Genomic DNA, 107,721 nt, shown 5'->3' on the forward strand with positions numbered 1-107,721 from the left:
TCTACAGGGGGATCAAGAAGGTCCAGCGCGCCAATCTGGTGGCAGCCACCGCACAAAACATGAAGAAGCTGGCCAATCTGTTGGCCAGAGAAGACCGTCTATATAGCATTTCTTCAATTTTATGGGGGCAGAACGCCTCAAGAAACCGGGAACCACAAAAAAGGACGAACCAGGTCGCAAGAGGCGACCTGGTTCGTCAACAAGCTGGGAGCGACCCGTCTAGGTCGCTCTTTTTTCATGTCGTCGATTCAGCGGCAACGCCGTCCGACGGTTTTTGCATACGGCGAAGTATTTCAAGACTGAGCGCTCGTGGCATCAACTTAGCCAAACCGACTAAGAGCTGATTCGAGAGCCCGGGTACGATCACGCGTTTATTGTTCATGACCCCTTTATATCCGAAGAAGGCGACGAGATGGGATGGCATTTTCGAGAACGACAACTCGCTACCGGCACGATTGAAAAAGTTCGTGTCAGTCGGGCCAGGACATAACACGCTCACATGAACACCGCTCCCTTTCACTTCAGCATGAACTGCCTCGGTGAAGGAAAGGACGTACGCTTTCGTCGCATAATACACGGCCATATACGGACCTGGTTGGAATGCGGCGACGGAGGCGACGTTTAATACGTGACCGTGATCACGTTCGAGCATGGCCGGTAAATAGGCTTTCGTCAGCTCGGTCAACGTGTTGACGTTCAATCGGACCTCGTCCGCCTCCGTCTCAGCATCGAGGTCGGCGAATGCGCCGGATGTACCAAAGCCGGCATTGTTGATTAAAAAGTCGACAGAAAGTCCCGCCTCGGCAATCATGTCGGTCAAACGGGCTGCGGCATCATGTTTTGCCAGATCAACGGCAAAAACATGGACGTTGATCCGATATCTCGTCTCTAATACTTTCTTTAACTCGTGTAAGCGCGGCTCGTTTCGGGAGACGAGAATACAGTCATATCCGTCCCGTGCGGCGAGTACGGCCAAGTCTAGACCGATGCCCATCGAGGCACCCGTGATTAAAGCTGTCTTTGACAACGTGATCCACTCCTTTAATGAAAAGTCATACATTGTTACTGAATTCTTCACGAGTTGTTAAAATCCTGCCCCGTTTACACATTCGAACGTATGCTAAAGTATAGCAAGAAAATGTGATTAGACTCACAAAGTAGGGAGAAGAACAATCATGATGATTCAGCTCGTGACTACGGCGCAAAGCGTCGATCAAGCAGAAGCGTTAATCAAAGCGGGAGCGGACCGATTATATGTCGGAAACGCCCGGTTTGGATTGCGACATAAAGGAGAGTGGACAATCGATGCTGTGAGGGAAGTCACACGACTTGCGCACCGATACGGGAAAGAAGTGACGGTGGCCGTCAACAATTTGATGCATAATGACCAGATTGATGAGTTGCCCGAATATTTACAGGAACTGAAGGCGATCGGGGTCGATGATGTGACGGCTGGAGACCCGGGAGCAATCCGTCTGATTCGACAAGCGAAGATTCCTTATTGGTACGATGCGCAAACGCTCGTCACGTCCGCCAAACAGATTCAATTTTGGGGTAAACGGGAAGCGATCGGGGCGGTCGTCGCACGCGAAGTGACGCTCGAGGAACTTGCTCTCATCCAGCAACAAATCGGACTGCCGGTAGAAGTACAGGTGTATGGTCCCACTTGTATCCATCACTCCAAGCGTCCGCTCGTGACGAACTATTTCAACGAACTCGGTCGTCCTTTTGAAGAGGCGAAACAGCACGAGTATTATATGAGCGAGCCTGCTGATGCATCGAGCCGCTATCCGATCTATGAAGACGAGAACGGGACGCATATTTTCTCTGAAGATCTGACACTGATGGGACAGCTGCCGACATTGGTCAAACATGGGCTGCATACGTGGAAACTTGACGGATGGCATGCGGGCGACCAGTTTGTCGAAATCGTTAAATTGTTTACGTTCGCCCGTGCGAACCTATTGAACGGTCGATTTGACCGTGTTGAGATGGAAGCCCGTCTCAACGACCTGCAACCGGAAGGATTCCGTCTCGGAACGGGATTGTTGTTACGCAAGCCAGAAGAGATCAAGTGAGGGATAAACATGAAACGACGTCCAGAATTATTAGCGCCAGCAGGTAACTTAGAAAAATTGAAGATGGCGATTCACTACGGGGCCGACGCCGTCTATATCGGCGGGCAGCAGTTTGGTCTGCGTTCACGTGCCGGTAACTTTAGTTATGAGGAGATGCGAGAAGGTGTGGCGTTCGCCCATGCTCGCAATGCGAAAGTATATGTCGCCGCGAACATGGTGACGCATGAAGGCGATATCGAAGGGGCAGGTGAATTCTTTCTGACACTGCGTGATATCGGAATTGACGCGGTCATCGTCTCCGATCCGGCGATGATCGAGACGTGTCTCACGGAAGCTGAAGGACTGCCGGTCCATCTATCGACTCAAGCCTCGGCGACCAACTACGAGACACTTCGCTTTTGGAAAGAGGAGGGGCTCGAACGGATTGTCCTCGCCCGAGAGGTTTCGATGGATGAGATCGTTCAGATGAAACAAGAAGTCGATGTCGAGATTGAGACGTTCGTCCATGGGGCGATGTGCATCTCTTATTCAGGACGCTGTACGTTGTCGAACCACATGACACTACGTGATGCCAACCGTGGCGGGTGCGCCCAGTCATGCCGCTGGAAATATGGATTCTTCGAAGCGGGTGAGCTGTTGACAGAAGAGATGGAAGCGCGCGACGAAGAACCGTTCACAATGAGCTCGGTCGACTTATCGATGGTCCGGCATATCCCCGACCTCGTGGACGCGGGGGTCGACAGTTTGAAAGTCGAGGGGCGGATGAAGTCGATTCATTACGTCGCGACCGTATGTAATGTCTATCGTCAAGTGATTGACGCATACTGTGAGGACCCGGAGAATTTTGTCTTCGACCCGGCGTGGGAAGAAGAGATTTGGAAAGCGGCCCAACGTGAACTGGCGAGCGGATTCTATTACGGCATTCCAACCGAAAAAGAGCAGTTGTTCGGAAAACCGCGTTCGATTCCGCAGTACGCCTTTGCCGCAAGGGTCATCTCATACGACCCGACGAGCGGGGTGGCGACACTAGAGCAACGAAACCATTTCTCGGTCGGGGAAGAGGTCGAATTTTTTGGTCCCGGATTTAAACGATTCTCGCAAGTCATCGAGTCAATCGAAGATGTGGATGGTCAGACGCTCGAGTCAGCCAATCAAGCGATGATGACGATTCGCGTGAAAGTAGATGAACCGGTCGCGACCGATTTTATTATGCGCAAGCGAAAAGGTGTACCCGCACGCGTAGTCGTCTGACACATCCTCCGAGCCAACATAGTCGCCCGAACCGTCCAATCCTGCTACCCTAAGAGATAGAGACGGAGGGATGGAAGGATGAACCAAAACACAGAGCAATTACGGACGGAGCCCATCGGTCGACTCCTCTTCAAATTATCGCTTCCGGCGATGATCGGGATGCTCGTGACGGCGCTCTATAACATCATTGATACGATTTTTGTCGCCCGTGGGATCGGCGCCTCAGCCGTCGCCGCCATCGGGATTGCGTTTCCGATTCAGATGATCTTGATGGCCGTGTCCAGTGCGGTCGGACTAGGCGGGGCGTCCATCAGTTCGAGGAAGCTCGGGCGCGGGGACGATGCCGGCGCGGCCGTCACGTTTTTAAACGTGCTCGTCCTCGTCGGTCTGTTTGCGGCGTTTGCGGTCAGTTCTGCCTTTTTTATGCTAGATGAGATATTAATGGTGTTCGGGGCGACATCCGAAATCATGGAACTTAGCCGACAATACTTATCGGTCGTATTGATCAGTTCACCCTTCTTTATGTTCACGCTTGCTTCAAGTGCGATGGTACGTGCTGAAGGTCAGGCGCCCTATCAGATGAAGGTCATGTTGACGACCGTCCTCGTCAATCTCGTAACGACCCCTCTTTTTATCTTCACCTTTGAGTGGGGAATGTACGGGGCAGCGCTCTCGACGGCGCTCGCACAAGTCGTCGGTTCCATTTTAATGCTTCGCTTCTTTTTTGCCCGTAAACCAAAAACGGAACTGCGCTTCAAATGGCGACAGTTCCGGATTCGGTTCGACGAGATCAAGGAGATCATGGCAATCGGTTCGTCCTCGTTCATCATGATGGTATCTCAATCGATTCTGTTCGTCGGCGTCAACGTGATGCTCGGGACGTACGGTGGGACGGAAGAGTTGGCGATCTTCGCCATCATCAACAAGTTCATGGCGCTCGTCGGTATGCCGATCATGGGCATCGTCCAAGGGATGCAACCGATCGTCGGATATAACTACGGTGCCGAACGGTTCGACCGCATGCGTGAGACGATTTGGACGGCGATGCGTGCCGGGATTGCGATTGCCGTGGTCATTTGGCTCGTCTTGCAGTTGTTCCCGCATACGCTCATGGGATGGTTCTCGACGGATGATGCGCTCATTGCCGGGGGGGTGACCGCGATTCACATCCTGTTCGCGGTCTCCTTCTTACCGAGCGTGCAAATGCTCGTCAACGGGATTTATCAGTCGCTCGGAAAGGCGCGAGTCGCCATGTTCCTCTCGCTTTCCCGTCAGACGCTCTATACGATTCCGCTCGTCTTCATCCTACCATCGTTTCTTGGGGTGTTCGGCGTCTGGCTCGCATTCCCGATTGCGGATGCGATGACGTTTTTGACGGCGGTCGCTCTGGCGTTTTGGGACCGTAAATTATTGTTCCGTCCTTCAGAAGAGGATGCAGAAGATCGTCCGGGGGACCCGAAAGCTACGAATCTATAATCAGACGTCCGCTCGAGTCGAGCGGACGTCTTCTTTTAGGAACAGATAGATCCCTGCGAGGAGGACGATGGCACCGGTCCACTGCAACGGACCGAGACGTTCTCCGAAAAAGGCGTACCCGAACAACATTCCCCATAGTGCCTCACCGAGAATCGTGATGCTGACGACTGTCGCACTGACCCGTGCGAGCGCATAGTTGAACAGATTGTGCCCGAGAATCGTCGGAAAGAATGCGAGTGCGAGGAAGTACCACCAGTTGACCGATTCGAATGCCGTGAACGACGTGTCGCGTACGAGCAACATGAAACAAAGAACGACCGTCGCGACGAGGTAAACGCTAAATGAATACGTGTTCGTCTTCATCTCGGTACGGACGTGTTGTCCGACGAGCCAATATCCGGCGATGAGGAGAGCGGCGAGCAAGGCGAGCATGTCCCCGAAGAGCGCTTCACGACCGAGTTGAACATCCCCTGCGGCGACGAGCATACCCCCGAGGACAGCGACGAGTGCGTAAGTGAGTCCTTGTTTGGTCGGATTTTTTTTAAAGATGACGGCATTTCCAATCAAGACAAAGATTGGGCTTGATGTGACGAAAAGAGTCGAACTGGCGACTGTCGTATAATCGAGCGATAAAAACCAGAGCCAAAAATGAAACGCGAGAAGCGTCCCGCTAAGGAGTAAGGCATATCGAGTCATGAGACGTGTTCCGATGAGTGATTTGAAATCGACAAACGGCAACAGCATCAGACACGTGATCAGCATGCGGTAAAAGGCGGCCGTCTCGGCCGGAGCGGACGTCCATTTGACGAATAGGACGCTCGTCGACAAGAAAAAGACAGCGGCGAACAAAATGAGATAAGACATGGCGACACTCCTTCACTTATGTATTTCTTAGTCTAATGATAGCGGAAAGTAATAAACACGGGAATTTCATATTTTATATACATGAGAGAAGAATGAAAATGGGATTGTTAGCTTAACGTATAAAGATGACGAGAATGCCGAAATCATTCAATCTGCTCTCGGTCAGGGAACGATATACTATAATGAAAATGATTTAGTGAAGAAAATCATTACACCGCGCAATGAAGAGTTCCAGTTCTCCTATACCACGTCGGAGTTAATCAAAAAAATCAGGGGACCGAGACTGACTCATGAGATGAATTATGGTCCGAATGAGAAGATGACCCAGATCCAGACGAATAAGAAGGACACGGAGACGGTCATTTTCTCTGAAACGTATGAATATAACAAAGATGAGCAAATCATCAAGGCGACGAACAATGATTCCGAGCAAAAAACATATACCTATACGAAGGAAGGGTTCTTGCAATCTGTCACTCGAGGGAGCGACACGATAGACTATACGTATGACTTGAGCGGGAACATGCTGAAATCAGAAGACCAGTCCGGCAAATTGATCTCTGAAAATAAGTACCTACAAGGAAACCGTATCGATACTTCAATTCAGTACGACAAAGAGACGAACACTTATCGCCACATCAGCTATGATTTTAGAGAGAATGGATCATTAGCAAAAGAAACGATTCGTAAACCGTCAAGCACATCGAGTAGCGCGAAACAGGCTGCGGTCGATGTGGTGAAAGAATATCACTATTCTTCGTTCAACCTGTTGATGAGCATCACAACGAAGCAAGGAAGTAAAGTCACCGAACGCATCGAGTATACGTACGACAGCGAGGACAATCGTTCTTCGAAGAAAGTGACGAACGCTGAAGGCGACCGTTTTGAGTTCTACTATTACGATTCAAACGGGGATCTCGTCTCTGTATCAAGCAAAACGGGAGACGATTTGCTTGAGAACACGATGAATTTCTATCGAGATGCAAGTGGTAAGCTCCTTAACTTTGAGTATAAAGGGACGACTTTCGATTACGTCTTCAACCAACGTGGTGACGTTGTTGCAATTACGAACGAGATTCAGGAAGTGATTGCCCGCTACAGTTATGACGAGTGGGGGAATTTGATTGCGCTTGAGGGTCTGACGCCTCTCGGTCAAGAGGTGGCAGAAGAAAACCCGTATCGCTATGTCGGTCATTACGGCGTTCAGTATGATTCGGACAACGGTCTTTATTTCATGGGATGGCGTGACTACGATGCCAAAATCGGGCGCTTCCTCGTCGCCGACGAGTATGAGGGAGAAGAGACGGACCCGATCTCGTTCAACACGTATCTATATGCCGAGGCGGACCCGGTCAACAACATCGACCCGGACGGTCACTTCGCAAAATGGATCAAAAAGCTCCGGCGAGGTGTCAAAAAAGGAAGTGTCAAGGCCTATAACTTCTTGATCGGCGACGACGTCAAGACGATCAAGAGCAAGAACACCCGTTGGTATCAAAAGCTCGGTGCCGCGGCGATGATCGCGTCGAACTTCGTGCCGGGACTCAACGTGGTCGGGAAGGCGGCCAAGGCGGCGCGAGCGACCTATAAGGCGGTCAGTACCGCACGCGCCACCTACAGAGTGGCCAAGACCGCTGTGAAGACGAATGCGAAACGGGCAGCAAGCCGAACGCTCCACGTGACGAAGACGGTGGGGACAAAATCGATCCGAAAGGCAAAGAAAGTCACTGCCACCGTGAAAGCCAAGGCCCGGCAACGGTTCACCCGAAAGAGTCAAGCGAAGACACCGGTGAGTTCAACCGTCAGTCAGCGGAACGTGAAAACAGAGACGCGGTCTCAATCGAGTGAGAACGCCAAAAGTCTAAACGAGCCGTTGAAGCTCGATCTTCAGTTCTTTGCCGGTAAAGGTACGGGTAATAGCATAAAGCAAGGTGAATTCTCTGTAACTAATTGGGATGGATATCCGAACAATGGACCGAAGCCTGATGGTCCTTTTAGACTGCTTGAAGGTGAAGAATATCAAAAAGCAAGAAAGACAGCTAATAATGCCAATGCTGCTTTGCATAGAAAAAACCCAGAGCTAAAAGGTAAACAAATTCATGAAATTCATCCAGTTAAATTTGGTGGAAGCCCTACGGATAATGCTAATAAAATCCCGTTGAGTCCGAAAGAGCATGCTGAGTATACAAGATACTGGAATAACCTTATGCGTAATCTAAAGAAATAATTAACTTGAAAAAAGGGAGATAAGAATGGACGAACAAATTAAAACTTTATTAAGTCAATTTGAACTTAATGAACCAGCTTCAGAAATCAATATTAAAAAGGTTGAAGAACTACTGAGTATTAACTTTCCACAAGAATATTATGAATTTCTTTTATTTTCTAATGGTGGAGAAGGTGTAATTGGTCAATCCTATTTAGTATTGTGGAAAATAGAGGATTTAATTGAATTAAACGATGCTTATGGGGTTGAAGAGTTTGCCCCAGGCTTATTAATCATCGGTTCTGAAGGTGGGGATACAGCTTATTGCATTGATGTTAGAAGTGACATTAAGCCATTTGTACAGGTACCTTTCATTGGAATGGATTTAAGTGAGGTACAAGGTTGTAGTAATGACTTCAAAGGGTTTCTTAGTTTTTTGAATAAAGAATAATTTATATTTGACCTTGATTGGCTATATGCTTTTCAAGGTTTTTTAGTTGCCATAGTTTTATGGTTCACACTCGTCCCCTAGAAAATCGAATGAGAGTGTAAATGAGCTAAACGATTTTTGTTTTGAATCGATCAGGACACAAGCCGTTTTCTCGTTCTACTTTGTATTCCAAGAAAGTTTGTGTACCGAGTCGTGGCCTCACTGTTAAACTGGAGAGGCGATGATTGCTTCGAACTTCGTGCCGGGACTCAACGTGGTCGGGAAGGCGGCCAAGGCGGCGCGAGCGACCTATAAGGCGGTCAGTACCGCACGCGCCACCTACAGAGTGGCCAAGACCGCTGTGAAGACGAATGCGAAACGGGCAGCAAGCCGAACGCTCCACGTGACGAAGACGGTGGGGACAAAATCGATCCGAAAGGCAAAGAAAGTCACTGCCACCGTGAAAGCCAAGGCCCGGCAACGGTTCACCCGAAAGAGTCAAGCGAAGACCTCGGGGAGTTCAACCGTCAGTCAGCGGAACGTGAAAACAGAGACGCGGTCTCAATCGAGTGAGAACGCCAAAAGTCTAAACGAGCTGTTGAAACTCGACCTTCAGTTTTTTGCCGGTAAGGGTACGGGTGAATATAGTAAGGTTGGTGGACATCATGTTCACGCAAAATCTGCATTTGAAGAAAATGTAAATTATGATCCGAAAAAAGGATTTAGTATAAGTCAAAGTTTTATGAAGGATAATGGACTAAATCATCAACAAATGACGAATAAGCAAAGAGAACTGTTTAAAGAACTCAATGAAAGTGGAAGACCTAACACTCTAAAAGAGCATACTCGAATTGGGGTAGAAGCATTAATAGCAGGAGGAGCAACACGTCAAGAAGCTAGAGATTTAGTAGCGGCGTCTCTCAAAAACTTGCGTCAACAAGGTGTCAGGGAGCCTAATAATATACCTTGGTATAAATAAGGAGTGGATTAAAGTGAGTGATAATAAACAAGTATTGGATCTTTTTGGTCAAGTTTTAATGGGAAGAATACGAGATGAAGCTATAGATGATTGGGAAAGAATATTCCAAGGTAAGATGAGAGATAATGAATCAAAAAAAATATTTGAAACATTAAACACATTTAGTCCTGAACAAGTTCAATTTATTATTAATTTGTTTCCTAAAATTGTTGATACGACATTACATCATCTTTTATGGACATTAGAACAAGAAGAAGACATTAATGTAATGATTAAAGCTGATAGAAATAAGGTTATTAATATTAAAGAAGTCAGTGATGGTTTATCCGGAGAATTATACACAGAAGATGGATGGATTTCACGCTTTAGTAATAAATAGAGATTTAGAAAACCTTGATTGGCTCAATGCCTTTCAAGGTTTTGTTTTGTAAAAATAATACAGGAACATAAGGATGATTATTGAGCAGGACAAAAAGAAACTGATTGTGTTTGAGAATCGAGAGCTCATGATGGTTGTACCATCATGGAGTATCGTTTTAATACTTGGAGGAACAAACAAGAACGAGAAATGGGCGAGATGACATTTTATATGGTAGGGGTAGTTATGACATGGATTGGCTAACAAACTAACGAGAATGACAAAGCTCGTGGCGATAAACAATAGGGTAATGTGAAAGGTTGTACTGTTATTACTTTGTCTTAAAAGATTTGGGTGTAGACGTCAAGTTGATTTGGTTCTTATGCACTTTAGGTGAGAGTGATATTTTCGCGTTATCGTCGTATAATCGGACAAAAGGTCGTGATTTCAATGGAACGTTTATTGAAGAGACTGGACGAACGATTATCGACACATTTCTTAAATCAAATCGAGGTGAATGCCCGACTTTCAAGTGTTGGTGCATCCTGTCCCCAATGCACTTGCTATTCTTCGAGGGGGCAAGGAACGTATATCTGAACTTGGATGAACATCCCTGAGGGTGGGACGGCCGTCTCTGTCCAACTATCCATGCCTAAATGGTATTGTGACAACGACGCCTGCAATCAAAAGGTTTTCGCGGAGCGACTAGAGTGTCTCCCCGTCTATCAAAGGCGAAGTGCCCGTTTGGACGCGCAGAACGTTCTCTCGTCTTTTCATTGAGTGCTCTTGAGACAGAGAAAATCTGTTCAGGCTTTGGTATACGGATCAGCCATAACACGGTACTTCGTCTGGTTTATCATATCGAGGTGGAGATGGGGACCTCCCCTTTTGTCGGGATAGATGACTTTGCATTCAAAAAAGGACATTCTTACGGGGCTATTGGTTATCGAGGTAACGATAGATTATTGTAATTAAATGATGGTTTAATTTATAAAACAACTGACCATCACAAAACATTTACAAGGGATGAATTATAAAATTAAGTGCAACACCCAAAAGTGAACATAAAAAAGCCCATGACGCTTTCCTCGTGTAGAATGAAGTCACCACAACACACATTCAGACGGAGGAAATCGTATGAGCTACACCCATCTTACCACAACGGAACGCGTGAAAACAGAGACCTCTCCAGAGCTCGCCAAGACCAACAGGAGGTAGAGGGGGTATTGAGTATAATTTGACGAAACCTCAAACACTTAAGTCGGCTGGTTTTATCTCAGCCCCGGTCACGAAAAGCTGCGTGCACATTGGTTGCAGGGGAGGAACTTAAATCTCGGATTTCGTGTTCCGAGTTGCTTGATAAAAGAGGGGATCATGACGATCTACTTCGATTTTAAATATCGTTTTAACTCATGATAAAAATTTTCTCTTGTTCCAGCCAAGATGACAACGATCAATTCTCCGTCTTCGGACACTTCAATGCTATAGGCAATCTCATAGGTGGTCCCTTTATGCCTAAAATCATATCCTCGGATACCGGCTAAATCACCTGTCTTAAATTCGCCGATTTCAGGGTTACCCACAATCTTTTGAAGATTTAGTTTATACAGCTCACTGAGTTGTTTATCTTTCTTTTTCAGCTTGATGAAATACTTCTTAGCGGCGGGGTGAAATCTAATTGGCAAGTTATCCTTCAAGTCAAATCAGTCCTTGTCGTCATCACCGAATAAATCATCTATTGATGTTGGCTTAGCGCTCTTCGCTTCCTCGATCATCTGTGAAATAGCCGGGCGAATCATATTTTTACGACGTTGAAACTCTTTCAAAATGTCGTTTCCAGTGAAGCCTTCTTGAATAACATCTGCTAATATTTCTTCTGAAAAATCGTCCGTATGTGTCCTTACTGGTTTGATATTGATTACTCCATCATTCAATTCCATGATGATCTCTTTTTCGATACCAATTGCATCAAAGAATTCTTTCGGAATGGCGACTTGTCTTTTGCTGGAAACCGCAACCTTTTTCGTTTTTGTTGCTAACATGGTTCTTCTCTCCTTTATTCTCTTTATTCTATTCGCTGAACACTACTCTTCTTGACCAATCTTTGTCGGTTGATGAGTTGACCTGCTCCCTTATGAGAGGTAAGAATCCTTACTCCTTACTTACACTAACTATATACCATTCTTTATTCTGATTCAATCGATACGTTAAAGGCGCACCAGTTTGATCTGTCTTACCAGATAATCGGCAAGCGCACATACTAGGCAAGCAGCGGTCGACGTAGTGAAAGAGTATCACTACTCCTCGTTCAACCTGTTGATGAGCATCACTACGAATATGAGGGGGACGAGACGGACCCGATCTCGTTCAACACGTATCTATATGCCGAGGCGGACCCGGTCAACAACATCGACCCGGACGGTCACTTCGCAAAATGGATCAAAAAGCTCCGGCGAGGTGTCAAAAAAGGAAGTGTCAAGGCCTATAACTTCTTGATCGGCGACGACGTCAAGACGATCAAGAGCAAGAACACCCGTTGGTATCAAAAGCTCGGTGCCGCGGCGATGATCGCGTCGAACTTCGTGCCGGGACTCAACGTGGTCGGGAAGGCGGCCAAGGCGGCGCGAGCGACCTACAAGGCGGTCAGTACCGCACGCGCCACCTACAGAGTGGCCAAGACCGCGGTGAAGACGAATGCGAAACGGACAGCAAGCCGAACGCTCCACGTGACGAAGACGGTGGGGACAAAATCGATCCGAAAGGCAAGGAAAGTCACTGCCACCGTGAAAGCCAAGACCCGGCAACGGTTCATCCGAAAGAGTCAAGCGAAGACCTCAGAGAGTTCAACCGTCAGTCAGCGGAACGTGAAAACAGAGACGCGGTCTCAATCGAGTGAGAACGTCAAGGGTCTGAACGAGCCGTTGAAGCTCGATCTTCAGTTCTTTGCCGGTAAGGATTCGGTTAAAACATTGAAATTGATGTATCAAGCTTAAATGTGGTTAAAGGTAGGGATGGAGTTCACTTAGTTCCTAATGATAATCCGCTAGACTTATCTGGTAGAATTGTCCGTACAGGTAAAAATTAAAAAGGGGGCGATAGGATGCAGTTTTTGAAGATAGAATGGATACATAAGATTGCCGACGAACCGTATATTATTTATGCCGAGCTTGATGATATAGGATATGAAAACAGAAAAATTGAGATATACAAAAATGGCAGGATTGGTTATGCTACACAATCTAGTGAATTTGGCGGCTCAATTTTGTCAGAGCATCCTTATCCTACAGTTGAGGAGATTTCAGCAAACTCGGAGTTTATTCCAGTGCAGATAAGTAAAGAGGAATTTGAACGCATTTGGAATGAAAATGTAGAAGTGTAAATATATTAAAAAACCTTGATTGGCTTTTGGACTGCTCCCCGTCAAGTAGACGGTATAATGAATGAAAACCAGCCTAGGCGGCTTGAGCCCTGTATTCAACTGGGCTCAAGCCGTTTAGTCATTTCTAGAAACGGTCGTGGCTGTAAAGCGATACGTAGGTCTCGAAGGACGATGTGAGTCTAGAGCTCACGCAAGTCGTACGTCTCCACTTTCAGGGTATCTCAAAAGCCTCGAATGAGTCGTAGCCGAGACAACGTCCGACCCGGGACATGTTGTGGGTCAGTCTCGCGTCTTCGATCCGTTCGAAACCTCTCTCGATGTGTCCATCTATGACTTGATATAGTAAAATATATTGAAGACGCAATCGAATCAGGTACGTCTTGACTCGAATTAAGAGGCGAAGTAAGGAGTTCTTATTATGAGACTAATCATCGCGGAAAAGCCATCACAAGCACAAAAACTGGCCGCTCCCTATCCATCTAAAAAGCGAAAAGAGGAGATCGAAATCTCTCCGTGCCCCCGTTTTCCTGAAGGGGCGATCGTCGTATGGGCGGTCGGTCACCTTTGTGAGCTCCAGGAACCGTCGCACTATCGACCGGAGTGGAAGTCATGGAAATATGATGCGCTCCCGATCGTACCCGAACGGTTCGACTACCGTATCTCAAAAGGCAAATCAAAGCCATTTTATGCAATCAAAAAATGGTTGCACGATCGCTCCATCACAGACGTCATCATCGCCTCGGATGCCGAACGGGAAGGGGAGGCGATTGTCCGTCTGATTTTAAGGCTCGCGGGAAACAAAAAACCGCTCGCTCGGCTATGGATTTCAAGCTTGACGGAACAAGCGGTCGACCGTGGGTTCTCGGAACTACTGCCGGGTGAGCAGACGGTCCCGTATTACCATGAGGCGATGAGCCGCGCCTGTGCCGATTGGCTCGTCGGGATGAATGCCTCACGCGCTTATACGACCTTATTGAAGACGATCGGAATCGAAGACGTCTTCTCGCTCGGTCGTGTGCAGACACCGACACTTGCCCTAATCGTCAATCGCGAACGGGAAATCAAACAGTTCGTACCGGAACCGTACTTCGAAGTCGAGGCGACGTTACTTAAAGGTCGAAGCACGTTCAAGGCGAAGTACACCATCGGAAAGACGACGAAACTGAAGACGCGCGATGAGGCAGATGCGGTCGTCAGGCGCGCTTCCGGCACCGCTACAGTCCAAGCGATCGACAAAGAAGAAAAAATCGAACAACCTCCATTTTGGTTCAGTCTATCCGGATTGCAGGCAGAAGCGGGGAAACGATTCGGTTTCGGGGCGAAAAAAACGCTCGATATCGCGCAAAAGTTATATACAAAAGGATGGATCAGCTACCCGCGGACCGATTCTGGATTCGTCACACCGGACGAAGCGACTCTGTTCCCTCAAACGAAGGCGAGGCTGCTGAAGTCCGATGCCTATGGCGGACTCCGAGAGTTGTTGACCGAGGACCCGTCTAAAAACCGTCGTTACGTCAACGCAAAAAAAGTGAGTGACCACTATGCGATCATCCCGACGGAAGCATGTGGCGATGTCAATCGGCTCGCTGGGGATGAGGCAAAACTGTATGATCTCATCATTCGGCGTTTCCTCGCGGCGTTCGCACCTGCTGCGACGCTTGAAAAGACGACGGTCGACCTGTTAGATGGAACGGATCTCTATCGGGCGAAAGGGACCGTCGTCGTACGTCCAGGCTATCGGGATGTCGTCGAGATGAAATCCAAAGACGTCGAGCTCCCTTCACTGACTGTCGGGGAAGTGTTGAAGGAGAAGACTGTCGATGTGCTGTCGAAACAGACGGAACCGCCCAAACGCTATACAGAAGGGGCACTCATCATGGCGATGAAAGTCGCCGGGAAACAGCTTGATGATGAGGCGTTGATTCACATCATGAAAGAAGTAGAGGGTCTCGGGACCGAGGCGACACGCGCCAATATCATTGACGGGTTGAAAAAGCGCGGATATGTCCAGCTTCAGAAAAAGGAGCTCGTCCCGACAGACAAGGGTCGTCTGTTAATCGATGTACTCGGAGACAGCATTTTGGCCTCGCCCGTCATGACTGCGAAATGGGAGAAGCGACTCCATGAAATCGGACAGGCGTCCGCATCTGCCGCAGAATTTATCGAGCAAGCCAAAAAGATGTCGATCCATCTCGTCGAGGAAGCGAAATCGCGCGTTGAGGCGGCGAATCCTGAAGGATATACGATTGAAGCGAAGCGATATGGGAAGAAAGGGGCGGCACGGCCGAAAGCGTCGTTCGGGGTCTGTCCGAGCTGTGGCAAAGGACTTGTCGAACATCCTAAATTCATCGGCTGTAGCGGATATCGTGAAGGCTGTCGTTTCACCGTCTCTAAGCAGGTGCTCGGCGTCGGACTCGTCAAGGATGAGTTAAGACAGATGATCAACGGGGGTCAATCGAACGTCCATACGTTTAAAAAAGGCGAGAAAACGTTTAACGCTTCGTTATATTTAGAAAAAGGTGAGCTCCGATTCGAGTTCAAATAAAAGAAGGGGCCTAGTGAACACCCCATAAAAGTCGGACATGTCAATCCAACTTTCATGGGGGAGTTCAACGTGGTCCTTCTGACTGATCTGTCTTTTCTTGTGTTTTTTCGGACTCGATCCGACGATTGATTTCGTCGTAGTCGAGGACGATGTCATCTTTATTGTCTTTATACGCGTACCCTTTTTGGATGACGACGATGGACGCGATAAGGACGAGTAAAATAATCAAGCCGCTGACGGCGAAGATCCAGGCCATAAGAATCCCCCACTTTCTAACTTAAGTATGCCAAATGATGGTCCGGTTCATCAACTGGAATGAACGGACGGTTGTGTCGTGTAAGGTCAAGAAGATATGGTACAATACGATATAGATTACTACATAGAGAAGGAAGGGATAGTCATGGCGATTTTGATTGTGGACGACGAACCGGTCAATACGCTCGTACTCGAGCAATTGCTTCACCAGCACGACTATGAGACGATTTCGGTCTCAAGTGGGGAAGAAGCGCTCGATTTACTGATGGCCCCACAAGCCGCATCGCTGTATGATCTCGTCCTATTGGATGTCGAGATGCCCGGGATTTCAGGGATTGAGACGTGTAAACGGATTCGACAGATGGCGGATTACGAGGAGATGCCGGTCATCATGGTTTCCGGGCGTACTGATGAGAAGCAGATCGCTGAAGGTTTAGACGCCGGAGCATCTGACTATACGACCAAACCAATTAAGGTGACGGAGCTCCTGGCCAGAATTCGCTCTGCGCTTCGCTATAAGGCAGCGGTCGACGAGCGGAAGATTTATGAGGCCCGTCTCCAGTATGATTTGGACCTTGCCCAAAAGATTCAACAAAGTGCGCTCACTCCTCCGATCAGTAACGAAGAGATTGATGTTCGCGCCCTTTATTTGCCATCAAAAAAATTGGCAGGAGACATGTACGCCTGGTTTCAGGTCGCCCCAGACAGGTACGGGGTCATCATCTTCGATGTCATGGGACACGGGGTCTCATCGGCACTCATCACGATGGGGATCCGGTCGATTCTTCCGGGTCTTGTCGGAAACGTACAGTATCCGGTAGACGTCATGACCGAGTTGAACCGTCAGATGACGTTCCTGTTCTCGGGTGACGATATGCATAGCTACTTTACGGCGGTCTATTGCTACATCGATACGACGAAGCGTCGAATCGAATATGTGAATGCGGGTCATCCACCGGTCATCGTGACGTCTGAAGCGGGGAACTGCCGACTTGAGACGACAGGGGTGCCGGTCGGCATGTTCGAGGAACCGAACTATGAATCAAAAGAGATTGCAATCACGCCCGATATGACGCTTCATATGTACACCGACGGGCTCATGGAATGTTACAGCAAAGACATCGATGATGGGATTCGTTGGCTTGAGAAAGACGTCGGGTCATATGGACTCGATTACAGTCGGCACGTCGCAGAGCGGCTCGTTCCAAAGATTGAAATCGATGACGACCTGTGTCTCGTCACCGTTAAAATCACATGATAAGAGCCTGACGCACGGTGCGTCAGGCTCTTGGTCGTTAAAAATATCGTTTTCGCCAAAGGATATAAAAGGCGAGACCGGAAAAGCCAATCATCATCGTAATCGCCATGACGAATCCGAACGGGTCCCCTTCCCATGGGACTTGAACGTTCATCCCGAAGATTCCAGAAATCATCGTCGGGATACTAAGGACGATGGTGATCGATGCCAAAAACTTCATGACGAAGTTGACGTTGTTTGAGATGATCGACCCGAACGCCTCCATCTTGATGCTGATGATATCGTTATAAATCGATGCCATTTCCATCGCCTGTCGATGCTCGACGAAGACGTCCTCTAACAGTTCCTCGTCTTCTTCATGTTTTTCCAAACTTGGCGTCTTGACGATTCGTTCTAGGACGCTGTCGTTCGCCTTCAAGGAAGTCATGAAGTAGACGAGCGACTTTTGCAGATTCATCAATTGAAAAATCTCTTGGTTTCGCATCGAACGTTGCAACTCTTGTTCGAGCTCATCCATTCTTCGGTCGATTTGGCGCAAGAATCGTAAGTATGTCATACTTACTCGATGTAAAATTTGAAAGACGAAACGGCTCCGATAGTTCGTTCGGAACAATCGTGCCTTCCCGTTAGCGAATAAATTCAAGACATCAAGGTCACGTGAGCAGACGGTGATGAAGTGTCGTCCGGTCACGATGATACCGAGTGGGATGGTGTTATACGTGCGACCTGTGTCATCTTCTTCCACGTACGGGACATCGATGATCATAAGAAGCCCTTCATCATCTTTTTCAAAACGCGGTTTTTCTTCGATATCAAGTGGGTCGTAGACAAAGTCTTCTGGAATGCCGGACGCCTCGATGACTTGATCGGCCTCATCTTTTGTCGGATTCACGAGTTGAATCCAGCTCCCTTTATCAAAGTCTTCGATTTCATTCACGTGGCCCGATGCGTCAGTACGGTAAATCGTCAGCATGCATCTTCCTCCTACCTTAACTCAATCTTATTATAGGTAGCCAAAACTTAGAGTGCAATCCAAAGCAGGAGTTTTTTTGTTTTCTCTCGAAAACATGTTACAGTAAAAGGGAACGGTTGGAACATCGTTTATTGAGGAGGGGTTAGATTGACAGGAATGCCTGAAAACGCTTTGTTCAATGAACAAAAATTAGCGGAGCTCCATCAAATCGCAAATGGTAACATGGAATTTTTGAACAAAATTGCATCCACATATATTCAACAGTTCGAGGCGAAGTACCCTGAACTAAAAGCAGCTGTCGAGTCGAACGATTACAGTCGGGTCGAACAGCTCGCCCATCTGTTGAAAGGGGCATCATATTCGGTCGGGTTGGAACAGACGGCACTTCTTTTCCACGACCTTGAAGTGGCAGGGGAGAACGCGCATCTTGCCGGGGCCGATGAGACATTGGCGACGATCGCCTCCCATAGTCAGCAGTTTTTGGTCGAGTGGAACCATCATTTCGAACAGCTCACATAAAAAAAGTTTGCGACCGAGGAGGCGCAAACTTTTTTATTACCCTACAAACTCATCAAGCGTCGCAATGAGAATGCCGATTTCTGGTTTCGTGATTTGGGCGTTCGCACCGACGGCCTCTCCTTTATGCTTCAAGTCGTTTGAGATGAGTGACGAGAAGATGATAATCGGAAGCGTTGCGTAGCGGTCCATCTCACGGAGACGCTTCGTCAAGTGAAGCCCATCCATTTGAGGCATCTCGATGTCCGTGATCAAGAGATCACACTCGGCTCCCTCTTTTTCAAACGCATCAAGCGCCTCTTTCCCGTTGTTGAAGATGGTCGTATTGAAATAGCCGGCATCGTCTAGTGTATCGAGGATGAGTGTCCGGAGCATCTCGGAATCTTCAGCAATCCAAATGTTTTTATTCGAACGCTCACGTGCCCCGAGACGTTTGACCGATTCACGGGCCATAATATCCTTACGTGAGAGTTCGAGCGCGATCCGTTCATAGTCGAGCAAGATGATCATCTGGTCTCCTGTTTTGACGACGCCGTTCGTGATGCCTTGGACACCACGAGCGAGGTCTGACGGTGTATCGATCTGTTCCCAGGAGATGCGTTTAATCTCGGTCACTTGATCGACGCGAAGAACCGATTTTTCACCGTTGAACTCACAGACGATCAAGCGGTCGTCACTGCCGACTTCACGGGGGTGACTGATGACCATCGGAAGGTCGATGACGGTCATGACCTCTCCGCGCAACTCGATAAGCCCCATAATGGCTTCCGGTGTACCTGGGAGTGGGGTCAATGGCAGGATTGTGATGATTTCGCGTACTTTCATGACGTTGATGCCGAACAAGAACGGTCCGGCCTGGAAAATTACGATTTCAAGCTCGTTCGTCCCTGCTTCAAGTAAAATGTTATGATCAGTGGTCAATGGTAGTCCCTCCTATTTCACGTACTCTCTTCTATACTATCGGTTTCGAATCGACGAATCTAAAGTAAAATACAGTCGAACATTCGTCAGAGTTCACAAAAAGTTTCATAGTAACCGTTTACATCTCATAAACTGAATCGTTATAGTTGTCCAATGCAAAAGAATCTGCATACAATGGGGTTGGCAACGAGATATTACAGCTTACTCAGGAGGCAGATAGAGATGATGAGTATGAACACATATCCATATTTATTGAATGGTCAATGGAAGGAATCTTCAAGTCAGGAAACGATCGAACTCGTTTCTCCTTATAAAGAAGAAGTCGTAGGTCGCGTTCAGGCAATGTCGCGCGATGAAGTCGATGCAGCCATCCATGGCGCAAAACATGCACAGCAGGAATGGGCGACGCTCCCGGTCAACAAGCGTGCTGAACTGTTGTATGCATGGGCAGAAAAACTCGAGGAACGCGTAGATGAGATTGGTCAAATCATCATGCAGGAAGTCGGGAAAAATTTGAACGATGCGAAGAAGGAAGTCGTGCGGACGGCTGAGATCATCCGTTACACGGCAGAAGAAGGCATCCGTTACAACGGTGGATTCATGCAAGGTGATTCGTTCCCTGGTGGCTCGAAAAACAAGATGGCCATCATCAAGAAAGACGCACTCGGTGTCGTCCTCGCGATTTCACCATTTAACTATCCGGTAAACTTGGCTGCTGCGAAGATTGCGCCTGCGCTCGTCACAGGAAACGCGGTCGTCTTCAAACCGGCGACACAAGGTGCGATCAGTGGCATCAAGATGGTTGAGGCGCTTCACGATGCCGGTCTTCCAAAAGGTTTGTTGAACCTTGTGACGGGACGCGGGTCGGTCATCGGCGATTACTTGACGTCACACCCTGGTATCGACATGATCACCTTCACAGGTGGTACGGGTACAGGTCAACACTTGTCACAACAAGCGTCGATGGTACCGGTCGTACTCGAGCTCGGCGGTAAAGACCCTGCCCTCGTCCTAGAGGATGCGGACTTGACGTTGGCGGCAGATCAAATCGTCAGCGGTGCATTCTCGTATTCTGGACAACGCTGCACGGCAATCAAGCGCGTCTTCGTCCTTGAAGATCAAGCGGATGAGCTCGTCGGCATGTTGAAAGAGCGCGTCGGAAAATTATCGGTCGGCTCACCGGAAGACAATAGCTTTATCGTGCCGTTAGTCGACGCGAAGTCTGCGGACTACGTGCAAGGCTTGATCGACGATGCGGTCAGCAAGAAAGCGACGGTCGTCCATGGGAATGAGCGTTCTGGAAACCTCATCCATCCAACGTTACTTGACAACGTGACGACGGACATGCGTGTCGCCTGGGAAGAACCGTTTGGACCAGTCCTTCCGGTCATCCGCGTTAAATCACTTGATGAGATGATCGCGCTCACGAATGAATCCGAGTTCGGTCTCCAAGCGAGCGTCTTCACACAAAACGTGAATAGCGCCTTCACGGTTGCTGACAAGTTAGAGGTCGGCACGGTTCAAGTGAACGGACGTACGGAACGTGGACCAGACCACTTCCCGTTCATCGGAGTCAAACAATCGGGACTCGGCGTTCAAGGGATCGGCCGTAGCCTTGAGACGATGACGCGTGACAAAGTAACGGTCATCAACCTATAAGACACACATTTTGCGAGGGGGAGACATCTCCCTCTTTTTTGATTGATTGAAAACGCATCTTTCAGACGGGTATAATAAAGAAAGACAGGATGAAGGGGTGGTGATGACGTGGCGGACTGGATTTCAAGCCAACTGGCAAGACTCGATATCCCGACACCGTTCGAAGTCGGGAACGTGAACGTCTATATCGTTGAACATATGAGTCGATTTTTCATGGTCGACTGTGGGCCAGACACCGAAGAGGCATGGGTTTCGTTGAATCGACAGCTTGAAGAACTCGAACTGTCGTTGTCTCAGATCGACTTTTTGTTTTTGACACATCATCATGCCGACCATGCGGGACAAGCGTGGCGTCTCCGTGACGCGTCAATCCCGGTGTATGGGCACGAAAAGCTCGTTCGATACTTAGAACAGACCCCGAATTTTTTGAAGCGGGGTAACCACTTTTTACGTGAGCTGGCTCTTTCTTTCGGGGCACCGGCCCCACTCGTAGACAGATTACCAGATTATCGTGAGGCGCTTCGCTGGATCGGACCGACGACCGTCACATTGACGTTCGGTGACGGGCAGGCGCTGACGTCTGACGGTGCGTGGCGGACGATTCATTTGCCGGGACATGCGAGCGACCAGCTTGGGTTGATTGGTCCGGGGGGACTTCTCATTGCTGGAGACCATTTGATTGATAAAGTCGAGCCGAACCCGCTCATCGAACAGCCGTATGACGGCGAAGGATTCGCCTCACCGGTCATTCTTTATATCGATTCGCTCAAAAAATTGCGAGACGTCGATTTGAAGCTCGTCGTCAGTGGGCATGGTGAACCGATTCATCATCCGAATGATTTGATTGAGAGTCGCATTCGTCAACGGTATGAACGCAGCGATCAATTGCTCGCTAGTTGGGAAGACGGACTCAGCGTGTTTGATTGGTCGATGAAGTTATACGGAAGAAAGATGAGGCGAGGGATGCCGCTTGTCTTCAGTGAGGTGTTCGCGCGACTCAGTTTACTCGAAGAGCGCGGTGACATCGTGAGAAGTCGAGATGAGCAGAAATGGATTTATATAAAGAAGGAAGCGATGTCGTGAAGCGAGTGGTCATTACAGGTGCGTCAAGCGGACTCGGAGCCGCGTTGGCGCATTCTTTTTATGAACAAGGGAATAAACTACTATTGATTGGCCGAAATGAAGAACGATTGAAAACCATCGCCAACTCGTGCGAGGGCGACTGGATGTGTGCGGATGTCGCGACATCGAGCGCACTCGTCGAAGAGGTGCTGGAGCGATTTGGGACGTTTGACATATGGGTCAACAATGCGGGCATGGCAGAGTTCGATTTAGTGCTAGACCAATCGACAGAAGTGCTCGAGGAGACGATGCGTGTGAATGCGATCGCGCCGATGCTCTATTCACGAGAATGTGCCCGTGTCATGAGGCAAGGAGGGCAAATCATCAACATTTGCTCACAAGCGGCAAAAGTGCCGACCCCGAAATCGGCCGTCTATGCGGGGTCGAAGGCGGCGCTCTTGCAGTTCTCGAACGCACTGAGACTGGAGCTGAAACCGCTCGGCGTGCATGTCATGACGGTGAATCCCGGACCGATTGCCACATCATTCTTTGACCGGGCGGATAAGAGTGGTGCATATACCGAGAGTATACAAGGAATCATGCTCGACCCGAAACGGTTGGCGGACGCGATTGTCAGAGGGAGTCGCAGAATGAAACGCGAGATCAACGCCCCTTGGTGGATGAATGTTGGCGCCACTCTGTACGCAATCTGCCCAAACATGTTCGAAAAGCTTGCAAAACGGGGATTTGAAAAAAAGTGACAAGGAGGAAGAGGATGAAGACGTGGAAACTATTATTCGCACTTATGATGCTTACATTCGTTGCAGCGTGTAGTAACGATCAACCGGTCGAGTTTTCGGATTCGTTCGAAACGGCTGTTGAGACAGCGGAAGGGACGACCGTGAACATGTACATGTGGGGTGGTGACGAAGGGATTAACGATTATATCGACGACTATGTGGCCCCGAGGGTCAACGAAGAGTATGGGGTTGAGTTGAACCGTGTCGCGATGGATACGGCGGAGTTTATTCGCCAGCTGTCGCTCGATCAAAAAGCGGATCGACAGGTCGGTACGATTGATGTCGTCTGGATCAACGGTGACAATTTCAGAAATGCGAAACAAGCAGGACTACTTCGTGGAGGGTTGATGGAACGCGTCCCGAACGCCACATTGTTAAATGAGACGGCTCAACAGACGGACGCCGGCACACCGACGGATAACTTAGAGCTCGCGTGGGGTAACGTCCAGTTCATCCTGCATTATGATGCCGAACGGATTCAGAATCCACCGACCACCTTTGAGGAACTACGTCGCTGGACCGAAGACAACCCAGGTCGTTTCACGTATCCTGAAGTCAATGATTTCACAGGAAATGCATTCGTCCGGCATCTTCTATACGAGCGTTATGGCGCGCAACTGACCGATGATCCTACGATTGATGAGGCATTTTGGGACGACTTGAAGGCATGGTCGCCTCATTTATGGAAAGAAGGACAGACGTATCCGAAAACGCTCGAACAGTTGGATCAACTCTATGCATCCGGAGAAGTCTGGATGACGATGGGCTTCAATGAACGACGAGCCGAGGCGGAGGTGACGAAAGGCATCTTCCCGAAAGAGACACGTGCCCTCCTTCTCGATCATTCCATCGCTTCGACGCACTTTTTGGCAATCCCGTTTAACGCACCGAATCCGGATGGGGCGCTCGTCTTGATACAAGAACTGTTGTCTCCGGATGCCCAGCTCGTCAAACAAGGTCCTGACTATTGGGGTGACGGGACATCTCTTGACTTGACGAAACTCGATGAAGCGGACCGACAAGCGTTCAAAGAACTTGGTGACGGTGTGACGTATCCGGACACGGAACAGTTACGCGAACGTTCGATTCCAGACTATGGGCCGGACGTAATCGATGCTGTCCGCGAGGAGTGGCCTCGTGTTGCGAAGTAACGTCGCCTTGACGATCATCGTCTCCCTCCTCCCCCTCGCTTCGCTCATTTTTCTTGGGATGGAAGCGTTGGGTACGGACTGGGGAGCGCTCTTTACGGATGAAACGTGGCGTGACAGCCTGTTCATCACCTTGTATGTAGTCGGTATATCCACTTTCCTGTCACTCGTGATCGGGACGTGGCTTGCGCGCGTGGTCGTTCAGAAAAGATGGCGATTCACCTCGGCCATCCTACGCATCCCGATGTTCGTCCCGCATATTGCAGCCGCTTATTTGTTTTGGCTATTGTTCAGCGGGGGAGGCATCGGTTGGGTCGAGGCGAATGAACGGAATTACATGACCGTCATCTTGACGTACATATGGAAGGAGACCCCGTTCGTCTTTTTGATGATGCTCGGAACGTACGAGCAATTGAATCGGGGTTATGTAGAGATGGCAAAGACGCTCCAGCTCTCGCGGTTTGATCAATTTAAACATGCGGAGTTCCCCTTTTTAATAAAGCCGCTACTCGATTCGACATGGATATTGATCGCCTTTGTTTCGTTCGCGTACGAGATTCCTGCCTTGCTCGGTGTGACTTATCCGAAGCTACTCGGTGTGCTCGCCTACGAACGGCTGTCGACGGGTTTGTATTTGGAAGCGACCGAGCCGTATGCGGTGGCGCTCATTTGGACGTGTCTCGTCGGAATGGGCGTGCTCGTGTCCTATATTCTCACCTCGTCGATTAGGCGCCGAATTGAGCGGGGGGTGAGACGATGATCCGTCAAATCTTGATCATCTGTTTGATGTTGATTCCGTTTTTTAGTCTGTTCTTAAGAATCCCGACAGTTGAAACCGAAAGTGTCACCGCGATGGCAAACACGGTCGGCTTGACGGTCATCCTGTCCGGGGTGAATGTATGGCTTTCGATGACGTTTGCTTGGTGGCTCCTTTGGACGGAGTCGAGATGGCGGAACGCCTTGGAATGGCTCGTCTTTTTACCGCTGTTCATCCCGATGCTCGCCACGCTGTTCGGTCTTTATCTCATCTTGGCGGAGTCGGGTTTGATTGGGACGTATGTCGGCGTCATGATCTCCTTACTCGTCGTGACGTTACCGTACTCGATTCGTCTCGCCTCGAATGGGATGGCCGTGATCGGTCGCCCGCTTTTGGAACAGGCGCGACTTCTTCCATTTAAACGTCGCATCCTTTTTGTGTTATTCCCGCTCTTCTCTAGGACGATGCGGACGATTGCACTATTTACGACGGTCATCTTGCTTAGCCAGTTCGCACTCATCCAATTGATTGGTGCGGGGTTGATTCCGACCGTGACGACCGAACTGTATCAATCCTATGCGGGGAACAACCGTAACCTCGCACTCTCGAACACTTGGATGCTCATTTTGATTCCTGTTCTCATCTATTTTTTGCTCTCGGTGATGAGTCGGTGGACGGTGCGCATCTTGAAAGGACGTCTTCAATGAGTTTAAACGTACAAGCTTTACGTAAACAGTATAGGTCGAGACAAGTGCTCGACGGTATCGATTTTGACGTTCGGCTACACGACATCCATGCGATCGTCGGAGTAAGTGGGTCGGGCAAGTCAACGTTATTGCGGATCATTGCCGGTCTGGAGACGTGTGACGCAGGCGATGTGGTCTTTAACGACCGTTCGCTATTGGACTTCCCGGCACATGAGCGTCGTGTGACGATGCTCTCTCAGACCGCCTTGTTGTTCCCACATTTGACGGTAGGGGAGAATGTAACGCTCGCGACACGGACACGTTCACGTAAACAGGCGGAACATTGGTTGAACGTCGTCCGTCTTAGTGACCGATACGACGCGGAGGTACATGAGCTGTCAGGCGGCGAACAACAACGGGTCAGTCTGGCCCGTGCGCTCGCCGCTGAGCCGACACTTCTTTTGCTAGATGAACCTTTCACTAATCTAGACCCGAAACTAAAGCTCGACTTGCAACACTTCATTCGCGAACTTGTGAAAGACCTCGGTCTTACAGCGTTATTGGTGACGCATGACCGTGAAGAGGCCATGCTCATGGCCGACCGCGTGACGCTGCTTGAAGCAGGCAAAGTGACGATGACCGGGACGGCGGAAGAACTGTATGAACATGCGCCTGGATTTGGTGATTTTCTCATGATCGATGGTGACCTGCTCTCCTCCTCCCGCGTGACGGTGACAGAAACGGTCGGTGAACCCGTCCGACTGTTGAAAAAAATCTATCGATTCGGGCAATGTTTTGGTGAATACCAGTTTGAAGGTGGACGAACAGTCATACTGCCCGCTAGCGAATCCTTTGAAGTCGGGATGACCTACCAAGTCAAACGAAAGGAGGAAAAACATGCTTGATACGTACGGGAATCGCTATGTGAAGCCTGTTATTGAGCGAGGGGCGGATCGTCTGCTCAAGTGGAATTTCACACCGAATGAAGTGACGATGCTCGGTGGGCTCATCGGAGTCTCGACCGGGATATTTATTTATAACGATATGCTCTGGACGGCTGTGATTTTACTATGGATCTCCGGGTTATTTGACGTGTTGGACGGCACGATGGCGCGTCAGTCAAAAACGAGCGGGTTCGGGACGGTGCTCGACCTTGTCCTTGACCGATTCGTCGAGTTATCGGTCGTCATTGGACTCGCGCTTCGTTACCCTGAACACATGCCGATTTTCTTGTTTCTCATTGCGTCGTTCGTCATTGCCATGACGCTATTTTTAGCTGTCGGCGCGAGTAGTTCGAGGCGTTCGGAGAAGACGTTTTATTATCAGCCGGGTATCATCGAACGGACGGAATGTTTTATCCTGTTCACGTTGATGATTCTCTTCCCGAACTGGGTCGGCGTCATCGCCCTCCTTTTCTTACTGTTAGAGGTGATGACGATTACCCAACGCTTCATCGAGGCAAGGAGGATCTTACGATGAAGCCGAGATTGGTGCTGGCCGGGCTCGGACATGGACAGCTTGAGATCCTTGACCGGATCGAGGAGATTCAAAAAGAGTATGACGTGGTGTTGATCGGAGGAAAGCGGACGATGTATACCGGGGCATTCCCACAAGTCATTGCCGGTCTCATGCCGTCGGCGACGGTGCAGTCGCCTCTCGAACCGGTGGCGGAACATGTCATTTCGGTTGATCCGCAAGAACAATCGGTACGAACGGAGAACGGCTCATTCCATTACGATGTTCTCGTCCTGTCGACGGGCGCGAAAAGTCGTGGGGTCGGTACACCGCTGAAACCGATGTCACGAGAATTGCTCGACCAAATTGAGGGAAGTCAACGAGTGACGATTGTCGGCGGTGGGAAGGCGGGCGTTGAACTGGCGTTTGTTTGTGCCCGCACGAAGAAAGTGACCCTGTATGCGAGTCAGATGTTACGGGACGTCCCGGTCTGGCGACAAAAACAGATGGAGCGCTTATTAGTGAAGTCAGGCGTCACGGTCGTAAAAAAGAAGAAGGATTCATCGGGGGATGCATTTCAGCTCGACGCTACGGGTGTCGCCCCGGTGAGGTGGTGGGCTGACTCGGGGCTCGCCGTGCCGGACGCGTTCATCGAGACGGACGAGTCCCTTCGTCATCGACAATATAAGAACATATATGTGACAGGAGATATGGCTTCCACTCTGAGTGGTGGCGTCGATGCCGTTCGGTCTGGACGATATGTTGCAAAACGGTTATTGAATGAAACGAAACGACCTTTTCGGACGCGTGAAGCGGTCAATATCTTGTTGACGACACCAGGTCGTGCCTTATTGACATTCGGGCAGTTCACATGGCATGGACGACTTCCTTACTATGTGAAGCGTTGGATTGACTCGCGATATGTTCGGCAATACAAGTAGTCGGAGTTTCAAACCGTCATTCGCTTGTAAGATAGCCAATCACTTCGTTCGATTCTGATTCAACGAGTACTTGTGGAATCTCGACCGTGCGCTGTGAATCAGGAGGAAACGTGACGAGCCAGGCACGTGTTCCTTCAAAACGAGCATCAAATAGTTCATAACGATCATCAACTGTGATGGATTGAATCGTAGCTTGTCTCCCGTTTTCATCGGATAGTAGCCATTTCCTATTGTCTAGATAGGTAACTGCACTTTTTATGATAGCCGTCTCGTCATCAGGTTGCGTGGATGGTGACGTGGATGGTTGTATGCAGCCGACCAACATTAAAATAGTGAAACAGAGTAGAGTGAAAAGGCGTATATGCGTCATGATGATTTTCCTTTCGCATCTGGTTATTTCTTACAGTATAATCGAGAATGAAGGAGACGTGTACAAAAAAATCCTGTAGCCGGATGGGCTACAGGAATCAGGTCATGCTTGAATCGTATCGAGGAATGAACGGATTTGCATCTCCGTCTTGGCGTTCGCCGAGTGGAGGTGTTCTTGTTTTTCCCCATCTTTATAGTAGAGAAGTGAAGGAATGCCGCGAACTTCTTGTGCATCAGATAGCTCTGGGAGTTCGTCGCGGTCGACGACATGCCAGTTAAACTGAGGATAGTCTTTGACGAGCTCGTCGACGTACATGTCCAAACGTTTACAGTCCGGGCACCATGATGTGGTGAAGATCACCATTCCTTGATGTTTCGTCGCTTCGTCAAATTGTTGTGATGAATGAATCGGTTGCATAGACAACTCTCCTTTCTTCTATCTATTTTGTCGGGTTTTCGACGAGTCGTCAACAGATTGGCATTCTAGAATCGACATGGGAATGTGATACACTAAAAAAAATAGCATCAGAAGGAAAAGGTGATGGATATGGCGTTACGTCACGCATTGCTCGGGTTATTGACCCATCAGCCTGCGACCGGGTATGCTTTGAACGCAACGTTCAAGGCGCAGATGATTCATTTTTGGAACGCACATCATACACAGATTTATCGGGAACTGTTGAAGATGGAAGAAGACGCACTCGTCTCGGCGGAGCACGTGTCACAGCAAGAGTTACCAGACAAGAAGATTTATTCGATCACGGACCGGGGGCGTGAGGAGTTGATCGATTGGCTGCGTCAGCCGACATCGTTTCAACCGAAAATGAAAGATGAGAACCTATTGCGTGTCAGCTTGCTTCAATTGCTACCGATTGAAGAAGCGGTCCGATATATCGAGGAGACGAAGGCACATCATGAACAGGTCGCGCAACAGATTCGTTTGTTTCAGAAAGAACATCAATCAGACGAGGACACGCTAGGTTATTTATTGACGAGCGAGTATGCGATCCGAATGATGGAGAACTATTCTGGCTGGGCAGATTGGGCGATTGAACAGATTAAGATGCGAAATGAAAAACACGTGACCTGAGCGATTCAGGTCACGTGTTTTGTATAAGGATGAATCGGCAGACGGGCGAGTAGTCGATCAAGCACTTCTTCATCGACTTCAGTCTCAAACGCATGAATCGTCTCGTTCAACTGCTTGACTGATGAGGCGCCCGGTAAGACGACGTCACAGAACCGTTTAGCGGCTTCGAGCGCATACGCCTGAACCGGTTCAGGCATCATCGATAATTCACTGGCGAGTTCCTCTTTTCGCCACGCCTCAAATCCTTTATCCCCGAGACGTGTCGCCCCTTCATCCGTTAGTAATCCTTTCGCAAGAGCACCGCGTCCAACGATTGGAATCGACACATCAAGCGTCTCCGGTCGTCGGTCGAGAAGTGAATACGGTGTCATGAGCACATCGAGAGCTCCAGATGCGGCCCAGTGTTTGATCACGTTCGGTCGAATCGACGAGAGTCCGATTCGTCGGATGAGCCCGTCGCGCTTTTGTTTTTTCGCCCATTCAATCGTGGCGTCGAGGTCGTCTTCGAGCGTACCGCCGTGAATATAATATAAATCCAAGTAGTCGGTTTGCAATCGTTCAAGTGACCCTTCTAACGCCGCGTCTAGATAGGATGGGATTGGATTCCAACGCATCCCGTCCTCAGTCAGTTCATTTCCGCCTTTGCTTGCTAGAAAGAGGTTCTTTCGTTCCTGACCTAATGTTTCTCCGATCACACGCTCGACCTCATGTCGCGCGTAGACGTCCGCTGTATCGATATGGCGAATCCCTGACTGAATCGCTGTCTCAAGGATATTTCTTGCCTCGTTCTCTCCGTGTTTTAATATCGTCATCGTTCCGAGTCCGAGCTCACTCATCTAGATTCCTCCTTGTTCGAAATGTAGGTTTCACTCATAATCAGAGTATATCGAAAAGTGAGGAGTAATCATATGGAAGAAAAAACGATTGAGCGGGAAGTCATCTACGAAGGTAAGATTTTCGATGTGGAAAAGCATGTCGTCTCTCTTCCGAACGGAAATACGTCTGTGCGTGAACTCGTCTATCATAACGGTGCGGTCGCCGTCCTCGTCGTCGATGAGTCGGACAAGATCGTCATGGTAGAGCAATATCGGAAAGCGTTCGAATCGATGTCGCTTGAGATTCCTGCCGGTAAACTTGAGAAAGGGGAGGAGCCGGTAGCGAGTGCCGAGCGTGAGTTGGCAGAAGAGACAGGATATACGGCGGAATCGCTCGAAAAAATCTTCTCATTCTACGGGGCACCAGGGTTTTGTAGCGAGCGTGTCGATGTGTTCGTCGCAAAAGGGTTATCAGCTGGCGAGATGAATTTAGATGAAGATGAATTTTTGAATGTGAAGCGCTATTCTTTTGATGAGGCGGTCGATTTATTGGACCGTGGTGTCATCACGGATGCGAAGACGATTATGGCGATTCAATGGTGGCAATTGTCCAGATTAAAATAATTCTAATCTAAAACCGATTATGATAGACTTACATAGTAATGATTTTAAATTGAAATTTCCGTAAAACTTCGGTATGCTTTGAGTAGTGAACTATGTAAAGAGGGGGCGCCTTATGGAAACGCGAATTGAACGGATTAAACAGCAATTGAGCGCCAAAGGATATAAACTGACACCGCAACGTGAATCGACGGTACGTATTCTACTTGAGAATGAGAGCGACCATTTGAGTGCCGAGAACGTCTTCATGCTCGTCAAGAGCATCGCACCAGAGATTGGTCTCGCCACCGTGTATCGGACACTTGAATTATTGACCGAGCTCGGTGTCGTCGATAAAGTCAACTTCGGTGACGGGGTCGCACGCTTTGACCTGCGTCCAGAAGGGGCGAACCATTCGCACCACCATCTCGTATGCGTCGAATGCGGCTCGGTCGAGGAGATCATGGAAGACCTACTCGTTGACGTTGAGAAAAAAGTCGAGAGCAAATATGAATTTTTGATTAAAGACCATCGCCTGACGTTTCATGGCATCTGTAAAGTATGCCAAGCGAAGGGCGTCACACTTGAAGGCCATAAAGCAGTCATCAACGGTTAAAAGACAGAGCGAACCATCCTTTTATGAGGATGGTTTTTTTATTGAAATCGCGGGGGCGAATCGTCACGAATAGTTGTCACAAAAAATCTGTAAAAAAATGAGGTCAGACATCTTCACAACAGTTTACATAAGTGATATGCTGTAAGCGTATTCAGGTGAAACGAGGAAGGAGGAGGGTATGATGCGTTCGCATATCGATTCATTTCTTCAGTATATGACAGTTGAAAAACGGATGTCCGTGAACACAAGACAGGCGTATGCGAGCGACTTGACGCAGTACGCATCGACCTTGACCCAACTTGGAGTGAAGGATTGGAACGAGGTGACGCGTTCGCATATCGTCAAACATATTGAAGAGCTGTCACAGGCGGGTCGTGCCTCGTCTTCATTGAGGCGAGCTGTCAGTTCGATCCGTATGTTTCATCATCATTTAAAAATGACAGGTGTCACGACGACCGACCCATCCCTTTATTTGGAGACACCAAAGGCGGAAAAGCAGCTTCCTGATACTTGGTCACAAGCGGAAGTCGAGCGTCTCTTAGACAGCGTCCCGACGTCGGACCCGCTCTCACTACGAGACCGGGCCATGCTTGAGTTGCTATATGGGACCGGGATGCGGGTCAGTGAACTTTTAGGTCTTGATTTGGATGATTTGCAGTTCGAATTGGGGTATCTACAATGTGAAGGGAAAGGCGAGCGCGCAAGAATCATTCCAGTTTCTTCTGTCGCCCAAGGGTTTGTCGAGCGCTATATCCAGCAAGCCCGTAATGGGATCGGTGGCAGGGAGACCGAAGCGCTCTTTTTAAATGGCAGAGGCGGGCGGCTCAGTCGTCAAGGATTTTGGAAGATGATCAAACGACGAGCCAAACTTGCTGGAATCGACAAAGAGATCACACCTCACGTGCTCCGTCATTCCTTTGCGACACACTTGCTCGAGAACGGTGCAGATTTGCGCGCCATTCAACAGATGCTCGGCCATGCGGATTTGGCGACGACACAAGTGTATACGCACGTCAACAAATCTCGATTACATGATGTGTATCGCAAGCATCACCCTCGTGCCTAGACATCGAAAAGGAGGAATTTTTTGTGAAGAAGTTTAAACGTATTTTTTTGGTCGTCATGGACTCGGTCGGTATCGGTGAAGCACCAGATGCCGAACAATTCGGTGACAAAGGGGCCGACACGCTCGGGCATATCGCGCGTGAACATAACGGATTGAACATGCCGAACATGGGTAAACTCGGACTCTCAAACATCAAACCGATTCAAGGGATCGATGTATCCGATGCACCGAGTGCTTATGGTCGCATGGAAGAAATCTCAGCCGGTAAGGATACGATGACGGGTCATTGGGAGATCATGGGTCTTCATATCGACACACCGTTTCGCGTCTTTGAAGAGTTTCCAGATGATTTGATTCACCGACTCGAAGAGTTCAGTGGTCGCAAAGTAATCGGAAACAAACCGGCATCAGGTACAGAGATTCTTGACGAGCTCGGTGAAGAGCACGTCAATACGGGAGCCCTGATCGTTTATACATCTGCCGACTCGGTCCTTCAAATCGCTGCGCATGAGGACATCGTCCCAATCGATGAGTTGTATCGAATCTGTGAATATGCGCGTGAAATCACGCGTGAAGACCCGTACATGCTCGGACGGATCATCGCTCGCCCATTCATCGGAACACCAGGTGCTTGGGTCCGTACGTCCAATCGTCATGACTATGCGCTCAAACCGTTCGGTAAGACGGTCATGAACACACTCGAGGAAGCTGGGAAAGACGTCATTGCACTCGGGAAAATCAGTGACATTTACGATGGGGAAGGCGTGACGAAGGCGGTCCGCACAAAGTCGAACATGGATGGGATGGACAAACTCGTCGATTCGCTCGGGGAGGACTTCGAGGGACTTTGCTTCTTGAACTTGGTCGACTTCGACGCCTTGTTCGGTCATCGTCGTGACCCGAAAGGCTATGCGCTCGCACTTGAAGAGTACGACGCACGTCTACCTGAAGTGATGGAGCGTCTTCGTGAAGAAGACTTACTCATCATCACCGCGGACCATGGAAACGACCCTGTCCATGCCGGTACGGACCACACGCGTGAGTACGTTCCGCTCATCGTTCATCATGACGGGGCGAAAGCGGTCGATTTAGGGATTCGTGGTACGTTCGCAGACATCGGCGCGACGGTCGCTGACAACTTCGGTGTTGCGGCACCAGCACACGGAAAGAGTTTCTTAAACGAAATTTGAGGAGGCAATCATCATGGTAAATTGGAACGAAACAAAAGCGTTTTTACAAGAGCGTATGGGTGACACACCAGAAATCGGACTCATTCTCGGCTCGGGTCTTGGAGTTCTCGCAGACGAAATCGAAAATCCGGTCGCAATTCCTTATGAGGACATCCCACACTTCCCGGTCTCGACGGTCGAAGGACATGCCGGACAGCTCGTATTCGGAGAGCTTGAAGGAAAACGCGTCGTCGCGATGCAGGGACGCTTCCACTTCTATGAGGGATACTCGATGGAGCAAGTGACGTTCCCTGTCCGTGTTCTCAAACTGATCGGCGTCGAGACGCTCATCGTCACGAATGCAGCCGGCGCATGTAACGAGTCGTTCAACCCGGGTGACTTGATGATTATCACGGATCACATCAACTTCTTCGGGACGAGCCCGCTCATCGGGAAAAATGCGAGCGAGTTTGGAACGCGCTTCCCTGACATGTCAGAGGCGTACGATAAAGAACTTGTGAAACTGACAGAGCGTGTCGCTTCTGACCTTGGACTCTCTGTACAAAAGGGTGTTTATTTCGGAAACACGGGCCCGACGTATGAAACACCGGCTGAAGTCAAGATGGCCCGCCTTCTCGGTGGGGATGTCGTTGGTATGTCGACTGTCCCAGAAGTCATCGTCGCACGTCACTCGGATATGCGTGTCCTCGGGATCTCATGCGTATCGAATATGGCGGCAGGAATTTTAGATCAACCACTCAACCATGAAGAAGTCATCGAGACGACGGAACGCGTTCGTCAAGACTTCCTCTCGCTCGTTCGTGGCACGATTAAAAGCATGTAAATAACACAATTCTAGGAGGATGATCGCTATGCGTATGGTCGATTTGATTTTGAAAAAACGTAACGGTGGAGAACTGAACGAAGAGGAGATTCGTTTCGTGGTCGAAGGATTCACGAATGAGTCGATTCCTGACTATCAAATGTCAGCTTTGTCGATGGCCATCTACTTTAATGGGATGACTGAAAACGAGACGGCCGCTTTGACGATGGAGATGGTGAAGTCAGGTGACACGATCGACCTTTCAAATATCGAAGGGAAGAAAGTCGACAAACACTCGACGGGCGGAGTCGGTGATAAGATCAGTTTGATCGTGGCGCCACTCGTCGCATCAATCGGAATCCCGGTCGCGAAGATGAGCGGTCGTGGTCTCGGTCACACGGGCGGAACGATCGATAAGCTTGAGTCCTTCTCTGGTTTTGACGTCGAGCTGACAGAAGAGCAGTTCACGAAACAAGTGAACGATATCAAGATGTCAATCATCGGTCAGACGGGGAACTTGACGCCTGCGGATAAGCGTCTCTATGCGCTTCGTGACGTGACGGCTACGGTCGAGTCGATTCCACTCATCGCAAGCTCCATCATGTCGAAGAAGATTGCGGCTGGGGCAGACAGCATCGTCCTCGATGTCAAAACGGGGTCTGGGGCGTTCATGAAGTCATTCGATGACGCGAAGGCACTCGCTGAAGAGATGGTCGCAATCGGCAAGAACGTTGGTCGTAAGACGGTCGCGGTCATCACGGACATGGACCAACCTCTCGGGTTTGAAATCGGGAATGCGAATGAAGTGAAAGAGGCGATTGAAGTTCTCTCTGGTAAAGAAGTAGAGGACTTGAAAACGATTGCTCTCACAATCGCGGGTCACATGGCGGTCCTCGGTGAGTTCTACTCATCTTTCGAAGAAGCGTATGCAGACCTCGAGAAGCGAATCGCAGACGGACAGGCCCTCGAGGTATTCCGCAAGTTCGTTGAAGCACAAGGTGGCGACGCATCCCTCGTCGATGACGTGACTAAATTACCACAAGCTTCTTACGAGACGACATTCGTCGCGAAAGAGGCGGGCTACGTCGAGTCAATCATTGCGGACGAGGTCGGTGTCGCAGCGATGCTTCTCGGTGCAGGTCGTGCGACGAAAGAGGACAAAATCGACTTCGCGGCAGGCATCACGCTTGAGAAGAAAGTCGGTGACCGCGTTGAAGAAGGTGATGTGATCGCCGTGCTTCGTTCGAACATCGAGGACATGTCTTCAGCTGTCGAGCGTTTAGACCACGCGTATACGATTGGTGCGACGGAACCAGAAGCACGTCCACTCGTTCACGCTGTCATTCAGTAAGGCAGAACGTCTGTTTCCACAAAAAAAGTGGAGACAGACGTGTTTTTTTGATAAGATGGGTAATGTGAGTGTAAGCTAGCAGAATACATATACGAATAAAGGGGTTGCTTGAGACATGAAAAAAGGTTCTATGAAACTTGAGAATGGTGAAATGATTGAGTTTGATTTATTCCACGGTGAAGCACCGATCACGGTCGAAAACTTTGAGAAACTCGCGAACAGCGGATTTTACAACGGATTGACGTTCCACCGTGTCATCCCTGGCTTCGTCAGCCAAGGTGGTTGCCCACAAGGAACAGGGATGGGTGGCGCTGGCTACACGATTCCGTGTGAGACATCGACGTCGTTCCCGCACAAACATGCAGCAGGTTCACTTTCGATGGCACACGCAGGACGCAACACAGGATCTTCACAGTTCTTTATCGTCCACGAGCCACAACCACACTTGGACGGTGTCCACACCGTATTCGGTCAAGTGACGTCTGGACTTGAGCACGCCGTCAAGCTTCGCCAAGGCACAAAAATGGCTGAAGTGAAGGTTTGGGACGAGAATTGATTTTGCCTGAGGGTTATGGCACAATGTACCATGTCTCTCACGTGTTCACGTCGTGAAACTTGAATGACAAAAGGTGGTGAACCCAGCGATGCTGGTCAAATATAAACGTTCTTATGAAAAGACGGCGATGGGTCTACTCGCATTCTCATGCAGTGACAAATCTCCGCTCAGCTTGCTTGAACTCGTCCGGTTGTACGACGAGGATGAGTCGAAGTTCCTCTATTTGTGGAAAGTCGGTGAAGACTTCGTTGGCATCATTGGTATGGAGCAAAAAGATACGACGATGGTCATCGACCATATCGCCTTGTCGCCTTCATTCCGTGGCGAGAAACGTTCTTACGAGCTTCTTGATGAGGTAAGAAACGTGCTTCCACTTGATTTGACGCTAACCGGTACAGGCAAGACAGGCGATTTATTGGACAAATGGAACCAATTGGTCGTCTGATGACAAAAGCCCCCGCAATCTTCAGGACTGCGGGGGTTTTGCATGTTACGGGGGGATTCATATAACACGTTAAATGAGGTGGATTCATGAATCGATTAACAATCGATGAACTGATCAATCGATTGGAGCAAGTGCTCAGGCAAGAACGAACGAGAGAAGAAATCTCTGACTGGGCATATCAGTGGATGGAACAGTATGAAAATATAGATGGTTTTAATTGGACAGCTTCTGACGAGGTGGTTTGGTCCTGCTTACAAACGATAGTTGGCATGGATTTACTTGAAACCCCTTCTGAATATTTACATGATCGGAGCGATCTCGAGAGTTGGGTGATGGCGTTTAAGAAGTTAAAAAATCATCATTGATTATGAAAAGGAGACTTCTTGAAGCTTGGCATCAACTTCTCGCACGTTGCCGTTTTAGAAGCGCTGACTCCCGTTCCGTGATGACCTCACTCCTGTCACGGTGCAGATGCTTATGAATGAGTTCCTCGAACGACAGGTCCGTCGCCGGAAACGTCGGTTTCATAGATTCAACTTTCTCACGGACGTCTGATTGCAACGGAAGCGTCGCACGTAGCGGCCATTCCTCAAGCTGTGCGATGAATGAGTCGACATCAAGACCGAGTTCATCCAAGTATGGGGTAGCAACGTCGATCTTTCGACGTAAGAGACGTAGACTCTTTTTTGCACCGATCAGATTGTCGCGCCGGAGGTGATAGTGGATGACGGCATATTGAATGAGTGCCGCATAGCCGTGATGACGACGTCCGTCTGCCTGCCACGCCTCTTCCAATACTTCATGACATTCAAAATAATCGGCATGGCATTCAAAAAGCAACGTATAATGAATAAAAGGGGTCATAAATCAATTTTCTCCTTTCGTGTCCACGGTGTTATAAAACATGTTATACTAAAGCGCAAAAATGTAAAATGGCAGGTGTCTTTATGGAAGCCTATAACGTTAAAATCGATACGTTCGAAGGTCCACTCGACCTGTTGCTCCATTTGATCGGAAAAATGGAGATTGATATCGTCGACATATCCGTGGCAGAAGTCACTGACCAGTATGTCGGCTATATTCGCACGATGCAAAAATTTGAACTCGATGTGGCCAGTGAATACTTGGTCATGGCGGCGACGTTGCTCCAATTGAAGAGCAAGCAGTTGCTACCACCGGTTTTAGTCGAGGATGAGGATGTACCAGACTTCAGCGAAGAACCGACGCGTGAGGGGCTCATCCGTCAGTTGATTGAATATAAAGCTTATAAAGAAGCGGTCGTCTTCATGCGTGAACAGGAAGAGCATCGTCTTGAACTGTATACGCGACCGGGAGAAGACTTGACGACGTACATGTCAGAAGAGGTGTCGAAGTACGACGGACCACTCAACTTCTCGGATCTTCTTCACGCCTACTCGAAGATGATTGAACGAAAACGCTGGAAAGAGCGACGCAAAAAGACGATCAAGCGGGAAGAACGGACGCTTGAAGAACAGATGACGCGCCTTCATGAACATGTATCGTCGAGTCAACAAACCTCATTTTTCGCTTTCTTTGTCGAACGACCGAACGTTTCTGATCTCGTCGTGACGTTTATGGCGCTCCTCGAGCTGATCAAGCTAAAGGTCGTCGAAACGAAACAACTCGACCAAGATATTCAAATCTCGTTCATTGCAGGATCAAAGAAAGGGGATGAAGCGGTTGCTGTCTTATGAGACGATTATCGAAGGATTGCTGTTCGTCGTCGGAGACGAAGGGATGGAAGTGCGAGCGCTCGCCGAGACGCTAGATATCTCAGAAGCTGCCGCGCGGGAACAGCTCAGTAAACTAGAGGCATCGTTCAGCACATCGAACCGGCCGTTTCAGCTTATGGAATCGGCAGGTGTCTATAAGCTCGTGACAATTCCGGACGTGTCCCCATACATTCAAAAATATGTCGGGACGATGGCCGAACAGGCACTCTCTCGCGCCGCGATGGAGACACTCGTCATCATCGCCTATAAACAACCGGTCACACGGGCGGATATCGAAGAGATTCGCGGGGTCAAAGTCGAACGGGTCATCCATACGTTGTTATCAAAAGGATTGATTGAATCGGCTGGTCGTACGAAGACGATTGGTCGTGCCAAACTGTATCGTACGACAGAGCACTTCCTTGACCACTTCGGATTCAATTCGCTCGAGGAACTACCACCATTAACATTTGAGGATGAACTGACGGATGAAGGCGATTTGTTCTTCGGTCAGGAATCACCGAAGCAAGAAGAGAGATTGGAGAAGGATTAATTATTATGGAACGTTTGCAAAAAGTAATCGCACAAGCGGGGATTGCCTCGCGTCGTAAAGCGGAAGAAATGATTTTGGATGGACGTGTACGCGTCAACGGAAAAGTCGTCCGTGAACTCGGGACAAAAGTCGGACCGAAGTCAGAGATTGAAGTCGATGGCGTCAAAATCGAGCAAGAAGAACATGTATATTACTTACTCTATAAACCGAGCGGCTATGTATCGACCGTCGATGACGACAAAGGACGGAAGGTCATCACCGACCTCGTACCATCAGGGGCGCGTGTATTCCCGGTCGGACGTCTTGACTACAATACGACAGGGCTCATCATCTTGACGAACGATGGCGAGTTCTCGAACATGATGACACACCCGAAATATAAGATTCAAAAACGATACGTGGCAAAAGTGAAGAACATCCCATCTTACTTGGCGATCAAACAGCTGGAGTCTGGCGTCGAACTTGATGACGGGTTCAAAACGGGTAGCGCGAAGGTGAAAATGAAATCAGTGGACCAGAAGAAGAACACGGCCATCCTTGAGATCGTCATCTCGGAAGGACACAATCGTCAAATCCGACGCATGGTCGAGGCAATCGGTTCAGAAGTCATCAAGTTGAAGCGCGAGCAGTTCGGATTTTTGACGCTCGACGGTCTCAACACGGGCGACTGGCGTGAGCTTTCACACAAAGAAATCAGCAAGCTTCGTGAACTCGCGAACCCGACCGTCCCACCGAAACCACGAGGCAAAAAGAAGAAGAAATAACAACAAAAAATCGTCCTGAAACAGGATGATTTTTTTGATTGTGGAGATTGTGTGACAAAAAAATGAAAAAAGTCTGTTAATGTGCGTTTTTAATGTTTTTTCAGTACAATAGCAACTGAAGGATGGTGTGAAAACGATGACAAAAGATCAACAGAAAGACGACCGGATGGAACAAGCGGTCGCAAAAAAGAAAAAGAGGTCCTTTTGGCGGATGATGATTATGACGGTCGTCCTCTTCGCCGGAGCGGTCACCGTCATGCAACTGTTCGACCAGGCGAGTAACGATGGACGTGTCGGTGCCGGGGATGAGGCGCCGAACTTCAAACTCGTCACGCTTGACGGGTCGACTTTGTACGAACGAGACAACTATAAAGGGGAAGGCCTGCTCCTCAACTTCTGGGGCACATTCTGTGAACCGTGTAAAAAAGAGATGCCAGTCGTGCAAGAGAATTACGCGACACTTCAAGATATGGGCGTCGATTTTTGGGCCGTTAACGTCGGGGAGACGCCACTTCGCGTCGACAACTTCATCAACGACCTAGGCGTCGGGCTCGACTATCCGATTTTGATGGATACGAAAAACGATGTCGAGAAAGCTTATGGCATTTATAACCTACCTGTCACATTCGTCATCGATCGTGATGGGAACGTCATTGAGAAATATGAAGGTGAGCTCACGAAAGAAAAATTGATGGAGTTAGCCGAGAAGTCATTGTAAGCGAACGGGGGACGCACACATGCTAGATATGAAATACGAAGGCGCTGATTTACGGTCGAAGCGTCGTCCAAGATCGATCATTGACCGGGTATGGAACTTTTTCGCGTCGGTCAAAGTAGGGTTGTGGTTGATTGCACTGATCATTGTCGGTTCGGCAATCGGGACGATTTTCCCTCAAGAAATGTATATTCCACAGCAGTTACCTCCAGAACAGTATTACTTCGATGAATACGGGACACCGGGGTCGATTTATTACGCCCTCGGATTCCATAACTTATACACGTCATGGTGGTACATCAGTTTGATCGTCATGTTGACGCTCTCGCTTATCGTCGTATCGATTGATCGCGGTGTCCCGCTATATAAAGCACTCAAAAACCAACCGATCCGACGGACCGAGCGTTTCATGAAAGGACAACGCCTCTTCGGACAGGGAAATGGGACGGATGCTCAAATCGATGAGATGGAGCGTTTGCTTAAAAAGAAAAGATATAGCGTTAAGCGGGAAGGAGATGCCCTGTTAGCGGAGAAGCATCGGTTTGGACGATGGGGTCCTTACGTCAACCATGTCGGTCTCGTCATCTTCTTCCTCGGGGCGATGCTTCGTGTATTCCCGGCATTCCATACGGACACGTTGGAATGGATTCGCGAAGGCGACACCGTGTCGCTAGAAGCGACGAATGGAGAATATTACTTAAGGAACGATCAGTTCATCCTTGAGATGTATGACCCGGAAAACAATGAAGAGGATGCGAAGTTTGCCGCCGCCATCGAAAAAGCTGGGGCCGTTCCGAAAAACTACGAGACTGAACTGACCTTATTCAAAAAAACGGGAACGAACGAGGACGGATCGCCGCAACTCGAACAAGTCGATGTCGGTTCGACGAAAGTCAACCACCCGTTTAAGTTCGACAAATTCGAAGTGTATCAGGAGCAATATTCAAGTCGTCCAGAGTTTTTGTCGATGTCGTTCATGTTGGCAGATAAAGAAACCGGTGATGAGTACGGTCCGTTCAAAGTCGACCTAGACGACCCAGAGAAGTCGTATGAACTTGACGGTGTCACTGTCACCTTAAAAGACTTGTATCCTGACTTTGAGGTGAAGGATGGTCAACCGAACACGAAATCACCACGTGCGCTGAACCCGGCCTTCTTCTTCAACGTCGAATCGCCAGAAGGTAAAACCGAATCGAACTTGATTGGGATCCGCCTGAATGTCGCCGATGAAGAAAATCGTTATGAAGTAGAGTTTGCCGGGACCGAGATGGCGAGCACGAGCGGTCTCCGTGTGAAGAGCGATTCCACTTACCCGATCTTGTTTTTAGGTGGTACGATCTTCATGGTTGGAATTGTGATGGGCATGTACTGGCCGCATCGTCGCGTCTGGATTCGTCGTCATGAGGACGATGTGCTCGTCGCAGGCTTTACGAACAAAAACCCGTCTTCACTCCGCCGAGAGGTCTCGCCGTTACTCGACGAGACAAACTTACCGATGTGGGAAGACCAGGCGAGATTCACATCGAAGTCGGACGACGGGTCAACTGATGAAAGAGGGGAATCTTGATGGAATGGATTGAATGGAGCAGCCGGATGCTGTTCATCGCGTTTTTCTTATACTCAATCTCAACGGTGCTCTTTACGATTGCCGTGAGCGGCATGCGCAAAGAACGAAACGTAAACCGTGTTGCCTATGGGAAGTATGCCTTTATTTTGGCGATCATCGGTTTTGTCGCTCAGACGGCATATTTCATCATGCGCTGGATCGGTGTCGGTTATGCACCAGTATCCAACTTATACGAATATACGACGTTCTTTGGCATGATGATGGTGCTCGGATTTCTCGTCGTTTATGGAATCTACAAAAATGATGTACTCGGCTTGTTTGCGATGCCTGTGGCGTTACTCGTGATCGCCTTCGCCGCGATGTTCTCGAGCGAGGTCGCACCGCTCATCCCTGCGTTGAATAGCGTATGGTTGAAAATCCACGTGACGACCGCCGCACTTGGACAAGGCATATTGGCCATCAGTTTTGCATCGGGTCTGATTTTCTTGTTGAATGAGACATCGATGAAAGAACAGTCTAAATCAAGAACTTGGCTCGAGGTGACGATGTTCGTCCTCATGTGCACGCTCGGCTTCATCCTCGTCTCGATGCTCTTTAAGGCGATGGGTGCCGGTGGGGTCATCGAGTTCACGAATGACCGTGGTCAAAGTGAGACGTATGAATATCTCATGCCGATCTTATTCGTCCCAGAAGGTGCACAACTCTTGTCCGGTGCGGGCGGATTGTCGCTTGAATTACCGAACTGGATCAATACGCTCAAACTGAACACGCTTCTTTGGTCCATCATCGGTGGATTGATCCTTTACGTGTTGCTCCGCTTCGTCATTTTGCGAAAACGAGTCGCCGAAGCGCTTCAGCCGCTTGCCAAAAAAGTCGACCTCGACCTCGCTGACGAAATCAGCTATCGCTCGGTCGCAATCGGATTACCTGTCTTTATCCTCGGCGGTCTCATCTTCGCGATGATTTGGGCACAGATCGCCTGGAACCGTTTCTGGGGCTGGGATCCAAAAGAGGTGTGGGCCCTCATCACGATGCTCATCTATATCTATTACTTGCATATGCGAATCCAGCGCGGCTGGACGGGCACGAAAGCGGCATGGTTGTGTGTCGGTGGTTTTGCCGTCATCATGTTCAATCTCGTCTTTGTCAACTTGGTCATCGCCGGTCTTCATTCATATGCTTGACACGTAAGAAGTCACGATTGTGACTTCTTTTTCATTTTGAGCATCAAATCATCGTTGTGAAGCGAAATAATAGAGTGGTATAGTTATGGCAGAGAGTAGAATGTTCACAATTGTGCAACATTCGCAATTACTCGTAATGGGTCTTAGGAGGGTTTCAAGTATGGCTGAAAAAACGAAAATTTTAGTGGTCGACGATGAGGAGAGAATTCGCCGACTTTTGAAAATGTACTTAGAACGGGAACAATATGTGATTGAAGAGGCGGTCAATGGGGAGGAGGCGCTTGCGCTTGCCCTCGAGAACGAATATGACGTCATCTTGCTCGACTTGATGATGCCGAAGATGGATGGGGTCGAGGTATGCACGGAACTTCGAAAAACGAAAGCGACCCCGGTCATCATGTTGACGGCAAAAGGCGAAGAGATTGACCGTGTTCAAGGATTTGAGGTCGGGGCGGACGATTACATCGTCAAGCCGTTCAGCCCACGCGAAGTCGTGCTCCGTGTGAAGGCACTTCTTCGTCGCTCTGGCTCAACGAAGTTTATGCAGACGAGCGAGAAGTCGAAAGACTTGATCGTCTTCCCGCATTTGACGATTGACAATGACGCGCATCGTGTCACGGTGGATGGCGAGGAAATCGCGCTCACGCCGAAGGAGTATGAATTGTTATTCTTCCTCGCAAAACAGGTCGATAAAGTCTTTTCTCGTGAACAGTTGTTAAAAGAAGTATGGAACTACGAATTTTTTGGAGACCTTCGAACAGTCGATACGCACGTGAAACGGCTTCGTGAGAAGCTGAACCGTGTCTCTCCTGATGCGGCTCATATGATCACGACCGTATGGGGTGTCGGGTACAAGTTCGAAGCTGCCAATGAATGATGAATCGTCGAAACAGCATCGTCACGAAACTGTGGCTGACGATTCTCGTTTTAGTCAGTGTCATCTTGTTCATCGTCTCGGTGTTGATGCTCGAGTTCTTTAACTCCTTTCATATCGACCAGGAACGAGGACACCTCGCGAAGCTTGGCGGACAGGTCCAATCGGTGCTGTTAAATGAAGGTGACACGTCACAGACGATCGATCAAATCATCGAAGTGTACGGAGCGAACTATATTTTAGAGAACGGTGCGGTTCGTTCGAACTTCGGGAGTCAGGTGGACGGATTGATGGTCGAGCTTGAGCGCCAGGATTGGGAAGCGTATCAGGCGGTCGGGGAGACGGCAATCGGGAACTTCTCATCGTTTGACGATCAAGCGGCCCTCGCTTACCGGACGACCTTCTCGTTATCGTCGGGTCAATACACGCTCTACCTTTTCGAACCGCTTGATGCGATATCAAGTGCGAATGCCGGCGCAAGAACGATCATACTATGGACCGTCGCCTCGGCCATCATCGTCACGACGGTGTTCGCCTTCTTCTTGTCGACACGGATCACGGCACCGCTTCGGGCGATGCGGGATGCGGTCAATAAGACCGGGGAAGGACAGTTTGATTTACGACTGGAGACGAAGACTCGCGATGAGATCGGAGAGCTCGCCGCATCCTTCAATGCGATGAGCAGTCAGCTCGCAAAGTATGTCGATGCGCTCGATCGCGAACGATTGCAACTCGCTTCCATCCTTCGCTCGATGGCGGACGGCGTCATCACGCTCGACCGTCATGCGAACGTGATTGTCACGAACCCGCAGGCCAGTCCGTTGCTTCAAGAGGGGCAACCACACGATGTCGTCATGTCGCTTTATGAGGAAGTGATGGAGGGGGCGACTGAGAAGACGATTGAAGTAAAACAGGATGATCGGTACTATACGCTGACGGTCACGCCGCTCGTCGGGGAGGATGATTTTGAAGGTGCTGTCGTCGTCATCCGGGACACTTCTGAAAGTCACCGTCTCGACAAGATGCGGACGGATTTCGTGGCGAATGTGAGCCATGAGCTTCGGACGCCGCTCGTGACCCTTCAAGGATATTCAGAGGCGATCATCGATGGGATGACCGAAAGTGATGAGGCGACGAAAGAGTTCGCCTCCATCATCTATGATGAATCCCTCCGCCTAGCCCGACTCGTCAACGACCTATTAGATTTGGCTCGTATCGAGTCGGGGAAAGAAACGATGCAGTTCCATTCGTTTGATATCGGCGAGTTCTTGCCTCGTGTCATGCGAAAGTTCAATCAGATGGCATCTGAAAAAGAAATTCGTTTACAGACGGACGTACCGAACCGAATGATTGAGGCAGACGGCGACCGACTTGAACAAGTGTTCACGAACTTGATCGGCAACGCCATCGCCCATACCGACTCAGGCGAGATTCGGGTCGAAGCGACCGAAGAGGACGACGGTATACGGATTCGATTGATCGACTCGGGTCACGGGATTCCGAAAGAAGATTTGCCATTCGTGTTCGAGCGATTCTATAAGGCGGACAAGGCGCGAACGAGTGGTTCGAAAACGGGTACGGGAATCGGCCTTGCCATCGTGAAAAACGTAATCGACGCCCATCACGGTTCGGTCGACGTGACGAGCACGCTCGGTGTCGGGACGACGTTTGACATTTATTTACCATTTGAACAACCACACATCTCATGATGGTGACTCAAACGAGTCACCATTTGTGGCATTTTAAGGGGGGAGTCGAATGAAACGTTATACACGAACGGGCGACAAGGGTGAAACATCATTGATCGGTAGTCGCGTCGACAAACACCATCCTCAAATCGAAGCGATGGGGCATCTCGATGAGTTGAACAGTCAGATTGGACTTGCCATCGCCCATCAAGAAGATGAGACGCTTCGGGCACAGCTGACGAAGATACAGCATGACTTGTTCGACCTAGGCTCAGAACTGATGTATACGGAGGCACCACCAAAAACGGTCGACTTGTCGATCGTGACGGAACTTGAACGATGGATGGATGAGTGGGAGGTTTCTTGCCCGGAACTCGTGCGCTTCATCCTTCCGGGAGGTAGTGTGGCCGCGGCTAGCCTGCATGTGGCCCGTTCCGTCTGCCGTCGGGTCGAGCGCGATTTGACGGCACTCGGTGTCGCCGATCGGCAATTGCCTTACTTTAACCGCTTGAGTGATTATTTGTTCACAATCGCCCGCTACGCGAACGTCGTGGCGGAAGTACCTGACCAAGAATATGCACGCGGCGCTGCCGTGTTCCAACCAAAAAGAAAAAAGGAGTGATCGGCGCATGAAAGGAATCGAACAGTTCGAGCATCAATTGCACTACTCGGTCTATCCGACCAAAAAATTCAAAACGACGACTTGTCTCGTCTCATTTGCCGCACCACTGACGCAAGATACGGTAGCGGGACGAGCACTGCTCCCGTTCATCATGGAAAAATCGACGGCGACCTATCCGTCCATTGAATTATTTCACACACCGCTAGAGGAGTTGTATGACACGAACTTGTACGCCGGCGCATCAAAAATCGGTAAAGAGCATGTCATCCAGTTTCAACTTGAAGTCGTCAATGACAACCTTGTCGGGGAGAGCGTGCTCAGTCAGGCAATCAAGTTGCTTGAGGACGTCCTCCTTCGGCCTAACGCCTATGACGGGGCGTTCCAACCGCTCATCGTCGAACAGGAACGCCGACTACAACGCCAGCGCATCGAATCGGTCTATGATGACAAGATGCGGTTCGCCCAACAGCGCCTTCAAGAGATGCTCGGAGGAGAACTCGCCATTCCGTCGCTCGGTACGCTCGAACAACTCGACCAGGTCACACCGAAATCGTTGTATGATGCTTATCAATCGATGATTCAAGATGATCGTGTCGACATTTATGTCGTCGGGGACGTCAGTCGAGAGCAGGTCGAACAGGCATTTGAACCGCTCGAATCGCTCGGTGCACGTCGACCACGACATTTACCGGAAGCGAGTAAAGGAGAGTTCAAACGTTTAGAGGAGCATCAAGACATCAAACAAAGCAAACTTCATCTTGCCTATTCTCTCGATGTCGACCCGCGGACGGAAGATGCGCTTCGCATGCAGGTCGTGAACGGTTTGTTCGGGGGCTTCCCTCACTCGAAACTGTTCATGAACGTCCGTGAGAAAGAGAGCCTCGCATACTATGCCGCCTCACAGTTCAGTTCGCTCAGCCGAAAATTGTTCGTCTACGCCGGCATCGATTCGACGAATCAGCAAAAGACCGAACAGATCATCGAGGATCAATTAAAAGCCATTCAGGCAGGGGACTTTGAGGATGAGACGTTGCAACAGACGAAAGAACTTCTATTCCACCAACGTCGACAACTCGGAGACAATCCGCGTCAACTGATCGCGTGGATGAGTGGGGCGGACGTTCGTCCGTTCTCGTTAGACGAAGAGATGGCAATCATCGATCATACGACGCGAGAACACATCGTCGCGCTCGCAAAAGAAATGGAGCTCGAAGCGGTCTATTGCCTGAAAGGAGGAGAAAGATGAAACTAGATTTCCCTAACGTCGGAGAGACATTACATCACCACATTCTCGACAATGGCCTCTCCGTGTACTTGTTAAAGAAAACCGGTTATGAAAAAACGTTCGCGACGTTCACGACGAAATACGGTTCGATAGACCGTCGCTTCAAACTAGAAGACTGGGTAGAAGTGCCCGATGGTATCGCTCACTTTCTAGAGCATAAGATGTTTGAGAAAGAGGAAGGCGATATCTTCCAAAAGTTCGGTCGCCAAGGGGCTTCAGCGAACGCCTTCACGTCCTTCACACGGACGGCTTATCTGTTCGGTGCCACATCGAACGTCCGCGAGAACGTAAATACGCTACTCGACTTCGTTCAGACGCCATACTTCACGAAAGAGTCGGTAGAGAAAGAAAAAGGCATCATCGGACAAGAGATTCAAATGTATCAAGACAACCCGGGGTGGCGACTTTTCTTTGGACTAATTGAAGCGATGTACGACACACATCCTGTCAAAATCGATATCGCCGGTACGATCGAGTCGATTTCGGAGATTACGGCTGAAGACCTGTACGTCTGTCATCAAGCATTCTATCACCCGAGCAACATGGCGTTATTCGTCGTCGGGAACATCGAGCCGGATGACATGATGGAACTCATTCGGGATAATCAATCGTCCAAATCATTTGAAGAACCAACGTTACGTGCCCGCGAAGCGATTGACGAGCCGGTCGCAGTTCGACTGGCGGAGCGCGTCATCGAGATGGACGTCTCTGTCCCGAAAGTGATGATTGGCTATAAGGATGTCCCGCAAGCAGGAGAGGTGGGGCTCAAACAAGAACTGACGGTCGAATTGCTCATGCACGCCCTCTTCGATACGACGGCCCCACTCTATACGGAACTGTACGCCGAAGGGTTGATTGACGATGCGTTCTCGTTTGACTATACGTCAGAAGAAACGTTTGCCTTTGCCGCATTGTCGATGGAGACGCCCCAAGTGGATGCCTTTGTCGAGCGTGTCACAAGTGCGTTGGAGCGACCACTTCACCTCGGTCAAGAAACGCTCGATCGTAAGAAGCGGATGATGCAGGGGCAATTTTTAAAAGCGCTGAACTCACCAGAGTTTATCGCCAATCAGTTCTCACGCTATGCACTGAATGGCGGGAACTTGTTTGACATCCCAGATCTGATCGATGCGATCACTCTAGATGAACTGTACGAATCATACGAGCGTTTGTTCCGTCATGATCAACGGACGGTGTGCATCGTAAGAAAACCATGAAGACGTTAATTGTTGGAGCGAGCGGTGCAATTGGACGTGCCGTCTCGCTCGCTTTTCGTGAGGATGAGTTAATCATGCATGCGTTCGAAGGGCGTCATAGACTTCGTCATCTGATTGATTCAGAAGGTCTTAAAGCAGAGATAGTGACTTGTGACCTGTCAGACCGTGAAGCGGTCGAGCGGTGGGTCAATGAAATCCCGAACGTTGACCGGATCGTGTATGTGGCTGGTCACGCGCTACACGGTCTCGTCGTCGACCAAGCCATCGACGAGCTCGATCGGCTTTATGAGGTGCACGTGCGGGCCATGGTTCGTCTCATCCAGTCCATCGTGGCAACCAAACCATATGAACTGCCGTTGGATATCGTGATCGTATCTAGCGTATGGGGGGAGGTCGGAGCGGCCGCTGAAGTATTTTATTCGACCGTCAAAGCGGCGCAGCTCGGATTCGTCAAAGCGTTTGCCCGCGAGGCAGGACCGTTCCATGTCCGAATCAATGCGGTGACACCGGGGTGGATTGATACGCCAATGAATGATACGGTAGAAGAGTCGAAACAATCCGTGATGGATGACATTCCTCTTGGGCGTCTCGGTGTGACGGAAGACGTGGCCAAGACGATCCGCTTTTTGTGCTCACCTGATGCCTCATATATGACGGGCAATGTAGTACGCATCGACGGCGGTTGGCAATGATTCCATCGGCGTGTATAAACCTGTTCTTTTCAATTCTTCTAAAATAATTTAAAATAGGCTAGGTAGCGAGTTCGACCGAAAGGATGGTTGGGGATGAAACATGCATTCGAAGAGTGGTATCTCGAATATGAACTGTGCCAGAATCGTCCCGGTATCCTTGGGGACATCGCGTCACTCATGGGGATGCTTCAAATCTCCATCGTCACAATCAACGGAGTCGACCTGCAGCGGCGCGGGATGCTACTGAAAGCCCCGGCAGCTGACCACGTTCATCGACTCGAGCATATCTTGAAGCGAATGGAAGCCATCGCGGTCATCAAGTTGCGCCGCCCGAAACTTCGGGACCGAATTGCGATCCGACATGGCCGGTATATTGATCATGACAGCGATGACAAGAAGACGTTCCGTTTCGTTCGGGAAGACTTGGGGATTCTCGTCGATTTCGTCGCAGAATTGATGAAAGAAGAACGTCACTTACTGATTGGTGTAAGAGGAAACCCGCGCGTCGGAAAAACCGAATCGATCGTCGCTGCCAGTGTTTGTGCGAATAAGCGATGGTTATTCTTGTCATCGACATTGATGAAACAGACCGTCCGGACCTCACTGTTTGAAGAAGAGCGTGAAGGTGATCATGTTTACATAGTCGATGGGGCGGTCTCCACTCGGACGATGGATGAACGACATCGTCAGCTCATTCGTGAGGTCATGCGGTTACCCGCTGTGAAAGTCATTGAGCACCCTGATTTGTACGTCCGAAACACGGATTGCGTGTATGAAGACTTTGATTATATTATTGAGTTGAGAAATAACCCGGATGAAGAGATCATCATCCCACAAGAAACGCATCGAGAGTCAGAATGGTTTGAATAATTATGTGAATGGAAGGTGTGGACCCCTGTGACAGAACTAGGGACTTTTTTGAAACAAAAGCGTGAGGAGAGCGGATTGACGCTCGACCAAATCCAACAGACGACGAAGATTCAAAAGCGCTATATCATCGCGATCGAGGAAGGTGATTACAAAAATCTCCCTGGCTCTTTCTATGCACGGGCGTTCATCAAAACGTACGCGGAGTCACTCGGTCTTGATGTTGACGAGCTTTATGAGACGTACGCAAAGGATTTGCCGAAAATCGAGGCACAGCCATCCGTTCAACTCTCTCGGAAAAAAACATACTCTAAAGCCTCCGAGTCGACGAATCGGGTCTCAAGATGGGTTCCGAAAGTGTTACTCGCACTTACTGTCTTCTTACTCATCACCGCGGTCTATTTTGCGGTGAGAAGTATTGACTTCGGCGAACAGGATGCAAGTCCCGCCGAGCCACCGAGTTCAGGGGTCACGGTTGACCAGAACGAGGATGTCCCGGCTGATGAGCCGACTGAGGAAGACTCGGCTTCAGAAGAACCTGTAGAGGAAGAACCGCCAGCGGAATCTGGTCCGATTGCGGTCACGGAAACAAACGGGGCTGACATTACTTATGAACTGGCGACGAGCGAGAAACTGTCGACCGAGATTTATGTGAAAGAATCGCCAGCCTCATATGTAGGTGTTCGTGATACATCGTTAGAAGGGGCTTTCCTTGCTCCTGAATATCCGAACCAGTCGAAACAAAATCCGATTGTCATTGAAGACGCTGAGACGGACACGCTTCGTATTCGAATCGGTCTCATCGCAGGCGTTGAAAGAATCGTCGTCAACGGTCGTGAACTCGAACTTCAAGAGTCTCCGGTCACACAAAATATTTTTGTAAAGAGAGTCGACGAAGAATAAATCGACTCTCCTTCTAAGAGGAGGCGTTCTATATGAACCTACCTAACCGATTGACGATGCTACGCGTGGTGCTGATCCCCGTATTCGTCGTCTTGCTCGCTGTTGATTTTGATTGGGGCAATATCGCCTTTTTAGGTGCTGATATCCCACTTCACCAATTCATTGCAGGTGTGATTTTTACCATTGCGGCCATCACGGACTGGTTGGACGGTCACTTGGCACGTAAGCACAACCTCGTTACGAACTTTGGTAAGTTCATGGACCCGCTCGCAGACAAACTGCTCGTGACGGCAGCACTCGTGTTGCTCGTCGAGATGGACCTCGTCGCGGCTTGGGTCGTCGTCGTGATTTTATCACGTGAATTTGCTGTCACCGGCTTACGTCTCGTCGCTGCGGATGAAGGGATTGTCGTTGCGGCCGGAAAGTCTGGAAAAGCGAAGACATGGGTGCAACTCTTTGCCATCATCTTCTTATTGTTCGGTAACCCGATTTTCAGCTATGTCGGGATTCCGTTTGGCGAGTGGGCGATGTGGTTGGCACTTGCATTGACGATTTATTCGGGTGCCGAGTATTTCGCGCAAAACTACAAGATTATTGTAAAGTCGATGTAAGTCGACAGAGACGAGTTGGTTGACCTAGCTCGTCTTTTTTTTGAAGGCGAGGAGGAAAAGAGATGAAACGAGCCGAAATCATTGCGGTAGGAAGCGAGTTGCTCTTAGGGGAAATCGTCAATACGAATGCGAGTTACATATCAGAACAGCTGTCGAAATACGGTGTCTCGGTCCTGTATCATCAAGTCGTCGGGGACAACGCGATTCGGATGCGCGAAACGTTTGAAATCGCTCGTCGACGTTCAGACCTCGTGATCGTCACAGGAGGACTCGGGCCGACAGCGGATGATGTCACGAAGACAGTCCTTTCCGACTTACTCGAACGTCCGATAGTACGGGATGAAGAAGCGTATAAGACGATTCAACGATTCCTCGTCTCCCGAGACCGCCCGATGAATGAGGGAGATGCAAAGCAAGCAGATGTCTTATACGGGTCCGATGTGCTTCAAAACCCGGTCGGTCTCGCTCCTGGGATGTGGATCTCCGGGGAGACGTCATGGATGCTCTTACCCGGTGTACCGAGTGAGATGAGAGCACTTGTCAAAGCGACGTTTCCAAAGAAACTGTCGGGTGCCACGCTCGTTTCGGAATCGCTACGGTTTTATGAGATTGGAGAATCTGCTCTCGATGATGCCGTGAAAGACTTACTGAACGGCTCAAACCCGACCGTTGCCCCTTATGCCGAGACGGGTGAGGCGAGACTCCGGGTCACGGCCCGGTCAACGAACGAGTCGACCGCACGAGAGATGATTCAAGACGTGAAGACTGAAATTTTGAAACGGGTCGGTTTATTTTACTTCGGGTCAGACGATGAGACGATTGCCTCGAACTTGATTCGGTTGTTAAAGCGCGAGGGGAGAACGCTCGCTGTTGCCGAATCCTTGACAGGTGGTGAGGTCCAATCGATGATCACGTCGACACCAGGTGCGTCAGCCGTTTTTTTAGGGGGTGTCGTAACCTATTCGGATGAGCTAAAAAATAGGTATTTGAGCGTCTCTCTTGATACAATTGAACAGCACTCAGTCGTCTCAAAAGAAGTTGCCTATGAGATGGTCGATGGAGTGGCTCGCGAAACGAGAGCCGACTATGCGCTCTCATTCACGGGCGAAGCCGGACCGACATCGAATTCTGGACGTCCTGTCGGAACGGTCTTTATCGGGGTAAAGACGCCCTCGGGAATCGAGGTCATCGAGCGTACGTATCCCCATCAGGAACGTGACGTCATCCGTATGCGAGCAGCAAAAGATGGATTATGGCAACTCAGCCAACGAATTAAAAAGGCGAATAAATGTTCGTAAAAAACTTGTGTATCAAAGTCTGTTCACGTATAATGAAAGTATCAATTAAAGGAGGCTCATTTACCTATGAGTGATCGTAAACAAGCGTTAGAAATGGCATTGCGCCAGATTGAAAAACAATTCGGTAAAGGCTCGATTATGCGCCTTGGTGAAAATACAGAACAACAAGTATCGGTCATCCCTTCAGGGTCAATCGCCCTCGATGTCGCGCTCGGAGCGGGCGGATACCCTCGCGGTCGTGTCATTGAAGTGTATGGACCGGAATCTTCAGGTAAGACGACTGTCGCCCTCCATGCGATTGCGGAAGTTCAAAAACGTGGCGGTCAAGCAGCGTTCGTCGACGCTGAGCACGCGCTCGACCCGAAATACGCTAAAAACCTTGGCGTCAACATCGATGAGTTGCTCCTTTCCCAACCGGACACGGGGGAACAGGCACTCGAGATCGCCGAAGCGCTCGTTCGCTCTGGTGCGGTCGATATCCTCGTCGTCGACTCGGTTGCGGCACTCGTTCCAAAAGCTGAGATTGAAGGAGAGATGGGCGATTCACACGTTGGTCTCCAAGCTCGATTGATGTCTCAGGCACTTCGTAAGTTGTCTGGTGCGACGAACAAGTCGAAGACGATCGTCATCTTTATCAACCAAATTCGTGAGAAGATTGGAATCATGTTCGGTAACCCAGAAACGACACCTGGTGGTCGCGCCCTCAAGTTCTACTCTTCTGTACGTCTTGAAGTTCGTCGTGCGGAGACGCTCAAACAAGGTCAAGACATGGTCGGGAACCGTACGAAGATCAAGATCGTAAAAAACAAGATCGCCCCACCGTTCAAGACGGCGGAAGTCGACATCATGTACGGTGAGGGAATCTCACGTGAAGGAGAGCTCATCGATATCGGTGCAGACCTTGATATCGTTCAAAAGAGCGGAGCTTGGTACTCGTTCAATGAAGAGCGTCTCGGTCAAGGTCGTGAAAACGCCAAACAATACATGAAAGAGAATCCTGCGATTGCGGCTGAAGTGGAACAACAAATTCGTGACCACTACGGCTTGAACGGAGAAAAAACCGTCACGGTCGAAGGAGAAGACGACGAAGTCCTCTCGCTTCTCGAAGACGAATAATCAACTCGTCTCACTCGGAATCGTCCGAGTGAGATTTTTTTAGTATAATTTTTTAGGCAATTGGTAGTTCTATCCTGTCCGCGCATTGCATTCTCCCTCTTAAATAAGTACAATAAAGTTATGCGCAGGCTTGCCTGTGTATCTCACTTATTAAAAAAATAAAATAACCTTGCGAAAGGGAGGTGAACATGATGGAATGGCTATACTGGCTTATTCTGATCCTCCTTTTGCCGATAGCTTTTGTTGCAGGTTTTTTTGTGCGTAAATCGATCGCCGAAGCGAAGATTCAAGGTGCCGAGACGGAAGCGACCAAGATTGTAGAGCAAGCAAAACAACAATCGGAAGCGATGCAAAAAGAAGCACGGCTTGAAGTAAAAGAAGAGATGATTCAACTTCGTAATGAGACGGAACAGGAACTCCGTGAACGTCGCGAAGAACAGAAAGTGAAAGAGAATCGCCTCGTTCAAAAAGAAGAGCTTCTCGACCGCAAAGCAGACATGCTTGAGCGGAAAGAGGACTCGCTAGATGAACAGGAACGAGGACTCGAAAAACGCAAGCGTGAAGCAGAAATGCTCGAAGGCAAAGTGGAGGAGTTATACGAAGAGGCACGCCAAGAACTTGTACGCGTGGCATCCCTCTCGAAAGACGAAGCACGTACCATCATCATGGACGAAGCGAAGCAGGAAGCGCTTCACGATGCTGCTCTCCTTCAAAAAGAAATCGAGCAAAAAGCAAAACAAGAAGCGGATAAAAAAGCGAAACACCTCTTATCTCTCACGATGCAACGATATGCTGCTGAACATGTTGCCGAGACGACGGTATCCGTCGTCAACTTACCGAGTGATGAGATGAAAGGTCGCATCATCGGGCGTGAAGGTCGTAACATCCGAACGCTCGAGACGCTGACTGGGATCGACCTCATCATCGATGACACGCCAGAAGCGGTCATCCTGTCAGGATTTGACCCGGTTCGCCGTGAAATCGCGAAGATGACGCTTGAAAAGCTCGTTCAAGACGGTCGGATTCATCCGGCTCGAATTGAAGAGATGGTCGAGAAATCTCGTCGGGAAGTGGATGAACGTATTCGTGAATACGGAGAAGAAGCGACGTTCGAAGCCGGGATTCATGGACTCCATCCAGACCTCGTCAAAACACTCGGTCGCATGCGCTATCGTACGAGCTATGGCCAGAACGTCTTGTCTCACTCGGTCGAGGTGGCTCACCTTGCTGGGATGATGGCAGCCGAACTCGGGGAAGACGTCACGCTCGCGAAACGGGCCGGGCTCTTACACGATATCGGAAAAGCGATTGACCACGAAGTCGAAGGGAGTCACGTCGAGATCGGTGTGGAACTCGCGACGAAGTACAAAGAACATCCGGTCGTCATCAACTCGATCGCTTCCCACCACGGGGACGTCGAAGCGACATCGACGATTGCGGTACTTGTCGCAGCGGCCGACGCCTTGTCAGCTGCGCGTCCGGGAGCTCGTCAAGAGACGCTAGAAAGCTACATTCGTCGTCTCGAACGACTCGAGTCAATCTGTGAGTCGTTTGAAGGTGTCGAGAAATCGTATGCGATTCAAGCGGGACGTGAAGTCCGAATCATCGTTCGCCCTGACGTCGTCGACGATGTCGTCGCCGGCAAGATGGCGCGAGATATTTGTAAACGGATTGAGGACGAACTCGATTATCCTGGACAAATTAAAGTGACGGTCATTCGTGAAACACGTTCCGTCGATTATGCGAAGTAAACGAAGCGGAGAATTTCTCCGCTTTTTCTGTTTGAGGGAGGACTTTATATGAAAATTTTATTTATCGGTGATGTGGTCGGGAAGCCTGGCCGTGATATATTAAGTAATCAAATCGGTCGATTGAAAGACAAATACAACCCGACGTTCATGCTCGTCAATGGTGAGAACGCGGCGAACGGTCGTGGTCTCACGAAAAAGATTTACCAACAGTTTTTGGAGCTCGGCTTTCATGGCGTGACGATGGGGAATCACACGTGGGACAACCGTGACATCTTTGACTGGATTGATGATGCTGACCGGATCGTCCGCCCGGCCAATTATCCGGACGGAACACCTGGGGTCGGGATGATGAAGTTGAAGCAAAACGGAAAGAAATTGGCCGTCATCAACGTCATGGGGAACGTCTTCTTGCCGTCCCTCGATTGTCCGTTCCGCACCGTCGACCGTCTCGTCGAAGAAGTACGGGATGAGGTCGATGCCATTTTTGTCGATGTTCATGCCGAGGCGACGAGCGAGAAGATTGCCATGGGCTATCATCTCGACGGTCGTGCTCAAGCCGTCGTCGGGACACATACACATGTGCAGACGGCGGACGAACGCATCCTCTCGAACGGGACCGCTTATATTACCGACGTCGGAATGACCGGCCCACTAGACGGGGTGCTCGGTATGGATGCGTCCGTCGTGTTGAAAAAATTTATGACACAACTCCCAGTTCGGTTTGAAGTTGCCGAGGGACGGGAACAACTTAATGGAGTTTTCATTACAATTGACGATCAGACGAAACGTGCTACAAAAATCGAACGAATACACCTAGATGATCAGACCGTTTGGTTTGATTGAACAACCTACCCGAGGGGGAAACAAGAATGGACGTACTCAAAGTTTCGGCAAAATCGAACCCTAACTCCGTTGCGGGTGCTTTAGCGGGTGTGCTACGTGAAAAAGGAACATGTGAGATACAAGCGATCGGGGCGGGTGCGCTGAATCAATCCGTCAAAGCCGTCGCGATCGCCCGAGGCTTCGTCGCGCCAAGTGGTCTCGATTTGATTTGCATTCCGGCCTTTACTGATATTATGATTGACGGAGAGGAACGTACTGCCATCAAGCTCATCATTGAGCCACGATGAGCGGTCGGGACATAGGTCCTATTCTTGCGAGGAGGAGCCATCGGCGCGGATGGCTCCTCTTTTTTTATGGAAATCGGACGTTCCGTCTTCTCAGTTTCTTCATTTTATGACAAGATGATAAGGAACGTATCGTTCGATTATTAAGAGACAAGAGGGGGACGTTTTCAATGGAACAGCTCGTGTCAACCAAAGAAAAGGAAACAACGACACCAGTAATGAAAGCGATTCAAAAACACACGGCCGGTTTTGGGGCAAAACTGGTCGATGTACCGGTTCCGACACCAGGACCAGGGGAAGTGCTCATTCAAGTGAGAGCGACATCGATTTGTGGGACCGATGTCCACATCTATGAGTGGGATGAGTGGTCACAGAGCCGCGTCAAGCCACCATACGTATTCGGTCATGAGTTTTCGGGGGAGGTCGTTGCGCTCGGCGAAGGGACGAAACGAATCAAGGTCGGACAGATGGTATCCGCTGAGACGCATATCGTCTGCCATCAGTGTAAACAATGTTTGCGCGGTCAGTACCACATCTGTAAAAACACAAAAATCATCGGTGTGGACACGCAAGGATGTTTCGCAGAATATGTCGTCATGCCTGAAGAAAATCTATGGGTGAACCCGGTGACGATGCCGGCGAAACTCGCTTCGATTCAAGAACCACTCGGGAATGCGGTCCATACGGTGCTCGCGAGTGATGTGTCAGCCAAATCGGTCGCCATCGTCGGTTGTGGCCCAATCGGACTCATGGCGGTCGGTGTCGCCAAAGCAGCAGGGGCGAGTCGTGTCTATGCGATTGACGTCAATCCATATCGTTTAAAACTCGCCGAAGAGATGGGGGCAGATGTCGTCATCAACAGTTTAGAAGAGAATCCGCTCGAGTTGATTGAGCGCGAATCAAACGGAGACGGAATCGACGTTGTCTGCGAGATGAGCGGACACCCGGTTGCGATCGATCAGGCGTTCAAGATGGTCACGGCAGGTGGGGACGTCAACGTCTTGTCACTCCCGGCTCGTCCGGTCGCCATCGACCTGACGCGGGACGTCGTCTTTAAAGGGGTCCGCGTCCAAGGAATTACAGGACGTAAGATGTATGAGACGTGGAGCCAAGTCTCGACGATGCTTGCGACGGGTCAGTTGAACGTTGAACCGATCATCACGCACGTCTTCAAGCTCGAAGAGTTCGAAAAAGGGTTCGAACTCATGCGGGCAGGGAAATGTGGAAAGGTCGTCTTAATACCATAAAGGGGGAAATAGCATGGCATTTGAACATATTACAGAAGCAATCAATGAGATGAAAGAACAGGGGACGTTCCGTAAGCTCGTCCCGCTCGAATCGGCACAAGGGAATGAAGTGACAATCGATGGGAAGTCGCTCGTCCAGCTGTCATCAAACAACTATCTCGGACTTGCGAACCACCCGCGCCTGAAACAGGCAGCGATTGAAGCGGCCGAAGAGTACGGGGCAGGAACAGGGTCGGTCCGGACGATTGCCGGGACGTTCGAGATGCACGAAGCGTTCGAGCGTGAGCTCGCCGAGTTCAAACATACGGAGGCCTCACTCGTCTTCCAATCAGGATTCGCGACGAACCTCGGGGTATTGTCTGCACTGCTCGGACCGGAAGATGTCGTCATCAGTGACGCCCTCAACCATGCGTCAATCATCGATGGGATTCGTCTCACGAAAGCGGCACGTCGCATCTATAAGCACGTCGACCTCGAAGATTTGGAGAAGGCGTTGAAAGAGACACAAGATTATCGCACACGTCTTGTCGTGACGGACGGTGTGTTCTCGATGGATGGGAACATCGCACCGCTTCCGGCCATCGTCGAACTCGCCGAGAAGTATGACGCTGCGGTCATGGTCGATGATGCGCACGCATCCGGCGTTCTCGGGAAGAACGGTCGCGGAACGGTCAACCACTTCGGTTTAGACGGCCGCGTCACGTTACAGGTAGGGACGCTTTCAAAAGCAATCGGGGTCTTAGGCGGGTATGTCGCCTGCTCACAAGACGTACGCGATTACTTGATCCACAAAGGTCGTCCGTTCCTCTTCTCGACATCACATCCACCGGCAGTCGTAGCGGCGAACCGTGAAGCGATCCGTGTCATGAAAGAGGAAGAAGAGCTGTTCGACAAGCTATGGGCGAACACCGAGTTCTTCAAGAACGGTTTACGTGACCTCGGTTTCGATATCGGACATGCGACGACACCGATCACACCGGTCATGCTCGGCGAAGAGACGCTTGCGCATACATTCTCGGACAAGTTGAAAGAGCATGGCGTATTCGCACAGAGTATCGCCTTCCCGACGGTCGAGCGCGGGAAAGCACGCATCCGGACGATCGTCACTGCGGAACATACGCAAGATGACCTCGAACGGGCACTCGAAGCGTTCAAAACGGTCGCAGAAGAGTTGAATGTGACATTACACGCATAAACGCGGACTGCAGACGATCTGTCTGCAGTTTTTTGATGGATTTGTTCGTGAAATCGAGTATATTCAGATAGAGCACCGACGGAGTGAGGGTTGGAAAGAGAAATTGTGGAACGTTGCACTGATGTGCTACGCGCTCTTATTCATCTCTGTCTATATAGGAGCCTGGGTTGTGAGGCTGAAATACAACCTTACCCCAAGTTTCAGTGAGTCGTTCGCCCTCGAACCCTTTCCTGGATGGAAGGTCTTTTTCATGCAATGGATGGAGAACAAGATAGAAGAACCAAATTTGACAGCAAATGCGATTGTGTTTGGTGCATTGTTTTTCTACTTCAGGAAGTTCAAGGGAAAATATACGTGGATATTAAGGCTTTTCGCAGTGATTCCTGTCAGTTTATTTTTTATCATCTATATTCCAAAAGTCTTGAGTTGGTTTTTGCAATAAAAAAGCAAAGCGCAATGCCTTGCTTAAATCATGAGTATCCCTCTAAATCCTCGAGCGGCATAATAAGAATCTGCACCGTTATGGTAGACGAAGATGTGATCATAACGACGGTCGCAAAACAGGGCGCCACCTTTTTGACGTATCACATCCGGTGTCTGAATCCAACTCGACGTCTTCAAGTCGAATGCACCGAGCGTTTGTAAGTGTCGGTACGTTGCCTCATCGAGAAGGCTGATTCCCATCTGTTCAGATAAGGCGAGCGCGCTTCCGGCAGGCTTATTCTTTTTACGTGCCTCAAGAGCTGGATCGTCATAACAGAGACTTCGTCGACCGCTCGGACTCTCGGCTGAACAGTCGCAAAAAGCGAGGTCTCCGTTAGGGAGACGAATCACGTCTGGTTCTCCGCCGGTCTCTTCCATCAAGGCGAGTGAGGTCAACTTATCCTGATCAATTTGAATACGCTCCAATATGTCTGACCAGACGACGTCAGAATGACGTTCAACGTTTTCAGTGAAACGAGACTCGAGGGTATTAAGTAATTCGAGGGTTTCTTCGTGTGAAAGCTTCGACATGAGAATCACTCCGATCATGTGTTTCTTTTAGTATACGATATGAATCGCTACAGTTCGTGTCATTCTTTAAGGGTAAGGGTCATTTAAAGATGAGTATCGATCAGAAGAGCGTTGGCCGCTTACATGTTCTTTTATTTCAGACGATAGACGTCCTTTCACTAAAAAGAAAACGAAAAATAAATGCTAAGGATGGATTAAAATGCTTGAATACAACATAAATGATAATATATCTCTAAGAATGTTCAACACAGACGATGCGGATGCACTATTCAAGCTGACGATTGCATCGAAGTCTTATTTGCGAGAATGGCTTGGTTGGCTCGACTATATTGAGACAGTGGAAGATTCGAAGCGGAACATAGAGGGCCGAATCAAAGGATTGATTGAAACGGGCGGGCGCCCGAAGTCGTTCGCTTTGATATATAAAGGTGAACTTGCTGGAACTATTGGATTTAACGAAATCGATGGTGGTATCCAATGTGGCACAATCGGATATTGGCTCGGACAAGAGTTTCAAGGGAAAGGCATCATGAGTCGAGCGCTCGAGAGCGTCATTAAATATGGGTTCCGAGATTTGAAATTAAATAAGATTGAGATTCGAGTAGCAACAGAAAATCGGAAGAGTCGGGCACTTCCGGAACGATTCGGCTTTAAGGAAGAAGGGATCATTCGAGATGCGGAATGGTTGTATGACCGTTACGTCGATCATGTTGTTTATGGGTTGTTGCGACATGAATATTTGCAGCTAAACCATCATTCTAAAGCTGATGATGAGGCTGGAAATCGTATGTGAACAAAGACGAAAAAAATGCCTATTTAAAAAAAGAGATTACTGAATGACAACCATATACTTTGTCAGACATGCACATTCTACTTATACACCAGACGAATTTGCCAGACCATTATGTAGTTAACACGTATGGTATTTTCATTTCTTATCGAGTTCCTCTAATACTTAAGCATCTGATTCCTGTGGATAAAGAACATAACCGAGTAAAAGATTGATATATTCCTCAAATAGGCAAATGATTAACTGCGTCCGAGGATTCCAGTACTCATCGAGAGGATAAAGAAAGAGGTTGTAGTTAAGTGAACATTTCAAAAAAAGTTATGATTAGTTTTGCCTTAACAATTTTAGGAGTTATATCAATTTATCCCATTCATCATTTTTTTAAATCAGAAGATAGACCCTTGGCACCAGTTATTTCAACCGATATCACGGACGTGACGTTTCAACCACCGGACGGACATCTTTATTTGCTATATCCTTACTTAAATATATGGGCAGACGAGAATGAGCCTAAAGACACGTATTTAGTAGAGATTGATCAAGACGGAAATATCGTGAAAGAAGAAAGTATTCAAGATTCGAATTTCGGGGCGATCAGTCTTGATGTGAAGACCACACGACCTGATACGATTTTTGGTTCTTTGAATAGTGGACAGTATGCCAATCACTATTATACGTTCAATCTAGACAAGAAACGATTCAACAAAGAAGACATTACCTATTTCGAACATGATGTGATGTTGGACTCAATAAGTCATCAAGGAGAACAGACTTGGTTTAAATCGATTGCATCTTATCAAACCGGCACGCAAACATATGTTGAAGGATTGGGGATGTCGATGACGATTTCAAATGTCGAAGAACGACAGAATTATTTGACGCCACCTCAGAATTTACCGACTACCTCGCCACTATTAGAAACAGAGAATCACATCGCTTATGTGAGCGCAGGAGAAGAAGGACCGGATGGAGAAGAAGCTGCGATGGTATTTCTCGACCGAGTGACGGGCGAAGCGACAGTTTACCGTGGTGAAGAAGAACCCTATGAGTATACGGCGTTACATACGGATGGGAACAACACTTATTTTGCTGACAGCCTTGGAATGTTGCATCAAATCGATGCTTCAGGGAAAAAAACTTCGACGTATCATCAAGCAATTGATAACGCGTACTATAATTCTCATGAAGGTATTCGTATGATTGATGCGAACACAGGCTATCAAATTGTCTCAAAATATGATCCGAAGACATCAGTCGACGAATTAATGATGGTGAAGTGGTCATTCGGGAAAGAATTTTCCGTAGAAAAGATAGACCTTCCATATTGGGATGAAAATAATTTATATCGATACTTGTACTATAATCCGATTTTGAAGCGCTCGTATCTCACCGAAGTGGGAGAAGATGATGAATCCGGAAGACTGTTAATCGTGGATGAAAATTTGAAATTGATTAATGCTATCCGGATTGATTACCCTATGGGAGTGGATTTGGTCATAGAATAAAATATACATGATAAATTTATTGCAACACGCAAACTGGATTAAAAAAACTCATGACGCTATTCACATATAGAATGAGGTCACCACAACACACTCAGACTTTTCTTAACTCCAGAGAGTAGAGAAATGATTGTAGCTTGTGGAACTGAAAGAGAAGTGGATTCGTATTTCCCTCCAGATTTTTGAGTTACATGACAAAGACCCGCCCTTCACGAGAGGGCGGGTCTTTCGTCTGAGTCGAACAGTTCATTTCCGAACTCCTCGTACGCCTGCTCGTACCGGCGAAGAGAAGATTCTTTATGCATGCAGGTGATATTCATCCGCTCGGATGGTGTCATATCAGTCGCATATGTCTTTAACACATGGGCGTTTCGGAGCATCGACGGGGTGACGGAGCGCGCTAGTCCACTTCGTTCGTTCAACTGCCGCATCATCTTCGTGATCATGACGATTGTCAGCTGCTTCGGTTGATTCTTCGCATACACCCAGCGGAACGTCATCCGTGCGAAATCGAATGAGACGAAGACCGGGTCCTCTGAATACCAGCGTGGTCGTACCGGTGTCGGGATGTCGGCCAAATAGTTCATGAGCAGCGATTGGTCTTCTTGTGATAGCTTCAACGTGAACCGGTTCCCGAGACGGTCATACACGTCAAAAGTGTGTTCGGCCAGATGCAGGTCGCTCATACGCAAGCGAATGATGTGATGGACACGCAAGCCGTATTTATAGAAGAGCGTCACGATCAGCTCGTTCCGATTGACGAGATAAGGATGGGCTTGTAGCTGATTCTCACTCAATCCTCTCGTTGAGCGAATCGTATGGACGAGACGGTCGAACTCCGATTCGAGCGCAATCTGGTCGGCTGTCAATGTATGGGCCGGTTGCGAATAGGCAAGCATCTTTTTCCGAAGCGGGTTTAAATAGTGGGTCAGGCTGTTGATGACCGTGACGATCCGGGCGACGGTCGCCTGTTGATAGTGCTTCTCTTCGATTAAAAAATCATTCACGAACGTCTTCCACGATTCGAGAGGGACGTCTAACCAGTCCGTCGGTTCGTTCAGTTCGACGTTGTGGTCGTGAAAGTATTTGTGCACGTCAATCAAATCGTAGCGATATCGTTTAAGCGTCGAGGGTTGACGACCACTCGCGCCGAGGTGATACAAGTATGTTTCGATAAATTCGGGGAGTGGATAGTCTTTTCTTCGTTTCGTCATGGTCGAGCCTCCTTCTTTCTTTATCCTACCACAAACGAACGTTATCTATACGCTGATTCGTGGTAAGATGAAAGGTGAGACTTTATGGAATGAGGGATTACATGATAGAACGTGAAAAAGTAGTCATCGTCGGCTGTCAGTTGCCTGACGTCGATGATTGGACGTATGAACAGTCGATGGGCGAGCTCGTCGAACTCGTTGACACGGCCCAAGGTGAAGTCGTTGCCCGACTCGACCAAAAGCGTCAACAGATTGACCGTCGTACCTTTATCGGGAAAGGGAAGATTGAGGAACTCGCGATGCTTGTCGAACAGTTCGAACCGGACTTATTGATTTTCAACGCTGAGTTGACACCGGCGCAGTCGAAAAACATTCGCATCGCCATGAACGACCCGGATGAGATGAAATTGATTGACCGCACGCAGCTCATTTTAGATATCTTTGCGAGCCGTGCGCAATCCCGGGAAGGGAAGTTACAAGTCGAGCTCGCACAGATGAACTATTTGCTGCCTCGTCTAATCGGGCAAGGGACGCAGCTCTCGCGACTCGGCGGTGGAATCGGGACGCGTGGTCCGGGTGAGACGAAACTCGAATCGGATCGTCGTCACATCAAGCGCCGCATCGATGAAATCACGAAACAACTCGAAGGGACGGTCGCGCACCGGGATCGTTACCGGGAACGACGGAAGGAAAACCGTGTGTTCCAAGTCGCGCTCGTCGGGTATACGAACGCCGGGAAGTCGACGATCTTTAACCGATTGACCGATGCCGACACGTATGAACAGGATGAGTTGTTCGCGACGCTCGACCCGTTGACGCGTGAACTCGAGCTTCCGCGCGGTGGAAAGGTGCTCATCACGGATACGGTCGGATTCATCCGTGATTTGCCGACGAAACTTGTTGCGGCCTTCCGTTCGACATTAGAAGAAGTCGTCGGGGCCGATTTGATCCTCCACGTCATCGATGCATCGAACCCGCACTACTTGAACCAAATCGACACGACGAACGCGGTGTTAGAAGAACTCGGGGCGAGTGAGGTGCCTCAGCTCGAGGTATATAACAAGAAAGACCGTCTCACGGAAGACTTCGTCGGAGGACCGCTATTGATTTCGGCAGTCGCTGCGGGAGATATCGAGACGCTGACAAGTGCGCTAGAAGATAAGATTGCGGACATTTTGACGAAAGTCCATGTCGTCCTCCCCGTGACGGCGTTTGAACACTACCACCCGGCCAAAGAGGCGATGTATCGCCTTGAAGAGAGCTTTTTAGATGACGGCTCAGTCGAATTAGTAGGTTATATGAGAGAAGACACGCGTCTGTACGCGACGCTAAAACAATTTGAGGTGTAAGTATGTGGCAAGAAAAGATTGAACATTATGATGCACTCGCGCCGTTCGTAAAAAAAGCGGAGGCGCGGGTCAAACCATTTTTTGAGCAGATTGAAGAGACGGCCGAATACAACCAATATCGCGTCCTCGAATCGTTCAAGAAGCATAAAGTATCGGATTTCCACTTCAATCCGACGACGGGATACGGCTATGACGATATCGGTCGGGATACGCTCGAGTCGATTTATGCGGATGTGTTCGGGGCCGAGTCCGCATTATGCCGACCACAGATCATCTCTGGGACCCATGCGATCGGGATCGCCTTGTTCGGTGTCCTCTTACCGGGTGACGAACTGCTTTACGTCACAGGCAAGCCGTATGACACGCTCGAGGAGATCGTTGGGATCCGTGGCGACGGTCGTGGTTCGTTGAAAGAACTCGGTGTCCATTACGATACTGTCGAATTAAAAGAGGAACGTGAAATCGACATCGACCGCGTCATCGGACGGATCCGTCCTGAGACGAAACTCGTCGGGATTCAGCGGTCGAAAGGGTATGCGAATCGTCGCAGTATTCCAGTCGATGAAATCAAAGTGGCCATCGAACAGATTAAAGCGGCACATCCGCACGTGTATGTGTTTGTGGACAATTGCTACGGTGAGTTCGTCGAGACAATCGAACCAACGCACGTCGGTGCCGACTTGATGGCCGGATCCCTAATCAAAAACCCGGGAGGCGGATTGGCGAAGACAGGTGGTTATATCGCTGGTACGAAAGAGTTGATTGAACGCTGTTCGTTCCGGATGACGACGCCAGGAATCGGAAGTGAAGCCGGACCATCGCTCTACTCGCTTCAAGAGATGTACCAAGGTTTTTATATGGCACCTCACACGGTCGCACAAGCATTGAAAGGGGCACATTTGACGGCAAGCCTTTTATCGTTAGTCGGATTTGAGACCGACCCGCATTATACGACCCCACGGACGGACTTGATTCAATCGGTGACGTTCCGCGACCGGGACAAGATGATCGCGTTTTGTCAGAGCATCCAGATGGCCTCGCCGGTGAATGCCCATGCGCTACCGGTGCCGGCCTATATGCCTGGTTACGAGGATGACGTCATCATGGCAGCTGGAACGTTCATTCAAGGTTCCTCCATCGAGCTGTCTGCGGATGGTCCGCTTCGGGCACCGTATACGGCGTACGTTCAAGGTGGTCTGACGTATGCTCATGTAAAAGTCGCGTTAATGTTGGCGTTGAGCCATCTGCATGAGAGAAAGTTGATTGAGTTCAACGCCCCAATCCAGCCGGCACGATTGTAACGAATCTGTCATGTTAACTTTCTTAACATCTATTGACAGAATTGTTGTCATATATTATTCTCACATTGTGAGACAGAAAAGGAGGGGTAAGGATGGCCGATCAATTTCGTCGCTCCAACCCGTTGTTTCCAATTGGGATCGTCCAAGATTTGACGCAACTGACAGGTAGGCAGATTCGGTATTATGAAGAACAGGGTCTGGTTTCACCTAGTCGAACGGAATCGAAACGACGACTTTATTCCTTTAATGATGTCGAACGTTTACTCGCAATCAAGGATTACATTGACCAAGGCTTTAACTTGGCGGCAATTCGCCACACGTTGGAGCAAGCAGGTGAGAAGGAAGCATCCGCTCCGACAGCACCGGTCGATGAAGCACCAAAGGTTTCGGAAAAAGAGTTACATCATTTATTGAAAACACAGCTTCAAGAAGCCGGTCGATTCAATAAAACGTCGCTCATTCAAGGCGAGCTTTCGCGTTTTTATCGATAACACCGCACACATCAACCATTACACAATGTGAGAGGGGACATTTTACCATGGCCAGAAAAACGTTCACAAAAGAAGACATCAAACGCATCGCTCAAGAGGAAGACGTACGCTTCATCCGTCTTCAATTCACGGACATCCTCGGAACAATCAAAAACGTCGAGGTGCCGATCAGCCAATTGGACAAAGCACTTGATAACAAGATGATGTTTGACGGATCGTCAATCGAAGGATTCGTTCGCATCGAGGAATCAGACATGTACTTGTATCCAGACCTCAACACGTGGGTTGTCTTCCCGTGGACAGATGGCAGCGGAAAAGTCGCTCGCTTAATTTGTGATATTTATAATCCAGACGGTACACCGTTCAGTGGTGACCCGCGCGGTACGCTCAAGCGCAACCTCGAGAAGATGCAAAAACTCGGCTTCTCGGCGTTTAACGTCGGACCAGAGCCGGAATTCTTCTTGTTCAAGAAAGACGCATCAGGCCGTCCGACGCTTGAGCTCAACGACCAAGGTGGATACTTCGACTTGGCGCCAGTTGACCTCGGTGAGAACTGCCGTAAAGAAATCGTCATCGAACTTGAAAACATGGGCTTTGAAATCGAAGCGTCACACCACGAAGTGGCACCAGGACAACATGAAATCGACTTCAAATATGCGGATGCTGTCACGACGGCAGATAACATCCAAACGTTCAAACTCGTCGTCAAGACGATTGCTGCGAAATATGGTCTTCATGCGACATTCATGCCGAAGCCACTCTTTGGGGTAAACGGTTCAGGAATGCACGCAAACATGTCACTCTTCAAAGGCGACACGAACGTCTTCTACGATCCGAACGGCGACATGGAACTCTCTGACACAGCTCGTGCGTTCACAGCTGGTATCTTGGAGCACGCTCGTGCCTTCACAGCAGTATGTAACCCGACTGTGAACTCATACAAGCGTCTCGTACCTGGCTACGAAGCACCTTGCTATGTGGCATGGAGCGCACGTAACCGTTCGCCACTCGTACGAGTACCAGCGGCTCGTGGTCTCTCGACTCGTATCGAAGTGCGTTCGGTTGACCCGGCAGCGAACCCGTACCTCGCACTTGCTGCCCTCTTGGCTTCAGGTCTTGACGGAATCGAAAAAGATTTGAAAGCGCCAAAACCAATCGACAGCAACATCTACGTGATGGACAAGCCGGAGCGTGTAGCAAACGGAATCGACGATCTCCCTGCGACACTCTTTGATGCACTCGAAGTCCTCCGTGTCGACAAAGTCGTCATGGATGCGCTCGGAGAGCACATTGGCGAACACTTCCTCGAGTTGAAAGAAATCGAGTGGGATATGTTCCGTATGCAAGTGACAGAGTGGGAACGCGATCAGTATATGACCCTCTATTAATCAGAACGAACAGAAAAAAGAGCAATGGATGCCCTCCAAGGGTCATTCATTGCTCTTTTACTGTACGAGTATATAACAAACCACCTCCTTGATGACTCAGAAGGTGGTTTATTAGGTTGGTCAAAATGCTCTTTTGAAAAATGTCGACACGTAGTCGAGGGTCGTATGTAACGTCGTCGCAAACACGAGCCCTAAAAAGAAAGACATGCCGTGAGCATCCATCCATGATCGTATTTCCGTTTCATATGCCGTAAAGGGCAATAGAAGGATGAGCGGGAAGCCGATGTATACAATCCGAATCACATCACTCAAGCCGGGTAAGTGTGAGAAGAGGGAGCGATGCGGCATGAGCTTCACGTATGGGAGCCAAATCAACTTAAGTGGACCCCATCGGTAATACGCATCTGATTTCAAATCGAGGTCTGGGGAGAGCCAGAGTGTACCGATGATTGCGCCGATAATCAATGTAAGTGGAATATCGATTTCAAGAAAAGGCGTGGCAACCGCAAGTAAGCCGGTTGCCACGAGATTCGTGCGGGTATGGGTCTTGCCACTAGCCATTAATGAATCGTCCGGTATACACCGATGACCTTCCCTAAAATCGAGACGTTGTCAAAATACATCGCTTCTAACTCATCGTTCTCCGGTTGGAGGCGAACTTTCGAAGCTTCCTTATAAATGCGTTTAACAGTCGCCTCACCGTCTTCTGTCATGGCGACGACAATCTCTCCATTGTCGGCCGTGCTCTGCTGACGAACGAGCACGCGGTCCCCGTCTAAGATGCCTGCATTGATCATGGAGTCTCCAGAGACGGATAACATATATACATTATCTGAACCGACGATATGTGCTGGAAGAGGGAAGTGTTCTTCCACGTTCTCGATGGCGGTAATCGGTGTCCCGGCAGTAACTTTCCCGATGACCGGTACGTACATGACAGTGTCTTGCTCTTCAATTACCGGCATATCCTCGGTCAGTATCTCGATTGCGCGAGGTTTCGTCTTATCTCGACGAATCAATCCGCGTTTTTCTAAACGATCTAAGTGACCGTGTACGGTCGAACTAGATGCAAGGCCGACGGCTTCTCCAATTTCGCGGACAGAAGGTGGATATCCTTTTGCCCGAACTTCCTCTTTGATAAAATCAAGAATCTGTTGTTGGCGCGCTGACATTTTTTTCATTCTATTCACCTCGATGTAATCGAATAACCTGCAATCGCATCCTATTCTTTATGTGTCTAGTGTAACACAAGAACACATGAGCGTACAAACATTCGTTCGTTTTTTCAACTTGACCGAACACGGGTTCTTGTTTTATGATGAGAACAGATAAACGAACAAACGTTCTAACGAACATATATTCTTATCAGGAGGCGTTGCAATTATGAAAGATACACTGAACGGATTCATTTTAGTCGGGTTGCTCTTCGTCGGGATGTTCGCTTTTTACTTGGCTGGAGAGATGCGGGGAGATGCGACGGTCGCTGAGCCGGTCGTAAAGTCGGAGCGTACAATCGAAGAAGAGGTCGCTTATGTCGAGGCGGAATCGCTCGAAGCGCAGATTATGGCTGAGCGCGAAAGACATGACGAACGAAAAATGGAATGGTATGCCGCTGAGTGATCGTTCATCATTGCGAACATATCTTGAACTGTGTATCGTAAGGAATGAATGTGATGAAAGGGAGTGATGCGATGCGAGTCGTGATCTATTGTCGAGTGTCGACGAACAAGTCCACACAAGAGACATCACTCAGTCGTCAAGTCGAGGAACTAAAACAACTGGCTACGCGATTAGAGGCGGACGTCGTCGACGTGATTACAGAGCAAGAAAGTGGTTACGAGGTCAATCGGAAGGGATTGCTCGATTTACTCGACCACGTCTCGACGGCTGACTTGGATGCCGTGCTCGTCACGGATGACAGTCGACTAGGGCGAGGGAATGCTAAAATTGCCATCTTACACACCTTGATGAAACACGACGTAAGATTGTTGACGATGCAATCGACGTCGGACTATGTCGTGTCTGACGCCGAAAAGATGGTGTTAGAGATCGTCAGTGTCGTTGAAGAGTATCAACGAAAAATCCATAATGCAAAAATCTCCCGTGGGATGCGCCGGGCGGTCGCGAACGGGTTCAATCCTCAACGCAACATCCAAAACAACGATCAAGGCGGGCGACATCGGATCGAGGTTCCGATTGAAGAGATCATTCAACTACGCGAGCGTGGTTTGACGTTTTCTGAGATTGCGGCGACGCTTCGTGGATTTGGATACGAAGTGTCGAAGGCAACGGTCAACCGCCGTTACCTTGAGCACCAGTCAGTTGCAAAAACTTGATTCTTCCTCTCTGATTTTGTAAAGTATAAGGACAAATTCACTAGAGAGGGGGCGGGTCATATGCTAGCACCAGGTCAATTGGAGCGAATCAATTTCCTCGCCAACAAAGCGAAGACAGAAGGGCTGTCTCAAGACGAGATGAACGAGCAGCAGGACTTGCGTCAAGAATATTTAAAGGCGTTTCGTCAGTCATTCAAATCTCAAATGATGGGTATGAAAGTCGTCGACCCAGAAGGTAACGACGTCACACCTGAGAAATTAAAAGAAGAACAGAAACGCCATCGCGGTGAGTGATCCTGAATGCACATCCTAATTCGTTAAGGATGTGCATTTTTGTTATACACGAAACGATATAAGACGAACGGATTACATCTTTTATCACGTAATGGGAGGAAACGATCCTGCTCAATGTGTTATACTAATTAATTAGTTGTGACACACGAATGAGTATGATAAAATATGACGGGTAGAAAACCTTCTTAACACAGAGAGGATGAAATTAGTGGAAACAACTACTAAAGAATTATTAGCGATTAACTCGATTCGGACGCTCTCGATTGATGCGGTCCAAAAAGCGAACTCTGGTCACCCAGGGATGCCGATGGGTGCTGCACCGATGGCGTTTACACTTTGGACAGATAAAATGCGCCATAACCCGAAAAATCCGAACTGGTTCAACCGTGACCGTTTCGTACTTTCGGCGGGTCATGGATCGATGCTCTTGTATTCACTCCTTCACTTGTCTGGCTATGATTTGTCGATGGACGACCTTAAATCATTCCGTCAAATGGACTCGAAGACACCTGGTCACCCTGAGTACCGCCACACGGCTGGAGTAGATGCGACAACGGGTCCACTTGGACAAGGGATTGCGATGGCTGTCGGGATGGCCATGGCAGAGAAACATTTAGAAGCGACTTACAACCGCGACGAGTTCAACGTCGTTGACCACTATACGTTCGGCATTTGCGGTGACGGAGACTTGATGGAAGGTGTATCTGCTGAGGCGGCATCGCTCGCAGGTCACTTAAAACTTGGTAAACTTGTCGTCCTTTACGATTCAAACGACATCTCTCTCGATGGCGACCTTCATAAGTCGTTCTCTGAAAGCGTAGAAGACCGTTTCAACGCTTACGGATGGCAAGTCATTCGTGTCGAGGACGGAACGGACATCGATTCAATCGCAAAAGCGATCGATGCTGCGAAAGCAGAGACGTCAAAACCGACATTGATCGAAGTCAAGACGGTCATCGGATTTGGTTCACCGAACAAGTCGGGTAAATCAGCATCACACGGTGCGCCACTTGGAGACGCTGAAATCGAATTGACGAAGCAGTTCTACAAATGGGAAGGCGAGTCGTTCTACGTTCCAAATGAAGTATACGACTTGTTCAACGATAAAGTGGTCGAGCCAGGCGCGAAGTACGAGTCAGACTGGAACGAGCTCGTCGAAGCGTATAAAGCGGCACACCCTGAGCTCGGAGCACAGTTCGAGCGTGCGATGAACAATGAGCTTCCTGAAGGTTGGGATAGCGAGTTGCCGACATTCGAAATCGGTTCTAAAAAAGCAACGCGTCAAACGAGCGGTGAAGTGTTGAACGCAATCGCAAAAGCAGTACCGACACTCTTCGGTGGTTCGGCTGACCTTGCAGGTTCAAACAACTCGATGATCAAAGGTGCAGTGGACTTCGATGAAGATCCAGCTGGCCGTAACATCTGGTTCGGTGTTCGTGAGTTCGCGATGGCGGCAGCTGTGAACGGGATGGCTCTCCACGGTGGCGTCGTTCCTTATGGTGCGACATTCTTCGTCTTCTCGGATTACCTCCGTCCTGCAGTCCGTCTCGCAGCACTTATGGGTCTTCCGTCGACGTTCATCTTGACGCACGACTCAATCGCCGTCGGTGAAGATGGTCCAACGCACGAGCCGGTCGAACATTTGATGAGCTTCCGCGCAATGCCGAACCTCTCTGTTCTTCGTCCTGCTGATGGAAAAGAAACGATTGCGGCTTGGAAACAAGCGGTGACATCGAAAACGTCTCCTTCACTTCTCGTCTTGACTCGTCAAGCGTTACCAGAACTTGAAGGCACATCAATCGAAACGGCAGCAAAAGGGGCTTATGTCGTTGCAGGCGAATCGAAGGATGCAGAAGTCCTCTTGCTCGGTACAGGTTCAGAAGTACACGTTCTCGTTGAAGCGCGTGAGCAGCTCGCGTCAGAAGGCGTGAACGCAGCTGTCGTCTCGATGCCGTCATGGGAACTCTTCGAAGCACAATCTGCAGAGTACAAAGAGTCTGTCCTTCCATCTTCAGTCACGAAACGTGTATCGCTTGAAGCGGGTGCGACACTTGGATGGTACAAATATGTAGGATTCGGTGGGAAAGTACTCGGAATCGACAAGTTCGGGGCGTCTGCACCTGGAGACCTTCTCATGAAAGAGTACGGAATGTCAGTCGACAATGTCGTCAATGCAGTAAAATCACTTTAATCGAAATAAGATTGATTGTGGCGGCCACTCGTTTGGCCGTCACTTTTTTTCTGGACGACTAGCGAAGTTGATCGATTTAGTGTATAGTAAAAAACGATGTTTCATATGGTAGAGGAGGTAAAGCCTTGAGTACATTTCTTTGGATTCTTCTTGTCGTGGCAGCACTCATCGGGGGGATCGCGATCGGTTTCTTCATCGCACGTAAATACATGATGAACTACCTTGAACAGAACCCGCCAATCAATGAAGATATGATTCGTACGTTGATGATGCAGATGGGTCAAAAGCCATCACAGAAGAAGGTCAATCAAGTTATGCGCGCCATGAACGTGCAGATGAAAGATGAAAAAAAGTCATAATGAATCGTGAAAGCACTTCGGTCCTCGAAGTGCTTTTTGCTTTCTCTTTTTGTTAGACAATGGAACGAACTTTCGCTACGATTAATGAATATTCTACATATTAAAGGGGGCGTTTCACATTCGTGTATTCAAACAGTTATCATGGTTTTTGCGTCTCGAATGGAAGACGTATACGATTGGTATCGTCTTACTTATTTTTGTGGCAGGGCTAGAATTGATTCCGCCACGCATCATCGGACGAATCGTCGATGAAATCAACCGAGATTCGCTCTCGTCAAACACGCTATGGATGTTACTCGGCGGTCTCGCTCTAGTAGGAATCGGGAATTATATCGCCCGCTTCTTCTGGCGCTACTTCATCTTCGGCGCATCGATTCGCCTAGGAAGGATGCTTCGTAGCCAACTATATCGCCACTTCACGGATCTCGACCAGCGATTTTACAAAAAATCACGTGTCGGTGACTTGATGGCGCATGCGACAAATGATGTGCAGGCTGTATCGATGACGGCAGGGGCAGGTATTTTGACGCTCGTCGACAGCGTGACGCTCGGGACGTTCGTCATCATCACAATGATTACGACGATCAGTTGGAAGCTGACACTCGTTGCGTTGCTCCCATTGCCGTTCATGGTACTGTTGACGACGCGTTACGGAAAGATGTTACATAGCCGATTCGGGGTCGCCCAAGCGGCATTTTCAGAATTAAATGACAAGGTTCAAGAGAGTGTGAGTGGGGTTCGTGTCTTGAAATCGACCGGGGAAGTCGAACGGGATGTGGATGCGTTTGAGAACTTGTCGAGCGAGGTCATGGCGAAAAACGTCCGGGTCGCTAAGATCGATGCCTTATATGACCCGACCATCTTTGGGATTGTAGGGCTTTCCTACATCCTTTCAGTCGGTTATGGGGCTGTACTGATTGAACAAGGCGAGTTGACGATTGGTCAGATTGTCAGCTTCACGGCCTATTTGGCACTCTTGACTTGGCCGATGCTTGCCTTTGGCTGGTTGTTCAATATCGTAGAGCGTGGACGTGCCTCATATGACCGCATCGAACGGATGCTTGCCGTCAAACCTGAGATTCAGGATGACCGAATGGCGGCGACAACGCTCTCGCATTCAGAGGTGGAAGTGGACGTTCAGTCATTCGCGTATGACGATCATACCGTGCTCGAAGACGTTCATTTCCGAATCGAACGAGGGAAGACGATCGGAATCGTCGGAAGGACCGGGGCAGGGAAGACGACGATTGTCCGCCTGCTGACACGTGAATATGATGTGAAGGACGGAAAGATAAAAATTGGCGGAATCAATATTCGCCAAGTGAAGAAATCACTTCTTATGGATAAAATTGCGGTCGTGCCGCAAGATCATTTCTTGTTCTCAGATTCGATTGCGAACAATATTGCATTCGGAAAACCGGATGCAGATATGGAAGAAATTATTGAGGCTGCCAAAGTCGCAGAGGTGCATGAAGATATCGTCCGACTTTCGGAAGGTTACGCGACGCTCGTCGGTGAACGAGGCGTCACATTGTCAGGGGGGCAAAAACAGCGTATTTCAATTGCGCGTGCACTCATGACGGGAGCGGACGTCTTAATTTTGGATGATGCGTTATCTGCTGTCGATGCGAAGACGGAAGAGTCGATTATCGAACATTTTCGGGTGGGGAATCCAGAGCAGGCGCGAGTCATCGTCGCACACCGACTGTCAGCAGTCGAGCACGCCGACGAGATTCTCGTCATCGAGGATGGGAAGGTCATCCAACGCGGCACACATGACTTGTTGCTTCAAGAGGCAGGTTGGTATCGGGAGACGTATGACCGACAACAGCTTGAGGCGATTGTAGAAGGAGGTGGCCATGATGAAACATGATGTTCAAGAATGGCAAGTCATCAAACGACTGCTCAGTTACGCAAAACGATATGGGAAGCCCCTTGGCATCGCCTTCGTCTTTCTGTTGATTGCGACCGGGGCGAAGTTGGCCGGTCCCTTTCTCGTCAAGGTGTTCATCGATGAGTTCATTACGCCAGGGGTCTACCCGACGAACTGGGTCATCGCGCTCTTCACCGTCTACATGGTTTTACATGTGTCGGCAATCTTGTTTGACTATCTTCAATCGATCTCATTCCAAAAAGTCGCATTGAAGATTGTCCAAAACATTCGGATGGACATTTTCCGCCACGTGATGGGGATGCGACTCGCCTATTTTGACCGGACGCCGGCTGGGGTTCTCGTATCACGAATCACGAACGATACCGAGGCGGTGAAAGAATTGTACGTCGGTGTGATGAGTACGTTCGTTCAATCGGCCGTACAATTAGTGGGAACGTATATCTTCCTATACGTCTTAGAGCCGACCCTTGCGACGATAGGGCTCGTCCTATTGCCGCTCTTCTGGCTCATTATCTGGGCGTATCGTCGCTTCTCGACGAAATATTTCGCTCAAGTGCGAGACTTGTTGTCACAACTCAACGCCCAGTTGAACGAATCGATTAACGGGATGGGGGTCATCCAACAGTTTCGTCAAGAGGAGCGACTCATTCGACAGTTCGAACAGACGAATGAAGCGCATCAGGAGGCTCGATATCGAAACTTGAAGCTCGACAGTATGTTGCTTCGTCCGATTATTGAACTTCTACTCGCCTTCTCCATCATCGGTCTCCTCGGCTACTACGGGGTGCTCTCGATGAGTGAGCAAGTGCAAGTCGGTGTCGTGTATGCGTTCATCAGTTATATCGAACGTATTTTCCGACCGGTGCTTGACATCATGCAGCGGTTGAGCGAGTTCCAGCAAGCTGTCGTGTCCGCGGATCGAGTCTTCAAGATTCTAGATACGGATGAACCGGCACCAGGGAAACAGATGCCAGGGGTCGCTCACGTCACAGAAGGGGAAGTCCGGTTTGATGATGTGACGTTTAGCTATGACGGGGAAGTGGACGTGCTAAAAAACATCTCGTTCGTCGCAAAACCGGGAGAGACGGTCGCGCTCGTCGGACATACCGGAAGCGGGAAGAGTTCAATCATCAATTTATTGACGCGTTTTTATCCGTACGGTTCTGGCAAGATTACAATCGACGGCCAACCGCTCGGACGATTTGAAGAACAGGAGCTCCGCGACCAGGTCGGACTCGTACTGCAAGACCCGTTCTTATTCACAGGGACGATTGAAGACAACTTAAAATTGTTCAATCCGAATATTGATTCTGAGCGCGCGCGCGAGGCTGCCGAATTTGTCCAAGCCCATTCCTTCATCGAGAAGCTGGACGCGGGGTACGGGCACGTCGTCGGAGAGCGTGGGGCGACGTTTTCAAGTGGGGAACGTCAACTACTCGCATTCGCCCGCACTGTGGCACGTAATCCGAAGGTGCTCATTCTTGACGAGGCGACGAGTTCGATTGATACTGAGACGGAAGAACGCGTCCAAGTCGCGCTCGATCGAATGCGCCGGGGTCGTACGACGATTGCGATTGCACACCGCCTTTCGACGATTCAAGATGCCGATGTTATATTGGTGTTGCATCGAGGTGAGATTGTCGAGCGTGGAAATCATCAACAGCTATTGAAGCAAGGTGGGCTTTATAAGAAAATGTATGAACTACAATCTGGACAAAGTCTGATGTCTTGATTTGGAAAGGATACCTGCACGGGTGTCCTTTTTCCATGGAAAAAAGCTCATCACATATTGTGACGAGCCATTAAAATGGATGGTTAAATTGATCTTTTTGATGCTTTAATCGGACGTGACGAGTAATCAAGGTGTCGAGTTCTTGACTGACCAATATGACTTCGGGTGAAGTCCAGGCATGTTTTGAAGCGATTTTATATAGTTCGTCACGTTTCTGTTCAATGGCTTGGTGTAATGTATCTGCTGCGGTGACTGCCACGTTCGTTCCTCCATCATGGAAATTAGAATTTGATGAACTTGAATATCCAAATCTTAGCATCCCCATTGACAGATGACAAGTTTCATTTCCATTTCAATCATTACAAAAAGTGTTGTGATTCAGAAGAAAAGATGCGAGCAATTTAAATAGGTTTTCGCTATAATGGTCGTGAAAGGTGGAAATCGTCATGGAAGTCACATTATGGCTCGCGTTTGGGGCGGGCGTTTTATCGTTTTTGTCACCATGTACGCTCCCGTTGTATCCGGTTTTTCTATCGTATATCACAGGGGTTTCCGTATCGGAGTTGAAAAATGAAGGGTTGAAGCAGCGAACTGCGTGGTTTCACACATTTTCGTTTCTATTTGGCTTTTCCATTGTGTTTCTCGTACTCGGATTGTCGACTTCGTTGATTGCGGATGTGTTTATCCAGTACAAAGATAGCCTGCGTATGTTTGGTGCCATCCTGATTTTCGTGTTTGGCGTCTTTTTGGCAGGTCTTTGGCAACCCCAGTTTATGATGCGTGAAAAGAAAATGAACATTGGCGAACGAAAGAGCGGGTATTTTGGGACGGTCTTGATCGGGATCGGGTTCGCGGCCGGTTGGACACCGTGTACCGGTCCGATTTTAGCCGGCGTCATCGCGCTAGCGGCCACAAATCCGAGCCAAGGTCTCGGTTATATGTTAGCGTATGTCATCGGTTTTGCGATTCCGTTCTTGGTGATGGTCGCATTCGTTGGCAAAATCAAGTACTTAGCGCGAAACAGCGCGAAAGTCGCAAAAGTCGGAGGCTATCTCATGATGGTGTTCGGCGTGCTATTATATTTTGACGGAATGAATCGATTCGCTGCTTGGATGAGCGAACTTGTCGGATTCACCGGATTTTAAGGGGTTGACCGATATGTCAATGTTATGGGGGTCGACTCTCGTTGCGTTATTAATGGGTATCGTGGCGAGCTTCGTTCGTGTGAAAGCATCGGCGAAACCGACGAATGCAAAAAAGATATTGATTCCACCGCTTGCGATGACGACAGGAATGATTCAATTTTTAATCCCTGCATTTCGTTTAACATGGATCGAAGTGCTCGAGGCGTTGGCAGTGGGACTGATTTTTAGTTTATTTTTAATTAAGACATCAAACTTTGAAAAACGGGATGGAGAGGTGTACCTATCACGTTCGAAAGCATTCTTTATCGTCTTGTTCGCGCTACTTGCGATTCGTACGGCAATGAAGCTATGGGTCGGACATGAAGTTGATCTCTTTTCAACTGGTGGGTTGTTCTATTTGATTGCCTGGGGGATGATTGTTCCGTGGCGCATAGCGATGTACCAGAAGTATAAGCGGATTGTGGATGAGTGAGGATGGGGTGGCTATGGGCCATTCCATTTTTTATGAAAATCAAACAATAGACTCTATCCGCGCGGATAGAGTCTATTGTTGAAAATAGTGTTCGTAAGGCGTCCAGTCGATTTGTTCTTCTGCCAACGCTTTTTTTAAAAACTTATGGTCTCTTTTTGGTGTGGCGGCAATATACCCTTTCACGACGAGCTCGGTCGTCATTTTCTTTGCGCGCGCTTCGAGCGCGAATTGGCCGATTTTTCCAGCGATTTTTCGGATGGCGACGTCACGGAATAACTCGGGAACCGGTGAGACGAGGCGGTCAAGCAGCGTCCGCGTTTCAGGTGTCCATAGATGACGTGTTCTCTCTATATAATCGTCTTCAATGTCAAGAAGTGAGCGACCATCTTCTTTTGGCATTCGTTTTAAAAACTTGCGAAACATAAAGTATCCGCCAATCGTCATGAGTCCAATCATGACGAATCCCCAGAATACAATGAAATACATCATCAAGTTTTCTGGCATCGTCTGTCCCCCGTTCTGTTCATTCACTTGCTCTCACCGTTAGTATACAAAAAAGATTCGATTTACAAAAGGCGTACGTCTCATTAGGATAGACGAACGGAACCGATTTCGATAGAATAGAGAGCGTTGCTACGAGAATAAGCATGAACTGAGTCGAGAAAGGAAAGGTCAATATTATATGAGCCAACTGAAACAAGAAGTCGAGAGACGCCGGATATTCGGCATCATCTCTCACCCGGATGCGGGTAAGACGACATTGACAGAAAAATTACTCTTGCACGGTGGTGCGATTCGTGAGGCAGGTACCGTCAAAGCACGTAAAAATTCAAAGCACGCCAAGTCGGATTGGATGGAAATTGAGAAACAACGTGGAATCTCGGTTACGTCGTCTGTCATGCAATTCATCTATCAAGATAAAGTCGTGTCGATCATGGATACACCAGGACACAACGATTTCGGTGAAGACACGTACCGCGTACTGACATCGGTCGACAGCGCGGTCATGGTCATCGATGCCGCAAAAGGGATCGAGACGCAGACGAAAAAGTTATTCCAAGTTTGCCGGATGCGTGGGATTCCAATCTTCACATTCATGAACAAATTGGACCGCCAGGCAAAAGATCCGCTTGAACTGATGGAAGAGCTTGAAGAGGTATTGGGTATGCCATCTGTTGCCATCACGTGGCCGATCGGTAGCGGGATGCAGTTCGAGGGTGTCTATGATCGAATGAAAAATGAAGTCCATTTGTTCAGAGGGGAGAAGTCTACACTTCAACTGAATGAGGACGGAGTGAACGATCCGGTACTCGCCGATCATTTGACGGAAGAGAACTTGACAAACCTTCGTGATGAGATCGACCTTCTTGATGGCGCTGGGAATGAGATTGATGTGGACGCGATTCAAAACGGTAAACTGACGCCGGTATTTTTCGGGACGGCGCTTGTCGACTTTGGTGTGACGGCGTTCCTGAATCATTATTTGGAGATGTCACCAGCCCCGGAAGCACGTAAGTCGAACGTCGGTCCGATCAATCCGACGTCTGAAGATTTCAGCGGGTTCGTCTTTAAAATCCAGGCGAACATGAATCCGGCCCACCGTGACCGGATCGCCTTCGTGCGCATCTGTTCTGGCGTATTCGAGCGTGGCATGGACGTGACGCTCACGCGTACCGGCAAAAAAATCAAATTGAGCCAATCGACGCAGCTCATGGCCAATGACCGTGAAACGGTCGACCAGGCATTCGCCGGTGATGTCATCGGGATCTATGATTCTGGGACGTATCAAATTGGAGACACGATTACCACATCGAAGCAAAAAATTGCGTTCGAGGCGCTGCCGACTTTCCCGCCTGAATTGTTTATGCGCGTATCACCGGTCAACTCGCTCAAGTCGAAACACTTCCATAAAGGTGTGGAGCAGCTTGCGCAAGAAGGTGCGATTCAAGTGTATCGCAACGAGTACAACGAGATTTATCTCGGTGCGGTCGGACAGTTGCAGTTCGAGGTGTTCGAGTATCGCCTGAACAATGAGTATGGCGTCGATATTCGTATGGAACCTGTGTCTTACAGCGTTGCACGTTGGGTGAAGGATAAGGAACTGAAAGCACTGAAGCCGTTCCAGGATTCACGAAACATGCTTGTCACGGACCGCTGGGAGCGACCGGTCTTCCTATTTGCGAACGAGTTCACATTCGATCGGTTCGCTGAACGACACGCGGATGACTTGACTCTCGTTGAAGCGCTTGACGTCAATGAAGAGATTGGGACAGAAGAATAACTTTAAGACACCTCAATTTTGAGGTGTTTTTGTTTAGGTCATTCTTAATCGAACTTAATAAGTTTTACTTATGACCAATTTGTGACGGAATGTATTTTACCTTGAGCTATACTTGTATTATGATAAATATGTGAAAAGTAAGCGATTACGCATTTTCGTGTGGTCGGCGCTTTCAAAAAGGGGGAAATTGCAATGGAACAGACGAATACTTTAGACTCTTTCGCGTCACGGACGACGTTTGAGGCGAACGGACAATCGTATGACTTTTATCGATTGAAAAAATTAGAAGAAGAAGGATTGACGGATATTAGCCGTCTCCCTTATTCAATTCGTGTACTTCTTGAATCGGTACTCCGTCAACAAGACGGCCACGCGATCACGAGAGAACATGTCGAGAACTTGGCAAAATGGGGTACTGCCGACGTCTCGGAAGATATTGATGTGCCGTTCAAACCGGCTCGTGTCGTGCTTCAAGACTTCACTGGTGTACCAACGGTCGTCGACCTCGCTTCACTGCGTAAGGCGATGGCGGACCTCGGCGGTGATCCGAATAAGATTAACCCAGAAATCCCTGTCGACCTCGTCGTTGACCATTCTGTCCAAGTAGACGCCTACGGTTTTGATGGCGCGTTGATGAAAAACATGGACATCGAATTTGAACGGAATGAAGAACGTTACAAGTTCTTGCGTTGGGCACAGACGGCGTTTGACAACTACCGGGCCGTACCACCAGCGACGGGAATCGTTCACCAGGTGAACTTAGAGTATTTGGCCTCTGTCGTGCTCGAGAAGAATGATGCAGACGGCACGGTTGCTTATCCGGATTCACTCGTTGGTACAGATTCACATACAACGATGATCAACGGTCTCGGTGTTCTCGGATGGGGTGTCGGAGGAATCGAGGCGGAAGCGAGCATGCTCGGTCAACCGTCATACTTCCCAGTGCCGGACGTCGTCGGTGTCAAAATCATCGGTGAAGTCAATCCGGGTGTGACGGCGACAGACGTTGCGCTCGTTGTGACAGAAATGCTTCGCCAAGAAAAAGTTGTCGGCAAGTTCGTTGAGTTCTTCGGACCGTCGCTTCATACGATGCCACTATCAGACCGTGCGACAATCGCGAACATGGCACCTGAATACGGTGCGACTTGCGGATTCTTCCCGGTCGATACGGAAACGTTGAACTACATGCGTACGACAGGTCGTTCTGAAGAGTTGATTTCACTCGTTGAAGAATACTCGAAAGCAAACGATCTCTTCTATACGCCTGACCAAGCGGACCCGTCATTCACGAAAGTGTTGACGCTCGACTTGTCACAAGTCCAACCATCACTTGCTGGTCCGAAACGTCCACAAGACCGCATCAACCTTTCAGACGTTCAAACGTCGTTTATCGACAGTTTGAGCGCTCCTGCAGGAAATAGTGGTTTCGGTCTCGATCGTTCAGAACTCGACAAAACGGCTACGGTCAAGTATGAGGACGGTGCGGTCGACATGAGCACGGGAGATGTTGCGATCGCTGCCATCACGAGTTGCACGAATACGTCTAACCCATACGTCATGGTCGGTGCCGGACTCGTCGCGAAAAAGGCTGTCGAGCGTGGGTTGACTGTACCGAAATATGTGAAGACGTCACTCGCGCCAGGGTCGAAAGTTGTAACGGACTATCTCGATAAAGCCGGTTTGACTTCTTACTTGGACGAGCTTGGCTTCAATACGGTCGGATATGGCTGTACGACATGTATCGGTAACTCGGGTCCGCTTGACCGTGAAGTCGAGGAGGCAATCACAGACAACGACTTGCTCGTGTCGTCAGTCCTCTCTGGTAACCGTAACTTTGAAGGACGCGTCCACCCGCTCGTGAAGGCGAACTTCTTGGCATCACCACCGCTCGTCGTTGCTTACGCTCTTGCCGGGTCGGTCAACTTCGACATCATGAATGATTCGTTCGGTACGGACAAAGATGGGAATGAAGTGTACTTCAAAGACATCTGGCCGTCAAACGATGAAATCAAGATGGTCGTCCAAGACGTCGTTTCACCTGAAGCGTTCCGTAGAGAGTACGAAACAGTCTTTACTGGAAATGAACGTTGGAATGCACTCGATGTGCCGGAAGGAAACTTGTATGACTTCTCAGATGAGTCGACATACATCCAAAATCCACCGTTCTTCGAGCAACTCGAACCAGAAGCGGGCGAGGTTCATGCATTGAACGGCTTACGTGTCATCGGGAAGTTTGCGGATTCGGTCACGACTGACCACATCTCGCCAGCTGGATCATTCTCGAAGACGACACCAGCCGGTCAATACCTCCTTTCTAAAGGAGTAGAGCCGATCGACTTCAACTCATATGGTTCACGCCGTGGTAACCATGAAGTCATGATGCGTGGTACGTTCGCAAACATTCGCATCCGTAACCAAGTTGCAGCAGGCACTGAAGGTGGCTTTACAACGTATTGGCCAACAGGTGAGATCATGCCAATGTACGATGCGGCCATGAAGTACAAGGAACAGGGAACAGGTCTTGTCGTCCTTGCAGGAAATGATTACGGAATGGGATCATCTCGTGACTGGGCAGCGAAAGGAACGAACCTTCTTGGAATCCGTGCGGTCATCGCACAAAGTTTCGAGCGGATTCACCGTTCGAACCTTGTCATGATGGGTGTGCTCCCGCTTCAGTTCTTAGACGGTGAATCGGCTGAATCACTCGGATTGACTGGTGAGGAGGCAATCGATATTCAAGTCGATGAGTCTGTACGTCCGCGCGATATCTTGAACGCAAAAGCGACGCATGAAAACGGAACGGTGACAGAGTTCAAAGTCATCGCTCGTTTCGACTCTGAAGTTGAAATCGACTACTATCGCCATGGTGGAATTTTACAAATGGTTCTCCGCAACAAGTTGAAATAAGTGACAATCAATCGCCTTCCTTTGAAAAAAGGAAGGTTTTTTCATGAATATGAAAAAATCATGTGAATGTGTCATAAGAATCGGGAAGAGGAAGACAGGGAGGGGTGTGTTTATGGAGAAGGAAGAGAAGGCTGGGAAAAGTTGGTGGAAGCGGATGACACAACAAAAAAAAGTGGAACCCGATCGAGAAGTCGATGTCAGCCTCTCTGAATTGAGACAAGCAATTCACGAATATGAGCAGGGGTTGCCAAAAGGGGTCAACCGTACTGTCTTGTTGAATGATGAACAAGAAATTGACATGACACGACTGAAACATCAACTATCGGGGATTGCAAGACAACGTTTCTACATGTCGAAAGAGACGTTTCATATCGTACCGGAAGAAGAGCGTGAGATTGTATATGAGATGGACCAAGTGCAACGTGCCCTCGATCTGTATATGGATCAAGAGAAAAAGTTGCCGCTTCAAAAATTTCAACATACACTTCAACTAGATCTCGCCCGGTTACGAGAGGGAGGCTATTTAAAAACATTGCCGAAAAGACCTTACTACGTGGTAGATGAGACGCTAATCGTCTCACTTGTACCGAAAGAGCCGACTTCTTGACAAGACACCCTTCTGTTTTGTAGTAAATGACACATTCATTGACAGATAGGGTTGAGTCTTCTTTAACAAATATGTTAGGGTGGAGAACGTATATGAAGATAGAAAATTAAATAGGAGTGATTTTTATGGAACGAAAAAGTCGTGTGACGACGGTATTCGTCGTATCTGCCATCATAACGGGTTTGTTCACGATTTGGGGAATGTTTCCCGAGAGCGTTCTAGGAAACGCTAGTCTACTTAACGTGACGAGTAAGCTACAAGGTTGGCTCTCGAACGGCATGGGTTGGTTTTATCTCTTAAGTGCTACCGGATTCTTACTTGTAGCCATCTTTTTAATCTTTTCTCGATTTGGTTCGATTCGTCTCGGTAAAGACACCGATCGACCAGATTTTAGCTATCTATCTTGGTTCGCCATGTTATTTAGCGCCGGAATGGGAATCGGTCTTATCTTTTGGGGGGCAGCGGAACCGTTGCTTCATTTTCATTCACCTCCATTCACTTCGTTGACACCTGAAGGAGACGCAAGGACGGCGATGCGCTATGCGTTCTTCCACTGGGGTTTCCACCCGTGGGCCATTTATGCAATGATTGCTCTCGCAATCGCCTACTCGACGTTTAGAAAAGGACGTCCGGCCACGATTGGAGAGACAATCGGTTCGCTCGTTCACAATCGTTACGAAAAACCAGTGAAGCAAACGGTCGATATCCTCGCTGTCATCGCAACGGCGTTCGGGGTAGCGACATCACTCGGTTTTGGTGCCCAACAAATCGCCGGTGGCCTTCATTACCTCATCCCTGGGGTACCGAACGCTTTCGTGACACAGTTGATCATCATTGCTGTCGTAACGGTCCTCTACATGATTAGTGCATCGACTGGTCTCGACAAAGGGATTCGCATTTTAAGTAATACGAACATCTTCTTGGCAATCGTTTTACTCTTTGCAACGATGTTCGCCGGACCGACCGCGTTTATTTTTGATTTGTTTACACAAACGGTCGGGACGTACTTCCAACAACTCCCGGGCATGAGCTTCCGTACAGCCGCATTCGAGCCGGTTGAACGTGAATGGATCAATGGCTGGACCATCTTCTACTGGGCTTGGTGGATTTCATGGTCACCGTTCGTCGGTACGTTTATTGCACGTGTCTCAAAAGGACGGACGATTCGTGAGTTCATCATCGGAATCTTGCTCGTCCCAACTTCGTTCGGACTGTTATGGTTCTCGGTCTTCGGCGGTTCAGCCATCTGGGCTGACTTGTTCGGTGGGGCGAACTTGATTGGTCAAGTGAATGAAATCGGTACAGAAGTCGGGCTCTTCGCACTGTTCGAGACGTTCGGTGGATTTGGGACATTACTCAGTATTGTCGCCATCTTCTTGATTTCAACATTCTTTATCACATCTGCCGACTCCGCGACGTATGTACTCGGCATGCTCACATCAAATGGTAAGCTTGTACCACCGATGCGAATCAAGATGACATGGGGTGTAATCCAATCATCGATCGCGGCAGTGCTATTGTATGCGGGCGGGTTAAGTGCATTACAGGCCGTTGCGATTCTTGCGGCCTTCCCGTTCATCTTCGTGCTCGTCTTTATGATTGTCGCGTTGTTTAGAGATTTGGCCGACGAGCCGGACGAACGTGACAAATGGCTCGAGATGCAAAAGAACGACGAAGATAAACTAGGTTAATTCGAAAGGGTCTCTTTTGGACTGAACGAAAAAAGTTAGAAACTAAATAGTTTGGTTAGGCGACCTGTAGAACCTGGGTCCGGTATTCGACCGGACTCAGGTTTTTTTAGTCAAAAATATTTTGCTTGTCCTCTTTCCTAGTGTAGGATAGTAAGTGAAGAAACGAGGAGGATACGCTATGAAGCAACATATAAAAAAGAGATTGAGCTGGGTCATATTGGCTGGCATCCTCATTGTAGGGGCTTTACTTGCATATAACTTTTACGTACTCATGAGCTTGAATGATGGAGAAGAAGAGATTGAGCCGTTCTACTCGAACGTTGTAATTGGATATGAAGAGCGTAAACTTCCGAAAGAAGGAGAAACACTCGAAGAACGGGAATATGTTGTCACATATGACGAGGATGGACATTTCGTCTCGGAAGTCGTGATGGGTCCAAATGTGGGCGCGAAAGCGGAATGGGACGGAGAAACGTATTTAGAGTTCAACCCGGACGGGGAAGAAGTGCTTCGACAGGAAACGAGCTCCGGTGCAGTGGCACCACATCCATTCTTGTCACGGGCGACGAACGAACAAATTCGAAAGTGGCTTGATGATGGTACGCTCGGCTCAAGTGAAGGTGAGACTGATCTAGTCGGTCGCACCGCACAGGCTTACGTTAAGACGAAAGCGGCTGAAGCGGTGCCGCAGGATTGGATAGAAAACTACCCTTCCATCTTTTCTGAAGAAGAAAACAATGAGACGGTCACATATTATGTCGATGCGAATGAGCGAATTTTGCTCGCGGCAGAATCACGGAATAACGGCAAGTTGTTCCATTCGATTCGGATGACATCTTTTGATTCAAGATAATCCGATGGGGAGCAGACATGATGTCGGCTCCCTTGTCGTCTGAAAGGGAGAATAGAATGAAACAAATTCAAGTGGATCAAGTTCAAACTGATTTGACGAACTGGGAAGCTGGAGAAGCGATAAATGAGGCGGCGCTTTTGTCTTATGCACATTGGTCTCGTTCGACCCAACATCAAGAAGAGTTGATTCGTTCATTGACACTGCTCGCGACGCATCGATTCAAGCAAAAGGAATCGATGGACCCGTTACTCAACCGTTGGGTAAAAGAATTGGAGGCGATGAAGGCGTTGCCTCCAGAGTTACGTCTGTTTCAGTTAAATGAACAATTACGTCGCTCCAAACAAGCGCTTCAGATCGACTGGCCGACTTTGAGGGAAACCGACTACGCTTCGATGAAAGTCCAAATATTGACGGAATACGAGTCCAAAACGTCAGCGGTCCTCGACCAACTGGACCGTCTTCATGATGAAGTGGAAGTCGCGAAATCTGATTTGCGTGATTCCGAGTGGCGAGGTCAACTTGAAAAGTTGTTTGAATCCATCATCGAAGCGATGCAGGAAGTCGCGTCCCTTGAAGATGACGCGGCCTCTTTGCTCGCATCGATGCAAGGAAACTACTTCAGTCGAGAAGCGTTCGTGCGGTTCGGTGAACGTGTCGGGCTCGTGAAGGATCGCCTGGAGAAGGTTTGTGAATTGTTACCAGAGCGTCCTAACGAAACCCGCTCGAGTGCGATTGAGTCTCTTGAAGAGATGATCGGACTAGATGATGTCAAAGAGCGTGTAAAGGCTTGGTATCGTTTCCTCCTCTTTCAAAAAGAAAGAGAGAAAGCAGGGTTCTTCTCGAAGCATCAACCTTCCCTTCACCTCGTGTTCACAGGGAATCCAGGAACCGGGAAAACGACACTGGCAAGGCTGATGGCACAGATTTACTTCGAGCTCGGTCTGCTCAGTCGCCCCGATCTCGTCGAGGCAGATCGTTCGAGCCTTGTCGGGGCATATGTCGGTCAAACAGAAGAGCAAGTGATGAACAAAGTGAAGGAAGCAGAAGGTGGTGTCTTGTTCATCGACGAGGCATACGCCTTGAAGCGTCAGGACGCGAGCGGGAGTGACTATGGACAAGCCGCCATCGATACGCTCGTTGCTGCAATGACGAGTGGGGAGTATGCTGGAAAATTCGTCGTCATCCTTGCTGGCTATCCAGAAGAGATGCGTCATTTCCTTCTCTCAAATCCCGGTTTACGCTCGCGATTCCCTGAATCGAATCATTATGAGTTGCCGAACTATCGTGATGAAGAACTGATTGCCATCGGTGAAAAGGTAGCTCAAGAAAACAACTACGTGTTGACTGAAGAGGCGAAGCGCGCACTACTCACTCGAATCGACCGGGAACGGGTCGACTCGACGTTTGGCAACGCGCGGACCGTGCATAACATCTTGCTCGATGGGATGTTTAAAAAAGGTTCACGTTTCGGTGCGGACGCCCCTTTAGATGAAATGGCTCTTCTGACAGAAGAGGACTTCGAGCAACCATCGGATGAATCAGGAGTGACCTCGTTGGATGACCTCGTCGGTATGGAAGAGGCAAAAGCACAGTTGGCTGAGATTGAAGCGCTCGTCCAAATTCAGAAGCGACGGAAGACGCTAGGTCTGAAGACGGCACCCGTCCAACTTCATATGACACTTACCGGAAACAGCGGTACCGGAAAGACGACGTTTGCTTACTTATATGCACAGATGCTCAAGCGGACAGGATATTTGAAGCGAGGGCACGTCAATGTCGTCAGTCGTGCGGATCTGGTCAGTGGCTATGTCGGCCAGACGGCTCAAAAAACGAAAGCGGCAATCCGAGATGCTCTCGGCGGTGTGTTACTCATTGACGAGGCGTATAGCCTGAACGGTGGGGCGAACGATTACGGTCGGGAAGCGATTGACACGCTCGTTGATGAAATGCCAAAGCACGGTGAAAACCTCGTCGTCGTCCTTGCCGGTTATGAAGGTCCGATGCGTCGATTGATCGAGTCTAATCCGGGACTGAGCAGTCGAATGAAACGTACGATTCATTTCGCGGACTACTCACAAGAACAATTGGTAGACATCGCGAACAACTATGCGAGCCAGTTCGGGTACGAGATGGACGCTGAAGCACTTGACGCATTGGCGACTCGATTGAATGAAATCAAGCATGCGAATGCCCGGACCGCCTTGTCTGTCATCGACGAATCGATTGCGCGTCAATCATATCGCCTCATGTCGCTAGATGGTGATGAAGCGTCACTCCAACAATTATTAGCAGTAGATATTAAGAGTAAGTTATAATATACTAATAGTAAGAAAGAAGGATGGTTCCATGCACACAGTTCAAATTCCAGTGAGATATCAAGAGACGGACATGATGGGAATCGTCTATCATGCCAACTATTTAGTTTATTTAGAGATTGCTCGCACTGAATTGCTACGGCAACTCGGCGTCGAATATAAAGATATGGAAGAAGCGGGGTTCGTCTCACCTGTGACGAACGTTTCGGTGGATTACAAGCGGAGCGTAACGTATGGAGATATGGTACATGTCCGTGTATGGGTCGACTCATACTCAAAGATCAGAACGATCTATGGCTACGAACTGACGAATCAACACGGAGAACTCGTCGCTACGGGCACGACGACGCACGTTGTCGTCAAACGAGGTGACTTCAAACCGATCCGTCTCGACCGAGAGTTTCCGAAATGGCACGAGATGTACATGCGCGTCATGAGTCCTGTCTAACATTCTTCTGTCTCTGTACCGTCAGTATGGTATCATATCATGACGGTACTTTTTGTTATCGAGAAAGGGGAAAATCGCATGCGTTATCCATCACTTTTGATGGTTTGCGGCGTCTTGACGTTTACACTGGTCGGGTGCACGACGAACGATCAAGTTGAACCGAAAGAAACTACAACTCAGTCACCAACAACAGACGAACCAAACAAATCAAATGACACGACTTCTGACCGTGAGGAGAAAAATGGTCCGGAGTCACCTACTGAAGAAACGACGGAGGATACGCCGGTTGTGGATGAAGAGCCGACTGAACCGACGGAACCGATAGAGCCGACACCACCAGTTCAACCGATTGAAAAGGACGGTGTGGCAAACTTGGAATTGAATGAAATGATACTTGTAAATAAGCAAATCGCTTTACCCGTCAACTACCAGCCTAGTGATTTGGTCGAAGCGAATATCGATTTTGTCGACTCAACGGTCGGTGAACGCCGAATGTTGCGAAAAGAAGCGGCACGGGCGATTGAAGATCTCATGAATGACGCGAAAGCAGCGGGAATTGATTTAAAAGGGACGAGCGCTTTTCGCTCCTATGCATATCAAGTCAATCTCTTCAATGCTTATGTCGAACGGGATGGCAAAGAGCAAGCTATGAAATATTCTGCTCCGCCAGGTCATTCTGAACATCAAACCGGGCTTGCGATTGACGTGTCGAGCGCGTCTGTCAACTATCAACTCACACAAGGCCTTGGTGAAACGGTCGAAGGAAAATGGCTAGCGGACCATGCCCATCAGTATGGTTTTATCATCCGTTATCAAAAAGCTTTTGAAGAAGTGACGGGATATATGTACGAACCGTGGCATCTACGCTATATCGGTGTCGAGCATGCGAAGCGAGTTCATGCGCTTAATCAACCGTATGAACAGTATCTCGAGGAAATTATGAAGTAAGGGGAATTGCGATGCCATATATGACAGAAATCATCATAGTAATATTGAGTTATTTACTCGGTGCGATCCCGTTTGCGCTCATCATCGGAAAAATCGGTTATCGAGTTGATGTTCGTGAACATGGGAGTGGCAACCTAGGGACGACGAACACGTTCCGTGTGCTGGGGAAGAAGGCCGGAATCCTCGTTTTGCTCGGTGACATGGGCAAAGGACTGATCGCAGCACTGTTACCCCTCTTGTTTAATAGTGAGATGAGCTTGCTCCTTGCAGGGATCCCGGCAGTCATCGGCCACTCCTATCCGATTTTCGCGAAATTCAAAGGAGGAAAATCGGTCGCTACGAGTGGTGGTGTTCTACTGGCTGCTTTCCCTTGGTTCTTTTTAGTCGTCGTCGGTACGTTCATCGTGACGCTTCTCATCTCACGGATGGTATCCCTTGCCTCGATGGCTGCCGCAGCGGTCGGACTCGTGACTGTAACGACCTATAGCCTTATGACAATGGATTGGTTGCCGCTCATCGTCATCGTTCCTCTTGCCTTATTCATCATTGTCAAACATCGAACCAATTGGCAACGCATCCGAGCTGGAAAAGAACCGAAAGTGCCGCTGTTTCAACGTAAACATAAGCCTTGATTTGTGATGGCACGTCTGATTCGACGTGCCTTTTTTGTGTATTGTCTTTGATTTATGCAAACAAGAGTCAAAATCATGTTGGATTTGCTCGTTCTTTACTTTCAATTTACGTTAAATTTACATCCATTCGTTACACTAGAAAAGGAAAGATTTTAGTGGAGGAGGCAGGGATGTGTCTTTAATCGGTGAAGAGCGTAAACAAAAAATTGTCGAATGGATTGAACGTGAAGGAAAAGTAAAAACAAGTGAACTGATCGAACGCTTGAACGTATCGGGAGAGTCGATTCGACGCTACTTGGAAGAGTTAGAAAAAGAACATCGAATCAAACGTGTATATGGGGGAGCTGTCCTTCATCAAAGCATGTCCTTTCAACCGATCGTCATTGCAAATATGGATGGGATTCGCCGTATCGCCTATACGGCATTTCAGCTAATCCCAGATGACACGTTGCTTTACATTGGGCACGGTGTCGCCGCTGAACAAGTGGCCTCCCGCCTGCGTGGGCGAAACGTGACAATCGTTACCCCATCGCTTACGGTCGCCAAGGCACTATACGAACAACGTGCGAAAGGTGTGCTTGGTGGCGAGATTCAGCTATTAGGTGGTACAATCGACCCGAAACATCTCGTGACGACTGGCGAGCAAGTTCTCGCACAACTCCAAACGTATATGTTCGACATTGCGATTTTGTCCGTTGAAGGGGTTGATGCGTCACTTGGATTGACTTGTGATGCCTTCGGTCTCGCCAGTATCACGCAATCGGTGATGTCACAAAGTCGCGAGACGTTTTTGCTCGCAGATCACACTCAGCTGAACCAACAAAAGCGATATCGGGTCTGTGATTTTTCGAAGGTGACGGCAATCATCTCTGATTTCCCGGAACCTCAAGAATTTAGAGGCGTATTAGCCGAACACGGTGTGGACTGGAAGTTCGCACCTTAAAAGGAGCGATTACATTGGACATCGAAGTGATTGTCACGACACTGTCAGAAGCCATTGAGGCAGAGCGACTCGGTGCGGATCGACTCGAACTGATCGCGGATATGGAAGGCGGGGGGATCACGCCTAGTTTTGGTACGATTCGAAACGTGGTCGAGCATGTATCGATCCCGGTTCATGTCATGATTCGACCACATACACGTTCTTTCCATTTCAATGAGGATGATGTCGAAACGATGCTTGCCGATATCGGTCTGTGCCGAGAGCTTGGAGTGAATGGCATCGTGTTTGGGGCTTTGACACAGGACGGCGCGATTGACGAACGGGTTTTAGGTGAAGTCATCAAACACAAGGGTGAGATGACGCTCACGTTCCACCGTGCCTTCGATGCCTCACGTGATGTGTTTGACGCGATAGACGTGTTGAATGAATATCCTGAAGTGGACATTCTGTTAACCTCTGGAGGGGCGATCACGGCACTAGAAGGAATCGATACATTGGTCGAACTGAATGAACGGGCCGAGATGATGCTCTTGCCTGGGGCGGGCATCACCGTAAAAACGTTACCGCTACTGAAGGAACGTCTGGACGTAAATATGGTTCACGTCGGAAACGGAGTGCGGACAGACGGACGGTTCGATCAAACGAAGTTCAACCTACTTCGTGGATGAACGAAAGCAGAAAACAGTCGTCAGACTGTTTTTTTGCTATAATGAAAGAAAATAATAAGTGTAGGTGAGCTCATGCAATCTTCTGTTTACAAACAATATGCCCTACGAATGCTCTCCGGGAAGTGGGGGGTATCATTACTCGTAGTCTTGACCGTCATGGTCATTCAAGCGATGATTACGACACGGCTTGACCTTTCGACGGACAAGCCTGAAGTGCTCATGACATCGGTGGCACTTCTATACGGTGCGACGGTATTGCTCGCACCAATCGAGCTGGGGAAAAACTGGGTATTTCTTCAAGTGGCCAAAGATGAAAAGCCGAGCTACGGTCTTTTGATTGAGGCGTTCGGCTCGATAAAAGAGTATGGGCGTGCCGTCACGTATTACGCCGTCTTCTACCTTGGGCTGAACGTGCTCATGCTCTTCTTAGTCGTGCCCGGTGTCTGGTTCTACTTGACGTATCGCATCGTGCCGTTCATCATGCGCGATGAGCCAGATCTCTCTGCTTTTCAGGCGATGCGAAAGAGTCGCCAGATGATGAACGGGCATAAGCAGACGATGTTGAAGCTGTTTGCGAGTTTCATCGGTTGGTATGCGCTCGTTCTTCTAACGGGAGGGCTGGCGTACATTTTCGTCACGCCTTATCTGCAGACAGCGGTTTCGGGTCTCTATTTGGAATTGAAAGCCTCCTATCAAGCAAAACAACCGGTCGGATAATCCAACCGGTTGTTTATGTTTCATGCTGATCTGTCTTTTTAGGGTTAGGGGCTTCTTCAAAATCTTGTTTTTCCTCTTCTGATGCGTCCGCATGCCACTTTTTCGCTTGCTCCGTGGCGATGGGGATTGCTTTTGTTTCCGAGTAGCCTTGTGCGAGCAATGCGTTCGCGATGTCAATGGCCTTTTTTTTCACAAGTGGATCGAAGTTTTTCAGTGATTCAGGATAGTCTTTCATATTCCATGGCACGAAAATCGCCTCCTTCATTCCTACTAATTCCACAAACGTTAGGATTCAAACGTCTTGGTGAAGATAGTATTCGATGAGCGCCTGCGTTCCGTTCTCACCGTATCCGTTTTCTTCGAGTATGTTATACAGTCGATGAGCAAGCTCAAGTCCGGGTAATGTCAACTGCAACTCTTTCGCACTCTCGATCGCAAGCGTCATATCTTTAATAAAATGTTTGATAAAAAAACCAGGGGTGTAATCTTCTACAATCATGCGTGGAACTAGATTCTCGAGCGTCCAACTCCCTGCAGCACCTCCGCGGATTGTACGTAGCAGTGCCTCCGGGTCAAGGTTGGCCTGTTTACTAAATGCCAACATTTCCGCGTTCCCCATCATGATTCCAGCAATCGCAATCTGGTTGGCGAGCTTGGCGTATTGTCCGCTTCCGGCATATCCCATTCGTTCAATCGATTGTCCCATCGCTTCAAACAAAGGCTTCGCCTTATTGAAGGCAAATTCACCACCGCCCACTAAAATCGAAAGCGTACCGTTTTTGGCACCGACGTCGCCGCCCGTGACCGGTGCATCAAGTGAGAGGAGACTCCGTTCGATTGCAGTCTCTGCAATTCGCTCTGCCAGTTTGGGGGAAGAGGTCGTCATGTCAATCAATAACGTACCCGGTTCTACCGAATCGAGAATGTTGCCGTCTCCGAAATAGACGGATTCGACATCTGAAGGATATCCGACGATGGTGATGACGGCATCGGCTCCTTGACAGACTTCGCGAATCGAATCGCACCACGTCACTCCTTCATCGATGAGGGGGGATGCCTTCTCTTTCGTCCGGGTATAAACTTGCAGGTCGAACCCGTGTTTCATCAAATTTCGCACCATCGATTGGCCCATGACCCCGAGGCCGATAAATCCGATTGTCTTCATGTCGCTTGTCCCCCTAGTAATTGTTGTGAAACGAGTCGTTGATAGAGCGCGTTCTCGGTCAATAGTTGCTCGTGTTTCCCGACCCCGCTGATCCGGCCATTCTCTAACACGACGATTTGATCGGCATGTCTGACGGTCGATAGCCGGTGCGCGATGACGAGCGTCGTTCGTCCGACCATCAGGCGGTCGAGAGCCTCTTGAACGACACGCTCTGATTCAGAATCAAGACTCGATGTGGCTTCATCGAGCAATAAAATTTGGGGATTTCGTAGCAGTGCCCGTGCAATTGCGAGGCGCTGTCGCTGTCCGCCTGACAAGCGGATGCCACGTTCCCCGATTTCTGTGTCAAGTCGCTGAGGCATCGTCTCGATGAATGTCCATGCATTCGCCATCTCGCATGCCTCTTGGATTTCATCGTCACTCACTTCGTGTTGGAGCCCGTACGTGATATTTGTCCGAATCGAACCGGATAGGACGGGGGAGTCTTGCGCGACATAACCGATGATTTGTCGCCATACGTCACGTCCATACGTCTGGATATCCCGGTCGCCATAACGAATCGCACCATCCGTCGGTGCATAAAACTGTTCAACGAGGGAGAACAGTGTCGTTTTTCCGGCACCGCTGCGCCCGACGATGGCAGTCGTCGCTCCAGGTGAAACTTGTAGTGACAACCCTTGGATCACGGGCTCTGTGCCGTAATGGAATGCCACATCCTCAAACGATAATGTGGCTTGTTCGATGAAGTCTTCACGAGTGTCATACGGTTCTTGGTTCTCGTCAAGCAGTTCAGCGATTCGCTCTGTCGCACCTCTAGCCTTTTGAAGCTTCGTCAAAAATTCACTCATCGTGATGAGCGGGGTGATGATTTGGAATAAATAGAGCATGAAGGCGAGCAGTTCCCCTGTTGATAGTGCCCCTGTCGAAACACGATATGCACCGAATCCGAGGATGGCGATCAACATTCCGGTCAAAGTGACGTTCAAGAGAGGGATGAGAATCGCTTGAATTCGTCCTTCCTTTACCCCATAGTCGAAAAGCGTCTCAATTTTTTTTTGTCCCGTTCTCACTTCCGTCTGCTCTGTCGCCTGTGATTTGACGAGACGAATCTCACCTAACAGTTCGGCAAAGAACCCAGATAGATTTCCGAGCTCGTGTTGCGTCTCTTTGGCGATGATCCGTAGCTTTCTTCCGAGCGGAATGACGATGATCAAAGTCGTCGGTACAGAGAACAAAATGACGAGCGTCATCTGCCAATCGAGTGTGAACAGGATGGCGACGGCACCGATAACCGACACGAGAGAGGTCAATAGTCGAACACTCTGCTCGGACAACAACTGTTGAAGCGTCGTCGTGTCATTGTTCAATCGGGACACAAGTTCACCTGACTTGATCCCATCGTAGAACGGAATCGGTAGTTTGACGAGATGGTCCCACAGCGTCGTGCGCAAGTTGGCTACGACTCGTTGACCGACAATATGTAGCCAATAAATCGAAACGGCACTCGTGATGACTTGGATGAGAAATGCGATGATGAAGTAGACGACCCACTCCGGTGTCAACAAGTCGCTACTCCAACGGTCAACGACTCGTTGCAAAATCAGTGGAATGGCGAGCGATGCCATGGCTTGTAAAAGCGAGATGAGAATGGCACCGACGAACAATCCTTTCGGAGGATTCGCGATTCTGAATAGTTGGAAAAAAGTTTGCCATGTCGATGTTTTCATTTTTATTAAGTCCTCCTCTCTTCTTACTTTCCCTCTTTCAAAATCAAGTGTCAAGCCGTCGAAACGGAAGATCGAGTCATGCTAGAATGGATAAGAGGTGATACGTAATGAAATGGATTCACACGGCCGACTGGCATCTAGGAAAGATTGTCCACGGTCGTCATATGACAGAAGATCAGCGAAAGGTACTATTCCATTCATTTTTGAACATCGTGGACGAAGAAAAACCGAATGCGGTCATCATTGCGGGTGACTTGTACGACCGTGCCGTCCCGCCGGTGGAAGCCGTCGATTTGCTCGATGAGATATGGCGAGAACTAGTATTAGAACGTGGCATCCGGGTCGTCGCCATCGCCGGTAACCATGACTCGGCAGAACGTCTCGAGTATAGTTCGAAGTTGTTGAGAGAAGTGGGACTTCATATCGTCGGTAAACTGGACCCGACTGCCGGTCCGCTCGAAATCGCAGGCGTCCCATTTTATCCAATCCCGTTCCTTGAGCCGGCACGGGTTCGGCATGTGCTCGGCATCGATTCGATTCGTACCCATCATGATGCACTAGCGGCCGTCATCGAATCGTACGACATGATAGAGAAAGATGCAGTTTCGATCGGCCATAGTTTTGTAGCGGGCGGACTCGAGACCGATTCAGAGCGCCAGTTATCAGTCGGTACCGCCGGACAGGTGGCGAAACACTTGTATGACTCGTTTGCGTATACGGCTCTAGGTCACCTACATAATCGAGATGCGATTCAAGCAGAACGAATCGCGTACAGTGGCTCATTGATGAAGTACTCGTTTTCCGAGGTCAACCATCAAAAATCGGTCGATGTCCTAGAGTGGGACGGACGATGGAGACGAAGACGTCGGGCGTTGACGGCTGAACGGGATATGAGACAGATTTCAGGAACATTGAATGAGCTGGTCGCGCCATCGTTTTATCAGCAACAAAAGACGGATGATTACCTGAAAATCGTGTTGACTGATGATACGGCGCTACATGATCCGATGGCGAAACTTAGGACCGTCTATCCGAACATCCTGCACCTTGAACTAGAGTTGTTGCGACGACAGGAACAAACATCTACGTTCGAACGGGAGACACTCGAGAGGAAATCAGTTGAAGAGGTGTATCTTCAGTTTTTTGAGGCGGTGCATAATCGGACTGCCCCGGATGTCTTGAAACAAATGATTGAAGAAGGTGATGTTTAATGAGACCGGTAGAACTAATGATTCAAGCGTTTGGTCCATATGCGGAACGAGAGACGATCGACTTCACACGTCTAGTGGGGCGCTCGATGTTTATTGTTAGTGGCAGAACCGGCGCCGGGAAGACGACCATCTTTGATGCGATGACGTTCGCCCTCTATGGCCGGGCGAGCGGGGCACTTCGAAATGCGAGTGACTTCAGAAGCCAATACGCAAACCCGGAGACGAGGACCGAGGTAGACTTCTCCTTCACAATTCGTGGCGACCGCTATCGAATCGTACGACAACCTCAGCAGCCCCACCCGAAAAATAAGACACCATACCCGCATGAGGCAACCCTCTATGAATGGGAGGACGGTTGGAAGCCGCTAGCGACCAAAGTCAATGAAGTTCAAGAGAACATCGAATCGATTCTCCAACTTTCATATGAACAGTTCAGTCAAATCCTGTTGTTACCCCAAAACCAGTTTAGGCAATTGCTCGACTCGAACTCAAATGAAAAACAGCAAATCTTGCAATCGATCTTTAAGACCGAGGCATACCGTGCATTTCAGGAGAAGTGGGGCGAGCGCTATAGTGGCTATCGTAAACAGGTGGAGTGGGCGGTCGAACGGACACGCCTCAAACTGTTAGAACTTGAAGACGAAGCGGTCGAGGACATGTCGATGAGACCAATCGAGGAGATACATCGTTGGCTAGGTGAACGTGAAGAGAGGTTGATTGCGACATGTGATGCTCTCGTCAATCAAAAGAAGATTCATGCGAAAACCCTCGACCAAGCGCGAGACGAGCTAGAACAGGCAAAGTCACTCGTCAGTCTTTTCAAAGAACAAGAAGAAACCGTTCGAGCGCTCGATCTGTATTCAAAAGAAGAACCCGTACGAGACGAAAAGCGCAAGTTACTGCAGAACTTAGAATCTGCTGCAAGCATTCGCCCGGTCTTTGAACGGTTACAAGAACTGGAGAACCACGTTCGCCGATTGACTGTTGAAGAGAAAACCTCTTCAAAGAGGTTCGAGCAATTGAAAACGACTCAATCGAAATTGTTAGATCAGCAATCAGCTCTTGAAACGGATAAGAAAGAGATCCAATCGATTCAAGATCGTCTACGCGTCCTTGATGAAATGATTCCGAAAATAAAAGAGCGTGCGATGATCATGACGCGTCGCGATGAGTTAGCGAATCGTGCGAAGGAACTCGCTGATTTTAAACAGGCAACTCGATTGCAAGAACTGCAGGAACGTGAACGGCAACTTGCCGAGAGTGTGGCATCCGAACCGTCCGAGCGAGCGGTCGATGCCGAGCGTCATGTCGATAAGTTGATTCAGCTTTCTACGCTTGAATCAAAAGTGGCACGGCTGACAAAGCAACTCGCCGAACATGAGCACGCAGGCAAAGAGATTCATCGACAACATGCAGCTGTACAAGATGAGGTGTCGACATACAAACATCAAGACCAACTGATGTTAGCAAGGCAACTCAGTGAGACGCTCATAGACGGGGAACCGTGCCCGGTTTGTGGCTCTCGCCACCATGAGGTTCCGCAACACGAAGAGATTTTTGAGAATGCGGCTGAGCGAGAAGCGGCGTTGGTTCGACTTGATGAACTCTCAACACGTTTGATTGAGGCGAGAGCGGACTATCGTTCGCTCCATCAACAACTCGAATCTGCCAGAGAAGAATTCGAGGAAGTAGCGAAAGGCGTCCAGATGAACGGACCATTGACAGAGGAGCTCAACACATGGCGAACGCACGCTGAGATGTTGCAACGAGAAGAGCGGATTCGTCATGAGAATGAACGGACACTGCGTCAGTTGTCAGCCGACATTAGACAATTAGAACAAGCCCGACGCCGACAGTTCGAAGAGCGAGAGCAGATCCTGACCGAACTTGAAGCAACTCAACAACGTCTGCACGCACTCGGTCAAGGTGAAGAGACAACGTTTGACGCACTACAACGAGAACGTGTTGACCTTCAGCAACGCCTCTCGATTTTACTGAAAAGAGTCGAAGCGTACGACCTCGAGTTTGAAGCGGTGAAAAAATCACTGTGGAAAGAGGAAGAACGCCTTGCTTTGACACGTGAACAGTTGACCGATGCGACCGAGCAACATGAGACGCAAGAGACCATCTGGACCAATCAGCTAGAAGTGACACAGCTGACAATAGAACGCTATACAGAAATCGCTCATCAAATCGACGAGCGGGCGATGATTCGTGAGCAAGTGCAACGTGAAGAGGAGAATGGGATCCGACTTCGACATCGTAAACAGCTGATTGAAGAGAAGTTAGAAAACGTGGAACGACCTGACCTTGAGCAGTCTGAGAGAAAGCTCAGGGAAATCTCCATGTTATATGAACAGGCTTCAGAACAGCTCGTCACGGCACAGGACGCCTCGAACAGACATCGACAAATTGTATCAGAGTGGGAGGCGCTTCGAGAGGATACAGCGCTTGAAGAAAGCAAACTACAAACAATCAAACTCATTGCAGATACCGGAAAAGGAATCAATCCACAAAAAATGACGTTTGAAACATACGTGCAAACGGCTTTCTTTGATCAAATTTTACACGCTGCGAACATCCATCTCGATCAGATGACGAGTGGACAGTTCCGGCTCGAACGTAAAGTGGAGACGGCGAAAGGAAATGCCAAATCCGGTCTCGAACTGCTCGTCTTCGATGCATATACCGGACAATCTCGGCGTGTTCAAAACTTGTCAGGTGGTGAAGGGTTCAAAGCATCACTCGCCCTCGCTCTCGGACTGGCAGAAGTGGTACAACAGTTGAGTGGTGGAGTGAGTTTAGAAACGATGTTGATTGATGAAGGATTCGGAACGCTCGATGCCGAATCTTTAGACCAAGCGATTGAACTATTGGTGTCGTTACAGGCGACAGGTCGACTCGTCGGCGTGATCAGTCATGTCCAGGAACTAAAAGACCGTGTCGATGCCCGAATCGAAGTGAAAAAATCTAGAAGCGGGTCATCGATCCAGCTGATTGTGGAGTGATAGAAGTGAAACAGATGGTGACAAAGTCTAGTCTCATCAGTCATTTGAAAGAAATCGGAATCAATCCGGGGGAGTCTTTGTTTGTACACACGTCGCTTTCGAAGCTCGGTTGGGTGTGCGGCGGTGCGCAAACTGTGATTGAGGCGCTTCAAGAAGTCGTGGGACCATCTGGACTGATCATGATGGCGACCCAGACCGGAGACAATTCTGACCCGGCCGAATGGGAAGCGCCACCCGTCCCAGTTGAATGGTGGCAAACCATTCGCGCGGAGATGCCACCATATGAAGTAGACAAAACAGCTACTCGGGGAATGGGGCGTGTCCCAGAACTTTTTCGGAACTATCCGAATGTTCACAGAAGTGCTCATCCGATGTGGTCTGTGGCCGCATGGGGAGAGGGAGCAAAAGAAATCGTGTCCAATCATACAATCGATGTCGGGTTCGGTCCAGGTTCACCGATTGAACGAATGATTGAGCGAGATGCCCATATCCTGCATCTCGGGTCACCACTCGATGCGACGACGCTTTGGCATTATGCCGAGTACGGGATTGATGGACCGACCAAAACATTTGGGTGTGCCGTTCTTGAGCAGGGAGAGCGTGAGTGGCGTTCATTCGACCACGTCGATGTGAATAGCGACCCGTTCGGGGCAATCGGTGAGAACATCGTTAAGCAAAAAGATGTCCGCACGTTCATCATCAATGAAGCCACATGTTATCTGATTCCAGCTAGCACATGGGAACCGGTACAGCATGCCCTCATTGCGCTACGGAGCTGGTTAAGATAAAGAACATAGAATCGAGGGGAAGTAACGGATGAATCGTTGGGTGAAACTATTTGGTATTCTGCTACTCATCGTCTTGCTCGTTGCCGGTTTGGCAATCGGGGGAATCTCGGCTCACATAGGTGACCAGTTGACGTCGCCGGTGCGGGAGACATTGACATATACGCCGAAATCACTCGGATTGAAATACGAGAATGTGACGATTCAATCGGAGGAAGGATATGATTTGTATGGATGGTGGATTCCTCATCCGACGCCGCGTGCGACGATCGTGTTCGCACATGGTTATGGGAAAAATCGGGAACAGGAAGATTTACCACTAAAAGAACTGATTCCGGAGTTCCATGAACAAGGGTATCAATTTTTGACATTCGATTTTCGCGGATCGGGAATCTCGGAGGGGGACCGTGTCACAGTCGGTGCCAAAGAGCAATCGGATTTACAAGAGGCCATCAAGTACGCACGAGGACGTTCAACTGGACCGATCGTTTTATATGGAATCTCGATGGGTGCAGCGACCGCGCTCTCAACAGCGGATGATGTCGAAGTGGATGCCATCATCGCCGATAGCCCATTCAGTGATTTACGTGACTATCTCGAGACGAATCTGCCCGTATGGAGTGACTTGCCGAATGTTCCGTTCACGCCTGTCATTTTAACGATGACACCTTGGTTTTCAGGGCTTGAGGCCGATCTTGTTTCCCCAATCCGTGACATCGAATCGATTGATGCACCAATCTTATTGATTCATAGTGCTGGTGACGACGCGATTCCTGTGTCAGAAAGTGAGAAACTGGCAGAGGGACAGCAACAAGTCGAGCTTTGGGTGACGGACAATGATGGTCATGTCAGGTCTTACCATTCATTTAAAACGGAGTATCGTCAGCAAATTTTTGATTTTCTAGAACGGGCGTTATGAGGAAGGGGGCGCATTTGACGCCCCTTTTTGTTATGATTGCAGACGAGACCAATGAAAGAAGGGTGCACTATGGACGTATTACAACTATTACAATTTCTCTTACTCGGTACGCTGATCGGAATCTTGAGCGGATTTTTCGGGATTGGAGGTGGGATCGTACTGACGCCACTTCTTCTCGTCTTCGGCTATGAGGCGAGTGCCGCAATCGCCCTCAGTCTTATGTTGACACTCGGTTCGACGACGGCAGGGACCATTTCGCATATACGATTGCGGAATGTGAATGTGTCCCATGCCTTATGGATTGGTGTGTTCGGGATTGCCGGGACATGGATTGCGACGCCGCTTGTCTTTTATTTAGAAGGAGTGGACGGGGCGACGCTCATCATTTCGCTCGTTTACATCGCGTTACTCTCCTACTTTGCGATTTCGTTCTTTCGTTCGAAACAGCATGTGGAAGGAAGTGCAGGGGCCGATTCCGTTCCTCGCCTCGGTGTCATTGGCGTGTTTGCCGGGTTCATCTCCTCACTGATGGGGGTGAGCGGTGGATTCGTGTTGACCCCGCTTCAAGTCAAGCTTTTGAACACAGAGATGAAACGTGCGGTAGGGACGAGCATTTCCGCGGCCCTACTCATCGTCATCTCAGGCGTCATCAGTTACGCCGTGGTCGGTGCTGAGACGAACTATTGGCACGGGATCGCCTTGATCGCGGGTGCTATGATCGGGTCACCGTTCGGTGCGAAACAATTGCAGCGGTTCAGTTCGCAACATGTGAAAAAAGCGTTAGGAGGATTTTATCTGACGGTATCCGTCAGTGTAGCGCTCAATCTGATCGGTTGGAATACAGCATCGCTCGTACTCCTCGTCACGTTGGCCCTTCTTTTTATCATCACACTCCTCGTTCGACCACAAAAAAAATGAACCCCGTCGTTGGACGGGGTTTTATCGTCTGGCGATATGATCAATGTTCTCTTGAATCTCGCCAACTTTCCCTTTGGCTTCGCGTAATCTCTGCTCAAAAGCATCTGTGTCACGTTTCTTATGAGACGACTTGTCAACGCCTTGGCGTTGTTTATCATCTGAACGTTGATAAAAATGCGTTGCTCTTTGTAAGCGCTTTTTAAACGTCGAGTCGCTCATAAAGACACCCCCTTCCATACTACATGTATTCCACATATAGAATAGGGTAAAACGTTTGAACTATTTATGCAGCAAGGGAACGACGAACTTGAATGTTCGCTGAAATTTTTACAGCTAGGACTGCAGCGAGTAGAGCTTTAAGAAAATCTCCTGGTAGAAACGGGATGTTTACTTTAAGCGCATCTGCGAACGGTATGCCTAGGACGAACTCGAGTCCGATGCTACCTAATAGATACACGAGGCCTAGACCGAACAAAAGGTTATACCCGATCAATCCCGGAATGGAACGATGTCGTTCACTGAACCATCCAATCAAAAATGCTGCAATCGGAAAAGCGATCAAATAACCGACTGTCGGTCCGACAAACGGTGCAAGGCCTCCTTGACCACTCAAAACGGGAAGACCAATCAGCCCGAGCATTAAATAAACGAGGACCGCCAAAAATCCTTTCCGAGCACCAAACACACCGGCGATCGTCATAATTGCTAGCGTTTGAAGCGTAATAGGGACGGGTCCAATCGGAATTTCGATGAAACCGATACTGGCGATGAGTGCTGCGCCAAAGGCGACTTGAGTCATACTTTGAATTTTCATATGTAAACCCCTTTTCTGTTAACGTTAACAATATAAAAGTTAACATTTTGAAAAGGGGATGGCAAGTTTTTTATGATAGTCCATTTTGACGAATCGCTGTTTGATATGCTTTTGTGTCAACGTAAAACTCATCTTTGAACGGATTGAGGTTTCGCTGACGGATACGATAAAACTGATAGCCGACAAGCACTAGATTGAATAGAAGTGAGAGTAGACTGACGATGAAGAAGGCTCTTGGGTCATGAGTTGAAGGAACTGGGGCTAAACGGTCGGCAAAAGATGGGACTGTCATGACAAACATAATCCATAAAGCGAGAGTATGTGCCCGGTGCTGTAGCCATGCTCCTTTTTTAATGAAGAAGGATGGAATTGTACATGAAAGCAACAAGATGAATCCTGCATAGAATGAATGATCTGAGATGCAATTATATACATAAGCAAAATTCCATAAATCATAGGCGATGATCCATGGCCAAATCATATCTGGCCAAATCATGTCTTTAGATCGATCTTTGGAAACATTAATACCGATCCATCCACAGATTGCGATAATGTTCAGTAGTCCGGCAAAACCGTTCATCAAGTTCCATGGACCTGACATGACCCATAAGTGATCAACATATGCCCCATCGGGAACGTTGTAAAAGTACACTTGAAAATCTCGGATACATGCTTCTAATATGTTAAGCGCCAATATGCCAGGGGGGAATAATAGTATCCATTTCTTACGTAACAATGCAGGTCGATAGCGAATGACCATGAAGCCAAGACAACCAGCGAGAGTAGAATAGGTCTTAACCCAGTTGAACCAGGTACCCGTTCCATAAGTGTTTCCTGGTGCAGCAGTTGTCGGCCAGATAAAGATCGTCAACACTACGGGAACGATCAAAAACAAAACGATTCCTCCCCATTTGGTCGTTCGACTAAATTCATTGAATGCCATCAATGCGAATAAGACAAACAGTGCGATTCCCCAACCGACACTATCGATTTGTTCATAGAGTATCCCCATAATCAGTCACTCCTCAATAAAATGATTGTTCAATATTGAGCAATTTCAAGCAAACTCATACGTCAATCGAAAAGAATTATGATGCCTTTACTCTTTTGAAAGTAATGACTGCCTTATTGTGATGGAGTTGCCACATATGCCAAAACACATAAGGGACGATTATGACGAAGTTGATCATTCCCCATGACTTTAATACCTCGGGATTGAACCAAGTTGAAGAGTTCATGACCTGTGGGAAGATGTCGTAGCAGGCACGAATGAGTAAGTGTGCAGCCAGCGTATAAATGCGGGCAGTAATGTACAGCTCTGGTCGGCGTTTGATCACTGGATATAGTTCTGCCGCGAGTAAGATGCAGAGCGAGCTCGCAAAATAGGTAGGGGACTCCGCGTACACAAAACATGCATTCCAAGAAGTATATATAAAGTTCCAAGACCCGGTCGTATATGCAACGAGGTCGGCATATCCTTCTTTCGCAAACTTCCAGAAAGTCGGTGCGAACGGAATGGTCACACAAAGTAAAAAGCCACATGCGGCATTAAAGAAGTTACCGAGCGTCACATCTTTTATTGTTGCTTCAGCGATATTCAAGAACAATATGGCATAAAAGAACCATAGAAACTCATCACGCTTCAAAAAGTTCCAGATTCGACCTTGCTTATTTTCATAGATGGCAATTCGAGAGAAGCCGACGATTATCGTCGGTATGATAACGCTTACAATTTTTGCCCAACGGAACCAACCGTCCACATTTCCCATCATCCATAACGGTATTGTCAACAAAGAGGCGAGCCAAAAATAAGCGGATAATTTATAGTGTTTGCGGAAAAAAACGATGATTCCTAGCAACAGCCCTAAGTAGAGGGGCATTGAAATTACATGTGGCCAAACATTCATTCTGTTCACCTTCTCATTAGAATTTAACAAACATAACGTTTGTTATGTTTTTAGTATATGCTGGTCATTCGATATAGTCAATGTGAATATATTCACATTATTGGAGTTGGAAACGCTATCGATTGTTTCGCTATGTTATCCTTAAAGGGATTTAGAAGGAGGTAGCAAATGTGGATGGGAAAAGTAAAATATTAGACGCGGCGAGAAGAGTCATCATTCGAAATGGCGTAAACGGTGCGACAGTTAGGGCCATAGCGACAGAAGCGGATATGACAACAGGAGCCATCTATCATCACTATAAAAATAAAGAAGATTTGTTATACGATCTCTTGAATGAAAGTTTGTCCGTCTCCTCTCAAATAGCGAGAGAAGTCACGAACGTACCCCTTCCAAAAGATCAAATTAAAAAGGAAATCTTCAGAAACACTGCCGAACGTTTTCATAAAGATGCAGAGAACCGACTCCAGTACCATTATGCTCACGAAGTATTATTAGGAAACATGGAGGCGCAAGCTAAATTGAAAGACAAGTACTCTGAATGGACGAATCAAATCGAACAGATTTTGATTCATTTGTACGGACTAGAAGACACACGTTTCAACAAACCGTTCAGTTCATGGCTCATTGCTGCCGTTGACGGTGTCGTTCTTCAATATCTGCTAGACGTCAATGAAAATTCCGTTGATGAGATGATGGAAGTATTCGACATTCTGCTCGATCGAGGACTGGAGTCATTCGTTGAACGGTTGAATGAGCGAGGAGAGTAAACAACCCGTCACAAAGTGACGGGTCAGCTTGTTGACGAACCAGGTCGCCTCTTGCGACCTGGTTCGTCCTTTTTTGTGGTTCTCGGTTTCTTGAGGCGTTCTGCCCCCATAA

General features: G+C 48.9%; 110 protein-coding genes. 86 read left to right on the top strand and 24 right to left on the bottom strand.

What is annotated here, in order from left to right:
• Positions 1-235: 235 nt before the first annotated feature.
• Positions 236-1,027: an SDR family NAD(P)-dependent oxidoreductase gene (locus KNP00_RS10915; protein ID WP_240542850.1), complete on the bottom strand. Its 792-nt coding sequence runs from the start codon at positions 1,025-1,027 to the stop codon at positions 236-238.
• 154 nt (positions 1,028-1,181) lie between these two features.
• Here KNP00_RS10915 and KNP00_RS10920 point away from each other — a divergent pair, with 154 nt between their 5' ends.
• The 3 genes from KNP00_RS10920 to KNP00_RS10930 all read left to right on the top strand — a co-directional run bounded on the left by KNP00_RS10920 (position 1,182) and on the right by KNP00_RS10930 (position 4,805).
• Positions 1,182-2,078 carry a peptidase U32 family protein gene (locus KNP00_RS10920; protein WP_215145339.1) on the top strand — a complete coding sequence of 299 codons (897 nt, stop codon included), beginning with the start codon at positions 1,182-1,184 and terminating at the stop codon, positions 2,076-2,078.
• 9 nt (positions 2,079-2,087) lie between these two features.
• Positions 2,088-3,329 carry a peptidase U32 family protein gene (locus tag KNP00_RS10925; protein ID WP_215145124.1) on the top strand — a complete coding sequence of 414 codons (1,242 nt, stop codon included), beginning with the start codon at positions 2,088-2,090 and terminating at the stop codon, positions 3,327-3,329.
• 78 nt (positions 3,330-3,407) lie between these two features.
• Entirely contained in the window at positions 3,408-4,805 is a 1,398-nt protein-coding gene (locus KNP00_RS10930) for an MATE family efflux transporter (protein WP_215145126.1), read from the top strand.
• Here the strand turns inward: KNP00_RS10930 and KNP00_RS10935 are convergent, their stop codons facing one another.
• Positions 4,806-5,669: a DMT family transporter gene (locus tag KNP00_RS10935; protein WP_215145128.1), complete on the bottom strand. Its 864-nt coding sequence runs from the start codon at positions 5,667-5,669 to the stop codon at positions 4,806-4,808. It lies immediately after the preceding gene.
• Positions 5,670-5,865: 196 nt separating this feature from the next.
• On the opposite strand from KNP00_RS10935, the gene KNP00_RS10940 reads away from it, so the two are divergent.
• The 4 genes from KNP00_RS10940 to KNP00_RS10955 all read left to right on the top strand — a co-directional run bounded on the left by KNP00_RS10940 (position 5,866) and on the right by KNP00_RS10955 (position 9,663).
• Positions 5,866-7,896: an RHS repeat-associated core domain-containing protein gene (locus tag KNP00_RS10940; protein WP_215145129.1), complete on the top strand. Its 2,031-nt coding sequence runs from the start codon at positions 5,866-5,868 to the stop codon at positions 7,894-7,896.
• Positions 7,897-7,921: 25 nt separating this feature from the next.
• The gene (locus tag KNP00_RS10945; protein WP_215145131.1) at positions 7,922-8,326 is read left to right on the top strand and encodes an SMI1/KNR4 family protein; all 405 of its coding nucleotides are present in this window, start codon (positions 7,922-7,924) and stop codon (positions 8,324-8,326) included.
• 220 nt (positions 8,327-8,546) lie between these two features.
• The gene (locus tag KNP00_RS10950) at positions 8,547-9,284 is read left to right on the top strand and encodes a hypothetical protein (protein ID WP_215145133.1); all 738 of its coding nucleotides are present in this window, start codon (positions 8,547-8,549) and stop codon (positions 9,282-9,284) included.
• 13 nt (positions 9,285-9,297) lie between these two features.
• Positions 9,298-9,663 carry an epimerase gene (locus KNP00_RS10955; RefSeq protein ID WP_215145135.1) on the top strand — a complete coding sequence of 122 codons (366 nt, stop codon included), beginning with the start codon at positions 9,298-9,300 and terminating at the stop codon, positions 9,661-9,663.
• Positions 9,664-11,024: 1,361 nt separating this feature from the next.
• Here the strand turns inward: KNP00_RS10955 and KNP00_RS10960 are convergent.
• Both KNP00_RS10960 and KNP00_RS10965 read right to left on the bottom strand, forming a co-directional pair.
• Positions 11,025-11,339: a type II toxin-antitoxin system RelE/ParE family toxin gene (locus tag KNP00_RS10960; protein ID WP_215145137.1), complete on the bottom strand. Its 315-nt coding sequence runs from the start codon at positions 11,337-11,339 to the stop codon at positions 11,025-11,027.
• A 6-nt stretch (positions 11,340-11,345) separates the two neighbouring features.
• A complete protein-coding gene (locus KNP00_RS10965; RefSeq protein WP_215145139.1) occupies positions 11,346-11,684 on the bottom strand; it encodes an AbrB/MazE/SpoVT family DNA-binding domain-containing protein in 339 nt (112 codons plus the stop codon).
• Positions 11,685-12,134: 450 nt separating this feature from the next.
• On the opposite strand from KNP00_RS10965, the gene KNP00_RS10970 reads away from it, so the two are divergent.
• The 3 genes from KNP00_RS10970 to KNP00_RS10985 all read left to right on the top strand — a co-directional run bounded on the left by KNP00_RS10970 (position 12,135) and on the right by KNP00_RS10985 (position 15,566).
• Positions 12,135-12,635: a hypothetical protein gene (locus tag KNP00_RS10970; RefSeq protein WP_215145141.1), complete on the top strand. Its 501-nt coding sequence runs from the start codon at positions 12,135-12,137 to the stop codon at positions 12,633-12,635.
• A gap of 107 nt (positions 12,636-12,742) precedes the next feature.
• Positions 12,743-13,021: a DUF6881 domain-containing protein gene (locus tag KNP00_RS10980; RefSeq protein ID WP_215145145.1), complete on the top strand. Its 279-nt coding sequence runs from the start codon at positions 12,743-12,745 to the stop codon at positions 13,019-13,021.
• 418 nt (positions 13,022-13,439) lie between these two features.
• Positions 13,440-15,566 carry a DNA topoisomerase III gene (locus tag KNP00_RS10985; protein WP_215145147.1) on the top strand — a complete coding sequence of 709 codons (2,127 nt, stop codon included), beginning with the start codon at positions 13,440-13,442 and terminating at the stop codon, positions 15,564-15,566.
• Between the two features lie 64 nt (positions 15,567-15,630).
• Here KNP00_RS10985 and ytzI read toward each other — a convergent pair whose 3' ends face one another.
• A complete protein-coding gene (gene ytzI, locus KNP00_RS10990; protein ID WP_026825791.1) occupies positions 15,631-15,822 on the bottom strand; it encodes a YtzI protein in 192 nt (63 codons plus the stop codon).
• A 144-nt stretch (positions 15,823-15,966) separates the two neighbouring features.
• Between ytzI and KNP00_RS10995 the strand changes: the two genes are divergently transcribed.
• Positions 15,967-17,079, top strand: coding sequence for a PP2C family protein-serine/threonine phosphatase (locus KNP00_RS10995; RefSeq protein ID WP_215145149.1), 1,113 nt, complete (start codon positions 15,967-15,969; stop codon positions 17,077-17,079).
• A 37-nt stretch (positions 17,080-17,116) separates the two neighbouring features.
• Here the strand turns inward: KNP00_RS10995 and KNP00_RS11000 are convergent, their stop codons facing one another.
• A complete protein-coding gene (locus KNP00_RS11000) occupies positions 17,117-18,052 on the bottom strand; it encodes a magnesium transporter CorA family protein (protein ID WP_215145151.1) in 936 nt (311 codons plus the stop codon).
• Positions 18,053-18,208: 156 nt separating this feature from the next.
• On the opposite strand from KNP00_RS11000, the gene KNP00_RS11005 reads away from it, so the two are divergent.
• Positions 18,209-18,571, top strand: coding sequence for an Hpt domain-containing protein (locus KNP00_RS11005; RefSeq protein WP_215145341.1), 363 nt, complete (start codon positions 18,209-18,211; stop codon positions 18,569-18,571).
• Positions 18,572-18,607: 36 nt separating this feature from the next.
• Here the strand turns inward: KNP00_RS11005 and KNP00_RS11010 are convergent, their stop codons facing one another.
• A complete protein-coding gene (locus KNP00_RS11010; protein WP_215145153.1) occupies positions 18,608-19,489 on the bottom strand; it encodes a chemotaxis protein CheV in 882 nt (293 codons plus the stop codon).
• 222 nt (positions 19,490-19,711) lie between these two features.
• On the opposite strand from KNP00_RS11010, the gene KNP00_RS11015 reads away from it, so the two are divergent.
• The 9 genes from KNP00_RS11015 to KNP00_RS11055 all read left to right on the top strand — a co-directional run bounded on the left by KNP00_RS11015 (position 19,712) and on the right by KNP00_RS11055 (position 27,997).
• Entirely contained in the window at positions 19,712-21,148 is a 1,437-nt protein-coding gene (locus KNP00_RS11015) for an NADP-dependent glyceraldehyde-3-phosphate dehydrogenase (RefSeq protein ID WP_215145155.1), read from the top strand.
• A 108-nt stretch (positions 21,149-21,256) separates the two neighbouring features.
• Positions 21,257-22,231 (top strand): MBL fold metallo-hydrolase, encoded by a 975-nt coding sequence (locus KNP00_RS11020; RefSeq protein ID WP_215145157.1) that lies wholly within the window; start codon positions 21,257-21,259, stop codon positions 22,229-22,231.
• Positions 22,228-22,971 (top strand): SDR family NAD(P)-dependent oxidoreductase, encoded by a 744-nt coding sequence (locus KNP00_RS11025; RefSeq protein ID WP_215145159.1) that lies wholly within the window; start codon positions 22,228-22,230, stop codon positions 22,969-22,971. The genes KNP00_RS11020 and KNP00_RS11025 overlap by 4 nt, the downstream gene beginning before the upstream one ends.
• A 14-nt stretch (positions 22,972-22,985) precedes the next feature.
• A complete protein-coding gene (locus tag KNP00_RS11030; RefSeq protein WP_215145161.1) occupies positions 22,986-24,161 on the top strand; it encodes an ABC transporter substrate-binding protein in 1,176 nt (391 codons plus the stop codon).
• Positions 24,148-24,918 (top strand): ABC transporter permease, encoded by a 771-nt coding sequence (locus KNP00_RS11035; RefSeq protein WP_215145163.1) that lies wholly within the window; start codon positions 24,148-24,150, stop codon positions 24,916-24,918. The genes KNP00_RS11030 and KNP00_RS11035 overlap by 14 nt, the downstream gene beginning before the upstream one ends.
• On the top strand, positions 24,915-25,622 hold the full coding sequence (locus KNP00_RS11040) for an ABC transporter permease subunit (protein WP_215145165.1): 708 nt from the start codon (positions 24,915-24,917) through the stop codon (positions 25,620-25,622). Before KNP00_RS11035 ends, KNP00_RS11040 begins: the two co-directional genes overlap by 4 nt.
• Positions 25,619-26,506, top strand: coding sequence for an ABC transporter ATP-binding protein (locus KNP00_RS11045; protein WP_215145167.1), 888 nt, complete (start codon positions 25,619-25,621; stop codon positions 26,504-26,506). The genes KNP00_RS11040 and KNP00_RS11045 overlap by 4 nt, the downstream gene beginning before the upstream one ends.
• Complete coding sequence (locus tag KNP00_RS11050) at positions 26,499-27,080, top strand: CDP-alcohol phosphatidyltransferase family protein (protein ID WP_215145169.1); 582 nt, start codon at positions 26,499-26,501, stop codon at positions 27,078-27,080. The genes KNP00_RS11045 and KNP00_RS11050 overlap by 8 nt, the downstream gene beginning before the upstream one ends.
• Positions 27,077-27,997 (top strand): NAD(P)/FAD-dependent oxidoreductase, encoded by a 921-nt coding sequence (locus KNP00_RS11055; RefSeq protein WP_215145171.1) that lies wholly within the window; start codon positions 27,077-27,079, stop codon positions 27,995-27,997. Before KNP00_RS11050 ends, KNP00_RS11055 begins: the two co-directional genes overlap by 4 nt.
• Positions 27,998-28,013: 16 nt before the next feature.
• Here the strand turns inward: KNP00_RS11055 and KNP00_RS11060 are convergent, their stop codons facing one another.
• Together KNP00_RS11060 and KNP00_RS11065 are read right to left on the bottom strand one after the other, a co-directional pair.
• On the bottom strand, positions 28,014-28,367 hold the full coding sequence (locus tag KNP00_RS11060; RefSeq protein WP_215145173.1) for a hypothetical protein: 354 nt from the start codon (positions 28,365-28,367) through the stop codon (positions 28,014-28,016).
• 102 nt (positions 28,368-28,469) lie between these two features.
• Complete coding sequence (locus KNP00_RS11065; RefSeq protein ID WP_215145175.1) at positions 28,470-28,784, bottom strand: thioredoxin family protein; 315 nt, start codon at positions 28,782-28,784, stop codon at positions 28,470-28,472.
• Positions 28,785-28,907: 123 nt separating this feature from the next.
• Between KNP00_RS11065 and KNP00_RS11070 the strand changes: the two genes are divergently transcribed.
• Entirely contained in the window at positions 28,908-29,456 is a 549-nt protein-coding gene (locus KNP00_RS11070) for a PadR family transcriptional regulator (RefSeq protein ID WP_240542854.1), read from the top strand.
• A gap of 5 nt (positions 29,457-29,461) precedes the next feature.
• On the opposite strand, the gene KNP00_RS11075 is transcribed toward KNP00_RS11070, so the two are convergent.
• On the bottom strand, positions 29,462-30,292 hold the full coding sequence (locus KNP00_RS11075; RefSeq protein WP_215145178.1) for an aldo/keto reductase: 831 nt from the start codon (positions 30,290-30,292) through the stop codon (positions 29,462-29,464).
• A gap of 72 nt (positions 30,293-30,364) precedes the next feature.
• Between KNP00_RS11075 and KNP00_RS11080 the strand changes: the two genes are divergently transcribed.
• The 9 genes from KNP00_RS11080 (at position 30,365) to KNP00_RS11120 (ending at position 37,262) form a co-directional block, all read left to right on the top strand.
• Positions 30,365-30,895: an NUDIX hydrolase gene (locus tag KNP00_RS11080; protein ID WP_215145180.1), complete on the top strand. Its 531-nt coding sequence runs from the start codon at positions 30,365-30,367 to the stop codon at positions 30,893-30,895.
• Between the two features lie 112 nt (positions 30,896-31,007).
• Positions 31,008-31,487, top strand: a complete 480-nt coding sequence (fur, locus tag KNP00_RS11085) for a ferric iron uptake transcriptional regulator (RefSeq protein ID WP_012726507.1) — start codon at positions 31,008-31,010, stop codon at positions 31,485-31,487.
• Positions 31,488-31,668: 181 nt separating this feature from the next.
• A complete protein-coding gene (gene xerD / locus KNP00_RS11090; protein WP_215145181.1) occupies positions 31,669-32,553 on the top strand; it encodes a site-specific tyrosine recombinase XerD in 885 nt (294 codons plus the stop codon).
• Between the two features lie 23 nt (positions 32,554-32,576).
• On the top strand, positions 32,577-33,743 hold the full coding sequence (gene deoB, locus KNP00_RS11095; RefSeq protein ID WP_215145183.1) for a phosphopentomutase: 1,167 nt from the start codon (positions 32,577-32,579) through the stop codon (positions 33,741-33,743).
• A gap of 13 nt (positions 33,744-33,756) precedes the next feature.
• The gene (locus KNP00_RS11100) at positions 33,757-34,566 is read left to right on the top strand and encodes a purine-nucleoside phosphorylase (protein ID WP_215145185.1); all 810 of its coding nucleotides are present in this window, start codon (positions 33,757-33,759) and stop codon (positions 34,564-34,566) included.
• 28 nt (positions 34,567-34,594) lie between these two features.
• A complete protein-coding gene (locus KNP00_RS11105; RefSeq protein ID WP_215145187.1) occupies positions 34,595-35,896 on the top strand; it encodes a pyrimidine-nucleoside phosphorylase in 1,302 nt (433 codons plus the stop codon).
• Positions 35,897-36,011: 115 nt separating this feature from the next.
• The gene (locus KNP00_RS11110) at positions 36,012-36,452 is read left to right on the top strand and encodes a peptidylprolyl isomerase (protein WP_215145189.1); all 441 of its coding nucleotides are present in this window, start codon (positions 36,012-36,014) and stop codon (positions 36,450-36,452) included.
• Between the two features lie 88 nt (positions 36,453-36,540).
• Positions 36,541-36,897 carry a GCN5 family acetyltransferase gene (locus KNP00_RS11115; protein ID WP_215145191.1) on the top strand — a complete coding sequence of 119 codons (357 nt, stop codon included), beginning with the start codon at positions 36,541-36,543 and terminating at the stop codon, positions 36,895-36,897.
• A gap of 86 nt (positions 36,898-36,983) precedes the next feature.
• Entirely contained in the window at positions 36,984-37,262 is a 279-nt protein-coding gene (locus KNP00_RS11120) for a hypothetical protein (protein WP_215145193.1), read from the top strand.
• Positions 37,263-37,293: 31 nt separating this feature from the next.
• Here the strand turns inward: KNP00_RS11120 and KNP00_RS11125 are convergent, their stop codons facing one another.
• Complete coding sequence (locus tag KNP00_RS11125; protein WP_215145195.1) at positions 37,294-37,761, bottom strand: DUF309 domain-containing protein; 468 nt, start codon at positions 37,759-37,761, stop codon at positions 37,294-37,296.
• An 83-nt stretch (positions 37,762-37,844) separates the two neighbouring features.
• On the opposite strand from KNP00_RS11125, the gene KNP00_RS11130 reads away from it, so the two are divergent.
• The 22 genes from KNP00_RS11130 (at position 37,845) to KNP00_RS11235 (ending at position 59,906) form a co-directional block, all read left to right on the top strand.
• Positions 37,845-38,612, top strand: a complete 768-nt coding sequence (locus KNP00_RS11130) for a segregation and condensation protein A (protein ID WP_215145197.1) — start codon at positions 37,845-37,847, stop codon at positions 38,610-38,612.
• Entirely contained in the window at positions 38,590-39,183 is a 594-nt protein-coding gene (scpB, locus tag KNP00_RS11135) for an SMC-Scp complex subunit ScpB (RefSeq protein ID WP_215145199.1), read from the top strand. The genes KNP00_RS11130 and scpB overlap by 23 nt, the downstream gene beginning before the upstream one ends.
• 5 nt (positions 39,184-39,188) lie before the next feature.
• Entirely contained in the window at positions 39,189-39,947 is a 759-nt protein-coding gene (locus tag KNP00_RS11140) for a pseudouridine synthase (RefSeq protein WP_215145201.1), read from the top strand.
• A gap of 136 nt (positions 39,948-40,083) precedes the next feature.
• Entirely contained in the window at positions 40,084-40,665 is a 582-nt protein-coding gene (resA, locus tag KNP00_RS11145; RefSeq protein WP_215145209.1) for a thiol-disulfide oxidoreductase ResA, read from the top strand.
• 19 nt (positions 40,666-40,684) lie between these two features.
• The gene (gene resB, locus KNP00_RS11150) at positions 40,685-42,229 is read left to right on the top strand and encodes a cytochrome c biogenesis protein ResB (RefSeq protein ID WP_215145211.1); all 1,545 of its coding nucleotides are present in this window, start codon (positions 40,685-40,687) and stop codon (positions 42,227-42,229) included.
• Complete coding sequence (gene ccsB, locus KNP00_RS11155) at positions 42,229-43,413, top strand: c-type cytochrome biogenesis protein CcsB (RefSeq protein ID WP_215145213.1); 1,185 nt, start codon at positions 42,229-42,231, stop codon at positions 43,411-43,413. The genes resB and ccsB overlap by 1 nt, the downstream gene beginning before the upstream one ends.
• A gap of 160 nt (positions 43,414-43,573) precedes the next feature.
• Positions 43,574-44,290 (top strand): response regulator transcription factor, encoded by a 717-nt coding sequence (locus tag KNP00_RS11160; protein ID WP_215145215.1) that lies wholly within the window; start codon positions 43,574-43,576, stop codon positions 44,288-44,290.
• Entirely contained in the window at positions 44,290-45,996 is a 1,707-nt protein-coding gene (locus KNP00_RS11165) for a sensor histidine kinase (protein ID WP_240542855.1), read from the top strand. Before KNP00_RS11160 ends, KNP00_RS11165 begins: the two co-directional genes overlap by 1 nt.
• Positions 45,997-46,045: 49 nt before the next feature.
• Complete coding sequence (locus KNP00_RS11170) at positions 46,046-46,597, top strand: cob(I)yrinic acid a,c-diamide adenosyltransferase (RefSeq protein WP_215145219.1); 552 nt, start codon at positions 46,046-46,048, stop codon at positions 46,595-46,597.
• Positions 46,598-46,604: 7 nt separating this feature from the next.
• Positions 46,605-47,843: an EF-P 5-aminopentanol modification-associated protein YfmF gene (gene yfmF / locus KNP00_RS11175; RefSeq protein ID WP_215145221.1), complete on the top strand. Its 1,239-nt coding sequence runs from the start codon at positions 46,605-46,607 to the stop codon at positions 47,841-47,843.
• Positions 47,840-49,099, top strand: a complete 1,260-nt coding sequence (gene yfmH, locus KNP00_RS11180; RefSeq protein WP_215145223.1) for an EF-P 5-aminopentanol modification-associated protein YfmH — start codon at positions 47,840-47,842, stop codon at positions 49,097-49,099. Before yfmF ends, yfmH begins: the two co-directional genes overlap by 4 nt.
• Positions 49,096-49,791 (top strand): elongation factor P 5-aminopentanone reductase, encoded by a 696-nt coding sequence (gene ymfI / locus KNP00_RS11185; protein WP_215145225.1) that lies wholly within the window; start codon positions 49,096-49,098, stop codon positions 49,789-49,791. The genes yfmH and ymfI overlap by 4 nt, the downstream gene beginning before the upstream one ends.
• Positions 49,792-49,884: 93 nt before the next feature.
• Positions 49,885-50,661: a YmfK family protein gene (locus tag KNP00_RS11190; RefSeq protein WP_215145226.1), complete on the top strand. Its 777-nt coding sequence runs from the start codon at positions 49,885-49,887 to the stop codon at positions 50,659-50,661.
• A 27-nt stretch (positions 50,662-50,688) separates the two neighbouring features.
• Complete coding sequence (locus KNP00_RS11195) at positions 50,689-51,561, top strand: helix-turn-helix domain-containing protein (protein ID WP_215145228.1); 873 nt, start codon at positions 50,689-50,691, stop codon at positions 51,559-51,561.
• A gap of 32 nt (positions 51,562-51,593) precedes the next feature.
• The gene (pgsA, locus tag KNP00_RS11200; RefSeq protein WP_214787682.1) at positions 51,594-52,172 is read left to right on the top strand and encodes a CDP-diacylglycerol--glycerol-3-phosphate 3-phosphatidyltransferase; all 579 of its coding nucleotides are present in this window, start codon (positions 51,594-51,596) and stop codon (positions 52,170-52,172) included.
• 62 nt (positions 52,173-52,234) lie between these two features.
• Complete coding sequence (locus tag KNP00_RS11205; RefSeq protein WP_215145230.1) at positions 52,235-53,470, top strand: competence/damage-inducible protein A; 1,236 nt, start codon at positions 52,235-52,237, stop codon at positions 53,468-53,470.
• Between the two features lie 66 nt (positions 53,471-53,536).
• Positions 53,537-54,586 (top strand): recombinase RecA, encoded by a 1,050-nt coding sequence (gene recA / locus KNP00_RS11210; protein ID WP_215145232.1) that lies wholly within the window; start codon positions 53,537-53,539, stop codon positions 54,584-54,586.
• Positions 54,587-54,774: 188 nt separating this feature from the next.
• Positions 54,775-56,337, top strand: a complete 1,563-nt coding sequence (rny, locus tag KNP00_RS11215; RefSeq protein WP_420828320.1) for a ribonuclease Y — start codon at positions 54,775-54,777, stop codon at positions 56,335-56,337.
• A gap of 48 nt (positions 56,338-56,385) precedes the next feature.
• The gene (locus KNP00_RS11220) at positions 56,386-57,180 is read left to right on the top strand and encodes a TIGR00282 family metallophosphoesterase (RefSeq protein WP_215145236.1); all 795 of its coding nucleotides are present in this window, start codon (positions 56,386-56,388) and stop codon (positions 57,178-57,180) included.
• A gap of 26 nt (positions 57,181-57,206) precedes the next feature.
• Positions 57,207-57,467: a stage V sporulation protein S gene (locus KNP00_RS11225; RefSeq protein ID WP_215145238.1), complete on the top strand. Its 261-nt coding sequence runs from the start codon at positions 57,207-57,209 to the stop codon at positions 57,465-57,467.
• Positions 57,468-57,634: 167 nt separating this feature from the next.
• The gene (tdh, locus tag KNP00_RS11230; protein WP_215145240.1) at positions 57,635-58,711 is read left to right on the top strand and encodes an L-threonine 3-dehydrogenase; all 1,077 of its coding nucleotides are present in this window, start codon (positions 57,635-57,637) and stop codon (positions 58,709-58,711) included.
• A 13-nt stretch (positions 58,712-58,724) separates the two neighbouring features.
• On the top strand, positions 58,725-59,906 hold the full coding sequence (locus KNP00_RS11235) for a glycine C-acetyltransferase (protein WP_215145242.1): 1,182 nt from the start codon (positions 58,725-58,727) through the stop codon (positions 59,904-59,906).
• A 465-nt stretch (positions 59,907-60,371) separates the two neighbouring features.
• On the opposite strand, the gene KNP00_RS11240 is transcribed toward KNP00_RS11235, so the two are convergent.
• Entirely contained in the window at positions 60,372-60,920 is a 549-nt protein-coding gene (locus tag KNP00_RS11240; RefSeq protein ID WP_215145244.1) for a DUF4256 domain-containing protein, read from the bottom strand.
• A 199-nt stretch (positions 60,921-61,119) separates the two neighbouring features.
• Between KNP00_RS11240 and KNP00_RS11245 the strand changes: the two genes are divergently transcribed.
• Together KNP00_RS11245 and KNP00_RS11250 are read left to right on the top strand one after the other, a co-directional pair.
• The gene (locus KNP00_RS11245; protein WP_215145252.1) at positions 61,120-61,713 is read left to right on the top strand and encodes a GNAT family N-acetyltransferase; all 594 of its coding nucleotides are present in this window, start codon (positions 61,120-61,122) and stop codon (positions 61,711-61,713) included.
• 398 nt (positions 61,714-62,111) lie between these two features.
• A complete protein-coding gene (locus tag KNP00_RS11250) occupies positions 62,112-63,215 on the top strand; it encodes a hypothetical protein (protein ID WP_215145254.1) in 1,104 nt (367 codons plus the stop codon).
• Between the two features lie 206 nt (positions 63,216-63,421).
• Here the strand turns inward: KNP00_RS11250 and KNP00_RS11255 are convergent, their stop codons facing one another.
• Positions 63,422-64,426, bottom strand: coding sequence for a tyrosine-type recombinase/integrase (locus KNP00_RS11255; RefSeq protein ID WP_215145256.1), 1,005 nt, complete (start codon positions 64,424-64,426; stop codon positions 63,422-63,424).
• A gap of 101 nt (positions 64,427-64,527) precedes the next feature.
• Here KNP00_RS11255 and hflX point away from each other — a divergent pair, with 101 nt between their 5' ends.
• The 4 genes from hflX (at position 64,528) to glnA (ending at position 68,955) form a co-directional block, all read left to right on the top strand.
• Positions 64,528-65,775, top strand: a complete 1,248-nt coding sequence (gene hflX / locus KNP00_RS11260; protein ID WP_215145258.1) for a GTPase HflX — start codon at positions 64,528-64,530, stop codon at positions 65,773-65,775.
• Between the two features lie 2 nt (positions 65,776-65,777).
• A complete protein-coding gene (locus KNP00_RS11265; protein WP_215145260.1) occupies positions 65,778-67,076 on the top strand; it encodes a methionine gamma-lyase family protein in 1,299 nt (432 codons plus the stop codon).
• Between the two features lie 92 nt (positions 67,077-67,168).
• On the top strand, positions 67,169-67,567 hold the full coding sequence (locus KNP00_RS11270; RefSeq protein ID WP_215145262.1) for a MerR family transcriptional regulator: 399 nt from the start codon (positions 67,169-67,171) through the stop codon (positions 67,565-67,567).
• A 47-nt stretch (positions 67,568-67,614) separates the two neighbouring features.
• The gene (gene glnA / locus KNP00_RS11275) at positions 67,615-68,955 is read left to right on the top strand and encodes a type I glutamate--ammonia ligase (RefSeq protein WP_215145269.1); all 1,341 of its coding nucleotides are present in this window, start codon (positions 67,615-67,617) and stop codon (positions 68,953-68,955) included.
• A 120-nt stretch (positions 68,956-69,075) separates the two neighbouring features.
• On the opposite strand, the gene KNP00_RS11280 is transcribed toward glnA, so the two are convergent.
• Both KNP00_RS11280 and lexA read right to left on the bottom strand, forming a co-directional pair.
• Positions 69,076-69,516, bottom strand: coding sequence for a metal-binding protein (locus KNP00_RS11280; protein WP_215145271.1), 441 nt, complete (start codon positions 69,514-69,516; stop codon positions 69,076-69,078).
• The gene (lexA, locus tag KNP00_RS11285) at positions 69,516-70,136 is read right to left on the bottom strand and encodes a transcriptional repressor LexA (RefSeq protein ID WP_215145273.1); all 621 of its coding nucleotides are present in this window, start codon (positions 70,134-70,136) and stop codon (positions 69,516-69,518) included. Before lexA ends, KNP00_RS11280 begins: the two co-directional genes overlap by 1 nt.
• Before the next feature lie 202 nt (positions 70,137-70,338).
• On the opposite strand from lexA, the gene KNP00_RS11290 reads away from it, so the two are divergent.
• From KNP00_RS11290 to KNP00_RS11320, 7 genes are all read left to right on the top strand, one after another.
• The gene (locus KNP00_RS11290; RefSeq protein ID WP_215145275.1) at positions 70,339-70,575 is read left to right on the top strand and encodes a hypothetical protein; all 237 of its coding nucleotides are present in this window, start codon (positions 70,339-70,341) and stop codon (positions 70,573-70,575) included.
• Positions 70,576-70,646: 71 nt separating this feature from the next.
• Positions 70,647-71,291, top strand: coding sequence for a YneB family resolvase-like protein (locus KNP00_RS11295; RefSeq protein WP_215145345.1), 645 nt, complete (start codon positions 70,647-70,649; stop codon positions 71,289-71,291).
• A gap of 60 nt (positions 71,292-71,351) precedes the next feature.
• On the top strand, positions 71,352-71,585 hold the full coding sequence (locus KNP00_RS11300) for a DUF896 domain-containing protein (RefSeq protein WP_215145277.1): 234 nt from the start codon (positions 71,352-71,354) through the stop codon (positions 71,583-71,585).
• A gap of 199 nt (positions 71,586-71,784) precedes the next feature.
• On the top strand, positions 71,785-73,776 hold the full coding sequence (tkt, locus tag KNP00_RS11305) for a transketolase (protein WP_215145279.1): 1,992 nt from the start codon (positions 71,785-71,787) through the stop codon (positions 73,774-73,776).
• A gap of 125 nt (positions 73,777-73,901) precedes the next feature.
• Positions 73,902-74,135, top strand: a complete 234-nt coding sequence (locus KNP00_RS11310) for a YneF family protein (RefSeq protein WP_215145281.1) — start codon at positions 73,902-73,904, stop codon at positions 74,133-74,135.
• A 148-nt stretch (positions 74,136-74,283) separates the two neighbouring features.
• Positions 74,284-76,008: an ABC transporter transmembrane domain-containing protein gene (locus KNP00_RS11315; RefSeq protein ID WP_240542856.1), complete on the top strand. Its 1,725-nt coding sequence runs from the start codon at positions 74,284-74,286 to the stop codon at positions 76,006-76,008.
• Positions 75,998-77,761, top strand: a complete 1,764-nt coding sequence (locus KNP00_RS11320; RefSeq protein ID WP_215145282.1) for an ABC transporter ATP-binding protein — start codon at positions 75,998-76,000, stop codon at positions 77,759-77,761. The genes KNP00_RS11315 and KNP00_RS11320 overlap by 11 nt, the downstream gene beginning before the upstream one ends.
• A gap of 70 nt (positions 77,762-77,831) precedes the next feature.
• Here the strand turns inward: KNP00_RS11320 and KNP00_RS11325 are convergent, their stop codons facing one another.
• Positions 77,832-78,020 carry a Spo0E family sporulation regulatory protein-aspartic acid phosphatase gene (locus KNP00_RS11325; RefSeq protein WP_215145284.1) on the bottom strand — a complete coding sequence of 63 codons (189 nt, stop codon included), beginning with the start codon at positions 78,018-78,020 and terminating at the stop codon, positions 77,832-77,834.
• A 187-nt stretch (positions 78,021-78,207) separates the two neighbouring features.
• Between KNP00_RS11325 and KNP00_RS11330 the strand changes: the two genes are divergently transcribed.
• Positions 78,208-78,906, top strand: coding sequence for a cytochrome c biogenesis CcdA family protein (locus KNP00_RS11330; RefSeq protein WP_215145286.1), 699 nt, complete (start codon positions 78,208-78,210; stop codon positions 78,904-78,906).
• Between the two features lie 19 nt (positions 78,907-78,925).
• Entirely contained in the window at positions 78,926-79,378 is a 453-nt protein-coding gene (locus KNP00_RS11335; protein WP_215145349.1) for a CcdC family protein, read from the top strand.
• 72 nt (positions 79,379-79,450) lie between these two features.
• Here the strand turns inward: KNP00_RS11335 and KNP00_RS11340 are convergent, their stop codons facing one another.
• Positions 79,451-79,882 carry a DUF2621 domain-containing protein gene (locus KNP00_RS11340; RefSeq protein WP_215145351.1) on the bottom strand — a complete coding sequence of 144 codons (432 nt, stop codon included), beginning with the start codon at positions 79,880-79,882 and terminating at the stop codon, positions 79,451-79,453.
• 178 nt (positions 79,883-80,060) lie between these two features.
• Between KNP00_RS11340 and KNP00_RS11345 the strand changes: the two genes are divergently transcribed.
• From KNP00_RS11345 to KNP00_RS11400, 12 genes are all read left to right on the top strand, one after another.
• Positions 80,061-81,659, top strand: coding sequence for a peptide chain release factor 3 (locus tag KNP00_RS11345; RefSeq protein WP_215145288.1), 1,599 nt, complete (start codon positions 80,061-80,063; stop codon positions 81,657-81,659).
• Between the two features lie 192 nt (positions 81,660-81,851).
• Complete coding sequence (acnA, locus tag KNP00_RS11350; RefSeq protein ID WP_215145290.1) at positions 81,852-84,566, top strand: aconitate hydratase AcnA; 2,715 nt, start codon at positions 81,852-81,854, stop codon at positions 84,564-84,566.
• Positions 84,567-84,678: 112 nt separating this feature from the next.
• Complete coding sequence (locus KNP00_RS11355) at positions 84,679-85,173, top strand: DUF3939 domain-containing protein (protein WP_240542858.1); 495 nt, start codon at positions 84,679-84,681, stop codon at positions 85,171-85,173.
• Positions 85,174-85,298: 125 nt separating this feature from the next.
• Positions 85,299-86,864, top strand: a complete 1,566-nt coding sequence (locus KNP00_RS11360; RefSeq protein ID WP_215145292.1) for a BCCT family transporter — start codon at positions 85,299-85,301, stop codon at positions 86,862-86,864.
• A 178-nt stretch (positions 86,865-87,042) separates the two neighbouring features.
• Positions 87,043-87,717: a hypothetical protein gene (locus KNP00_RS11365; RefSeq protein ID WP_215145294.1), complete on the top strand. Its 675-nt coding sequence runs from the start codon at positions 87,043-87,045 to the stop codon at positions 87,715-87,717.
• 56 nt (positions 87,718-87,773) lie between these two features.
• Positions 87,774-90,032, top strand: coding sequence for an AAA family ATPase (locus KNP00_RS11370; RefSeq protein WP_215145296.1), 2,259 nt, complete (start codon positions 87,774-87,776; stop codon positions 90,030-90,032).
• A gap of 31 nt (positions 90,033-90,063) precedes the next feature.
• A complete protein-coding gene (locus KNP00_RS11375) occupies positions 90,064-90,480 on the top strand; it encodes an acyl-CoA thioesterase (RefSeq protein ID WP_215145298.1) in 417 nt (138 codons plus the stop codon).
• Between the two features lie 78 nt (positions 90,481-90,558).
• On the top strand, positions 90,559-91,428 hold the full coding sequence (locus KNP00_RS11380; protein WP_215145300.1) for a M15 family metallopeptidase: 870 nt from the start codon (positions 90,559-90,561) through the stop codon (positions 91,426-91,428).
• A gap of 11 nt (positions 91,429-91,439) precedes the next feature.
• Positions 91,440-92,060, top strand: coding sequence for a glycerol-3-phosphate 1-O-acyltransferase PlsY (plsY, locus tag KNP00_RS11385; protein ID WP_420828321.1), 621 nt, complete (start codon positions 91,440-91,442; stop codon positions 92,058-92,060).
• Between the two features lie 172 nt (positions 92,061-92,232).
• Positions 92,233-93,003: a DeoR/GlpR family DNA-binding transcription regulator gene (locus KNP00_RS11390; RefSeq protein WP_215145302.1), complete on the top strand. Its 771-nt coding sequence runs from the start codon at positions 92,233-92,235 to the stop codon at positions 93,001-93,003.
• A 14-nt stretch (positions 93,004-93,017) separates the two neighbouring features.
• Entirely contained in the window at positions 93,018-93,671 is a 654-nt protein-coding gene (locus KNP00_RS11395; RefSeq protein ID WP_215145304.1) for a copper homeostasis protein CutC, read from the top strand.
• Positions 93,672-93,743: 72 nt separating this feature from the next.
• Complete coding sequence (locus tag KNP00_RS11400; protein ID WP_215145306.1) at positions 93,744-94,388, top strand: DUF975 family protein; 645 nt, start codon at positions 93,744-93,746, stop codon at positions 94,386-94,388.
• 13 nt (positions 94,389-94,401) lie between these two features.
• On the opposite strand, the gene KNP00_RS11405 is transcribed toward KNP00_RS11400, so the two are convergent.
• From KNP00_RS11405 to KNP00_RS11415, 3 genes are read right to left on the bottom strand one after another with little or no spacing between them, the layout of a single operon-like run.
• Complete coding sequence (locus KNP00_RS11405) at positions 94,402-94,635, bottom strand: DUF2188 domain-containing protein (RefSeq protein WP_215145308.1); 234 nt, start codon at positions 94,633-94,635, stop codon at positions 94,402-94,404.
• 45 nt (positions 94,636-94,680) lie between these two features.
• Positions 94,681-95,553: an NAD(P)-dependent oxidoreductase gene (locus KNP00_RS11410; protein ID WP_215145310.1), complete on the bottom strand. Its 873-nt coding sequence runs from the start codon at positions 95,551-95,553 to the stop codon at positions 94,681-94,683.
• On the bottom strand, positions 95,550-97,280 hold the full coding sequence (locus KNP00_RS11415) for an ABC transporter ATP-binding protein (RefSeq protein ID WP_215145312.1): 1,731 nt from the start codon (positions 97,278-97,280) through the stop codon (positions 95,550-95,552). Before KNP00_RS11415 ends, KNP00_RS11410 begins: the two co-directional genes overlap by 4 nt.
• Positions 97,281-97,387: 107 nt before the next feature.
• Here KNP00_RS11415 and KNP00_RS11420 point away from each other — a divergent pair, with 107 nt between their 5' ends.
• The 5 genes from KNP00_RS11420 to KNP00_RS11440 all read left to right on the top strand — a co-directional run bounded on the left by KNP00_RS11420 (position 97,388) and on the right by KNP00_RS11440 (position 104,121).
• Positions 97,388-98,491 (top strand): exonuclease SbcCD subunit D, encoded by a 1,104-nt coding sequence (locus tag KNP00_RS11420; RefSeq protein WP_215145313.1) that lies wholly within the window; start codon positions 97,388-97,390, stop codon positions 98,489-98,491.
• Positions 98,491-101,499 (top strand): AAA family ATPase, encoded by a 3,009-nt coding sequence (locus KNP00_RS11425; RefSeq protein ID WP_215145315.1) that lies wholly within the window; start codon positions 98,491-98,493, stop codon positions 101,497-101,499. Before KNP00_RS11420 ends, KNP00_RS11425 begins: the two co-directional genes overlap by 1 nt.
• A 14-nt stretch (positions 101,500-101,513) precedes the next feature.
• Complete coding sequence (locus tag KNP00_RS11430; protein WP_215145320.1) at positions 101,514-102,287, top strand: AAC(3) family N-acetyltransferase; 774 nt, start codon at positions 101,514-101,516, stop codon at positions 102,285-102,287.
• Between the two features lie 28 nt (positions 102,288-102,315).
• A complete protein-coding gene (locus KNP00_RS11435) occupies positions 102,316-103,203 on the top strand; it encodes an alpha/beta hydrolase (RefSeq protein WP_215145323.1) in 888 nt (295 codons plus the stop codon).
• Positions 103,204-103,272: 69 nt separating this feature from the next.
• On the top strand, positions 103,273-104,121 hold the full coding sequence (locus KNP00_RS11440) for a sulfite exporter TauE/SafE family protein (RefSeq protein WP_215145325.1): 849 nt from the start codon (positions 103,273-103,275) through the stop codon (positions 104,119-104,121).
• Positions 104,122-104,142: 21 nt separating this feature from the next.
• Here the strand turns inward: KNP00_RS11440 and KNP00_RS11445 are convergent, their stop codons facing one another.
• The 4 genes from KNP00_RS11445 to KNP00_RS11460 form a co-directional block, all read right to left on the bottom strand.
• On the bottom strand, positions 104,143-104,340 hold the full coding sequence (locus KNP00_RS11445; protein WP_215145327.1) for a hypothetical protein: 198 nt from the start codon (positions 104,338-104,340) through the stop codon (positions 104,143-104,145).
• Between the two features lie 64 nt (positions 104,341-104,404).
• The gene (locus KNP00_RS11450; protein WP_215145329.1) at positions 104,405-104,935 is read right to left on the bottom strand and encodes a biotin transporter BioY; all 531 of its coding nucleotides are present in this window, start codon (positions 104,933-104,935) and stop codon (positions 104,405-104,407) included.
• A 70-nt stretch (positions 104,936-105,005) separates the two neighbouring features.
• Entirely contained in the window at positions 105,006-105,947 is a 942-nt protein-coding gene (locus KNP00_RS11455) for a DUF5692 family protein (RefSeq protein ID WP_215145331.1), read from the bottom strand.
• Positions 105,948-106,023: 76 nt separating this feature from the next.
• The gene (locus tag KNP00_RS11460) at positions 106,024-106,842 is read right to left on the bottom strand and encodes a hypothetical protein (protein WP_215145333.1); all 819 of its coding nucleotides are present in this window, start codon (positions 106,840-106,842) and stop codon (positions 106,024-106,026) included.
• A gap of 170 nt (positions 106,843-107,012) precedes the next feature.
• Here KNP00_RS11460 and KNP00_RS11465 point away from each other — a divergent pair, with 170 nt between their 5' ends.
• A complete protein-coding gene (locus tag KNP00_RS11465) occupies positions 107,013-107,609 on the top strand; it encodes a TetR/AcrR family transcriptional regulator (protein ID WP_215145335.1) in 597 nt (198 codons plus the stop codon).
• Positions 107,610-107,721: the final 112 nt, after the last annotated feature.

Origin of the sequence: Exiguobacterium qingdaonense (assembly GCF_018617855.1) — a bacterium.
GTDB lineage: Bacteria > Bacillota > Bacilli > Exiguobacteriales > Exiguobacteriaceae > Exiguobacterium > Exiguobacterium qingdaonense.

What these genes read in the sequence shown, in the direction of transcription:
- KNP00_RS11280 (WP_215145271.1), bottom strand. Translation starts at nt 69,516, where the DNA reads ATGGCTAGTGGCAAGACCCATACCCGCACGAATCTCGTGGCAACCGGC.
- lexA (WP_215145273.1), bottom strand. Translation starts at nt 70,136, where the DNA reads ATGAAAAAAATGTCAGCGCGCCAACAACAGATTCTTGATTTTATCAAA.
- KNP00_RS11060 (WP_215145173.1), bottom strand. Translation starts at nt 28,367, where the DNA reads ATGACGCATATACGCCTTTTCACTCTACTCTGTTTCACTATTTTAATG.
- KNP00_RS11000 (WP_215145151.1), bottom strand. Translation starts at nt 18,052, where the DNA reads ATGCTGACGATTTACCGTACTGACGCATCGGGCCACGTGAATGAAATC.
- KNP00_RS11445 (WP_215145327.1), bottom strand. Translation starts at nt 104,340, where the DNA reads ATGAGCGACTCGACGTTTAAAAAGCGCTTACAAAGAGCAACGCATTTT.
- KNP00_RS11320 (WP_215145282.1), top strand. Translation starts at nt 75,998, where the DNA reads ATGAAACATGATGTTCAAGAATGGCAAGTCATCAAACGACTGCTCAGT.
- KNP00_RS11425 (WP_215145315.1), top strand. Translation starts at nt 98,491, where the DNA reads ATGAGACCGGTAGAACTAATGATTCAAGCGTTTGGTCCATATGCGGAA.
- ytzI (WP_026825791.1), bottom strand. Translation starts at nt 15,822, where the DNA reads ATGGCCTGGATCTTCGCCGTCAGCGGCTTGATTATTTTACTCGTCCTT.
- KNP00_RS11030 (WP_215145161.1), top strand. Translation starts at nt 22,986, where the DNA reads ATGAAGACGTGGAAACTATTATTCGCACTTATGATGCTTACATTCGTT.
- KNP00_RS11375 (WP_215145298.1), top strand. Translation starts at nt 90,064, where the DNA reads ATGCACACAGTTCAAATTCCAGTGAGATATCAAGAGACGGACATGATG.
- KNP00_RS11080 (WP_215145180.1), top strand. Translation starts at nt 30,365, where the DNA reads ATGGAAGAAAAAACGATTGAGCGGGAAGTCATCTACGAAGGTAAGATT.
- KNP00_RS11205 (WP_215145230.1), top strand. Translation starts at nt 52,235, where the DNA reads ATGAAACGAGCCGAAATCATTGCGGTAGGAAGCGAGTTGCTCTTAGGG.
- KNP00_RS11365 (WP_215145294.1), top strand. Translation starts at nt 87,043, where the DNA reads ATGAAGCAACATATAAAAAAGAGATTGAGCTGGGTCATATTGGCTGGC.
- KNP00_RS11355 (WP_240542858.1), top strand. Translation starts at nt 84,679, where the DNA reads ATGGAGAAGGAAGAGAAGGCTGGGAAAAGTTGGTGGAAGCGGATGACA.
- KNP00_RS11170 (WP_215145219.1), top strand. Translation starts at nt 46,046, where the DNA reads ATGAAACGTTATACACGAACGGGCGACAAGGGTGAAACATCATTGATC.
- KNP00_RS11340 (WP_215145351.1), bottom strand. Translation starts at nt 79,882, where the DNA reads ATGCCAGAAAACTTGATGATGTATTTCATTGTATTCTGGGGATTCGTC.
- acnA (WP_215145290.1), top strand. Translation starts at nt 81,852, where the DNA reads ATGGAACAGACGAATACTTTAGACTCTTTCGCGTCACGGACGACGTTT.
- KNP00_RS11160 (WP_215145215.1), top strand. Translation starts at nt 43,574, where the DNA reads ATGGCTGAAAAAACGAAAATTTTAGTGGTCGACGATGAGGAGAGAATT.
- KNP00_RS10950 (WP_215145133.1), top strand. Translation starts at nt 8,547, where the DNA reads ATGATTGCTTCGAACTTCGTGCCGGGACTCAACGTGGTCGGGAAGGCG.
- KNP00_RS11430 (WP_215145320.1), top strand. Translation starts at nt 101,514, where the DNA reads ATGGTGACAAAGTCTAGTCTCATCAGTCATTTGAAAGAAATCGGAATC.
- KNP00_RS10935 (WP_215145128.1), bottom strand. Translation starts at nt 5,669, where the DNA reads ATGTCTTATCTCATTTTGTTCGCCGCTGTCTTTTTCTTGTCGACGAGC.
- tkt (WP_215145279.1), top strand. Translation starts at nt 71,785, where the DNA reads ATGAAATTAGTGGAAACAACTACTAAAGAATTATTAGCGATTAACTCG.
- KNP00_RS11130 (WP_215145197.1), top strand. Translation starts at nt 37,845, where the DNA reads ATGGAAGCCTATAACGTTAAAATCGATACGTTCGAAGGTCCACTCGAC.
- KNP00_RS11190 (WP_215145226.1), top strand. Translation starts at nt 49,885, where the DNA reads ATGAAACATGCATTCGAAGAGTGGTATCTCGAATATGAACTGTGCCAG.
- KNP00_RS11265 (WP_215145260.1), top strand. Translation starts at nt 65,778, where the DNA reads ATGTGGCAAGAAAAGATTGAACATTATGATGCACTCGCGCCGTTCGTA.
- KNP00_RS11300 (WP_215145277.1), top strand. Translation starts at nt 71,352, where the DNA reads ATGCTAGCACCAGGTCAATTGGAGCGAATCAATTTCCTCGCCAACAAA.
- KNP00_RS11235 (WP_215145242.1), top strand. Translation starts at nt 58,725, where the DNA reads ATGGCATTTGAACATATTACAGAAGCAATCAATGAGATGAAAGAACAG.
- KNP00_RS11005 (WP_215145341.1), top strand. Translation starts at nt 18,209, where the DNA reads ATGCCTGAAAACGCTTTGTTCAATGAACAAAAATTAGCGGAGCTCCAT.
- KNP00_RS11345 (WP_215145288.1), top strand. Translation starts at nt 80,061, where the DNA reads ATGAGCCAACTGAAACAAGAAGTCGAGAGACGCCGGATATTCGGCATC.
- plsY (WP_420828321.1), top strand. Translation starts at nt 91,440, where the DNA reads ATGCCATATATGACAGAAATCATCATAGTAATATTGAGTTATTTACTC.
- fur (WP_012726507.1), top strand. Translation starts at nt 31,008, where the DNA reads ATGGAAACGCGAATTGAACGGATTAAACAGCAATTGAGCGCCAAAGGA.
- KNP00_RS11225 (WP_215145238.1), top strand. Translation starts at nt 57,207, where the DNA reads ATGGACGTACTCAAAGTTTCGGCAAAATCGAACCCTAACTCCGTTGCG.
- KNP00_RS10965 (WP_215145139.1), bottom strand. Translation starts at nt 11,684, where the DNA reads ATGTTAGCAACAAAAACGAAAAAGGTTGCGGTTTCCAGCAAAAGACAA.
- KNP00_RS11040 (WP_215145165.1), top strand. Translation starts at nt 24,915, where the DNA reads ATGATCCGTCAAATCTTGATCATCTGTTTGATGTTGATTCCGTTTTTT.
- tdh (WP_215145240.1), top strand. Translation starts at nt 57,635, where the DNA reads ATGGAACAGCTCGTGTCAACCAAAGAAAAGGAAACAACGACACCAGTA.
- KNP00_RS11075 (WP_215145178.1), bottom strand. Translation starts at nt 30,292, where the DNA reads ATGAGTGAGCTCGGACTCGGAACGATGACGATATTAAAACACGGAGAG.
- KNP00_RS11335 (WP_215145349.1), top strand. Translation starts at nt 78,926, where the DNA reads ATGTTATGGGGGTCGACTCTCGTTGCGTTATTAATGGGTATCGTGGCG.
- KNP00_RS11110 (WP_215145189.1), top strand. Translation starts at nt 36,012, where the DNA reads ATGAAAAAAGGTTCTATGAAACTTGAGAATGGTGAAATGATTGAGTTT.
- KNP00_RS10995 (WP_215145149.1), top strand. Translation starts at nt 15,967, where the DNA reads ATGGCGATTTTGATTGTGGACGACGAACCGGTCAATACGCTCGTACTC.
- KNP00_RS11450 (WP_215145329.1), bottom strand. Translation starts at nt 104,935, where the DNA reads ATGAAAATTCAAAGTATGACTCAAGTCGCCTTTGGCGCAGCACTCATC.
- KNP00_RS11125 (WP_215145195.1), bottom strand. Translation starts at nt 37,761, where the DNA reads ATGACCCCTTTTATTCATTATACGTTGCTTTTTGAATGCCATGCCGAT.
- KNP00_RS11415 (WP_215145312.1), bottom strand. Translation starts at nt 97,280, where the DNA reads ATGAAAACATCGACATGGCAAACTTTTTTCCAACTATTCAGAATCGCG.
- KNP00_RS10980 (WP_215145145.1), top strand. Translation starts at nt 12,743, where the DNA reads ATGCAGTTTTTGAAGATAGAATGGATACATAAGATTGCCGACGAACCG.
- ccsB (WP_215145213.1), top strand. Translation starts at nt 42,229, where the DNA reads ATGGAATGGATTGAATGGAGCAGCCGGATGCTGTTCATCGCGTTTTTC.
- KNP00_RS11360 (WP_215145292.1), top strand. Translation starts at nt 85,299, where the DNA reads ATGGAACGAAAAAGTCGTGTGACGACGGTATTCGTCGTATCTGCCATC.
- KNP00_RS11120 (WP_215145193.1), top strand. Translation starts at nt 36,984, where the DNA reads ATGAATCGATTAACAATCGATGAACTGATCAATCGATTGGAGCAAGTG.
- pgsA (WP_214787682.1), top strand. Translation starts at nt 51,594, where the DNA reads ATGAACCTACCTAACCGATTGACGATGCTACGCGTGGTGCTGATCCCC.
- KNP00_RS10985 (WP_215145147.1), top strand. Translation starts at nt 13,440, where the DNA reads ATGAGACTAATCATCGCGGAAAAGCCATCACAAGCACAAAAACTGGCC.
- KNP00_RS10925 (WP_215145124.1), top strand. Translation starts at nt 2,088, where the DNA reads ATGAAACGACGTCCAGAATTATTAGCGCCAGCAGGTAACTTAGAAAAA.
- KNP00_RS11055 (WP_215145171.1), top strand. Translation starts at nt 27,077, where the DNA reads ATGAAGCCGAGATTGGTGCTGGCCGGGCTCGGACATGGACAGCTTGAG.
- KNP00_RS10930 (WP_215145126.1), top strand. Translation starts at nt 3,408, where the DNA reads ATGAACCAAAACACAGAGCAATTACGGACGGAGCCCATCGGTCGACTC.
- KNP00_RS11255 (WP_215145256.1), bottom strand. Translation starts at nt 64,426, where the DNA reads ATGACGAAACGAAGAAAAGACTATCCACTCCCCGAATTTATCGAAACA.
- KNP00_RS11165 (WP_240542855.1), top strand. Translation starts at nt 44,290, where the DNA reads ATGAATCGTCGAAACAGCATCGTCACGAAACTGTGGCTGACGATTCTC.
- KNP00_RS11455 (WP_215145331.1), bottom strand. Translation starts at nt 105,947, where the DNA reads ATGGGGATACTCTATGAACAAATCGATAGTGTCGGTTGGGGAATCGCA.
- KNP00_RS11270 (WP_215145262.1), top strand. Translation starts at nt 67,169, where the DNA reads ATGGCCGATCAATTTCGTCGCTCCAACCCGTTGTTTCCAATTGGGATC.
- KNP00_RS11380 (WP_215145300.1), top strand. Translation starts at nt 90,559, where the DNA reads ATGCGTTATCCATCACTTTTGATGGTTTGCGGCGTCTTGACGTTTACA.
- KNP00_RS11115 (WP_215145191.1), top strand. Translation starts at nt 36,541, where the DNA reads ATGCTGGTCAAATATAAACGTTCTTATGAAAAGACGGCGATGGGTCTA.
- KNP00_RS11420 (WP_215145313.1), top strand. Translation starts at nt 97,388, where the DNA reads ATGAAATGGATTCACACGGCCGACTGGCATCTAGGAAAGATTGTCCAC.
- KNP00_RS11100 (WP_215145185.1), top strand. Translation starts at nt 33,757, where the DNA reads ATGGTAAATTGGAACGAAACAAAAGCGTTTTTACAAGAGCGTATGGGT.
- recA (WP_215145232.1), top strand. Translation starts at nt 53,537, where the DNA reads ATGAGTGATCGTAAACAAGCGTTAGAAATGGCATTGCGCCAGATTGAA.
- KNP00_RS11400 (WP_215145306.1), top strand. Translation starts at nt 93,744, where the DNA reads ATGCAATCTTCTGTTTACAAACAATATGCCCTACGAATGCTCTCCGGG.
- resB (WP_215145211.1), top strand. Translation starts at nt 40,685, where the DNA reads ATGCTAGATATGAAATACGAAGGCGCTGATTTACGGTCGAAGCGTCGT.
- hflX (WP_215145258.1), top strand. Translation starts at nt 64,528, where the DNA reads ATGATAGAACGTGAAAAAGTAGTCATCGTCGGCTGTCAGTTGCCTGAC.
- xerD (WP_215145181.1), top strand. Translation starts at nt 31,669, where the DNA reads ATGCGTTCGCATATCGATTCATTTCTTCAGTATATGACAGTTGAAAAA.
- KNP00_RS11065 (WP_215145175.1), bottom strand. Translation starts at nt 28,784, where the DNA reads ATGCAACCGATTCATTCATCACAACAATTTGACGAAGCGACGAAACAT.
- yfmH (WP_215145223.1), top strand. Translation starts at nt 47,840, where the DNA reads ATGAAACTAGATTTCCCTAACGTCGGAGAGACATTACATCACCACATT.
- KNP00_RS11440 (WP_215145325.1), top strand. Translation starts at nt 103,273, where the DNA reads ATGGACGTATTACAACTATTACAATTTCTCTTACTCGGTACGCTGATC.
- KNP00_RS11105 (WP_215145187.1), top strand. Translation starts at nt 34,595, where the DNA reads ATGCGTATGGTCGATTTGATTTTGAAAAAACGTAACGGTGGAGAACTG.
- KNP00_RS11045 (WP_215145167.1), top strand. Translation starts at nt 25,619, where the DNA reads ATGAGTTTAAACGTACAAGCTTTACGTAAACAGTATAGGTCGAGACAA.
- glnA (WP_215145269.1), top strand. Translation starts at nt 67,615, where the DNA reads ATGGCCAGAAAAACGTTCACAAAAGAAGACATCAAACGCATCGCTCAA.
- scpB (WP_215145199.1), top strand. Translation starts at nt 38,590, where the DNA reads ATGAAGCGGTTGCTGTCTTATGAGACGATTATCGAAGGATTGCTGTTC.
- KNP00_RS11245 (WP_215145252.1), top strand. Translation starts at nt 61,120, where the DNA reads ATGCTTGAATACAACATAAATGATAATATATCTCTAAGAATGTTCAAC.
- KNP00_RS11295 (WP_215145345.1), top strand. Translation starts at nt 70,647, where the DNA reads ATGCGAGTCGTGATCTATTGTCGAGTGTCGACGAACAAGTCCACACAA.
- KNP00_RS11460 (WP_215145333.1), bottom strand. Translation starts at nt 106,842, where the DNA reads ATGAATGTTTGGCCACATGTAATTTCAATGCCCCTCTACTTAGGGCTG.
- KNP00_RS11435 (WP_215145323.1), top strand. Translation starts at nt 102,316, where the DNA reads ATGAATCGTTGGGTGAAACTATTTGGTATTCTGCTACTCATCGTCTTG.
- KNP00_RS11050 (WP_215145169.1), top strand. Translation starts at nt 26,499, where the DNA reads ATGCTTGATACGTACGGGAATCGCTATGTGAAGCCTGTTATTGAGCGA.
- rny (WP_420828320.1), top strand. Translation starts at nt 54,775, where the DNA reads ATGATGGAATGGCTATACTGGCTTATTCTGATCCTCCTTTTGCCGATA.
- KNP00_RS11015 (WP_215145155.1), top strand. Translation starts at nt 19,712, where the DNA reads ATGATGAGTATGAACACATATCCATATTTATTGAATGGTCAATGGAAG.
- KNP00_RS11370 (WP_215145296.1), top strand. Translation starts at nt 87,774, where the DNA reads ATGAAACAAATTCAAGTGGATCAAGTTCAAACTGATTTGACGAACTGG.
- KNP00_RS10945 (WP_215145131.1), top strand. Translation starts at nt 7,922, where the DNA reads ATGGACGAACAAATTAAAACTTTATTAAGTCAATTTGAACTTAATGAA.
- KNP00_RS11330 (WP_215145286.1), top strand. Translation starts at nt 78,208, where the DNA reads ATGGAAGTCACATTATGGCTCGCGTTTGGGGCGGGCGTTTTATCGTTT.
- KNP00_RS11240 (WP_215145244.1), bottom strand. Translation starts at nt 60,920, where the DNA reads ATGTCGAAGCTTTCACACGAAGAAACCCTCGAATTACTTAATACCCTC.
- KNP00_RS11290 (WP_215145275.1), top strand. Translation starts at nt 70,339, where the DNA reads ATGAAAGATACACTGAACGGATTCATTTTAGTCGGGTTGCTCTTCGTC.
- yfmF (WP_215145221.1), top strand. Translation starts at nt 46,605, where the DNA reads ATGAAAGGAATCGAACAGTTCGAGCATCAATTGCACTACTCGGTCTAT.
- resA (WP_215145209.1), top strand. Translation starts at nt 40,084, where the DNA reads ATGACAAAAGATCAACAGAAAGACGACCGGATGGAACAAGCGGTCGCA.
- KNP00_RS11070 (WP_240542854.1), top strand. Translation starts at nt 28,908, where the DNA reads ATGGATATGGCGTTACGTCACGCATTGCTCGGGTTATTGACCCATCAG.
- KNP00_RS11140 (WP_215145201.1), top strand. Translation starts at nt 39,189, where the DNA reads ATGGAACGTTTGCAAAAAGTAATCGCACAAGCGGGGATTGCCTCGCGT.
- KNP00_RS11410 (WP_215145310.1), bottom strand. Translation starts at nt 95,553, where the DNA reads ATGAAGACAATCGGATTTATCGGCCTCGGGGTCATGGGCCAATCGATG.
- KNP00_RS11220 (WP_215145236.1), top strand. Translation starts at nt 56,386, where the DNA reads ATGAAAATTTTATTTATCGGTGATGTGGTCGGGAAGCCTGGCCGTGAT.
- ymfI (WP_215145225.1), top strand. Translation starts at nt 49,096, where the DNA reads ATGAAGACGTTAATTGTTGGAGCGAGCGGTGCAATTGGACGTGCCGTC.